Origin of the sequence: Arthrobacter sp. UKPF54-2 (assembly GCF_007858535.1) — a bacterium.
Classification (GTDB): Bacteria; Actinomycetota; Actinomycetes; order Actinomycetales; family Micrococcaceae; genus Arthrobacter.
Window position 1 is genome coordinate 2,207,585 of record NZ_CP040174.1, and the last position, 113,859, is coordinate 2,321,443.

The 113,859-nt window shown below is 70.1% G+C and carries 100 protein-coding genes, 2 tRNA genes, 1 pseudogene and 1 riboswitch (1 of these 104 running past the window's edge); of the genes and pseudogenes, 64 read left to right on the plus strand and 39 right to left on the minus strand.

What is annotated here, in order from left to right; translation table 11 throughout:
* Positions 1-104 precede the first annotated feature (104 nt).
* From sigE to E7Y32_RS10205, 3 genes are all read left to right on the plus strand, one after another.
* Positions 105-740: an RNA polymerase sigma factor SigE gene (gene sigE, locus E7Y32_RS10195; protein WP_146337014.1), complete on the plus strand. Its 636-nt coding sequence runs from the start codon at positions 105-107 to the stop codon at positions 738-740.
* A gap of 8 nt (positions 741-748) precedes the next feature.
* Entirely contained in the window at positions 749-1,903 is a 1,155-nt protein-coding gene (locus tag E7Y32_RS16420) for a hypothetical protein (protein ID WP_261382403.1), read from the plus strand.
* A 78-nt stretch (positions 1,904-1,981) separates the two neighbouring features.
* Positions 1,982-2,359: a twin-arginine translocase TatA/TatE family subunit gene (locus E7Y32_RS10205; protein WP_146337015.1), complete on the plus strand. Its 378-nt coding sequence runs from the start codon at positions 1,982-1,984 to the stop codon at positions 2,357-2,359.
* 49 nt (positions 2,360-2,408) lie between these two features.
* Here E7Y32_RS10205 and E7Y32_RS10210 read toward each other — a convergent pair whose 3' ends face one another.
* The 3 genes from E7Y32_RS10210 to E7Y32_RS10220 are packed head-to-tail and all read right to left on the minus strand — an operon-like array spanning position 2,409 to position 5,560.
* Positions 2,409-3,560, minus strand: a complete 1,152-nt coding sequence (locus E7Y32_RS10210; protein WP_146337016.1) for an Mrp/NBP35 family ATP-binding protein — start codon at positions 3,558-3,560, stop codon at positions 2,409-2,411.
* A gap of 10 nt (positions 3,561-3,570) precedes the next feature.
* Entirely contained in the window at positions 3,571-4,296 is a 726-nt protein-coding gene (locus E7Y32_RS10215; protein ID WP_146337017.1) for a DUF1003 domain-containing protein, read from the minus strand.
* A complete protein-coding gene (locus E7Y32_RS10220) occupies positions 4,277-5,560 on the minus strand; it encodes a magnesium transporter MgtE N-terminal domain-containing protein (RefSeq protein WP_146337018.1) in 1,284 nt (427 codons plus the stop codon). The genes E7Y32_RS10215 and E7Y32_RS10220 overlap by 20 nt, the downstream gene beginning before the upstream one ends.
* A 77-nt stretch (positions 5,561-5,637) precedes the next feature.
* On the opposite strand from E7Y32_RS10220, the gene E7Y32_RS10225 reads away from it, so the two are divergent.
* Positions 5,638-6,510 (plus strand): general stress protein, encoded by an 873-nt coding sequence (locus E7Y32_RS10225; RefSeq protein WP_146337019.1) that lies wholly within the window; start codon positions 5,638-5,640, stop codon positions 6,508-6,510.
* 76 nt (positions 6,511-6,586) lie between these two features.
* Here the strand turns inward: E7Y32_RS10225 and E7Y32_RS10230 are convergent, their stop codons facing one another.
* Positions 6,587-8,170 (minus strand): aminopeptidase P family protein, encoded by a 1,584-nt coding sequence (locus E7Y32_RS10230; RefSeq protein WP_146337020.1) that lies wholly within the window; start codon positions 8,168-8,170, stop codon positions 6,587-6,589.
* Positions 8,171-8,241: 71 nt separating this feature from the next.
* Between E7Y32_RS10230 and E7Y32_RS10235 the strand changes: the two genes are divergently transcribed.
* On the plus strand, positions 8,242-9,087 hold the full coding sequence (locus E7Y32_RS10235; protein WP_146337021.1) for a PHP domain-containing protein: 846 nt from the start codon (positions 8,242-8,244) through the stop codon (positions 9,085-9,087).
* An 8-nt stretch (positions 9,088-9,095) separates the two neighbouring features.
* Positions 9,096-9,704, plus strand: coding sequence for a MarC family protein (locus tag E7Y32_RS10240; RefSeq protein WP_146338482.1), 609 nt, complete (start codon positions 9,096-9,098; stop codon positions 9,702-9,704).
* On the opposite strand, the gene E7Y32_RS10245 is transcribed toward E7Y32_RS10240, so the two are convergent.
* The 3 genes from E7Y32_RS10245 to E7Y32_RS10255 all read right to left on the minus strand — a co-directional run bounded on the left by E7Y32_RS10245 (position 9,688) and on the right by E7Y32_RS10255 (position 14,106).
* Positions 9,688-10,557, minus strand: a complete 870-nt coding sequence (locus tag E7Y32_RS10245) for a site-specific DNA-methyltransferase (protein WP_146337022.1) — start codon at positions 10,555-10,557, stop codon at positions 9,688-9,690. The genes E7Y32_RS10240 and E7Y32_RS10245 overlap by 17 nt on opposite strands.
* Positions 10,558-10,565: 8 nt before the next feature.
* Positions 10,566-12,278: a DEAD/DEAH box helicase gene (locus E7Y32_RS10250; RefSeq protein ID WP_146337023.1), complete on the minus strand. Its 1,713-nt coding sequence runs from the start codon at positions 12,276-12,278 to the stop codon at positions 10,566-10,568.
* Between the two features lie 340 nt (positions 12,279-12,618).
* On the minus strand, positions 12,619-14,106 hold the full coding sequence (locus E7Y32_RS10255) for an RNB domain-containing ribonuclease (protein WP_146337024.1): 1,488 nt from the start codon (positions 14,104-14,106) through the stop codon (positions 12,619-12,621).
* Positions 14,107-14,147: 41 nt separating this feature from the next.
* Here E7Y32_RS10255 and E7Y32_RS10260 point away from each other — a divergent pair, with 41 nt between their 5' ends.
* On the plus strand, positions 14,148-14,819 hold the full coding sequence (locus tag E7Y32_RS10260) for a ferritin-like fold-containing protein (protein ID WP_146337025.1): 672 nt from the start codon (positions 14,148-14,150) through the stop codon (positions 14,817-14,819).
* On the opposite strand, the gene thiE is transcribed toward E7Y32_RS10260, so the two are convergent.
* A complete protein-coding gene (gene thiE, locus E7Y32_RS10265) occupies positions 14,816-15,526 on the minus strand; it encodes a thiamine phosphate synthase (RefSeq protein WP_146337026.1) in 711 nt (236 codons plus the stop codon). The two genes, E7Y32_RS10260 and thiE, sit on opposite strands and share 4 nt — an antisense overlap.
* A gap of 26 nt (positions 15,527-15,552) precedes the next feature.
* Positions 15,553-15,673: riboswitch (TPP riboswitch) on the plus strand.
* On the opposite strand from thiE, the gene thiO reads away from it, so the two are divergent.
* The 5 genes from thiO to E7Y32_RS10290 all read left to right on the plus strand — a co-directional run bounded on the left by thiO (position 15,665) and on the right by E7Y32_RS10290 (position 18,836).
* Positions 15,665-16,936, plus strand: a complete 1,272-nt coding sequence (gene thiO, locus E7Y32_RS10270; RefSeq protein WP_146337027.1) for a glycine oxidase ThiO — start codon at positions 15,665-15,667, stop codon at positions 16,934-16,936. It overlaps the preceding riboswitch by 9 nt.
* Positions 16,933-17,169 (plus strand): sulfur carrier protein ThiS, encoded by a 237-nt coding sequence (gene thiS, locus E7Y32_RS10275; RefSeq protein WP_146337028.1) that lies wholly within the window; start codon positions 16,933-16,935, stop codon positions 17,167-17,169. The genes thiO and thiS overlap by 4 nt, the downstream gene beginning before the upstream one ends.
* Before the next feature lie 5 nt (positions 17,170-17,174).
* A complete protein-coding gene (locus tag E7Y32_RS10280; protein ID WP_186466972.1) occupies positions 17,175-17,981 on the plus strand; it encodes a thiazole synthase in 807 nt (268 codons plus the stop codon).
* Between the two features lie 130 nt (positions 17,982-18,111).
* The gene (locus E7Y32_RS10285) at positions 18,112-18,438 is read left to right on the plus strand and encodes a YciI family protein (RefSeq protein WP_315897997.1); all 327 of its coding nucleotides are present in this window, start codon (positions 18,112-18,114) and stop codon (positions 18,436-18,438) included.
* Between the two features lie 26 nt (positions 18,439-18,464).
* Entirely contained in the window at positions 18,465-18,836 is a 372-nt protein-coding gene (locus E7Y32_RS10290; protein ID WP_146337031.1) for a VOC family protein, read from the plus strand.
* A 55-nt stretch (positions 18,837-18,891) separates the two neighbouring features.
* Here the strand turns inward: E7Y32_RS10290 and E7Y32_RS10295 are convergent, their stop codons facing one another.
* The 3 genes from E7Y32_RS10295 to E7Y32_RS10305 all read right to left on the minus strand — a co-directional run bounded on the left by E7Y32_RS10295 (position 18,892) and on the right by E7Y32_RS10305 (position 20,247).
* Positions 18,892-19,194 (minus strand): cytochrome c-type biogenesis protein CcmH, encoded by a 303-nt coding sequence (locus E7Y32_RS10295; RefSeq protein ID WP_146337032.1) that lies wholly within the window; start codon positions 19,192-19,194, stop codon positions 18,892-18,894.
* Between the two features lie 69 nt (positions 19,195-19,263).
* Positions 19,264-19,488 carry a DUF3107 domain-containing protein gene (locus tag E7Y32_RS10300; RefSeq protein ID WP_138768754.1) on the minus strand — a complete coding sequence of 75 codons (225 nt, stop codon included), beginning with the start codon at positions 19,486-19,488 and terminating at the stop codon, positions 19,264-19,266.
* Between the two features lie 90 nt (positions 19,489-19,578).
* A complete protein-coding gene (locus E7Y32_RS10305; protein ID WP_395940416.1) occupies positions 19,579-20,247 on the minus strand; it encodes a TetR/AcrR family transcriptional regulator in 669 nt (222 codons plus the stop codon).
* Positions 20,248-20,331: 84 nt separating this feature from the next.
* Between E7Y32_RS10305 and moeB the strand changes: the two genes are divergently transcribed.
* Complete coding sequence (gene moeB / locus E7Y32_RS10310; RefSeq protein WP_146337033.1) at positions 20,332-21,543, plus strand: molybdopterin-synthase adenylyltransferase MoeB; 1,212 nt, start codon at positions 20,332-20,334, stop codon at positions 21,541-21,543.
* Between the two features lie 11 nt (positions 21,544-21,554).
* A complete protein-coding gene (locus tag E7Y32_RS10315; RefSeq protein WP_146337034.1) occupies positions 21,555-22,562 on the plus strand; it encodes an SDR family NAD(P)-dependent oxidoreductase in 1,008 nt (335 codons plus the stop codon).
* Between the two features lie 38 nt (positions 22,563-22,600).
* Here the strand turns inward: E7Y32_RS10315 and E7Y32_RS10320 are convergent, their stop codons facing one another.
* Positions 22,601-23,950: a glutamyl-tRNA reductase gene (locus E7Y32_RS10320; protein ID WP_146337035.1), complete on the minus strand. Its 1,350-nt coding sequence runs from the start codon at positions 23,948-23,950 to the stop codon at positions 22,601-22,603.
* Between the two features lie 158 nt (positions 23,951-24,108).
* On the opposite strand from E7Y32_RS10320, the gene hemE reads away from it, so the two are divergent.
* The 10 genes from hemE to hemL all read left to right on the plus strand — a co-directional run bounded on the left by hemE (position 24,109) and on the right by hemL (position 35,051).
* Entirely contained in the window at positions 24,109-25,242 is a 1,134-nt protein-coding gene (hemE, locus tag E7Y32_RS10325) for a uroporphyrinogen decarboxylase (protein ID WP_146337036.1), read from the plus strand.
* A 6-nt stretch (positions 25,243-25,248) separates the two neighbouring features.
* Entirely contained in the window at positions 25,249-26,739 is a 1,491-nt protein-coding gene (gene hemG, locus E7Y32_RS10330) for a protoporphyrinogen oxidase (protein ID WP_146337037.1), read from the plus strand.
* 109 nt (positions 26,740-26,848) lie between these two features.
* Positions 26,849-27,583 carry a hypothetical protein gene (locus E7Y32_RS10335; RefSeq protein WP_146337038.1) on the plus strand — a complete coding sequence of 245 codons (735 nt, stop codon included), beginning with the start codon at positions 26,849-26,851 and terminating at the stop codon, positions 27,581-27,583.
* A gap of 131 nt (positions 27,584-27,714) precedes the next feature.
* Positions 27,715-28,428, plus strand: a complete 714-nt coding sequence (hemQ, locus tag E7Y32_RS10340; protein ID WP_146337039.1) for a hydrogen peroxide-dependent heme synthase — start codon at positions 27,715-27,717, stop codon at positions 28,426-28,428.
* Positions 28,425-29,657 (plus strand): ferrochelatase, encoded by a 1,233-nt coding sequence (locus E7Y32_RS10345; protein ID WP_146337040.1) that lies wholly within the window; start codon positions 28,425-28,427, stop codon positions 29,655-29,657. The genes hemQ and E7Y32_RS10345 overlap by 4 nt, the downstream gene beginning before the upstream one ends.
* A complete protein-coding gene (gene hemC / locus E7Y32_RS10350; protein ID WP_146337041.1) occupies positions 29,654-30,652 on the plus strand; it encodes a hydroxymethylbilane synthase in 999 nt (332 codons plus the stop codon). The genes E7Y32_RS10345 and hemC overlap by 4 nt, the downstream gene beginning before the upstream one ends.
* A gap of 20 nt (positions 30,653-30,672) precedes the next feature.
* Complete coding sequence (locus E7Y32_RS10355) at positions 30,673-31,611, plus strand: uroporphyrinogen-III synthase (protein ID WP_146337042.1); 939 nt, start codon at positions 30,673-30,675, stop codon at positions 31,609-31,611.
* Positions 31,608-32,591: a porphobilinogen synthase gene (gene hemB, locus E7Y32_RS10360; RefSeq protein ID WP_146337043.1), complete on the plus strand. Its 984-nt coding sequence runs from the start codon at positions 31,608-31,610 to the stop codon at positions 32,589-32,591. The genes E7Y32_RS10355 and hemB overlap by 4 nt, the downstream gene beginning before the upstream one ends.
* A complete protein-coding gene (locus E7Y32_RS10365) occupies positions 32,588-33,706 on the plus strand; it encodes an LLM class flavin-dependent oxidoreductase (RefSeq protein WP_261382404.1) in 1,119 nt (372 codons plus the stop codon). The genes hemB and E7Y32_RS10365 overlap by 4 nt, the downstream gene beginning before the upstream one ends.
* 13 nt (positions 33,707-33,719) lie before the next feature.
* A complete protein-coding gene (gene hemL / locus E7Y32_RS10370; RefSeq protein WP_146337044.1) occupies positions 33,720-35,051 on the plus strand; it encodes a glutamate-1-semialdehyde 2,1-aminomutase in 1,332 nt (443 codons plus the stop codon).
* A 113-nt stretch (positions 35,052-35,164) separates the two neighbouring features.
* Here the strand turns inward: hemL and E7Y32_RS10375 are convergent, their stop codons facing one another.
* The 4 genes from E7Y32_RS10375 to E7Y32_RS10390 form a co-directional block, all read right to left on the minus strand.
* Positions 35,165-36,007: a MetQ/NlpA family ABC transporter substrate-binding protein gene (locus E7Y32_RS10375; protein WP_146337045.1), complete on the minus strand. Its 843-nt coding sequence runs from the start codon at positions 36,005-36,007 to the stop codon at positions 35,165-35,167.
* A 104-nt stretch (positions 36,008-36,111) separates the two neighbouring features.
* Positions 36,112-36,783, minus strand: coding sequence for a methionine ABC transporter permease (locus E7Y32_RS10380; RefSeq protein WP_146337046.1), 672 nt, complete (start codon positions 36,781-36,783; stop codon positions 36,112-36,114).
* Positions 36,783-37,808, minus strand: a complete 1,026-nt coding sequence (locus E7Y32_RS10385; RefSeq protein ID WP_146337047.1) for a methionine ABC transporter ATP-binding protein — start codon at positions 37,806-37,808, stop codon at positions 36,783-36,785. The genes E7Y32_RS10380 and E7Y32_RS10385 overlap by 1 nt, the downstream gene beginning before the upstream one ends.
* A gap of 273 nt (positions 37,809-38,081) precedes the next feature.
* Positions 38,082-38,792, minus strand: coding sequence for a 3'-5' exonuclease (locus tag E7Y32_RS10390; RefSeq protein ID WP_146337048.1), 711 nt, complete (start codon positions 38,790-38,792; stop codon positions 38,082-38,084).
* A gap of 130 nt (positions 38,793-38,922) precedes the next feature.
* Between E7Y32_RS10390 and E7Y32_RS10395 the strand changes: the two genes are divergently transcribed.
* From E7Y32_RS10395 to E7Y32_RS10405, 3 genes are all read left to right on the plus strand, one after another.
* A complete protein-coding gene (locus tag E7Y32_RS10395) occupies positions 38,923-39,339 on the plus strand; it encodes an MGMT family protein (RefSeq protein WP_146337049.1) in 417 nt (138 codons plus the stop codon).
* A 95-nt stretch (positions 39,340-39,434) separates the two neighbouring features.
* Positions 39,435-42,674, plus strand: coding sequence for an ATP-dependent DNA helicase (locus tag E7Y32_RS10400; protein WP_146338491.1), 3,240 nt, complete (start codon positions 39,435-39,437; stop codon positions 42,672-42,674).
* Positions 42,675-42,775: 101 nt separating this feature from the next.
* Positions 42,776-46,198: an ATP-dependent DNA helicase gene (locus E7Y32_RS10405; RefSeq protein WP_261382620.1), complete on the plus strand. Its 3,423-nt coding sequence runs from the start codon at positions 42,776-42,778 to the stop codon at positions 46,196-46,198.
* 9 nt (positions 46,199-46,207) lie between these two features.
* Here E7Y32_RS10405 and E7Y32_RS10410 read toward each other — a convergent pair whose 3' ends face one another.
* Both E7Y32_RS10410 and E7Y32_RS10415 read right to left on the minus strand, forming a co-directional pair.
* On the minus strand, positions 46,208-47,404 hold the full coding sequence (locus E7Y32_RS10410) for a macrolide 2'-phosphotransferase (protein WP_146337051.1): 1,197 nt from the start codon (positions 47,402-47,404) through the stop codon (positions 46,208-46,210).
* Positions 47,405-47,527: 123 nt separating this feature from the next.
* Entirely contained in the window at positions 47,528-48,064 is a 537-nt protein-coding gene (locus tag E7Y32_RS10415; RefSeq protein WP_146337052.1) for a transcriptional regulator, read from the minus strand.
* A gap of 75 nt (positions 48,065-48,139) precedes the next feature.
* Here E7Y32_RS10415 and E7Y32_RS10420 point away from each other — a divergent pair, with 75 nt between their 5' ends.
* From E7Y32_RS10420 to E7Y32_RS10435, 4 genes are all read left to right on the plus strand, one after another.
* On the plus strand, positions 48,140-49,390 hold the full coding sequence (locus E7Y32_RS10420; protein ID WP_146337053.1) for an MFS transporter: 1,251 nt from the start codon (positions 48,140-48,142) through the stop codon (positions 49,388-49,390).
* A gap of 177 nt (positions 49,391-49,567) precedes the next feature.
* Positions 49,568-50,587 carry an NAD(+) diphosphatase gene (nudC, locus tag E7Y32_RS10425; protein WP_261382405.1) on the plus strand — a complete coding sequence of 340 codons (1,020 nt, stop codon included), beginning with the start codon at positions 49,568-49,570 and terminating at the stop codon, positions 50,585-50,587.
* Positions 50,588-50,789: 202 nt separating this feature from the next.
* A complete protein-coding gene (locus E7Y32_RS10430) occupies positions 50,790-52,880 on the plus strand; it encodes an ATP-dependent DNA helicase UvrD2 (RefSeq protein WP_146338494.1) in 2,091 nt (696 codons plus the stop codon).
* Positions 52,880-53,527, plus strand: a complete 648-nt coding sequence (locus tag E7Y32_RS10435; RefSeq protein ID WP_146337055.1) for a M48 family metallopeptidase — start codon at positions 52,880-52,882, stop codon at positions 53,525-53,527. The genes E7Y32_RS10430 and E7Y32_RS10435 overlap by 1 nt, the downstream gene beginning before the upstream one ends.
* 5 nt (positions 53,528-53,532) lie before the next feature.
* Here the strand turns inward: E7Y32_RS10435 and E7Y32_RS10440 are convergent, their stop codons facing one another.
* Complete coding sequence (locus tag E7Y32_RS10440) at positions 53,533-54,972, minus strand: zinc-dependent metalloprotease (RefSeq protein ID WP_146337056.1); 1,440 nt, start codon at positions 54,970-54,972, stop codon at positions 53,533-53,535.
* A 235-nt stretch (positions 54,973-55,207) separates the two neighbouring features.
* Here E7Y32_RS10440 and E7Y32_RS10445 point away from each other — a divergent pair, with 235 nt between their 5' ends.
* The 4 genes from E7Y32_RS10445 (at position 55,208) to E7Y32_RS10460 (ending at position 59,932) form a co-directional block, all read left to right on the plus strand.
* Entirely contained in the window at positions 55,208-56,368 is a 1,161-nt protein-coding gene (locus E7Y32_RS10445; RefSeq protein ID WP_261382406.1) for a PDZ domain-containing protein, read from the plus strand.
* 84 nt (positions 56,369-56,452) lie between these two features.
* Positions 56,453-59,473 carry a UPF0182 family protein gene (locus E7Y32_RS10450; protein ID WP_186466973.1) on the plus strand — a complete coding sequence of 1,007 codons (3,021 nt, stop codon included), beginning with the start codon at positions 56,453-56,455 and terminating at the stop codon, positions 59,471-59,473.
* A gap of 179 nt (positions 59,474-59,652) precedes the next feature.
* Positions 59,653-59,726, plus strand: a tRNA-Met gene (locus tag E7Y32_RS10455).
* 129 nt (positions 59,727-59,855) lie between these two features.
* Positions 59,856-59,932: transfer RNA gene (locus E7Y32_RS10460), tRNA-Met, on the plus strand.
* A gap of 71 nt (positions 59,933-60,003) precedes the next feature.
* Here the strand turns inward: E7Y32_RS10460 and E7Y32_RS10465 are convergent.
* On the minus strand, positions 60,004-60,582 hold the full coding sequence (locus tag E7Y32_RS10465) for an alpha/beta fold hydrolase (protein WP_261382407.1): 579 nt from the start codon (positions 60,580-60,582) through the stop codon (positions 60,004-60,006).
* On the opposite strand from E7Y32_RS10465, the pseudogene E7Y32_RS16425 reads away from it, so the two are divergent.
* Positions 60,555-60,746 (plus strand): annotated as a pseudogene (locus tag E7Y32_RS16425) (hypothetical protein); the annotation flags it as partial. The gene E7Y32_RS10465 and the pseudogene E7Y32_RS16425 overlap by 28 nt on opposite strands.
* Here E7Y32_RS16425 and E7Y32_RS10475 read toward each other — a convergent pair.
* The 3 genes from E7Y32_RS10475 to E7Y32_RS10485 all read right to left on the minus strand — a co-directional run bounded on the left by E7Y32_RS10475 (position 60,743) and on the right by E7Y32_RS10485 (position 65,201).
* Complete coding sequence (locus E7Y32_RS10475) at positions 60,743-62,167, minus strand: deoxyribodipyrimidine photo-lyase (protein WP_146337059.1); 1,425 nt, start codon at positions 62,165-62,167, stop codon at positions 60,743-60,745. The pseudogene E7Y32_RS16425 and the gene E7Y32_RS10475 sit on opposite strands and share 4 nt — an antisense overlap.
* A 90-nt stretch (positions 62,168-62,257) precedes the next feature.
* The gene (locus E7Y32_RS10480) at positions 62,258-63,046 is read right to left on the minus strand and encodes a PspA/IM30 family protein (protein WP_146337060.1); all 789 of its coding nucleotides are present in this window, start codon (positions 63,044-63,046) and stop codon (positions 62,258-62,260) included.
* Between the two features lie 115 nt (positions 63,047-63,161).
* Complete coding sequence (locus E7Y32_RS10485; protein ID WP_146337061.1) at positions 63,162-65,201, minus strand: TPM domain-containing protein; 2,040 nt, start codon at positions 65,199-65,201, stop codon at positions 63,162-63,164.
* Between the two features lie 306 nt (positions 65,202-65,507).
* On the opposite strand from E7Y32_RS10485, the gene E7Y32_RS10490 reads away from it, so the two are divergent.
* The 6 genes from E7Y32_RS10490 (at position 65,508) to E7Y32_RS10515 (ending at position 71,948) form a co-directional block, all read left to right on the plus strand.
* Positions 65,508-67,046, plus strand: coding sequence for a S1C family serine protease (locus tag E7Y32_RS10490; RefSeq protein WP_146337062.1), 1,539 nt, complete (start codon positions 65,508-65,510; stop codon positions 67,044-67,046).
* 290 nt (positions 67,047-67,336) lie between these two features.
* Entirely contained in the window at positions 67,337-68,137 is an 801-nt protein-coding gene (locus tag E7Y32_RS10495; protein ID WP_146338497.1) for an electron transfer flavoprotein subunit beta/FixA family protein, read from the plus strand.
* A gap of 14 nt (positions 68,138-68,151) precedes the next feature.
* Positions 68,152-69,111: an electron transfer flavoprotein subunit alpha/FixB family protein gene (locus tag E7Y32_RS10500; protein ID WP_146337063.1), complete on the plus strand. Its 960-nt coding sequence runs from the start codon at positions 68,152-68,154 to the stop codon at positions 69,109-69,111.
* Entirely contained in the window at positions 69,108-69,887 is a 780-nt protein-coding gene (locus tag E7Y32_RS10505; protein WP_146337064.1) for a PIG-L deacetylase family protein, read from the plus strand. Before E7Y32_RS10500 ends, E7Y32_RS10505 begins: the two co-directional genes overlap by 4 nt.
* A gap of 74 nt (positions 69,888-69,961) precedes the next feature.
* Positions 69,962-70,495, plus strand: a complete 534-nt coding sequence (locus tag E7Y32_RS10510) for a gluconokinase (protein ID WP_146337065.1) — start codon at positions 69,962-69,964, stop codon at positions 70,493-70,495.
* A gap of 40 nt (positions 70,496-70,535) precedes the next feature.
* The gene (locus E7Y32_RS10515) at positions 70,536-71,948 is read left to right on the plus strand and encodes a GntP family permease (protein ID WP_261382408.1); all 1,413 of its coding nucleotides are present in this window, start codon (positions 70,536-70,538) and stop codon (positions 71,946-71,948) included.
* Positions 71,949-72,032: 84 nt separating this feature from the next.
* On the opposite strand, the gene E7Y32_RS10520 is transcribed toward E7Y32_RS10515, so the two are convergent.
* The 4 genes from E7Y32_RS10520 to E7Y32_RS10535 form a co-directional block, all read right to left on the minus strand.
* Entirely contained in the window at positions 72,033-72,911 is an 879-nt protein-coding gene (locus E7Y32_RS10520; RefSeq protein ID WP_395940417.1) for an anti-sigma factor domain-containing protein, read from the minus strand.
* 1 nt (position 72,912) lies between these two features.
* Positions 72,913-73,518: an ECF RNA polymerase sigma factor SigK gene (gene sigK, locus E7Y32_RS10525; protein WP_146337067.1), complete on the minus strand. Its 606-nt coding sequence runs from the start codon at positions 73,516-73,518 to the stop codon at positions 72,913-72,915.
* A 232-nt stretch (positions 73,519-73,750) separates the two neighbouring features.
* Positions 73,751-74,218 carry a tRNA (cytidine(34)-2'-O)-methyltransferase gene (locus tag E7Y32_RS10530; RefSeq protein WP_146337068.1) on the minus strand — a complete coding sequence of 156 codons (468 nt, stop codon included), beginning with the start codon at positions 74,216-74,218 and terminating at the stop codon, positions 73,751-73,753.
* Between the two features lie 38 nt (positions 74,219-74,256).
* The gene (locus E7Y32_RS10535; RefSeq protein ID WP_146337069.1) at positions 74,257-75,228 is read right to left on the minus strand and encodes a J domain-containing protein; all 972 of its coding nucleotides are present in this window, start codon (positions 75,226-75,228) and stop codon (positions 74,257-74,259) included.
* A 125-nt stretch (positions 75,229-75,353) separates the two neighbouring features.
* Here E7Y32_RS10535 and E7Y32_RS10540 point away from each other — a divergent pair, with 125 nt between their 5' ends.
* Positions 75,354-76,256, plus strand: a complete 903-nt coding sequence (locus tag E7Y32_RS10540; RefSeq protein ID WP_146337070.1) for a diacylglycerol kinase family protein — start codon at positions 75,354-75,356, stop codon at positions 76,254-76,256.
* Positions 76,257-76,258: 2 nt separating this feature from the next.
* A complete protein-coding gene (locus tag E7Y32_RS10545; protein WP_261382410.1) occupies positions 76,259-76,963 on the plus strand; it encodes a hypothetical protein in 705 nt (234 codons plus the stop codon).
* Positions 76,964-77,012: 49 nt separating this feature from the next.
* Here E7Y32_RS10545 and E7Y32_RS10550 read toward each other — a convergent pair whose 3' ends face one another.
* Positions 77,013-77,426 (minus strand): DoxX family membrane protein, encoded by a 414-nt coding sequence (locus tag E7Y32_RS10550; RefSeq protein WP_146337071.1) that lies wholly within the window; start codon positions 77,424-77,426, stop codon positions 77,013-77,015.
* A 90-nt stretch (positions 77,427-77,516) separates the two neighbouring features.
* Here E7Y32_RS10550 and E7Y32_RS10555 point away from each other — a divergent pair, with 90 nt between their 5' ends.
* On the plus strand, positions 77,517-78,212 hold the full coding sequence (locus E7Y32_RS10555; protein ID WP_146337072.1) for a metalloregulator ArsR/SmtB family transcription factor: 696 nt from the start codon (positions 77,517-77,519) through the stop codon (positions 78,210-78,212).
* Here E7Y32_RS10555 and E7Y32_RS10560 read toward each other — a convergent pair.
* The gene (locus E7Y32_RS10560) at positions 78,154-79,074 is read right to left on the minus strand and encodes a DMT family transporter (protein ID WP_146337073.1); all 921 of its coding nucleotides are present in this window, start codon (positions 79,072-79,074) and stop codon (positions 78,154-78,156) included. The two genes, E7Y32_RS10555 and E7Y32_RS10560, sit on opposite strands and share 59 nt — an antisense overlap.
* Positions 79,075-79,114: 40 nt before the next feature.
* Here E7Y32_RS10560 and E7Y32_RS10565 point away from each other — a divergent pair, with 40 nt between their 5' ends.
* A complete protein-coding gene (locus tag E7Y32_RS10565) occupies positions 79,115-80,338 on the plus strand; it encodes a cysteine desulfurase family protein (protein ID WP_146337074.1) in 1,224 nt (407 codons plus the stop codon).
* Here E7Y32_RS10565 and E7Y32_RS10570 read toward each other — a convergent pair.
* A complete protein-coding gene (locus E7Y32_RS10570) occupies positions 80,335-81,579 on the minus strand; it encodes an NAD(P)/FAD-dependent oxidoreductase (protein WP_146337075.1) in 1,245 nt (414 codons plus the stop codon). The genes E7Y32_RS10565 and E7Y32_RS10570 overlap by 4 nt on opposite strands.
* 229 nt (positions 81,580-81,808) lie before the next feature.
* Between E7Y32_RS10570 and mnmA the strand changes: the two genes are divergently transcribed.
* The 7 genes from mnmA (at position 81,809) to E7Y32_RS10605 (ending at position 90,836) form a co-directional block, all read left to right on the plus strand.
* Positions 81,809-82,915 carry a tRNA 2-thiouridine(34) synthase MnmA gene (gene mnmA / locus E7Y32_RS10575; protein WP_261382621.1) on the plus strand — a complete coding sequence of 369 codons (1,107 nt, stop codon included), beginning with the start codon at positions 81,809-81,811 and terminating at the stop codon, positions 82,913-82,915.
* A gap of 717 nt (positions 82,916-83,632) precedes the next feature.
* Entirely contained in the window at positions 83,633-85,267 is a 1,635-nt protein-coding gene (locus tag E7Y32_RS10580) for an ABC transporter substrate-binding protein (protein ID WP_146337077.1), read from the plus strand.
* Positions 85,268-85,398: 131 nt separating this feature from the next.
* Positions 85,399-86,490, plus strand: a complete 1,092-nt coding sequence (locus E7Y32_RS10585) for an ABC transporter permease (protein WP_146337078.1) — start codon at positions 85,399-85,401, stop codon at positions 86,488-86,490.
* 1 nt (position 86,491) lies between these two features.
* Positions 86,492-87,520 carry an ABC transporter permease gene (locus E7Y32_RS10590; protein WP_146337079.1) on the plus strand — a complete coding sequence of 343 codons (1,029 nt, stop codon included), beginning with the start codon at positions 86,492-86,494 and terminating at the stop codon, positions 87,518-87,520.
* Positions 87,517-89,223 carry an ABC transporter ATP-binding protein gene (locus E7Y32_RS10595; protein ID WP_146337080.1) on the plus strand — a complete coding sequence of 569 codons (1,707 nt, stop codon included), beginning with the start codon at positions 87,517-87,519 and terminating at the stop codon, positions 89,221-89,223. The genes E7Y32_RS10590 and E7Y32_RS10595 overlap by 4 nt, the downstream gene beginning before the upstream one ends.
* A 132-nt stretch (positions 89,224-89,355) precedes the next feature.
* Complete coding sequence (locus E7Y32_RS10600; RefSeq protein WP_146337081.1) at positions 89,356-89,784, plus strand: chorismate mutase; 429 nt, start codon at positions 89,356-89,358, stop codon at positions 89,782-89,784.
* 23 nt (positions 89,785-89,807) lie between these two features.
* A complete protein-coding gene (locus E7Y32_RS10605; protein WP_146337082.1) occupies positions 89,808-90,836 on the plus strand; it encodes a hypothetical protein in 1,029 nt (342 codons plus the stop codon).
* Positions 90,837-90,839: 3 nt separating this feature from the next.
* On the opposite strand, the gene E7Y32_RS10610 is transcribed toward E7Y32_RS10605, so the two are convergent.
* From E7Y32_RS10610 to E7Y32_RS10635, 6 genes are read right to left on the minus strand one after another with little or no spacing between them, the layout of a single operon-like run.
* Positions 90,840-91,550: a DUF4166 domain-containing protein gene (locus tag E7Y32_RS10610; protein WP_146337083.1), complete on the minus strand. Its 711-nt coding sequence runs from the start codon at positions 91,548-91,550 to the stop codon at positions 90,840-90,842.
* Positions 91,551-91,566: 16 nt separating this feature from the next.
* On the minus strand, positions 91,567-92,859 hold the full coding sequence (locus E7Y32_RS10615) for a DUF58 domain-containing protein (RefSeq protein ID WP_146337084.1): 1,293 nt from the start codon (positions 92,857-92,859) through the stop codon (positions 91,567-91,569).
* A 3-nt stretch (positions 92,860-92,862) separates the two neighbouring features.
* A complete protein-coding gene (locus E7Y32_RS10620; protein ID WP_261382411.1) occupies positions 92,863-93,903 on the minus strand; it encodes a MoxR family ATPase in 1,041 nt (346 codons plus the stop codon).
* Positions 93,900-95,048: a DUF4350 domain-containing protein gene (locus tag E7Y32_RS10625; protein WP_146337085.1), complete on the minus strand. Its 1,149-nt coding sequence runs from the start codon at positions 95,046-95,048 to the stop codon at positions 93,900-93,902. The genes E7Y32_RS10620 and E7Y32_RS10625 overlap by 4 nt, the downstream gene beginning before the upstream one ends.
* Positions 95,045-95,755, minus strand: coding sequence for a DUF4129 domain-containing protein (locus E7Y32_RS10630; protein WP_261382412.1), 711 nt, complete (start codon positions 95,753-95,755; stop codon positions 95,045-95,047). The genes E7Y32_RS10625 and E7Y32_RS10630 overlap by 4 nt, the downstream gene beginning before the upstream one ends.
* Positions 95,755-97,089 (minus strand): hypothetical protein, encoded by a 1,335-nt coding sequence (locus E7Y32_RS10635; RefSeq protein WP_146337086.1) that lies wholly within the window; start codon positions 97,087-97,089, stop codon positions 95,755-95,757. The genes E7Y32_RS10630 and E7Y32_RS10635 overlap by 1 nt, the downstream gene beginning before the upstream one ends.
* Before the next feature lie 191 nt (positions 97,090-97,280).
* Between E7Y32_RS10635 and mtrA the strand changes: the two genes are divergently transcribed.
* The 7 genes from mtrA (at position 97,281) to secA (ending at position 107,546) form a co-directional block, all read left to right on the plus strand.
* On the plus strand, positions 97,281-97,955 hold the full coding sequence (gene mtrA, locus E7Y32_RS10640; RefSeq protein WP_138768811.1) for an MtrAB system response regulator MtrA: 675 nt from the start codon (positions 97,281-97,283) through the stop codon (positions 97,953-97,955).
* Positions 97,956-98,004: 49 nt separating this feature from the next.
* The gene (gene mtrB, locus E7Y32_RS10645) at positions 98,005-99,798 is read left to right on the plus strand and encodes an MtrAB system histidine kinase MtrB (RefSeq protein WP_261382622.1); all 1,794 of its coding nucleotides are present in this window, start codon (positions 98,005-98,007) and stop codon (positions 99,796-99,798) included.
* Entirely contained in the window at positions 99,795-101,513 is a 1,719-nt protein-coding gene (locus tag E7Y32_RS10650) for an LpqB family beta-propeller domain-containing protein (protein WP_146337087.1), read from the plus strand. Before mtrB ends, E7Y32_RS10650 begins: the two co-directional genes overlap by 4 nt.
* Before the next feature lie 103 nt (positions 101,514-101,616).
* Entirely contained in the window at positions 101,617-102,603 is a 987-nt protein-coding gene (locus E7Y32_RS10655) for a ComF family protein (RefSeq protein ID WP_146337088.1), read from the plus strand.
* Positions 102,604-102,746: 143 nt separating this feature from the next.
* Positions 102,747-103,466, plus strand: coding sequence for a ribosome hibernation-promoting factor, HPF/YfiA family (gene hpf / locus E7Y32_RS10660; protein WP_146337089.1), 720 nt, complete (start codon positions 102,747-102,749; stop codon positions 103,464-103,466).
* Between the two features lie 30 nt (positions 103,467-103,496).
* Entirely contained in the window at positions 103,497-104,726 is a 1,230-nt protein-coding gene (locus tag E7Y32_RS10665) for a winged helix-turn-helix domain-containing protein (protein WP_146337090.1), read from the plus strand.
* Positions 104,727-104,810: 84 nt separating this feature from the next.
* Positions 104,811-107,546: a preprotein translocase subunit SecA gene (gene secA, locus E7Y32_RS10670; RefSeq protein WP_146337091.1), complete on the plus strand. Its 2,736-nt coding sequence runs from the start codon at positions 104,811-104,813 to the stop codon at positions 107,544-107,546.
* A 114-nt stretch (positions 107,547-107,660) separates the two neighbouring features.
* Here the strand turns inward: secA and E7Y32_RS10675 are convergent, their stop codons facing one another.
* A complete protein-coding gene (locus tag E7Y32_RS10675) occupies positions 107,661-108,131 on the minus strand; it encodes an Rv3235 family protein (RefSeq protein ID WP_146337092.1) in 471 nt (156 codons plus the stop codon).
* Between the two features lie 46 nt (positions 108,132-108,177).
* Complete coding sequence (locus E7Y32_RS10680) at positions 108,178-108,990, minus strand: LysM peptidoglycan-binding domain-containing protein (RefSeq protein WP_146337093.1); 813 nt, start codon at positions 108,988-108,990, stop codon at positions 108,178-108,180.
* Positions 108,991-109,172: 182 nt separating this feature from the next.
* Here E7Y32_RS10680 and E7Y32_RS10685 point away from each other — a divergent pair, with 182 nt between their 5' ends.
* Positions 109,173-109,751, plus strand: coding sequence for a hypothetical protein (locus E7Y32_RS10685; protein WP_146337094.1), 579 nt, complete (start codon positions 109,173-109,175; stop codon positions 109,749-109,751).
* A 21-nt stretch (positions 109,752-109,772) separates the two neighbouring features.
* Here E7Y32_RS10685 and E7Y32_RS10690 read toward each other — a convergent pair whose 3' ends face one another.
* Positions 109,773-109,988 carry a helix-turn-helix domain-containing protein gene (locus tag E7Y32_RS10690; RefSeq protein ID WP_146337095.1) on the minus strand — a complete coding sequence of 72 codons (216 nt, stop codon included), beginning with the start codon at positions 109,986-109,988 and terminating at the stop codon, positions 109,773-109,775.
* Between the two features lie 155 nt (positions 109,989-110,143).
* Between E7Y32_RS10690 and E7Y32_RS10695 the strand changes: the two genes are divergently transcribed.
* The 3 genes in view from E7Y32_RS10695 to E7Y32_RS10705 are tightly spaced (at most 58 nt apart) and all read left to right on the plus strand, a layout consistent with a single transcriptional unit that may run on beyond the window.
* Complete coding sequence (locus tag E7Y32_RS10695; RefSeq protein ID WP_146337096.1) at positions 110,144-110,785, plus strand: hypothetical protein; 642 nt, start codon at positions 110,144-110,146, stop codon at positions 110,783-110,785.
* Positions 110,785-112,140, plus strand: coding sequence for a P-loop NTPase (locus E7Y32_RS10700; RefSeq protein ID WP_146338512.1), 1,356 nt, complete (start codon positions 110,785-110,787; stop codon positions 112,138-112,140). Before E7Y32_RS10695 ends, E7Y32_RS10700 begins: the two co-directional genes overlap by 1 nt.
* A gap of 58 nt (positions 112,141-112,198) precedes the next feature.
* On the plus strand, positions 112,199-113,859 hold the 5' portion of the coding sequence (locus tag E7Y32_RS10705) for an NAD-glutamate dehydrogenase (RefSeq protein WP_146337097.1). It continues 3,205 nt past the right edge of the window; 1,661 of the gene's 4,866 nt are visible here — the first part of the coding sequence; it begins with the start codon at positions 112,199-112,201; its stop codon lies beyond the right edge, outside the window.

The following is a 113,859-nucleotide window of genomic DNA, read 5'->3' on the forward strand; positions in this document are numbered from 1 at the left end:
GTGTCCGCTCATCCGCGTGGTGACCGGCGCCGAATCAACGATGTAGGGCCTTGCAACCGCAAGTTCCATCGAGGCGTAAGCACCATCCGCGAGGGGAGTGGACAATGTCGGTTCTGGCAGGTGTCCCTGTAACTGATGAGTCCCAGCCCACGGCCGAGGCCGAATGGGTCATGCCGACGTGGGAAGAGGTGGTGACCAACCACTCCGCGAAGGTCTACCGGCTGGCCTACCGGCTCACCGGCAACAAGTACGACGCCGAGGACCTCACCCAGGAGGTCTTTGTCCGCGTCTTCCGCTCGCTGGAGAACTTCAAGCCCGGCACTCTTGACGGCTGGCTGCACCGGATCACCACCAACCTGTTCCTGGACCAGGCGCGGCGCAAGAGCCGGATCCGGTTCGATGCGCTGGCCGAGGACGCCGAGACGCGCATTCCCGGCCGCGAGCCCGGCCCGGAACAGAGCTTTGAGTTCAACAACCTCGACCTGGACGTGCAGGCCGCCCTTGAGGAACTGCCGCCGGACTTCCGCGCCGCCGTGGTGCTGTGCGACCTCGAAGGCCTGTCCTATGACGAAGTCGCCGTGGCGCTGGACGTCAAACTCGGCACCGTCCGGTCCCGGATCCACCGCGGACGTACTATGCTCCGCGAGAAGCTTGCCCACCGCGACCCGAGGCCGCAGCCGGTCGCCAAGCAGGCCCTGAAGCCGCGGCTGAAGATGCCCCGCATCGCCGGCCTCCTCTGAACCGGGCAATGGGTCTGCTGAAACACTTCCTCGGTGGCCTTGTGTGCAGGTACCTAGGCCGCACGCCGCGACGTCCCCGCCTCGGCGCGACGCCGTTCACCCGCGCCGCCCAGGAGCGGCGCCGAAAGCACCTTGCCCGCTGCGCCGCGTGCCGGGGCCGGCAGCAACGCGAACGCCAGTACCTCGAACGGCTGCGCGGCGCTGCCGTGCCCGCCGCCAGCGGGGACCTCACCGCCCGGCTGCTCGCCCGCACCGGGGAGTTGGCCGCCGGCCCCGAGGACCCTGGTCCGGCCGGGCCAGCGCCCGCTGAATCCGCCCAAGGGGACCCCAGTGCTGCCCCGGCGGCCGGGCCGCGGGTGGTCCCGCAGGGGCCCCAGGCTCGCCACCCGCGGCCCTGGCGGCTCGCGGTGCAGATCGCCGGCGGCGTTGCTGCCACCACGGCCCTGATGGGCGGGGCCTCCTACGTTGTGGGCAGCGACACCCCGCCGGCTACAGAGGGCGCCTTCGCCGCGGCTTTGCCCGCGCGCCTGCCCGGCCCGGCACTGGCCTCCGAGACGGTCTCCGGGGCCGCGTGGAAGCTCAGCGGAGGCCCCGACGTCGCGCCTGCCGGTGCGCTGAGCTCCGAACAGCTTTCCGCGCTGCGCGCCCGGGGCTGGGCCTGCCCCGAGCTCCGCGAGCTGGGCTACCACCTGCTCTGGGCCCGCGGCGGCGTCGCCGACGGCTCGGAGGTGCTGGAGCTGCGTCTCACCGACGGCCGGCACTTCGCGACCGTCCTGGAACAGCACGTCGGCCAGCCGGGCCCAGAGGCGTCCGCCACAGAGCAGGCGGCCGCTGCGGTGCCGGTCAACGTGCTTACCGGCCATCCGGCCACCGAGGACGGTTTTGTGCCGGCCCGCACGGACGGATCGGTTGTTCCCCAAGGCCCGGCAGCGGCCGCCGGCACGCTGTGGGTCAACCGCCAGGCGCCGTTCCGGGCCATCTACCGGACGCCGGCGGCGACCTTCACCTACGTCTCCGAACTGCCCGAGGAGCAGGCAGACGACGGCGTCGGCGCCCTCGTGCGGTCCCGCCCGGGCCACACCGCCCCGGCGCCGGGCGGGGACGGGGTCGCGGCCCGGCTGGAGCGCGGCCTGGAGCGGATTATGGAGCTGCTCGCGCGCTAAGTTCCCGCTGCCCGGCCGGGGGACGGCGGGCATGAGCGGAATCGTCGCGGGCACGGGTGAGAGGGTAATCTTCCTAGAGTGCTTGGAATCAACGGACCGGAGTTCATTCTTCTGCTGATCATCGGCCTTTTGGTGATCGGTCCCAGCAGATTGCCCGAATACACCCAGAAGCTCGCCAACATAGTGAAGGAAGTCCGCCGGATGGCCTCCGGTGCCCGCGAGCAGATCAAGGAAGAAGTCGGCATCGACATCGACGATGTGGACTGGAAGAAGTACGATCCACGGCAGTATGACCCGCGGCGGATCATCAAGGAAGCCCTCCTCGAGGACGACACCAAGCCGGTCAGCGCCGGCGCGCCGGCCGCCGTCGCGACCGCCGAAGAGCGGCCCCCCGCCCGCGTCATCGAGCGGCTGCCCGAGGGCGAAGCCGCTCCCTTCGACTCCGAGGCCACCTAAGCGGACGCCCCGGCGGCGCCCGCCCCCCGGTGCGCCAGGCGGGTGCGGCTCAGCGGGGCGTCAGGCCCAGCGACAGGCCGTTCAGGCCGCGCGGGCTGGACGCCAGCAGGCCGGCGATGCCGGTCAGAGCCGCCGCCGCCGGAGTCTCCGGCCGGCCCAGCACCAGCGGAACCCCTGAGTCCCCGCCCTCGCGCAACAGGATGTCGAGCGGGATCTGGCCCAGCAGCGGCACGTCCGCGCCCACCGTGGCGGAAAGCCGCTCGGCGAGCACGGCACCGCCGCCGCTGCCGAAGAGTTCCATCCTGGCGCCGTCGGGCAGTTCCAGGTAGGACATGTTCTCCACCACACCGGCCACGGACTGGCCGGTCTGCACCGCGATCGCCCCGGCCCGTTCGGCGACGTCGGCGGCCGCGGCCTGCGGGGTGGTGACCACCAGGATCTGTGCTCCCGGCAGCAGTTGCGCCACCGAAATGGCGATGTCCCCGGTCCCAGGCGGCAGGTCCAGGAACAGCGCATCGAGGTCGCCGAAGTAGACATCCGTGAGGAACTGCTCAAGCGCGCGGTGCAGCATCGGCCCGCGCCAGGCCACCGGCTGGTTGCCAGTGACGAACATACCGATCGAGATGACCTTGACCCCGTAGGCCACCGGCGGCAGGATCATGTCGTCCACCCGGGTGGGCGCCTGGCTGATGCCCATCAGCGCGGGCACGGAGAAGCCGTACACATCCGCGTCGATGATGCCCACCCGCAGCCCCTGCGCGGCCAGCGCGCAGGCAAGGTTCACGGTGACGGAGGATTTGCCCACGCCGCCCTTGCCGCTCGCGACGGCGTACACCTTGGTCAGCGAGCCCGGGGCGTTGAACGGGATGCCGCGTGTGCCGCCCGGGCCGCGCAGCTGCTCCTTGAGGGCGTCGCGCTGCTCCTGGGTCATAACCTTCAGCTCAACCTCGACGGCGCTGACCCCCGGCACGGCGGAGAGCGCCGCCTCGCAGTCTGCGGTGATGGTGCCGCGCAGCGGGCAGCCGGCGATGGTCAGCAGCACGGTGATCCGCACCCGGCCGGCGTCGGACACCTCCACCGAATCCACCATGCCAAGCTCGGTGATGGGCCGGCGCAGTTCGGGATCGATCACGGTGGCCAGCGCTGTGTGCACGGCCTGCGCCAGGCCGGATGCGTCGGCTTGTCCCTGCGGGGTGGTCATGCGGGGTGGCTCAGCTTTCGGGGGTGGAACGGGGGGCGGAGGAGCGCGGGCTGTCCGGCCTGCCCTCGGTCCGGACACGCGGGATCTGCTGGGTGCGCGGGCTGCGCTGCTTGTCGCGGCGTTCCTTGATTTTCTCCTTGACCTTGTCCCGCGGGGACTCATGCGCGCCCGCCGAGGGATCGTGGGTCCGCAGTTCCTCCTGCGCTTCGAGCATGTCCTCCAGCAGGCTGCGCAGTTCGGCCCGGACGTAGTCGCGGGTGGCGACCTCGCGCAGGGCGATGCGGAGCGAGGCGAGTTCCCGGGTCAGGTACTCGGTGTCCGAGAGGTTCCGTTCGGCACGCTGGCGGTCCTGTTCCAGCGAGACGCGGTCCCGGTCGTCCTGGCGGTTCTGGGCGAGCAGCAGCAGGGGTGCGGCGTAGGAGGCCTGCAGGGAGAGCATCAGGGTCAGCAGCGTGTAGCCGAGCGCCTGCGAGTCGAACTGCCATTCCTTCGGCGCGAAGGTGTTCCAGCCGAGCCAGAAAACACAGAACACCGTCATGTAGACCAGGAATGTCGGGGTGCCCATGAACCGGGCGAAGCCCTCCGTGGCGTGGCCGAAGGCGTCCGGGTTGGGGGAGAACTTGGGCAGGATCCGCGCCCGGCCGCTCAGTGGCGTGTCGAGGCTGCCGGTGGTCCGTGGTGCCGGGCGGACGTTGGAGTTCCGTGGTGCGCTGCTGTCAGCCAATGCGGCCTCCAAGTTTCCTTATCGGGGCGTCGTCCTCGTGGGCGCGCCAGTCGTCGGGCAACAGGTGATCAAGCACGTCATCAACAGTCACCGCCCCGACAAGGCGGCCGTCGTCGTTGACCACGGGGAGCGAGTTGAGGTTGTAGGTGGCCAGGGTGCGGGCCACCTCACTGATGTGGGCCTGGTCCGAGACCGGTTCGAGGTTCTTGTCCACCAGGTTGCCCAGCGGTTCCGGCGGCGGGTAGCGCAGCAGCTGCTGGATGTGCACGACGCCGAGGAATCGCCCGGTGGGCGTCTCCAGCGGCGGCCGGGCGATGAAGATCGAGGACGCCAAGGCGGGGGAGAGTTCCTCGCGGCGGACGTGGGCGAGGGCCTCGGCAACGGTCGCTTCCGGGGGCAGGATCACCGGGACGGGGGTCATCAGGCCGCCGGCGGTGTCCTCGTCGTATTCGAGCAGGCGACGGACATCCTCGGCGCCTTCGGGTTCCATCAGCTGCAGCAGTTCCTCGGCCTGGGCGCTGGGGAGCTCGGCGAGGAGGTCGGCGGCGTCGTCGGGGTCCATTTCCTCCAGCACGTCGGCGGCGCGCTCGACGTCGAGGGCGGAGAGGATCTCCACCTGGTCGCCCTCGGGCATTTCCTGGAGCACGTCGGCAAGGCGTTCGTCCTGGAGTTCGCTGGCCACCTCAAAGCGGCGCTTGTCGCTCATCTCCTGCAGGGCCTCGGCGAAGTCTGCGGGCTTCAGGTCCTCGTGCGTGGCGACGAACTGGGTGGCGGCTTGCGGTTCGGTGCGGGCGCCCTGCTGGGCGTCGGCCCAGTCGATGATCATGGTTTCGTTGCGGCGCAGCCGGCTCAGCGGCGAGAGGGAGTGGCCGCGGCGGACGAAGAGTTTGCTGACGAACCAGTCGCCGGAGCGGTGCCGGTCCATCGCGATGTCCTCGATGGTGGCATCGCCGCTGCCGTCCGCCAGGGTCACCCGGCGGTCGAACATTTCGGCGACCACCAGGGTTTCCGCGCCGCGCTGTTCGAAGCGGCGCAGGTTCACCAGCCCGGTGCAGATGATCTGGGTCTGGTCGATCGAGGTGATGCGGGTCATCGGGACAAAGACACGCTTTTTGCCCGGAACCTCGACGACGATGCCCACCACGTGCGGGGCGCCCCGGTTGCCGCGGGCGAGCACCACAACGTCGCGCAACCGGCCCAGACGGTCGCCCAGAGGGTCGAAGACGTCCAGTCCAAGGAGGCGCGCGACAAATACCCGCGAAAGAGTTGTGCTCACACCTACAGGCTACCGAGTCCGCTCTCTTTTAGCTGAATTTGCAGGCGCCGCCCAGCCGGATGGGTGAGAATGGGCGTATGTCAAACATTTTTGGTGGTCCAAAGGCCGGCGCCCCCGGCGGGGCGGACGAGTCACGCGCCGTCCCCAAGGGCGACACCGTCGGGTCCTACAACTCCTACCTGGACGCCCAGAAGGCGGTGGACTACCTGGCCGACCAGCAGTTTCCCGTGCAGCTGGTCTCCATCGTCGGCAATGACCTGAAGATGGTGGAGCGCGTCACCGGCCGGCTCACCTACCCCCGCGTGGCGCTCTCCGGTGCGCTGAGCGGCATGTGGTTCGGCCTCTTCGTCGGCGTGATGCTCTCCTTCTTCTCGACGTCCGACGGCTACTTCTCGATCGTTACCTCTGTGCTGATGGGTGCGGCGTTCTTTATGCTTTTTGGCATCGTCACGTATGCGATGCAGCGCGGCAAGCGCGACTTTACGTCGACCAACCAGGTGGTGGCGACCAACTATGACGTCGTGGTGGCCTTCGAAGCCGCCCACGAGGCCCGCCGGCTGCTGCACCAGCTGCCGATGACCCAGCACGACGCCTCCGCCCCGGGGTACCAGCAGTTCGACCACCAGCACCAGCCCTACCAGCAGGGCCCGCAGCAGCCCGGACAGCCGGGGCAGGGCCCGGCGCCGCAGCGTCCCGCGGGCTGGAGTGACCCGTACGGCCAGCGGGCATCCGACGCGGCCCCGCAGCAGAGGGCCGCCGGCGAGCCCGTGGCGCAGGAACCGGCCCGCCCCTCCGGCGTCAGCTACCCTGACCTGCCCGACGGCCGGCCGCAGTACGGCGTCCGCGTCACGGACGCCCAGCGGGGACCTGCCCCGCAGGGAATAACACAGCAGGGACCAGCGCAGCCGGAAAACCGGGGCGAACCCCGCGGGGACAGCGAACAGCGCTAAGGCGCACCGGCCCGACGGGCCGGACAGCAAAAAGGGAGGGTCAGCGGCCCTCCCTTTCGCGTTCCCGCCCTGGCGGCTACGGCTGCTGGGCGTCGATTTCCTGGTAGATACCGGCCATCCAGGACTCGACGTCGTCGGCCTTGCGCGGCAGCGCGGCGCTGAGGTTGACGGGGCCGTCGGCCGTCATCAGGATGTCGTCCTCGATCCGGACGCCGATGCCCCGGTATTCCGCCGGAATGCCAAGGTCCTCCTCCTTGAAGTAGAGCCCCGGTTCGATCGTGAAGACCATGCCCGGGGTCAGGACGCCGTCCAGGTACAGCTCGCGTCTGGCCTGGGCGCAGTCGTGCACGTCCAGTCCCAGGTGGTGGCTGGTGCCGTGCGGCATCCAGCGGCGGTGCTGCTGTCCCTCGGGGCTGATGGCCTCCTCCACGGACACCGGCAGCAGCCCCCAGTCGGCGAGCCGCTCGGCCAGCACAGTGGTGGCAGCGGTGTGGATGTCGCGGAACTTGGTCCCGGGCTGGGCGGCGGCGAAGCCGGCATCGGCGGCGTCGAGCACCGCCTCGTAGACCTTGCGCTGGATCTCTGAGAAGGTGCCGTTGGCCGGCAGCGTGCGGGTGATGTCCGCGGTGTAGAGCGAGTCCGCCTCCACGCCGGCGTCCAGCAGCAGCAGCTCGCCGGCATTGACCTTGCCAGTGTTCCGGGTCCAGTGCAGCACGGTGGCGTTGTTGCCGGCGGCGGCGATGGTGTCGTAACCGAGTTCGTTGCCCTCTTCGCGGGCCCGGGCGAAGAACGCGCCCTCGACCACACGTTCACCACGGTGGTGGGTGAGGGCCCGCGGCAGCGCCTTGACCACCTCGGTGAAGCCCTGCACCGTGGCGGCCACGGCGGTCTTCATCTGCTCGACTTCCCACTCGTCCTTGATCAGGCGCAGCTCGGAGAGCGCCTCGCTGAGCTTCTCGTCGAGCGCGTCCAGGACGCCCAGGTCCAGGTTCTCCGGGTCCTTGGCGGTGTTGTAGCGCGCGGTGTCCACGAGCGCGTCGATGTTCTCATCCACCTTGCGCACCAGCCGGATGGAGATGCCGCCGATTTCCGGGGCACCGACGTTCTTGGTGATCGCGAGTTCGAGTTCGGCCAGGTCGGCGGTCTCAAGGCCCAGCCGGGCCTTGAACTCGGCGAGGGTGGGCCGGGCGCCGATCCAGAACTCGCCCGAGCGGGAGTCGGCGTAGAACTGCTCGGTGTCGCGGCCGGCCAGCGGGCGGAAGTACAGCGTCGCATGGTGGTGGCCGCCGTCGTCGCCCGTGCCTTCATCGGCGGGTTCCAGGACGAGCACGGCGTCGGGCTCATGGTCCAGGCCCAGGCCGGTCAGGTGCGCGAACCCCGAGTGCGGGCGGAAGCGGTAGTCGCAGTCGTTGGAGCGGACTTTCAGCGGCCCGGCGGGAATGACCAGGCGTTCACCTTTGAACAGCTCGGAGATGGCCCGGCGGCGGGCGGCGGCGTGGCCTGCGACGGCGTCCAGTTCGGGCAACTCCGCCCGGGACGGTGCCCAGTTGCTGGCCATAAACGCCTTGAAGGCGTCGGAGCTGGGCCGCTGCGAGCGGTTGTTGACGCGCTCGTCGAGGGGCTGGGAAACGGAGACTTGGGTGTTATCGGCATCGTTCACCGTCCCATAGTCTCACCAGCGGCGCGGCTTAGGCCAACAAGCCGTCCCGGTGAATCTACTAGGCTGGGGAGGTGAGGATTGACCTGCATGCCCACTCGAATGTTTCCGACGGCACCCAAGCGCCCGCGGAGGTGATCGCGTCCGCTGCGGGAGCCGGTCTCGACGTCGTCGCCCTGACCGACCACGACTCCACCGACGGCTGGGCCGAAGCCGCCGCCGCCGCCCGGGAGCTCGCCGTGGCCCTGGTCCCCGGCATGGAGATCTCCTGCCGGACCCGCGAAGGCATCAGCGTCCACCTGCTCAGCTACCTGCACGACCCGGCCCACCCCGGACTGGTCGAGGAAATCACCAAATCCAAGGACGCCCGCTTCACCCGGGCCGAACGGATGGTCAGCCTGCTCGCCGAGGACTACCCGCTGAGCTGGGACGACGTGATCCACCACGTCGCCCCCGGCGCCACCCTGGGCCGGCCGCACATCGCCGACGCCCTGGTGGCCGCGGGCGTGGTCGAGGACCGCAGCGAGGCCTTCGAATCGATCCTGACCTCGCGCTCCCGCTACTGGGTGCAGCACTACGCGCCGGACCCGGCGTACGCCGTCGAACTGGTCCGCGACGCCGGCGGCGTGCCCGTGTTCGCGCACCCCGTCGCGTCTTCCCGCGGACGGATCGTGGGGGACCGCACCTACCGGGAAATGATCGACGCCGGCCTGGCCGGGCTGGAAATCGACCACCGGGACAACCCGGAGGAGGGCCGGATCTTCCTGCGCCGCCTCGCCGAACGGCACGGGCTGCTGGTCACCGGGTCCTCCGACTACCACGGGGCCGGGAAGCCGAACCTGCTGGGCGAGAACCTCACCGCGCCCGAGGTGCTGGCCCGGATCGAGGAGCTGGGCACCGGAACGTCCGTGGTGCGTTGATGGAGTGGATTGACCTTCAGCTCCTGGCCTCCGTGATCGTGACGCTGTTCGTAATCATGGACCCGCCCGGGACGGTGCCGATCTTTATGTCCCTGACGGCGCAGATGGATGCCCGGGACCGGAACATGTCGGCGCTGCAGGCCCTGCTTGTGGCCACCGGCGTGATCGTGACGTTCGCGATCTTCGGGCAGTCCATCCTGAACTACATGCACATTTCGCTCGCCGCGCTCCAGGGTGCCGGCGGCCTGCTGCTGGTGCTGATCGCGCTGCAGCTGCTGACCGGCTCCACCAGCGGCGAGGAGAACGCGGCCAAGTATAAGAACGTGGCGTTTGTGCCGCTCGGGACGCCGCTGATGGCCGGTCCCGGCGCGATCGTAGCGGTGATGGTCTTCGTCCAGCGCTCCAGCGGCATGGCGCAGTACCTTGCCGTCGGGCTCGGGATCGCCGTGACGCTCGCGTCCCTCTACCTGGCCATGCGCTTCGCCGGCGTGGTGCAGCGCGCCCTGGGGGAGAACGGCGTCGAACTGGTCACCCGGATCGCCGGCCTGCTGCTTTCGGCGATCGCGGTGCAGATGATCGCCGACGCGGTGCACGCGTTCGTCAAGAGCTGGACCTGACGAACGTGGCGTGCGGGCCGAGCCGGGCCGCCATCACGTCGACGGCGGCATGGTTCTGGTCCACGCAGACAAACTTCCGCCCGAGCTTCGCCGCGACGGCGCCGAGCGTGCCGGAACCGGCGAAGAAGTCCAGGCACCAGTCCCCGGGACGGCTGGACGCGGCGACCACCCGGCGGATCAGGCCCTCGGGCTTCTGCGTCGGGTAGCCGGTCTTCTCCTTGCCGGTGGGCGAGACGATGGTGTGCCACCACACGTCGGTGGGCAGCTTGCCGAGCTCCCGCTTGGCCGGGGTGACCAGCCCGGGCGCCATGTAGGGCTCACGGTCCACCTCGGCGCTGTCGAAGTGGTACTTCGTCGGGTTCTTCACATACACGAGGATGTTGTCGTGTTTGGTGGGCCAGCGGAACTTGGCGCGGGCGCCGTAGTCGTAGGCCCAGATAATCTCGTTGAGGAAACACTCGCGGCCGAAGATCGCATCCAGCATGACCTTGGCGTAGTGCACCTCGCGGTAGTCCAGGTGCAGGTACAGGGTGCCGTCGTCCGCGAGCAGCCGCCAGGCTTCCACGAGCCGGGGCTCCAAAAAGGACCAATAGTCGCTGAACGCGTCGTCGTACTTGTGCAGCGCGCCCTTGATGGTGTCGTAGGAGCGGCCCTTGAAGCCGACGCGGTCGCCCTCGCCCCCGGTGTTGAGCACCATTTTTGTTTCCTGGCGCTTCTGGACCCGGCCGGTGTTGAAGGGCGGATCCACGTAAATGAGTGTGAAGGCGCCGTCCGGCAGCGTCGGGAGGTATTCCGCGTTGTCCGCGTGTACCACCAGGTTGCTGCCGTCCGGCGCCCAGACGGTGTCAGCCATAAAGGGGATTAGGCCTCGGCGCTGCGTGCCGGGGCGCCGCCCTGGGCCTCACCGCTGACCACTTCACCGTTGCGGCGGCGGGTGCGGGTCCGCCGGCGTGCCCGGGTGGCCCGGTCGACCTCGGTCGGGGCGCTGGCCGTTGCGGCGGCCGGAGCCGTTGCCTCGGCGGGGCCGGTGGAGGTTTCCGCCTCGGGGGAACGACGACGGCGTCCGCCGTCGCGGCCGCCCTCGCGGGAGCCTTCACGGGAGCCCGAGCGGCCGCCTTCGCGGGAGCCCGAGCGGCCGCCGTCCCGGGAGCCGGAGCGTCCGGCGTCGCGCCCGCTGGAGCGGGTGTTCTTCTTGCCGGTCTCGCCGAGGTCCTCGAGGACTTCGGCGTCGACGCCGGCGAGGACCCGCTTGTCGCGGGGCAGACGGCCCTTGGTGCCCTCGGGGATGTCCAGTTCCTCGTACAGGTGCGGCGAGGAGGAGTAGGTTTCCACCGGCTCGGGCACGCTCAGGCCGAGGGCCTTGTTGATCAGGCCCCAGCGCGGCATGTCGTCCCAGTCGACGAAGGTCACGGCGGTGCCCTTGTTGCCGGCGCGGCCGGTGCGGCCCACGCGGTGCAGGTAGATCTTTTCGTCTTCGACGCACTGGTAGTTGATCACGTGCGTGACGTCGTCGACGTCGATGCCGCGGGCGGCGACGTCGGTGGCGACAAGGACATCGACCTTGTTGTTGCGGAAGGCCCGCAGCGCCTGCTCGCGGGCGCCCTGGCCGAGGTCGCCGTGGATGGCGGCGGCGGCGAAGCCGCGGTCCACGAGTTCCTCGGCGACCTTGGCGGCGGTGCGCTTGGTCTTGGTGAAGATGATGGTGCGGCCGCGGCCGCGGGCCTGAAGGATGCGCGAGACGACCTCGATCTTGTCCATGCTGTGGGCACGGTAGATGAGCTGGCGGATGTCGCGCTTGGTCAGGCCCTCGTCGTCGGGGTCCGCGGCCCGGATGTGGGTGGGCTGGCTCATGTAGCGGCGCGCCATCGCGATGACCGGGCCGGGCATGGTCGCGGAGAACAGCAGCGTCTGGCGGACCGCGGGGGTGCCGGCGATCAGGGTCTCGACGTCGGGCAGGAAGCCGAGGTCCAGCATCTCGTCGGCCTCGTCCAGGATGACCATCTTGACGTTTTTCAGCACCAGGTGCTTCTGCTTGTACAGGTCGATCAGGCGCCCGGGGGTGCCGACGACGACCTCGACGCCCTGCTGCAGCGCCTCGACCTGCGGCTCGTAGGCGCGGCCGCCGTAGATGGTGGTGATCCGGGCGTTGCGCTTGCGGGCTGCGGTCTGCAGGTCGCTGGCGACCTGCACGGCCAGCTCGCGTGTGGGCACGATGACGAGGGCCTGCGGCGCGCCGGGGGCGGGCAGCTTGTCGAAGCCGGCGTCGTCGCGGCCGATGACCCGCTGCAGGGCCGGAATGCCGAAGCCGAGGGTTTTGCCGGTACCGGTCTTGGCCTGGCCGATGATGTCGTGGCCGGACAGGGCGACGGGCAGCGTCATGGCCTGGATCGGGAACGGGTGGGTGATGCCGGCGTCGGCGAGGGACTCCACAATGTCGGCGCGGACGTTGTAGTCGGCAAACGACTTTTCCGCGATTTCGTGCGGCTTTTCGTCCGAGATGATGGTCTCTTCCGGCTCGATCGATTCCGTGCCGGATTCGTCGGTCAGAAGCTGGTGCGTGTGCAATTCACTCACAGGGGAGTTTCCTTATTCATTTGGGCTGCGCTGCTTGCTCAACGGGGCCGGCGCGGGGCCGTTCCGGAGCACGCTCAGACGCGCAGGCAAGTCCAGTGGAAGCCGATCGCGGGCTATCTGATGCTGGCACTGGGACCAGCGGGTGTGTCTCAAGATCGCGTAGGGGCGGGCTTGTTGAATTCGAAAAACATGGAAATCAACGACCGGGCATCCATTACTACCCCTCCAGTCTAGCCGTTCGCCGTTGCGAACCCCGACCGGGGACCGCGGTGCGGCGCGCCCGTGTGCCCCGCAGCGGCGCTTAGCCGGGACCGAACCGTGCCGGAACCGGGACCGGAAATCAGCCGACGAGCTCCAGCCGGACTTCCCGGGTGGCGATGTCCGAGGACACCACGCGCACCCGGACCTGGGTGCCGGACTCTAGCTCGCCGGGGCAGCGGGCGGTCACCGCGGGCTCGGCGATCTGCACGATCCCGGACGGGCCGTTCCCGTTCCCGTTTCCCTTGCCATTCCCGTTGCCGCCGGCGCCGTTCTTGGCCGGCTTCGAGCCGGAGATGACGACGGCGTCGAACTCCTGCCCGATGTGGTTGATCAGCAGGGCGGCCTCCACGGTGTCCAGCGAGAGCCGCTCCAGCTTGGCGGCCAGCTGGTCCGAGGACGCCATGATGGCCGGCAGCGAGGGGAGCGCCTCGCGGGCCCAGCCCGGGACCTCGGCGCCGTTGGACAGGGCCTCGCAGATGACCAGGACGAAGCGGTCGATCAGGCGGCGCAGCGGGGCGGTGGAGTGGGCGTACGCCGCGCCGATGGCAGACTGGATCGCGTCCTCGGGGACCTCGCCGTCGAATGGGGTGTAGCCGGCGCCGCGGAAGAGCATGCCGGCCGAGTGGACAATCGCCAGCTGCCGGGGATCCGTGGGGTCCAGGGTGCGCAGGTATTCCCCGTAGCTGATCTCCCCGTCCCACGGCTTGCCCAGCGCGCCGGTCTGGCGCCGGAAATGCCGCAGCGAACGTTCGTCCGGCGCGGGCATGGTGCGCAGGATCCCCACCTTGCCCCGCAGCATCAGCTCGGCCGCGGCCATGCCGGTCATCAGCGAGATCTGGGCGTTCCAGTCCTCCACCGGCAGCGGCGGGGCCGCGACAATCCGGTAGCCGCCGTCCGGCAGCTGCTCGATTTCCTGCTCCGGCATGTTCAGGCTGGCTCCGCCGCGCAAACGTTCAAGTTCCACCCGTTTGCTGCCGACTTCCTTCAGCAGTTGCAGCAGAGGTCCCGCAGTGCCGCCGTCGAGCTCGGCCTGCACCCCGTGGTAGCTGAGCCTGGCGCGGCTGCGGACCTGCGCCCGGCGCACCAGGACCGAGGACACCTCGGCGGCGGAATCGAGCTCGAACTCCCAGACGAAGGCCGCGCAAAGCTGGCCGGCCAGCAGGCTGCCGGCCGCCTCGCTGATGACCTCCGGATGCAGCGGGATCCGGCCCTCCGGCGTGTAGAAGGTCTGGCCGCGGCGGCGGGTTTCGGCGTCGAGCGCGCTGCCGGGGGCAACGAAGGAGGGGACGTCCGCGATAGCGTAGAAGACCTTGTACCCGTCGCCGGCGCGGTCAATGAAGAGGGCCTGGTCCAGGTCCGTCGAGGAGGCCGGATCAATGGTCACAAACTCCACGTGCGTCAGGTCCAGGGCCGGCAACTCGTGGCCCGCCACCGCGGCCTCGGCCTCGCGGAGCACCTCGTCCGGGAACGGGCCCGGCAGCTCCAGCGTGGTGCGCAGTGCGTTGAGCGCCTGGGCCAGTTGGTTCTGCTGCTGGCGCACGCTTGGGGTCAGGCGATGATGAGACACGAAAATCAGGTTAGCCCGATTTTGGCCATTAGTCTTGGAGCATGAGCACTTCCCCGGCCAGCCCCGTCCGCGACCAGCGTTTTCTCCGGGAGCTGCTGGGCGTGATGGCCTACGGGGAGCTCTCGGCCTTCGAGCGGCTGTCCTCCGACGCCCGGTACTCGCCCACGCTGCGTGACCGCGCCGTGCTGGGGAGCCTTGCCGTCACCGAGTTCCAGCACTACGAACTGGTCTGCGCGAAACTGGCGGAGCTCGGCGTCGACGCGGAGGAGGCCATGCTGCCGTTCCAGCCGTCCGTGGACCACTTCCATGAGCGCACCCGTCCCTCCGACTGGTACGAGTCGCTGATGAAGGCCTACGTGATCGACACCGTGTCCGCGGATTTCTACCGCCTGATTTCCGGCTACGTCGACGCCGGCACGGCCGCCCTGATCGAGCAGGTCCAGTCAGCCGAGGGCGCGACGGCGGTGCTGGGCGAACGGCTCAAGGCGGCGCTCGCGGATGATCCCCGGCTGGCTTCCCGGCTGGCCCTGTGGGCACGGCGCCTGCTGGGCGAGGCGCTCAGCCAGGCCCAGCGCGTCAGCGTGGACCACGCCCTCCTGGGCGGCCTGGCCGGCGTGGACGAGGCCGGGGCAGGGGAGCTGGTCCGCTCCCTGACTGCCGAGCTCGCCGCCGCCCACTCCCGCCGGATGTCCCAGCTGGGGCTCGCGGGCTAACTGGACGCGGCGTCGGCATCGGCGCCGGCGTCGAGCGCGGCGAGCAGCGCGCGTGCCGCCCCGGCGGGATCGTCGGCCTCGGTGATCGCCCGGACCACCACGACCCGGCGCGCGCCCGCCTCCACCACCTGCTCCACGTTGCCCAGGTCGATGCCGCCGATCGCAAACCACGGCACCACCCCGGCGACCCGGCCGCTGTCGCCGGCCTCGGCCCGTTCAATCGCCGCCGCGGCGTAGCGCACCAGGTCCAGCCCGACGGCGGCGCGGCCCGGCTTTGTGGGTGTGGCCCAGACCGGACCCACGCAGAAGTAGTCCAGTCCGCTCCGGCCCGGGGCCGCGGCGATGGCCGCGTCAACCTGCTCCGGGGTGTGCGTGGACATGCCGATCACGGTGCCCTTTCCCAGGAAATCCCGGGCCGCGGCGAAGGGAATGTCCTTCTGGCCAATGTGGAAGACCGGCGCCCCGGCCAGCGAGGCGAGGTCGGCGCGGTCGTTCACGGCCCAGAGCCGGCCGTGCCGCTGCGCTACGGAGTGCAGGACCTCCAGGAGTTCGAGCTCCTCGGCCGCCTCCAGCGACTTGTCCCGCAACTGGATGATGTCCACCCCGCCGGTGAAGGCGGCGTCGACGAAGTCTTCGAAGTCGCCGCGGCCCTTCCGGGCATCGGTGCACAGGTACAGGCGGGCGGTGGTGTGGACATCCTGGCTCATGCCCCAAGCCTAGTTCCTCTAAACTGGGCGGATACCGCGGGAGCCCGCGCGGGCCGTCACACGGCCGCCGGGCTGAGAGGGCGTCAGAGCCGACCGCTTGACCTGATCCGGCTAGTACCGGCGTAGGGAAGGAAACCCATGGACGCACCAGTCCCGCCATCGGCCGCCCCGGCGGACCCCTCAGCACATCGGTACGACGTCGCCGTAATCGGCGGCGGGGTGGTCGGCCACGGGATCGCCTGGGAAATTCGGCGCTCGGGCCGTTCCGTGGCCCTGATCGACGACGCCCCCGGCAGCGGGGCCAGCTGGGCGGCCGCCGGCATGCTGGCCCCCGTCAGCGAACTCCACTACCAGGAGGAAGCGCTCCTGGCGCTCATGCTGGAGGCCGCCCGGTTGTGGCCCGGCTTCGCAGCCGGCCTGGACGGCGGCACGGGGGCGGGCCAGGAAGGGGCGGGCGGCACCGGGTATCTCACGACGCCGACCCTCGCCGTCGGCGCGGACGCGGCGGACCGCCGGGCGCTCGCGGACCTGCGGGCGGTGCAGCAGGCCTGCGGCCTCGCCGTGGAGCCGCTGACCGTGCGCGAGGCGCGGGCCCGCGAGCCGCTGCTCAGCCCCGGGATCTCCTGCGCCCTCGACATACCCGCCGACCACCAGGTGGACCCGCGCCGGCTGCTCGCCAGGATCGGAGCGCTGCTGCGCGCGGACGGCCGGTTCGAGGCCGTGCCCCGCCGCGCCGCCGGGCTGCTCTGGGACGGCGGCCGCGTCGCCGGCGCCGGCCTCGAAGGCGGCGGGGAGATCCGCGCGGACGAGACCGTCGTGGCCAACGGGCTCGGGGCGGCCGAGCTGCAAGGCCTGCCCGGGGGACTGGCCCTGCCGCTGCGTCCGGTCTACGGGGACATCCTCCGGCTCCGCGTGCCGCCACGGCTCCGACCGCTGCTTCGCTCCACCGTGCGGGGACTGGTCCGGGGGGTGCCGGTGTACATCGTCCCCAGGGAGGACGGCACGGTCGTGATCGGCGCGACCCAGCGCGAGGACGCGCCCACGCAGTCCGGCGCGGTGTCCGCCGGCGGCGTCTACCAGCTGCTGCGCGACGCCCAGCAGCTGCTCCCCGCCGTCGCCGAACTCGAACTGCTTGAGGCCACGGCGCGGGCACGGCCGGGAACGCCTGACAACGCCCCGCTGCTGGGGCGCGTTGGCCGCGGCGGAACCGGGCAGGACATCGAGGGGCTGATCATCGCCACCGGGTTCTTCCGGCACGGCGTCCTGCTGACCCCTGTGGCCGCCGCGGTCTGCCGGGAGCTGCTGGACGGGCCGCCGGACCCGCGCTGGGCGGCTTTCCGCCCGGACCGCTTCTCCGCCCGACGGGATTCAGCACAGGACTTTTCACCGAAAGACAGGACAACAGCATGAACATCAGGCTCAACGGGGCACCGCACACCCTCGCCGACGGTGCCACGGTCAGCGCCCTCGTCAGCGGCGTCACCGGCCGGCCGCTGGCCGCTGACGGCCAGGCCACGGACGGCCGAAAGCTCGGCGTCGCCGTCGCCCGCAACGCCGAGGTGGTGCCGCGCAGCCGTTGGCACGCAACCGCGCTCGCCGAGGGCGACGACGTCGAACTCGTCACGGCAGTCCAGGGAGGATGAATGCCATGGGAGAAACAACACTGACCGAACCACGCGCACTGCGTGACCTGCTGACGATCGACGGGGTGGAACTGGGCTCTCGGCTGATCATGGGCACCGGCGGCGCGCCGAGCCTGGAGGGCCTCGGCGCCGCCCTGGTGGCCTCCGGAACCGAACTCACCACGGTGGCGATGCGCCGCTACTCGCCGGCCGAAACCGGTTCGCTGTTCCAGTTGCTCGCGGAGCGAAACATCCGGGTGCTGCCCAACACCGCCGGCTGCTTCACCGCCCGGGACGCCGTCCTGACGGCGGAACTGGCCCGTGAGGCACTTGAGACGGACTGGGTGAAACTCGAGGTGATCGCCGACGAGCACACGCTGCTGCCCGACGCCGTGGAACTCGTGGAGGCCACCGAACAGCTGGTGGCCCGCGGGTTCAAGGTCTTCGCCTACACCAACGATGACCCGGTGCTCGCCCTTCGGCTCGAACACCTTGGCGCGACCGCCGTGATGCCCCTCGGCGCCCCGATCGGCACCGGCCTGGGCATCCTGAACCCGCACAACATCGAACTGATCGTCTCCCGGGCATCGGTGCCGGTGGTGCTCGACGCCGGCATCGGCACCGCCTCCGACGCGGCGCTCGCGATGGAACTGGGCTGCGATGCCGTGCTCCTCGCCACCGCCGTGACCCGCGCCCAGGACCCGGTGATGATGGGGGAGGCCTTCAAACATGCAGTCATCGCCGGCCGGCTGGCCCGGAACGCCGGCCGGATCCCGCGCCGCGAGCACGCCCTCGCCTCGTCCGCCATGGAAGGCCGCGCCGAGTTCCTGTAGCGGCTCGGGTGCCGGGAAACCGGCCGGAGTACGATTCCTGAAAAGAAATGTGGCGGCAGGTGTCCTTTTGGCGGCATCGTCCTCGTCGTACTGATGTATCGACCGACTAGAAGGAGTATTTGTGGACTACATGCTTTTCATTTGCACCGATCCCACCGCGCCGGAATACGTGGCCGCCGAGGACAACATCGAGGAATGGGCCGCCGAGGTGGAAGCCAGGGGCATCGCCCGCCACGGTGACCGGCTGCGTCCCGTCGAGGACGCCACCACGGTCAAGGTGCGCGCCGGCGAGCTGGTTGTCACGGACGGTCCCTTTGCCGAAACGAAGGAATGGGTGGCGGGCTACGACATCATCGCCTGCGCCGATCTCGATGAAGCGATCGAGGTCGCATCCAAGCACCCGATGGCACGATTCGGCAAGATCGAGATTCGGCCCGTGTGGCCGTTCGGCTCCTAGCCGCCGGCGGGAGTACTGTGATGCGCATGGAGATGCGTCTGGAAGTCGTACAAGTACCGGTCGCCGACGTCGATGCGGCCAAGTCGTTCTACACGGAGAAGCTCGGCTTCGAGCTGGACCACGACGTGGAATACATCCCCGGCATGCGGGTGGTGCAGCTGACGCCGCCCGGCTCCGCCGCTTCGATCGTCGTCGGCACGGGCATGACCAGCATGGCCCCCGGGAGCCTGGAAGGGCTGCAGCTGGTGGTCCCGAACATGGCAGCCACCCGCGCGGAACTGCTGCGGCGCGGGGCGGAGATCAGCGAGGTCCAGGACATGGGCGGCATCGCCTTCGCCTATTTCAGTGACCCGGACGGCAACCGCTGGGTCCTCCAGGAATCCACCGCCCCGCGGTAAAGGAAGCCCTCCAGCACTAGGGAGCCCGCCGGGTAAGGGAAGGGGGGGGGGCCGGCTAGAGCCGCAGGATTGCGGACATCCGCGCCGTATCCTGCCGGGTGCGGGACCGGCCGAGGTAGACGACGGCGGCAATGGCCGCGGCGGTGCCCAGCAGCAGGGGCAGGATCCACGGGATCCAGGTCAGGCCCGGCAGGTAGCCGAAACCGGCCGCCATAAAGATGATCCAGCTCAGCATCCCCACGCCGAGGGCAATCCCCGCGGGCACACTGATGCCGTACTTGGCGTGCCGTTTGTCGTTGGCCCACACCACGAACCCCGCGGCCACGGCCACCATGGCGACCACAATCAGGGACAGCATTCAGGCTCCTTCATAACGTGCTTTGTGAACTGCGGGGCGGGCGGGCCGGCGGATCCCGGTGCGCGGTGCCTATAGGGCGCCGAAACCGACGCGGCGGACTTCTTCGGCGCCGATTTCGACATAGCCCAGGACGTTCGCCGGGATGATGACCTGGCGGCCCTTCTCATCGGTCAGCCGAAGTTCGGTGCCCTTGGAAATGGCCTCGCCCACGAGCTTCGCCACCGCGTCCGCGTCCTGGTTCGATTCCAGGGCAATTTCGCGGCCGATGTTCTGAATGCCGATCTTTACTTCCACAGCAAGGCCTCCCAGCCAATCAAAGTGTTCAAGTCTTCTCTACAAGTTTCCTCTACGAGTTTTCTCTACGAGGTGAACTCTATTTGTACTCTAGGACTCTTTGGGGAAGCGGGAGATTCCGCGCCAAGCTAAACGGTAGATCAAATCGCTCGCCACATCGAGGTCCAGGTTCCCGTCGGTTTCCAGCCAGTACCGGGCGCTGACCTGCGCCATTCCGGCCAGGCCCCGGCCCAGGAGCTGGGCTTCCAGGAGCGGCAGCTTGGTGTCCTCGGCGATGACCTTCGCGATTGCGTCCGCGAACGTCTTATTGAAGGTTTCCAGCCGCGCACTCACATCGACGTCGTTGACCAGGTCCGATTCGAAGACCAGCCGGTGCGCCTGGTCGTCGTTCGCGATGAAGCGGTAGTAGGCGCGCATCACGGCCTGGACGCGTTCGTCGTTGTCCGTGGTGGAATTCAGGGCCCCCAGCATAAGCTCGGTGAGGGCGGACAGATGCCTGTCCAGCAGCGCCAGATAAAGGTCGCGCTTGGACGGAAAGTGCTGGTACAGCACCGGTTTGCTCACGTGCGCCGTTTCGGCGATCTCGTCCATGGCAGCGCCGTGGTAGCCGTTGGCCACAAAGACCTCCTGCGCGGCGGCGAGCAGCTGGGCACGCCGTTCATCGCGCGGGAGCCGCGCCGAACGCTGCGTCCCGCCGCGCGTCGGGCCGGCCGGCGACTTTCCGGTATGTCCCCGCTCAACCGGTGCCTGATGAACCACTATCGGCCTACTTTCCCTCGCTGTTAGCTCCACTTTACGCGGGGGTAATATGACCTGGCGGCAACTTCGGGCATAGATTGAAGTATGGCTTCCAAGTTGACCGCAAACGGCACCCCCGCAACACCGGCATTGGCGCCCGGCCCGCTGGTCGAACCGGCGGAAAGCCTCACCGCCGAGGAGGTGGAGCGCTACTCCCGCCACCTGATCATTCCCGAGATCGGCTCAGTCGGGCAGCGCCGCCTCAAGAACGCCAAGGTCCTCGTGATCGGCGCCGGCGGGCTCGGCTCGCCCGCCCTGCTCTACCTGGCCGCCGCCGGGGTGGGAACCCTGGGCATCATCGACGACGACGACGTGGACCTGAGCAACCTCCAGCGCCAGGTGATCCACGGCGTCGCCGACGTCGGCCGGGCCAAGACCGAGTCCGCCCGCGACGCCATCGCCGCGCTGAACCCGCTGGTGGAGGTCCGGCTGCACCACATCCGGCTCGACGCCATCAACGCCCTGGAGCTCTTCGCCGGCTACGACCTGATCATCGACGGGGCCGACAACTTCGCCACCCGCTACCTCGTCAACGACGCGGCGGCCATCCTCGGCAAGCCTTACGTGTGGGGCTCGATCTTCCGCTTCGACGGTCAGGTCAGTGTGTTCTGGGAGCGGCACGGGCCGACGTACCGGGACCTGTATCCGGAGGCGCCGCCCGCGGGGTCCGTCCCCTCCTGCGGGGAAGGCGGGGTGTTCGGCATGCTGTGCGCCGCCGTCGGATCCCTGATGGTGACCGAGGCGGTCAAGCTCATCACCGGCGTCGGGCGATCCCTGCTGGGACGGGTGGCGCTGTTCGACGCCCTCGGCGGCACCTGGCGCGAGATCAAGGTCTCCCGGGACCCCGAGGCTCCGCGCGTCACCGAACTCACCGACTACGAGGCGTTCTGCGGCATCACGCCCGCCGCCGACGCCGGGACCGAGCACACCGTCACCGCCACCCAGCTCGCCACCATGCTCGCCTCGCGGAAGGCCGGGCTGAAGGACTTCCGGCTCGTGGACGTCCGCGAAAGCGGTGAATTCGAGATTGTCAGCATCGAAGGCGCCACGCTGATCCCGCAGGGCAGGATCCTGGCCGGTGACGCGTGGGCCGAGCTGCCGCAGGACACCGACATTGTGTTCCACTGCAAGGGCGGCACCCGCTCCGCCGCCGTGCTGGCCGCTGCCCGAGCGGCCGGCTACGAACGGGTCAGCCACCTCGAGGGCGGCATCCTCGCCTGGGTGCGCGATGTCGAACCCGGCAAACCGGTCTACTGAGAGGCACTGCGATGAGCGAGAACACCGGCCTGACCCCGCAGCACAAGATCGGCTCGGGTTTTGGCCCGCGCTCGACGGCGGCGGAGGTGGTCGCCGGGCTGGACCTGACCGGGAAGACCGCCGTTGTCACCGGCGGCTACTCGGGGCTCGGCCTGGAGACCGTGCGGGCGCTGGCCTCGGCCGGGGCCCGCGTGATGGTGCCGGCGCGGCGGCCCGGGCACGCGCGGAAGGTCCTCGACGATGCCGGGCTGGACGGCGTCGGCGTCGCCGGGCTGGACCTCGCCGAGCTGCCCGGCGTGCGGGAGTTCGCGGAAGGCTTCCTCGCCTCCGGCTTCCTCGGCGAGGCCGGCAGCCTGGACATCCTGGTCAACAACGCCGCGATCATGGCCAGCCCGGAGCAGCGCGTCGGCCCGGGCTGGGAATCCCAGTTCGCCACCAACCATCTGGGGCACTTCGCGCTCACCAACCTGCTGTGGCCCGCGCTGGCCGCGGGGGAGGGAGCCCGGGTGGTGGCCCTGTCCTCCACCGGCCACAAGCTCTCACCGATCCGCTTCGAGGACATCAACTTCGACTCCGGCTATGACAAATGGAAGGCGTACGGGCAGGCGAAGACGGCGAATGCACTGTTTGCCGTCCAGCTGGATGCCCTCGGGAAGGGCGCCGGTGTCCGGGCTTTCGCCGTGCACCCGGGCGGCATCATGACCGAGCTGCAGCGCCACCTGCCCCGGGAGGAAATGATCGCCTCCGGCTGGATGGATGCCGACGGCAACCTCAACGAACGGTTCAAGACACCGGCCCAGGGCGCCGCCACGTCCGTCTGGGCCGCTACCTCGCCGCAGCTGGCGGGCATGGGCGGGGTCTATTGCGAGGACTGCGACATCGCCGAACCCACCGAGCCGGGAACACCGGAGGCGCGGATCAGGGGAGTGGACGCCCACGCCGTGGACCGGGCGGACGCCGAGCGGCTCTGGCAGCTTTCCGCCGACCTGACGGAGATCAACGCCTTCGCCGGGCGGTAGGCCGGCTTCCGGGTCGGCCGCGCCGTGGGCCCGGGGGCCTAGGCCGTTTCCCGGCCGCTTTCGACGGCGGGAAGCGCGCTGTGGTCGACCGGGCACTGCGCCTCGGTCCCTGCCGCCGCGCTGCGGGCTGCCGGCTGTTCGACCGTGATGCCGTAGACGGCTTCCAGGCCGGCCACGTAGTCGTCTTGCTGGCCGTTTGCGGCGAGTTCGCGGGCGCGGACGGTGGGAATGTGCAGCAGCTGCTTGACCATCCGGCGCAGCGCGAACTCGACTTCCTCGGCCGCCGCGGTGCAGCCGTGCCGGGCGCGCACCTTTTCCATCTCGGCGTCGAGCACGTCCATGGTGTGGCGGCGCAGGGCCACGATCGCCGAATCCACCGAGCGCGCCTCGCGTTCCTGCTCAAAGGCGGTGGCGGCGCCGTCGACGATGCCGCTTGCCTGGTTCAGGGACTCCGCCTGCTCCTGCGGGGCGGCCAGCCGGACGGATTCGAGCGTCAGCAGCTCGACGCCGTCGAGCTCGGCCACGGCCGGGTCGAAATCGTGGGTCAGGGCCAGGTCGATCGCGATCAGCGGCTGCGGCGACGCGGAACGGATCCGGGCCAGTTCGGCGGCCTCGACCCGGTTGTCGGAGCCGCTGCAGCCGATCATCACGTCGGCGGCCGCGACGGCGTCCGGCAGCGAGTCGCTGTCCAGGGCGGTGCCGCCGCGGGTGGCGACGAAGCCGGCGGCGCGGCCGGAGGAGGAGAAAACGGAGATGTCGGTGCAGCCGCGTTCGCGCAGCAGCGACATGGTGGCGCCGGCGTAGGCACCGGTGCCGAAGACGACGGCCTTCTTGCTGGACCAGTCGGGGTTCTCGGACAGGTCGGTCGCGAGGTCCAGGGCGACGGAGACGATGGACAGCCCGCGCGAGCCGAGCGCTGTCTGCGCGCCGACGTCCTTGGCGGTCTTCGAGGCGGCCTGGAAGAGCCGGACCAGGCCGGAGCTGGCGGTGCCCTCGTGCTGGGCGGTGATCAGGGCGCGCCGGACCTGGCCGGCGATTTCGCGTTCCCCGACGACGGCGGAGTCCAGGCCGGAGCTGACGGCGAACAGGTGCCGGGTGACGTCCGGGCCGGTGCGCGTATTAAAGGAGCGGGAGACGAGCTGCTCGTTCAGGCCGCTGGCGCCGCTGATCTGGGAGACCAGGGCGGCGCGGGCCGCCTCGACGTCGTCCGGGTGCGGGGCTTCGCCGTAGATCTCGAAGCGGTTGCAGGTGGCAAGGACAACGGCACCCGCCACGGCCGGCGATCCGGCGAGGGCGGATGTGGCAAGCCCCGAAGCGCCGGTGCTCAGTTGAGCAACGGTCTCGAGGTCGATGTCGGCGTGTGTAGCCACCAATGAGAAAAGAACCACAGCAGGACAATCATAGCTTTTTCGCGTCCGTGTAGAACAACTACCGGGCGTGGGACTGCCCACCCCGGGCTGTGATTCCCGCCACGACGGGGCCCGCAGGGCCGCAGCTGACAGGTTGTCGTTATCTTTTGGGGCTAATTTTCGGCACAATCAAAGGCATGACTCCTAGCGCTGCGGCAATGAACGGCACGGCCACTGACGGCACGGCAACCGACGGCACGGCACCGATCAGCCTCGACGCCGGCCACCCCCTGATGGACGGCCGCACCGCCGACTCGCCGCTGATCACGGCCTACCGTGGCGGCAAGCCCTCCCGGCGCCCCGTCTGGTTCATGCGACAGGCCGGCCGCTCACTCCCGGAATACCTCAAGGTCCGTGAAGGCGTGGCCATGCTGGACTCCTGCCTGCGCCCCGAACTCGCCTCGGAGATCACCCTCCAGCCCGTGCGCCGGCACGACGTGGACGCCGCCATCTTCTTCTCCGACATCGTTATCCCGCTCAAGCTGGCCGGCGTCGGCGTGGACATCGTCCCCGGCGTCGGTCCGGTGCTGGAGAAGCCGGTGCGCACCGCCGCTGACGCCGCCGCCCTGCCGCAGCTGACCTGGGAGGCCCTGGAACCGATCCGCGAAGCCGTGCGGCTGACCGTGGCCGAACTCGGCAGCACCCCGCTGATCGGTTTCGCCGGCGCGCCGTTCACCCTCGCCGCGTACATGGTCGAGGGCAAGCCCTCCCGCGACCACCTCGGCCCGCGCACCATGATGCACGCCGACCCCGAGACCTGGACCGCGCTGGCCAACTGGGCCGCCGACGCCTCCGGCCTGTTCCTGCGTGCGCAGCTCGAGGCCGGCGCCTCCGCCGGGCAGCTCTTCGACTCCTGGGCCGGCTCCCTCGGCCTGGCCGACTACACCCGCTTTGTGGCCCCCGCGTCCGCCCGCGCCCTGGACCACGTCCGGCACCTCGGCGCCCCGCTGATCCACTTCGGCACCGGCACCTCCGAACTGCTCGTCGCCATGCGCGACGTCGGCGTCGACGTCGTCGGTGTGGACTACCGGCTGCCGCTGGACGAGGCCAACCGCCGGCTCGGCGGCACCGTGCCGCTGCAGGGCAACATCGACCCGGCGCTGCTGTCCGCGCCGTGGGAGATCCTCGAAGCCCATGTCCGTGAGGTCATTGCCGCCGGCGCCTCGGCCCCCGGGCACGTCCTGAACCTCGGCCACGGTGTGCCCCCGGAAACTGACGCGGCGGTCCTGACCCGCGTGGTGGAACTGATCCACTCCATCTCCCCGGAGTAGACCCCCATGGCCACCGACCCTGACGCCGCTGGACGTTCCGCGGCCGCCGTTGCGCCGACCGCGGTGGTGGTGGGCGGGGGCATCTCCGGCCTGCTCGCCGCAAGGGAGCTGGCCCGGGCGGGCGTCCGGACCACGGTGCTGGAAGCCTCCGGGGCCTGGGGCGGCTGCGTGGGCAGCCACGTCGTAGCCGGCCTGACCCTGGACAGCGGCGCCGAATCCTTCGCCACCCGCTCCGCGGCGGTGGCCGGCCTCGCGGGGGAACTGGGCCTCGGCGCGCGGATCGTCCAGCCGAACCCCGGCGGCGCCTGGGTCCAGCTGCCCGAAGGTCCCCGCGAGCTGCCGAAGACCGGTGTGCTGGGGATCCCGGCCAACCCCTGGGACCCTGAGGTCCGGCGCTCCCTCGGCCTGATCGGATCCCTGCGCGCCTCGCTCGACGCCCTGCTGCCGGCTTCCGTGGGGACGGCAGCGGACGCCACCAGCGTCGCCGACCTGGTCCGGGCCCGGATGGGCAGGCGGGTGCTGGAGCGGCTCGTCGCGCCCGTGGTCGGCGGCGTGCACTCGGCCGACCCCGCCCTGCTGGACGTGGACATGGTGGCGCCCGGCCTGCGCACCGGCCTCCGCACCCACGGCTCCCTCGCCGCCGCCGTCGCCGCACAGCGCCGCGGCGCCACTGTCGGCCCGGCCCGCCAGGGCGCCCCGCAGCCGGGACTGCAGAAAGCCGGCTCCGCCGTCGCCGGCCTCCGCGGCGGCATGCACACCCTTGTCAGCGCTCTCCTGGCCGAACTGCGCGGCCTTGACGTGACCCTGCTCAGCGGCACGCGCGCCGACGCGGTGCAGCGCATCCCGGGCGGCTGGCGCGTCACCGCCGGGGGAGGACGGTTCGACGCCGGGCGGCTGGTGGTCGCGGTGGAGGGCCCGGCCGCCGTCGGCCTGCTCGCCGGCACCATCCCCGCCCTGGCCGCCCTCCGCCCCGACGCCGGTCCCGACGTGCGGCTGGTGACCCTGGTCCTGGACCAACCCGCCCTCGACGCGGCGCCCCGCGGCACGGGCGTGCTGGTGGCCCCGCAGAGCCCCGGCGTGCGCGCCAAAGCCCTCACCCACGCGACCGCGAAGTGGGCTTGGCTGGCCGAGCGCACGGCACCGGGACGGCATGTGCTCCGCCTGTCCTACGGCCGCGGTGAGCACCTCCCGGCAAACGGCGCCGCTGCCGCGCCCGAGCCGCGGAGTGACGAGGAACTGTTCGACGCCGCCCTTCAGGACGCCTCCGCGCTGCTGGGCGTCCCGCTCTCCCGTACAGACGTCGCCGGCTGGGACGTGGTGCGGTGGTCCGGCGCCCTGCCGTTCGCCGCACTCGGCCACAAGCGCCGCGTCGACGAGGTCCGGACGCTCTGCGCAGCGGAGGGAAACCTCGCCGTCGTCGGCGGCTGGCTGTCCGGAAACGGGCTCGCCGCGATCGTCGCCGACACACCGAAGCAAGTGGCGTCCCTGCTCCCCTAGAGCGTGTGCCCGGGCGCGGGCTGCGGGTCCCTTTCCGTGCCTGCTACCCGGAAAGTGGCCGTTTCGGCAAATTTTCCCCGCCGGCGTTCAGCAGCTAGGGTCGATGACCATGGTTATGCACAGGTCCGAAGTTCCAGAAACGCCGGCCGGTCACCATGGGGGACTTCGACGCGGCACAGCGGTGGCGGCGCTCGGAGCGGTACTGGCTCTCACTGCAGGGGTTCCTGCCACCCAGGCGGCCTCGCCGACGCCCAGCCCGGACGCGCCGACGGGCTCGATCTCCGTCGGCATCGGCGACGTGATCGGCGGCCTGCTGGGATCCCAGTCCCCGTCTCCCACGCCTTCGCCGTCCTCCGGAAGCACCGCCCCCACCCGCAGCACGCCGCCGCCGACGTCCACGTCCACCGCGCCGGCTCCGTCGCAGACGCCCGAGCAGCGGGCATCGTCAACTCCCGCCGCGCCCGGGACGCTGGCCCCGCAGCCGGTCCCGGCGTCGCCGCTGCCGGTAGGCGGCCAGGCCCCCGGCAGCCAGCAGGCGCCGGTCCAGGGACCTGCCCCGGATGCCCCTGCCGCAGAAGCCCCCGCCGCAGCCGCCCCGGACAGCGCGGCCGGCACCGCGGCCGGCACGCCGTCGGCCACCTCAAGCGGCACCCCCCAGTCCGCCACCACCATGTCCGCCGCCAAAGCCGCAGCGCCCTCGGCGACCGCATCCTCCGGTGACAAGATGCAGGCCGCCTCCGCCGTCGAACCGTCCGGGCCCTCCGCCCTGGTGGGATGGGGGATTTGCCTGGTGGCGGTGTCCCTGGGCGCCGGCGCCGTGGCCCTGCGGATGCGCCGGATCTAGGCCGGCCGCCGCCGAGGCGTCCCGCGGCTCCGGGCACGCCCGGAGCCGCCCGCTGTGAAATTGAGCACTTCTACGCCCTGTAGAAGTGCTCTGTTTCGACTTAGCTCCGGGGAGGGGGCAGACTGGTATCCATGAGCCACACTTCTGCCGAATCTGTCACTAAAACCGGAACAGCAGCCGAGGAATCCACCGAGCAGTTTTTCACGCTCTGGACGGTCTTCAAGCGCTCCGCCGACGTCCTGCGCAGCGGCGACGCCGCCGAGGACTTCGAAGCCCTCCTGGGGCGGCTGGCCGGGGACGGCGTCGTCCACCGCGGCAGCTACGACGTCTCCGCGATGCGGGCAGACGCGGACATCATGATGTGGCTGCACGGCCCGCAGCCCGAGGCGCTGCAGCGGGCCGTGCGCGACATCCGCCGCAGCAAGCTCTTCACCGGCACCGAGATCGCCTGGTCCGCCATGGGTGTGCACCGTGAGGCGGAATTCGCCAAGAACCACACCCCAGCGTTCTCCCGCGGTGTGGAACCGGCAGAGTGGCTCTGCGTCTACCCGTTTGTGCGCTCCTACGAGTGGTATCTGCTGCCGGAAGCCGAACGCGGCGCGATGCTCCGCGACCACGGCCTGCTCGGCCGCGACTTCCCGCAGGTCATCTCCAACACCGTGTCCTCCTTCGCCCTCGGCGACTGGGAATGGATCCTGGGCCTCGAAGCTCCGGAACTCGTGGATCTCGTGGACCTGATGCGCCACCTGCGCGCCACCGAGGCCCGCCACCATGTCCGGGAGGAAATCCCCTTCTACACCGGCCGCCGCGTCAGCGCCGTCGAAATCGCCGAGGTGCTCGCATGAGCCCGCTCGATCCGCAGGAAGGTGCCCTCACCGCCGTGAATCCCGTCACCGAAGCCGGCCGCATGGCCCCCAAGGAGTACGACGCCGTACTCCTCGCCTCCTTCGGCGGCCCCGAGGGCCAGGACGACGTCATCCCGTTCCTGCGCAACGTCACCCGCGGCCGGGGCATCCCGGACGAACGGCTCGAAGAGGTCTCGCACCACTACCGCGCCAACGGCGGCATCAGCCCGATCAACGCCCAGAACCGCGCGCTCAAGGCGGCCATGGAGGCCGAGCTCGCCGCCCGCGGGATCGACCTGCCGGTCTTCTGGGGCAACCGCAACTGGGACCCCTACATCCCGCAGACCCTGCAGGAGATTTACGACGCCGGGCACCGCAAGGTCCTGATGATCACCACCAGCGCCTACTCCTGCTACTCCAGCTGCCGGCAGTACCGCGAGGACATCGGCATGGCGCTGACCGAGACCGGGCTGGACGGCAAACTCGAAGTGGACAAGGTCCGCCAGTACTTCGACCACCCGGGTTTCGTGGAGCCGTTCGTTGAGGGCACCGCCGCCGGCCTCGCCGACGTCCGCGCCCAGCTGGCCGCGGCCGGAACTCCGGACGCCCCGGTCCACATCCTGTTCGCCACCCACTCCATCCCCACCCGCGACGCCAAGGCAGCCGGCCGCTCCGAGTCCGAACCGCGCCAGTTCGAGGAAGACTCCGCCTACGTGGCCCAGCACCTCGCGACCGGCACCGAGGTCATCCGCCGGGTCGAAGCCGAGTCCGGCGACACCGCCCCGTGGTCCCTCGTCTACCAGTCCCGTTCCGGCGCCCCGCATGTGCCGTGGCTGGAACCCGACATCAACGATGCCATCGAGGAACTCGCCGGCCAAGGCGTCAAGGGCGTCGTGATCGTGCCGCTGGGCTTCGTCAGCGACCACATGGAAGTGGTCTGGGACCTCGACACCGAGGCCCTCGAAACCTGCGGCAAGCTTGGGGTGGCGGCCACCCGCGTGCCCACGCCCGGGACGCACCGGAAGTTCGTCGCCGGCATCGTGGACCTGATCAGCGAGCGGACCGCCGCCAACAACATCGCCGACCGGCCGCACCTGACCAAACTCGGCCCCTGGTACGACGTCTGCCGGCCCGGCTGCTGCGCCAACTTCCGCGGCGAAAAGCCCACCATCGCCGGCGCCGACACAAGCGTCGGCACGGGCCACGACCCCTACCCGGCCGCGCTGTGACCGTCCGGATCGGCACCCGGGCCAGTAAGCTCGCCCTGACCCAGACCCAGCAGACCGCGGACCAGCTGGCCGCCGTCGGCGGATTCCCGGTGGACCTCGTGCACATCCGGACCGACGGCGACGTCCTGACAGGTTCGCTCTCACAGATGGGCGGCACCGGCGTCTTTGTGGCCGCGCTGCGTGACGCGCTGCTGCAGGACGCGTGCGACGTCGCGGTCCACTCGCTCAAGGACCTGCCCACCGGCCCGGCCCTGGGCCTGACGCTCGCGGCGACGCCTAAGCGCGTCGACGTCCGCGACGTGCTCTGCGCCCGCGACGGGCTCACCCTCGACGGACTGCCCGCCGGCGCCACCGTGGGAACGGGATCCCCGCGGCGGGCCGCGCAGCTGCGGGCCGCCCGCCCCGACCTGGACATCCGGGACATCCGCGGCAACGTGGACACCCGGCTGGGCCGGGTGCCCGGCCTGCCGGGCAACAGCACCGATGCCGTGGTGGAGGGCAAGTCCTGCGACCTCGACGCCGTGGTCCTCGCCGCCGCCGGACTGCACCGGATCGGCCGGCTCGACGCCGTTAGCGAGTACCTCGAGACGGCCGTGATGCTCCCCGCCGCCGGGCAGGGATCCCTCGCAATCGAATGCCGCACCGCCGACGCCCCCCGCAAGGCAGGGTCCACCGAGGGCTCCCAGGGTGTGCTCGCCCAGGCCCTCGCGGCCCTGGACGATCCGGACACCCGGCTGGCCGTCACGGCCGAACGGGCGCTCCTGGCCCGGCTGGAGGCGGGCTGTGCCGCCCCGGTGGGCGCCTACGCCCACCGCAAGGGCAGCCTGCTGCATCTCGAGGCCGTGGTCTGCGCCGTGGACGGCACCGCGACGGTCCGGGACACCAAAGCTACCGACGGGCTGACCGACGTCGGCGCCACCCTGCTGGGCATCGAGCTGGCCGAGGCCCTGCTGGCCGCCGGCGCCGCCGACATCGCCGACCTGGCCGCCTCCTGAGCCGGACGGATTCCGCTCTGATGGGACGCCGCAGCGCCAATGCCCGGCCGGACGGGAACGGGCCAAGGGTGCTTGAAGGTGCCCGGGTCCTGGTCACCCGGAGCCCGGACCGGGCCGGCGCGCTGGTGTCCGCGCTGCGCGGCACCGGCGCCGAGCCGCTGCTGCTGCCGCTCATCGACTTTGAAACCGCCTCTGACCAGCACTCCCTGGACGTGGCCTTCGACGCGCTCGGCGCCGGCGCCTACTCCTGGCTGGTGGTCAGCAGCGTCACCACGGTCCAGGTGCTCGAGGCGAAGGCGGCCGAACGCGGTGCCGCCCTCAGCGCCTGGCTGCCGGGGAACCTGCAGGTCGCCGCCGTCGGGCCGGCCACGCGCCGCGTCCTCGAAGCCCTCGACATCCCCGTGGATCTCGCCCCCGCCGGACAGCAGTCCGGAGCCGGGCTGCTGGACATCTGGCCGCGCAGCCAGGGCAGTGTGCTGCTGCCGCAGGCCGACATCGCCGACCCGCGGCTCCGCCGCGGACTGGAGGCGCGCGGCGCCTCGGTCCAGGTTGTCACCGCCTACCACACCGTCGACTACCCGGCGGACCCGCGCCGCGGCCTGCCCGGGACCGCCGCGCCCGCGGAGCCGGAGCACGCAGCCGCGGTCCTCACCCCGGCCGAAGCGAAAGCCGCCGTCGACGCCGGCACCCTGCACGCCGTCGTCGCCGCCTCACCGAGCGCCGCCCGCCGGGTCCATGCCGGGCTCGCGCCGCTGGGGGAGTGCCGCCTCGTGGCGATCGGGCGGTCGACCGCCGCCGAGGCCCGGACCCTGGGCCTGCCGGTTGCCGCCGTCGCCGAACAACCCACCGTCTCCGGCCTCGTCGCCGCCGTCATCGCAGCCCTGGACCCGGGCCACCCGGCCCCGGACCGCCAAGCCCACCCTCCCGTCCACCCGCAGACCGTGAAGGACCAGCCATGAGCTTCCCGACCCACCGCCCCCGCCGGCTCCGCACCACGCCCGCCATGCGCCGGCTGACGGCCGAACACCGCCTCGCCGCCGCCGAACTCATCCTCCCGGCGTTCATCCGTGAAGGCCTCACCGAGCCGAACCCGATCGCCTCGATGCCGGGCGTGCAGCAGCACACCACCGACTCACTCAAACGCGCCGCCGCCGAGGCCGTGCAGCTGGGCGTCGGCGGCATCATGCTCTTCGGTGTCCCCGCCGAACGGGACGCCCGCGGCACCGCATCGCTGGACCCCGACGGTGTGCTGAACAAGGCCATCCGGGACGTCAGGGCCGAGGTCGGCGACGAGCTGGTCATCATGAGCGACGTCTGCCTCGACGAGTTCACCGACCACGGCCACTGCGGCGTCCTGGATAAGCACGGCTACGTGGACAACGACGCGACCCTGGAGATCTACGGGCAGATGGCCGTGGCGCAGGCCGAGGCCGGCGCGCACGTGCTGGGGCCCTCCGGCATGATGGACGGCCAGGTCGCCGTGATCCGGCAGGCGCTGGAGCAGGCAGGCCACGCCAACACCGCCGTCGTGGCCTACGCCGCCAAGTACGCGTCCGCGTTCTACGGCCCGTTCCGCGAGGCTGTCGACTCGCAGCTGACCGGGGACCGGCGCACCTACCAGATGGACGCCGCCAACCGCCGCGAAGCCATCCTTGAGGTGGAACTGGACCTCGAGGAAGGCGCCGACATGGTGATGGTGAAACCCGCCATGAGCTACCTCGACATCCTCGCCGACGTCGCCGCCATGAGCCCGGTGCCGGTGGCCGCCTACCAGATTTCCGGCGAGTACTCGATGATCGAGGCGGCCGCCGCGAACGGCTGGATCGACCGCAGGGCCGCCATCACCGAATCCGTGCTCGGCATCAAACGGGCCGGCGCCAACATGGTCCTGACCTACTGGGCGAGCGAACTCGCCAGCTGGCTGAAGGAGACCCGGTGAGCGCCCCGGCCCTGCCGGACCCGGCGTCCGGCGCCAACCCCACCGCCCCCGTGGGCCCTGAGGCGATCCTGCTCGGGCTGAACACCTTCGGCGACGTCGGCCTGTTCCCCGACGGGCACCCCGTCCCGCACGCGCAGGTGCTGCGGCAGCTCCTGGAGCAGGCCGAGCTCGCCGACGAGGTGGGGCTCCACGCCTTCGGGGTGGGGGAGCACCACCGCCGCGACTTCGCGGTCTCCGCACCCGAGGTGTTCCTTGCCGCGGCGGCCGCCCGCACCAAGCGCATCCGGCTCGGCTCCGCCGTGACCGTGCTCAGCTCCGATGACCCGATCCGCGTCTTCCAGCGTTTCGCGACGGTCGATGCCATCTCCAACGGCCGGGCCGAGGTCATGCTGGGCCGCGGCTCGTTCGTGGAGTCCTTCCCGCTGTTCGGACTGGACCTGGCCGATTACGAGGTCCTGTTCGAGGAAAAGCTCGAGCTCTTCGACAAGGCCCGCGCGCAGAAACCCATCAAATGGGAGGGCCGCACGCGCCGCCCCATCAACGGGCTCAGCGTCTACCCGCCGCTGGAACACCACCTGCTCCCGGCCTGGATAGGCGTCGGCGGCACCCCCGAGTCGGTGCTGCGCTGCGCCGAATACGGCTACCCGATCATCTTCGCCATCATCGGCGGCACACCCCGCTCCTTCGGCCCGCTGGCGGACCTCTACCGCGAGGCCATGGCCAAATACGGCCACCCGATGCAGCAGGTCGCCACGCACTCGCCCGGGCACGTCGGCGCCACTGACGAGGACGCGCGGGAGGAGTTCTTCCCGCACTGGCTGGCCCAGCGCAACCAGATCGGCGCCGAGCGCGGCTGGGGCCCGGGCAACCGCGCCGAATTCGACTACCTGTGCACCCCCGAAGGAGCACTCTACGTCGGCTCACCCGAAACGGTCGCCGCCAAGATCGCCCTGCTCAAGCGGAACCTGGGCGTGGACCGCTTTGACCTCAAGTACAGCAACGGCACGCTCCCGCACGCCGCCATGATGCGCTCCATCGAGCTGTTCGGCACCGAGGTGGCACCGCGGGTGGCCGCCCTGCTGGCCGGTGCGGCGCCGGCACCGGATAAGCACTGAAAGAATAGGAACCATGACTTCCAGCCACCCTCGCAACGAGGAACTTTTCGACCGCGCCCGCCGGCTGATGCCCGGCGGCGTCAACTCGCCGGTCCGGGCCTTCGGCTCGGTGGGCGGCACCCCGCGCTTTATGGTCTCCGCCAAGGGCCCGTACCTGACCGACGCCGACGGCGCCGAGTACGTCGACCTGGTGTGCTCGTGGGGCCCGGCCCTGCTGGGGCACGCCCACCCGGCCGTCCTCGCGGCGGTCCACGCCGCCGTCGACCGCGGGCTCTCCTTCGGCGCCTCGACCCCGGATGAGGCCAACCTCGCCGCGATCGTCCAGGAACGCGTCCCGGCCGCCGAACGCGTCCGGATGGTCTCCACCGGCACCGAGGCCACCATGACCGCCATCCGGCTGGCCCGCGGCTACACCGGGCGCAACCTGGTGATCAAGTTCGCCGGCTGCTACCACGGCCACCTCGACGGCCTCCTCGCCGCCGCCGGCTCCGGCCTTGCGACCCTCGCGCTGCCCGGCTCGGCCGGCGTCACCGCCGCCACGGCCGCCGAGACCCTCGTGCTGCCGTACAACGACCTGGCCGCCGTCGAAGCCGCCTTCGCGGCGCATGGTCCCAACATTGCCGCGGTCATCACGGAGGCCGCGCCGGCCAACATGGGTGTGGTCACCCCGGGCGAGGGCTTCAACGCCGGCCTGGCCCGGATCACCCGCGAGCACGGCGCCCTGCTGATCCTCGACGAGGTCCTCACTGGCTTCCGCACCGGCTACTCGGGCTACTGGGGCCTCACCGGCGGGGCGGCCGGCGCCGCCGAACCCTGGTCCCCGGATCTGCTCACCTTCGGCAAGGTGATCGGCGGCGGCATGCCGACGGCGGCCCTTGGCGGCCGCGCCGACGTGATGGACTACCTCGCCCCGGTGGGCCCGGTCTACCAGGCCGGCACCCTCTCCGGGAACCCGGTGGCGATGGCCGCCGGCGTCGCGACCCTGACCCACGCCACGCCCGAGGTCTACTCGTTCGTCGACGCCCGGTCGCTGGAACTCTCCGGCGCCCTGTCCTCGGCCCTGGACACCGCCGGCGTGGACCACTCCATCCAGCGCGCCGGGAACCTGTTCTCCGTGGCCTTCGGCACCTCGGCCCGCGGCGTCCACAACTACGACGACGCCCAGGGCCAGGACGTCTTCCGCTACGCGCCGTTCTTCCACTCGATGCTGGACTCCGGGGTCTACCTGCCGCCGTCGGTGTTTGAGGCCTGGTTCCTCTCCGCCGCGCACGACGACGCGGCGATGAACCGGATCTTCGACGCCCTGCCGGCCGCGGCGAAGGCCGCGGCGGCCGCGACGGCCTAGGCACACCGGCGGCCACTTGCGGCCGCTTGGTCGTGGGCGCCGCCGCCGTCGTCGTCGTTAAACACTTTCGGCACCCGCCGCAGCGGGTGCCGAAAGTTGTTTAAGGCCGGGGCCTAGAAGGCCGGGGTCACGTCGCCGTTGGGCCATTCCTTCGCAATGAAGGCCTTGACCTCGGGGGAGTGCAGCAGCTCGTCGAGCTTCTTGATCCGGACGTCGTCCTTGGAATCTTCACGCCAGGCCAGGAAGTTGGCGTACGGGTTGTTGTCCACCGACTCCACGGCCAGGGCGTTCTTGGTGCTCAGGCCGGCCTTGAGGATGAAGTTGCCGTTGATCAGGGCCAGGTCCACGGACGGGTCCTTGAGGTCGTTGATCAGCAGTTCCGGCTGGTTCTCGGAGAACTTCAGCTTCTTGGGGTTCTGCGCGTCGCTGAGCGTCAGCACCGAGGTGTCGTCCTTGATGTCCTTGACCAGGCCGGCGACCTGGAGGACCTTGAGCGCGCGGACCTGGTTGGACGGGTCGTTCGTGATGGCGACCTTGGCTCCGTCCTTGATGTCCTTGATGTTCTTGACCTTCTCCGAGAACGCGGCGTACGGCTCGATGTGGACACCTCCGCCGTGGCCGAACTTGTAGCCCTTGGTCTTGACCTGGTCCTCGAACCACGGCAGGTGCTGGTAGAAGTTGGCGTCCAGGGAGCCGTCGCTCAGCGCGGTGTTCGGCGTCTGGTAATCCTCGATTTCCTTGATCTCCAGCTTCAGGCCGGCCTTGGGGGCGAGCTCCTGGTTGATGAATTCGAGGATCTTGGCGTGCGGGACCGGGCTGGCGCCGACCTTGAGTGTGGCGGGCTTGGCCGGATCCAGGGTCGTGACCTGGGCGCTGGGGGTGGACGAACCACCGCAAGCCGTCAGCGCCAGGGCAGTGACAATGCCGGTGGCCAGGAGGGTGAGTGACTTACGCATTCGATGCGTTCCTTTCGAAAGAGGCGGAGAACCCGACGGCGGGGCCGTGGTCCGCGCAGATGCAGAGGGCGGCTACCCGCTGCAAGGCTGGGAATGGTTTTAGGTCAGCGGTGGTCGAGGCTGCGGGAAATCCGCTCGCCCACGAGTTGGATGACCTGGACGAGGACGACGATCAGGACGATGGTGACGATCATGACCGTGACGTCGAAGCGCTGGAAGCCGTAGTTGTAGGCCAGCTTGCCGAGGCCGCCGCCGCCGACGAGGCCGGCCATCGCGGAGTAGCCGACGAGGGTCACCACCGTGGTGGTGGCGGCCGCAACGAGGGCGGGCAGGGATTCGCGCAGCATCACCTTGCTGATGACCTGCATGGTGGTCGACCCCATCACCTGGGCGGCGTCGATTTTGCCGTGGTGGACATCGCGCAGGCAGGATTCCACCAGCCGGGCGAAGAAGGGGATCGTGCCGATGGAGAGTGAAACCGAGGCCGCGATCGGACCGAGGCTCGTCCCGGTGAGGGCGCGCGCCAGCGGGATGAGGGCCACCATCAGGATGGCGAACGGGATGGAGCGGGTGATGTTGACGATCACGTCGCTGAGGATCCGGTTGGTGACAGGCATCGGGCGCAGGCCGCCGGGGGCCGTGACGTGCAGGAAGACGCCCAGCGGCAGGCCGATGAGGACGGTGAAGAACGCGGAGATGCCGACCATCTGGAGGGTCTCCACGATCGCGTCCGGCAGGGCCTTGGCCAGGACGGGGTTGCCGAAGATGTCGTTCATTAGTTCGCTCCTTCTTCCGCCGGAGCCGCAGCGGCGGCCACGCGCTTGGCGCTGATGCCGCGGTCGTGCAGGTAGCGCAGGACGGCGTCGACGTCGGAACCTTCGGCGAGCTGCACACGGAGGTGGCCGAACTGCTGGCCGCCGAGCGTCTCGACGCTGCCGGCGAGGACGTTGAAGTCCATGTTGAAGTGCCGTGCGACGCCGGTCAGCACGGGTTCCTTGGCGCTGTCGCCGGAGAAGAGGATCTCCAGCACCGGCCCGCGCTGCAGCGCCCCGTGCAGGGGTTCCGAGGGCGGCAGCGGCAGCAGGGCGCGGGCGAGCTTGCTGTCCAGCTCGCCGGCCACGTCCTGCAGGGCGCCGTGTTCGATGATGCGGCCGCGGGAGAGCAGCGAGACGGAGTCGCAGACGCGCTTCACGACGTTCATCTCGTGGGTGATGATCAGCACCGTGAGCTGCAGCCGCCGGGTGAGGTCCCGGATCAGGTCCAGGATCTCCTCGGTGGTGGCAGGGTCCAGGGCCGAGGTGGGCTCGTCGCAGAGCAGCACCTCGGGGTCCGAGGCGAGGGCGCGGGCAATGCCGACGCGCTGGCGCTGGCCGCCGGAAAGCTGGGACGGGTACGCGTTCTCGAAGCCCTCGAGCCCCACCAGCTTGAGCAGCTCGGACACCCGGGCCCGGATCCGGTCCTTCGGGGTCTTGACGAGTTCGAGCGGGTGCGCCACGTTCCCGGCCGCGGTCCGGGAATCCATCAGGTTCGCATGCTGGAACACCATGCCGATGCGCCGCCGGGCAGCACGGATCTCCGAGTCCCGCACGGAACTGAGCTCGGTGCCGTCGATGCTGACGGACCCGGAGGTGGGTCGGTCCAGCAGGGTCAGGCAGCGCACCAGCGTCGACTTGCCGGCGCCGGAATGGCCGATGATCCCGTGGATCGAAGCCTTCGGCACGGCGAGGGTGACGCCGTCGAGTGCCACCACTTCCTTCTTGCCCTGCCGGTAGACCTTGCGAAGGTCGGTAACTGTGATCATTTATCCCTTGGCGGTCGGGTCTGGGCGCGACATAACACACGCCCTCTTCTGAACTAAATTATGTCAGCGGCGCCAAAAGGCATCCACTCACGCATCACGTTCGTCACAAAGGGAAAACGGGTGAAGATAATTCTGTTGTGCGGTCCGGCCGTCGGGAATAGCGCCCGGTACGGTTCCGGCGGCGGAATCCCGCACGGCAGGACCGGGCCGCAGTCCCGGGCGAACCCGCTGTGATCTCCGTCCCAGTGGGTTGCCGGGGAAGCGGGCGCCGGGCTAGAAGTCGCCCCGGCTGGCATCCTCGGGCGGCAGGACCGGCCAGTCGCCCTCGATCACAGCGGCGGGCTTGGTCTTGCGCAGGTAGCTTTGGAAATCGGCGGCCTGGGCGGAGGCCCACTCGACCTGGAGCTGGTGGAGGTGGCTGGCCGGCATCCGCAGCTTGGGGAATTTTCCGGCCATCGCGTCGAGCACCCGCAGGGTCGCCAGCGCGTCCGCCGCGGAGGTGTGGGCATTGTCGAGGCCTACGCCGTACTCCTCGCAGAGCGCGGTCAGCGTCCGCTTGCCCTTGCGGTAGCGGTCCACCTGCTTGTTCATGATGTACGGGTCCAGGACCGGAAAGCGGCTCAGCTGGGGAACGCCGTAGCGGGCCGACTCGGCGGCCAGGACGGTGAAGTCGTAGCTGGCGTTGAAGGCAATGACCGGCACCCCGGCATCGAACAGCTCCTGCAGGACCGCCGCCAGTTCCCGGGTCACTTCGGCGGCAGGCCGGCCCTCGCGGCGCGCCTGCTCGGTGGTGACGCCGTGGATGTCGCTGGCCTCGGTGGGGATCTCCACCCCGGGGTCGGCCAGCCACTCGTGTTCCTTGATGACCGAGCCGTCGGCGTCCACCACGGTCACCGAGGCGGTCACGATCCTCGCGGAGCGCGAGTTCCGGCCGGTTGTTTCGAGGTCGAATGCTGCGCGGGGAAGGGTGTGCCAGGTGCTCATGCTTCAACGCTACCTGCTGCCGCCGACAGTTTTGCGCTGCCCCGCAGAGCCCCTACAGAGGGAGTTCCGCCGGTCGGCCGGCGGCGGCCGGCGGCGCCCGGACACCAGTCGGCAACGGTAACCTTGGTCCATGCGGACGGAGTATGTGGAGGCGGTGCTGGAACTCGCGGCGATGGTGCCGGCGGGTACCGCCGTCGCCTACGGGGACGTGGCCGAACTCCTCGGTGCCGGCGGCCCCCGCCAGGTCGGCTCGGTGATGAGCCACCACGGCAGCGCCGTGCCCTGGTGGCGGATCCTCAAGGCCAACGGGGACGCCCCGCCCGGCCACGAACGCGAGGCCTTGGGCCTCTACCTGGCCGAAGGCACCCCGCTGCACGGCAGCTACCTGGCGTACCAGCGCACCGGGGAAGGCCGCTGGCGGGTTGACCTGGCGGCGGCCCGCTGGGCGCCGACCGAGGAGGAGTTCGAGCAGATCGACGCCCTCGCCGTGCGACTCGAGCGGGAGCTGCGCACATTGTCTGTCCCCACTGATGAAATGTCCGTGTGAGTAGCCCCAGCCCAACCGTTCCCAGCCAGACTGTTCCCAGCCAGACCGTTCCCAGCCAGACCCGTCCCGGCAAGAGCGCACCGCACCGCGCCGGCCTGCGCCTGCTCCCGCCCCGCACGCAGCACGGTGCCGTCCCGGTCCTGTCCGCGGACCAGCGGGCCGCCGTCGACGTCGCGCACGGTTCCGGCCCGGTGCTGGTCCCGGGCGCACCGGGCACCGGAAAGTCCACCGTCCTGGTCGAGGCGGCGGTCCGCCGCGCCCAGCGCGACGGGCTGGACCCGGAGCGGATGCTGATCCTGGCCCCCGGCCGGCTCGCCGCGGACGCACTGCGCGACCGCTTCACCGCGCGCCTGGACCGCAGCCTGAGCACGACGCCGGCGCGCACCTGGGCGTCGTACGCGTTCGATCTGATCCGGCGGGCCAAGGCCGAGGGCATCCTGCCCCTGCCGCGCGCGCCGAAACTCCTCTCCGGCCCCGAACAGGACCTGATCATCAAGGAACTCCTCGAGGGCCACGCCCAGCCCGGACTGGAGCTGCCCTGGCCGGAGGACCTGGGCGCCGCGCTGCAGACCCGGGGCTTCCGGCAGGAGGTCCGCCAGCTCTTTGACCGGATCATCGAATCCGGGCGGACCGCCGAGGACCTCGCGGCCCTCGCCCGGCGCTGCGGCCGGCCCGACTGGACCGCCGCGGCGGCCCTCTACGCCGAGTACCGCGATGTCCTGGACCTGCGGATGCCCGAATCCTTCGACCCGGCCGGGATCATCACGGCCGCCCGCCAGATCTTCCAGGACGCCCCGGACTTCCTGGCCGCCGAACGGGACCGGCTCCAGCTGATCCTCGTGGATGACATCCAGGAGGCGAACCCGGCCGTGTTTGAACTCCTGGCGGACATCGCCGCGGGAAAGGACGCCATCGTTACGTCCTCCCCGGACACCGTGGTGCAGGGCTTCCGCGGCGCGCGGCCTGACCTGGTGGCCGAATTACCCCGGCTGCTCGCCCCCGCCGGCGGAGGCGCCGTGCTGGATCGGCCGCTGTGGACCGCGCACCGCCATACCCCCGCCGTCGCGCAGGCCTGGCAGTCCGTCGCGGAGCGGATCTCGCTGCGCTCCGGCGGCACCTCGGCGCGCCGGCTCGAGCAGCCGGCCCCCGGTCACGACGGCGCCGTCGACGGTGTTGTTGAGGCGCACCTGCTGCCGTCCCCGGTGCACGAACTGCGCTATGTGGCGCAGCGGATCCTCGAAGCCCAGCTCAACGACGGCCGGGACCTTGGTGAGATCGCCGTGATCGTGCGCAACGGCGGACAGCTCAGCCAGCTGCAGCGCCACCTGGCCGGCCAAGGCATCCCGGTCCGGATCCCGGTCGCCGAATCCGCGGTCCGCGACGAGGTGGCCGTCCGCCCGCTGCTGGACGCCTACGCAGTTGCGTTGGACCCGGAGACACTTTCCCCCGAAGCCGCCGTCTCGCTGCTGACCTCCCGGATCGGCGGCGCCACCTCGATCGAACTGCGCCGGCTCCGCCAGTCCCTGCGGCGGGAGGAACTGCTGGGCGGCGGCGGCCGCACCAGCGACGCGCTGCTGGTGGAGGCGCTGCTGGAGCCTGGTGCCCTGGCCACCCTGGGCATCGAGGGGCAGTCCGCCCGCCGCGTCGCCCGGATGATCCGGGCCGGCCGGGAGGCCGCCGAGGCGCCCGGCGGCAACGCCGAAACCGTGCTGTGGGCCCTGTGGCACTCCACCGGGCTGGCCGGCCGCTGGACCGAGGCCGCCCTGGCCGGCGGTGCGGCCGGGGCCCGCGCGGACCGGGACCTGGACGCCATGATGGCGCTGTTCCACACGGCCGAACGGTACGTGGACCAGCTTCCGGGTTCCGGGCCGGAGCAGTTCCTCGAGTACCTCCTCAGCCAGGAACTGCCGATGGACACCCTGGCGGCGCGGGCGCAGCTCGAGGACGCGGTGGAGCTGATGACGCCGGCCAGCGCCGCCGGACGCGAATGGCCGGTGGTGATTGTGCCCGGGCTCCAGGAGGGCGTGTGGCCCAACACCCGGCTCCGCGGCGAACTGCTGGGCAGCACGCTCTTCGCTGACGCCGTCGAACACGGCGTCGAGTACGCCCTTCAGCTCGATCCGCTGAGCCGGCTCCGCGAGATCCGCTATGACGAGCTGCGCAGCTTCTCGACCGCCGTCTCCCGGGCCCGGGAGGTGCTGATCTGCACCGCCGTGTCCTCGGAGGACGAACAGCCCTCCTCCTTCCTGGACTACGTCTCGCCCCTGCACCCGGACCAGGACCGGCGCGGCTTCACCGCGGTGGAGCGGCCGCTGACCCTGCGCGCGCTGGTCGCCGAACTACGCCAGTACGCCCAGCTCGACGGCGGCTCCGCCGAGGCGGCCGAGGCCGCCGCCGTCCTCGGGGCCCTGGCCGCGGCTGAACCCGCGGTGCCCGGGGCCCACCCCGAGAGCTGGTGGGGCCTCGCGCCGCTGTCCTCGACCGAGCCCGTGGTGCCGCCCGGCAGCACCGTCTTCGTCTCGCCCTCCAAGGTCGAAACCGTGCACAAGTCGCCGCTGGACTGGTTCGTCCAGGCCGCCGGCGGCGAGGCCGCGACGGATTTCGCCCGGAGCCTGGGCACCCTGGTCCACGCCATCGCCCAGGACCTCCCGGACGCCTCCGGCGGGGAATACGTGGCAGAACTGGTCAAACGCTGGCCCTCGCTCGGGATGAAGGACAACTGGGAGGGCAAACTGGACTTCCAGCGGGCCGAGACGATGGTCCGCAAGCTCGCCCAGTACGTGCTCGTAATGCGCAGCGAAGGGCGGAGCCTGGTGGGCGTCGAGCAGGACTTCGAGGTGAAGCTGCCCGATGTGGCCGCGCCAGATGCCCCCGCCGGGGACGAAGCCTGGCCGGCCCGTCCTGCCGTGCTCCGCGGCCAGGTTGACCGGCTGGAGATCGACGCCGACGGCCGCCTGGTGATCGTGGACCTCAAGACCGGCAAGCGCCAGCCCGGCAAGGCCGAGCTGGAACGCCATCCGCAGCTCGGCGCGTACCAGGCCGCCGTCCTCGCCGGCGGGTTTACCGGCCCCGACGACGGCCCGCCGCCATTGCCCGGCGGCGCCGTGCTGGCCCAGCTGGGCACCAGCACCAAGAGCCCCGGCGTGCAGAGCCAACCGCCGCTGGACCCGGAGGCGAACTGGGCGCTGGAGCTGGTGGGCGAGGCCGCGCGCGTCATGTCCGGCAGCACCTTCGAAGCCCGCCACGACCCCGCCAAGGGCGGTCACGGCGGCCACGGCTGCAGGCTTCCGGAGGTCTGCCCGCTGTGCGCACGCGGAAAGCAGGTCACCGAATGAGCGTCGAGTCCAAGACCCCGGCCAAGACCCCGGCAGAGGCGCCGGACGCGCTGCCGGCACCGCTGCCTCAACCCCGGTTCAGCCCCGAGGAGCTCTCGGCGATGCTGGGGGAGAAGAACACTCCCACCGCCGAGCAGTCGCTGATCATCTCCTCGCCGCTGGCACCGCGGCTGGTCATCGCCGGGGCCGGTTCCGGCAAGACCGCCACCATGGCGGACCGGGTGGTGTGGCTGGTCGCCAACGGCTGGGTCCGGCCGGAGGAGGTGCTGGGTGTGACCTTCACCCGCAAGGCGGCCGGTGAACTCGCCACCCGGATCCGGGCCAAGCTGGCCGCCTTGGCCCGGATTGCCGCGGCCGACCCGGAGCACAAGGTCTTCCCGGAAGGGCTGCTGAGCACCGACGCGCTCGAACCCAAGGTCTCGACCTACCATTCCTACGCCAGCGGCATCGTCTCGGACTACGGGCTGCGGCTCGGCGTCGAACGCGATGTGGTGCTGCTCGGCGGGGCCCAGTCCTTCCAGCTCGCGAGCGAGGTGGTGGAGGCGTTCGATGGCGACTACCAGCACTTCCGCTCCGCGAAGTCCACCCTGGTCAAAGCCGTTATCCAGCTTGCGGGGGAGTGTGCGGAACACCTGCAGGACCCCGCCCAGGTCCGCGGCTGGCTGCTGGAGAGGGTGGCCGAGTTCGAGGCGCTCCCGTACGTCGCCACGGCCAAGAAGAACCCCAGCCAGGCCGCGGGGGAGCTCAGCGCGCTGCTGCGCACCCGCGCCAGCGTCGCGGACATGGTGGGCCGCTACGCGGAGGCCAAAAGGGCCCGCGGCGCCCTGGACTTCGGCGACCTCGTGGCGCTCGCTGCCCGCGTGGCCAGCGAGATCCCGGTGGCGGCGCAGACCGAACGCCGGCGCTACAAAGTGGTACTGCTGGACGAATTCCAGGACACCTCGCACGCCCAGCTCGTGCTGTTCTCCCGGCTCTTCGGCGGCGGCCACGCCGTCACCGCGGTGGGCGACCCGAACCAGTCCATCTACGGCTTCCGCGGCGCATCCGCGGGCCAGCTCTTCCACTTTGTCCGTGAGTTCCCGGTCCGGGTGGACCAGGCCGACGGCGGCGACGCCGGCGGCCCGCCGAAGTTCGCGGTCGCGCCGACGTCGTACCTGACCACCGCCTGGCGCAACGGCCGGAACATCCTCGACGCCGCCAACGTGATCTCCGCGCCGCTCAGCAAGGCGGCAGCCCACGCCGGCGCCGCCGGCGCCCGGGACAGCGCCGGATCCGTGGCGGTCCCGCCGCTGCAGCCCAGCCCGGCCGCGGTCCAGGGCCGCGTGGTGATGGGCCGCTTCGGCACGGACGAGGACGAGGCGGCGGCGATCGCCGCGGACGTGCTGAAGTTCCGCCGGACCGACTTCGACGCCGGGAAGGCGGAGAACCCCGAACCTCCGGCGATGGCGGTGCTGTGCCGGCGCCGCGCCCAGATGGAGTGCGTCCGCCGCGAATTCGAGCTCCGCGGGATTCCCTACGAAATCGTGGGCCTCGGCGGCCTGCTGGACACCCCCGAAATCGTCGACCTCGTGGCCACCCTCCGGGTGCTGGCGGACCCGGGCCGCTCAGACTCCCTGATGCGGCTGCTCGCCGGCGCCCGCTGGCGGATCGGCCCCGCGGACCTGATGGCCTTCCGTGACTGGTCGAGCTTCCTGGCGAGGCGCCGCGGCCGCCCCGGGGGCGCGCATGACAGTGACGCCGACACCGACGTGGAGAGTGACACCGCCGGAACCGTCGTCGAAGGGGACCTCACCGACGCCGCGAGCCTCGTCGAGGCGCTGGACTGGCTGCCCCGGCCCGACTGGACGTCCGCGCACGGCCGCCGCCTGAGCCCCGAAGCCCACCACCGGCTGCAACGGCTCTCGGCCGAGCTCCGGCAGCTGCGCAGCTTTATGGGCGATGACCTCAGCACCCTCCTCGGCGAGGTGGAGCGCGCCATGCTGCTGGACATCGAGGTCGCCGCCCGGCCCGGCATCAGTATCCACCAGGCCCGGCGCAACCTGGACGCCTTCCAGGACGCCGCGGCCGGGTTCCTGCACACCTCGCAGCGGGTGGATGTGCTGGCGTTCCTGGCCTGGCTGGAGGCGGCCGCCGCTGAGGAGAACGGGCTTGACGCCGCCGCCCCCGAGGTCAACCACGAAGCCGTCCAGCTGCTGACCGTGCATGCCTCCAAGGGGCTGGAATGGGACGTGGTGTTCGTCCCGGGACTGAACGCCGGGGCTTTCCCAAGCAGCCGGGATTCCCGCTGGAGCAGCGGCTCGGCCGCGCTGCCGTGGCCGCTGCGCGGGGACCGCGCCGACCTTCCGCAGTGGGACCTGGAGCACCCGGACCAGAAAGGCTGGCTCGACGCGGAGAAGGACTTCAAGGCCGCGGTCCAGGTCCACGGCGAGGCCGAGGAACGGCGGCTGGCCTATGTGGCGTACACCCGCGCTAAGCATGTGCTCTGGGTCTCCAGCGCGGCCTGGGTCGGTTCCCGGGCGGGCCTGGCGGAGATGTCGCCGTTCCTGGCCGAACTCGAGGCAGTGACCGGGGCCGGTGCGGCGGAGATCCACCCGCTCTCCGTCACCGAGGATGCGCTCCCGGAGGAGAGCCCGCTGACGTCCGAGCTCGAGCTGGCCCTGTGGCCCTACGATCCGCTGGAGGGACCCGTCCACCCGCAGACCGGGGCGCGGCTGCGGCTGGTGCCGGGCCGCCGGGCCGCCATGGAAGCCGCCGCCGCACGGGTGCTGGAGCGGCTGGAGCGGCCCGACGCCGGCGAACTGCCTGCACCGGCAGCGGCCGGGGCGCGGCAGCTCCGCGGTCCGGCCGGCGGCTGGGCGCAGGAGGCGGCCACGCTGCTGGACCGGCGCTCCCGGCGGACCGCCGGCCAGGACGTGCACCTGCCGGGCCACATTTCCGCCTCCACCCTGGTGGACCTCGACGACGACGCGGCCTCCGTGGTGGCCAGGCTGCGGCGGCCCGTGCCGCGCGAACCAGGGATGTCGGCCCGCAAGGGCACCGCCTTCCACGCCTGGGTCGAGGAGTACTTCGGCACCTCCGGCATGCTGGACCTCGGGGAGGCGGCCGGTTCGGATGACCACATTGACGAGGCCTACGGCCTGGACGCCATGGTGGAGACCTTCCGCCGGTCCGAGTGGGCCCACCGGGCGCCCGCGCACGTCGAAGTTCCGGTGGAGACCCGGATTGGTGAGGTGGTGGTCCGCGGGCGGATCGACGCGGTTTTCCGCGACGCCGACGGCGGCTGGGACCTGGTGGACTGGAAGACCGGACGCCGGCCCTCGGCCGGCCAACTGAAGACCAAGGCCGTGCAGTTGGCCGTCTACCGGCTGGCCTGGTCCCGCCTCAAAGGCGTCCCGCTCGAGGACGTCCGGGCAGCGTTCTACTACGTGGCCGACAACCAGGTGGTGCGTCCGCACGATCTGGGGTCGGCGGAACGGCTCGAAGAAATCGTCGCCGCGGCCCTGGGACGGACCGCCACACCCTGACGGTGTGCCTTAGTCCTGCTTTGCCGGAACCACCGTGAGGGCCGTCGTCGAGGTGTCATCCACCACGGCCGGGCCCCCGGCTGGCCTCTCGCCGGCTGGGCTCGCGCCGGCTGCGCTGTCTTCGGCTGTGCCGGGGTCCTCGTCAGGGGGGATCGGTGTGACGTGGACGGCCGCCACGGCATTCCCGGCGTTCAGCGGGTCCGGCCCGGGCGCCGCGCCGTCGGCCTCCGGAACGATGGGCTGTACCGTCACGGCGGGCTGGGGCAGCGGCTCCACGCTGATCGGCTGGCCACCGTGCTCGGCGACGTCCTCGGCCAGCACCGCCAGCATGGACTCCGCCTCGTCCGTCATCTCCTGGTTTCCGGCCGCGAGCCCCTTGACCAGGTACTGCGCGAGGGCGAACTCCGCGGACAGCGCGGCGCGGCGCAGCAGGTGGGCGTCGGGCGCCTCCCGGCGGCTGGCGGAGTAGTGCGAGATGACAGTGTCCACAAAGTCCTGGTCGTTGGACGCGACCAGCCAGGCCATGTCGTCGGCCGGGTCCCCGATGCGCAGGTCCGTCCAGCCGGTCACCGCGGTGACCCGGTCGCCGTCGACCAGGAGGTTGTCCTCATGGAGGTCGCCGTGCACCACGCTCGGGTTGAAGCGCCACAGCGAGACGTCCTCCAGCGCGTGCTCCCAGCGGCGCAGCAGCAGGGGCGGGATCTTGCCCGTCGTGGCGGCCTGGTCCAGTTCATTAAGCCGGCGCTGGCGGAACTCGTTCGGCGTGTAGCTGGGCAGATCGGCGTTGCTGACCAGCGAGTGCGGCAGGTCATGGATCGCCGCGAGGGCGGCACCGACTTCCTTGGCCAGCGCCGCGGAGCCGTCGCTGAGGTCTTCGACGGAACGGGTGGCCCCGGAAAGGTGGGAGTAGACGAACGTGCTGAGCTCGCCCTGCCGGACGGTGCCGGCCACCGTGGGCATCAGGAAAGGGAGTTCGGCTCGGATGCCGGGGGTGAAGGCACGCAGCACCAGGAACTCGGTTTCCAGGCGTGCACTCGCCTCGGCGTGCCGGGGTGAACGCACCCGCCAGCGTTTGCCCTCGGTGTCCAGGAGAAGGGCGGAGTCGAAGTCTGCCGGATCGTCGGGCGCGGAGCTCACGGCAGTCGGGGTCAGGCCGGGGACTGCCGCAGTTGCTACCGCTGCCAGTTCGATTGGTTTTCTTCTCACGCTTCCACGGTAGATTGAGCCGCGCCCAAGACGGCGATGTATCACGGCGAGTCTGAAAGATCGGCCCGAATTCGCGGCGGGGGGGGGGGGGGGGGGGGGTCAGTGCCGCCGAGGGCCAAAGGCCTAGTCCGACGAGCGGTGGAGGACAAAGATGCCGCCGTAGGCGGGCTGCTCCGACCGCTGCCGGTCGCTGGCGGTGTATTCGCTCAGCACGGCGTGGATGCGCGTGAGGAGGTCTTCGGCATCGCCCTCGGAGAGGTGCAGGACGAAGCGGGAGAGGCTGGCGAGTGCGTCCGGCCCCGCTTCCGTCAGCTCTTCCCGAAACGCGTCCACCGGTGCCAGCGGACCGTCCGGACCAGCCTCACCCAGTGCGGTGTCCAGATGCCAGGACCGCCCGGTGGAACGGTACGGCTTCTCCAGCGCGCCACTTTCTCCAGTGCGGACCGCGGCGGGTTCAAGGAAACCGGTGGCGAGCAGTTGCCGCACGTGATAGAGCATGGTCCCCGGATCCTGGCCCAGCCGGTCGGCGAGCTGCTTGTTGGTCAGCTCGTGCAACCCGCACAGGCGCAGGATCCGCAAGCGCAGCGGATGGGCCAGGGCCTTGATTTCCCGGGCGCTTGCAGCCGGCCTCTCTTCCTCCGCGCTTTTGTGCTCTTTCATGGACCCATCCTACAAACCGATGTACTGGACTCCAATCCCCTTGAATTTTCTCAATCGATGCGGAATGGTTCAGCTATGACCGATCAAAGCGCGCTGTTGCTGGAACGGAAGCGTGCGCCCCTGGGCGCGTCCTACTGGAAGCTCTGGACCTCGTCCGGGTTGTCGAACCTCGCGGACGGGGTCTTCAAGATCGCCCTGCCGCTGCTGGCCATTCAGCTCACGCAGTCACCCACGCTGATTGCCGGGCTGAGCGTGGCGGCGACCCTTCCCTGGCTTGTCTTCGCTCTGACTGCCGGAGCGCTGGCCGACCGGCTGGACCGGCGCAGGCTTATGCTGTGGGCCAACCTCGGCCGGGGACTGCTGCCCGCCGCCCTGGTCGCCGCCCTCCTGCTGGATTTCGGCTCCATCTGGGCCCTGTATGTCGTCGCCTTGATGGTCGGGGTGGCCGAAACGCTCTACGACACCTCCGCGCAGTCGATCATGCCCCAGGTGGTACACCGGGATCAGCTTTCGCGTGCCAACGGCCGCCTCTACGCCGTCGAGCTCACCGCCAATCAGTTTGTTGGCCCTCCGCTCGGCGGGCTGCTGGTGGCCGTGGGGGTTGTTGCGGGTCTTGCGGTGCCGGCGGCGCTGTGGCTTGCCGCCGTCGGTTGCCTGTTCCTGGTCCCCGGGACTTTCCGCATGGAGCGGGAACAAAAGACAACGTTGCGTTTCGATATCGGTGAGGGGCTGCGGTTCCTCTGGCACCAGAAGATCCTCCGCACGCTCGCGGTCATGACGGGAGTGTTCAACTTCGCATCCAGCGCCGCGTTTGCGGTCCTGGTGCTCTTTGCCGTGGGGCCGACGTCGGAAATGAAACTGTCCGAGGCGGGGTTCGGCCTGCTGCTCACGGCGTCCGCCCTCGGCGCCTTCATTGGTTCCTTCAGCTCCGAATGGGCGGAGGCCAGGCTGGGCCGGTCGAAGTCCCTGATGCTCACGATCTTCGGGAGTGCGCTGGTCGTGGGTGCGCCCGCCCTGACCAGCAACCCTTACGTCCTTTGCCCCATTCTCTTTGTGGGCGGCATGCTGGTCATGCTGTGGAACATCATCACCGTCTCCCTGCGCCAGCGCATTGTTCCCAACCACCTGCTGGGCAGGGTCAACAGCGCGTACCGCCTGCTCGCCTGGGGCACCATGCCGCTCGGTGCGGCAGCGGGTGGCCTGCTGGCCCAGTGGCTGGGGCTTCAGGTCATGTTCGGCATTATGGGGCTGCTTACCCTCGGGCTGCTCGCGATGATGCCCGTCCTCACCGACAAGGCTATTGCCGCCGCCGACGTCGAATCCTGAGTTGGTTCAGAGATCGGGACGCCGGCCCGGCCCGGGGAAATGTCAATTGTCGGCGGGGGTCGGTACGGTGGGTACATGAGTCTTGCGGAGTCACCGGAGTCCGGTCCGGGCCAAAGAACCGGCCAAAGTACCGGCCAAACTGCCGGGCCAAATACGGAAAACATTGAGCGGGCCGCGGTGGCCCACGCCGCAATCGAGAGTCCGCCCGCCAACCGGCTGCGGGACACCGTTCTTCCGGTGCGCCCCGCGCTGATCGACCGCGGCTCCGCAGCCAGGATGAAGCCGCACATGCTGGCGGAGCTGCTGGGCTCTAGCGGGGTGCAGGCCATGCTCCTCTCGCGGCGCCAGGCGCTGGTCAGCGGCGAAGGCCTCGTCTTCCTGGACGCTGCCGGCCTCGCCGCGCGGCTGCAGGGGACCGCCTACGCGCCGGAACAGGTGGTCTACCTTGGCTCGGCCCTTCCCGGGGCCTCCGCGGCCGCCGGAACCCAGTACGTGCTGTTCATCCTGCCGGAGCAGTTCGAGGTCCGCGCCGAGCCTTTCGAGCAGCACGTCGAGGGCATCCCGGCCGGGGCGCAGTGGGCCGGCTTCCGCGAGGTCGCGGCGCAGTTGGACCCCACCGACACCGCCTTGTTCATCGAGGCCAGCGCCATCGCCAACTGGCACGCCACCCACACCCACTGCCCGCGCTGCGGCGCCGCGACCGTGCCGGAGGCCGGGGGCTGGGTCCGGCGCTGCCCCGCGGACAATTCCGAGCACTACCCCCGCACGGACCCGGCCATCATCGTCACCGTCGTCGGACCGGACGACCGGGTGCTGCTCGGCGGCGGAGGCCCGCTGGATTCGCGGACCTACTCCACCCTGGCCGGCTTCGTCGAGCCCGGCGAGTCGCTCGAACAAGCCGTCATCCGCGAAATCGGCGAAGAAGTGGGGGTACGGGTCACCGCGTCGCAGTACCTCGGCTCCCAGTCCTGGCCGTTCCCGGCGTCGCTGATGCTCGGTTTCACCGCGACGACGGCGGACACCGAGGCAACGCCCGACGGCGTCGAGGTCACCCGGGCCCGCTGGTTCAGCCGTGCCGAACTGCAGGAAGCGGTGCTCAGCGGCGAAATCGTGATCTCCAGCAGGCTCTCGATCGCCCGCGCCCTGATCGAGCACTGGTACGGGGGCGTCATCCAGGACCGCGCGGACACCGCATGAGGTCCCCGTGAAACCCCGCCTCGGCACTGCCACGCCCGCCCGCTCCACCCTGCGGCGCCTCCGCCGCGCACCCTTCAACGACTAAGCAGCAGACGTGAACACAGATATCTTCCAGTCCAGCGCCTTCCCGGCCGGACAGCCCGACGCCGGGGTACCAGCCCCTGAACCGGCGGCGCCGGACAACCGCTCCCTCGAGGAACGGATCCTGGGCGGCCTCGACGCCGAACAGCGCGAGGTCGCCAGCACCCTGAACGGGCCCATGTGCGTGCTCGCGGGCGCCGGCACCGGAAAGACCCGCGCCATCACGCACCGCATCGCCTACGGGGTGCACTCCGGCGTGTACAGCCCGCAGCGGCTGCTGGCCGTCACCTTCACCGCACGGGCCGCCGCGGAGATGCGCAGCCGGCTCCGCGACCTGGGCGTCGGCAGCGTGCAGGCGCGCACCTTCCACGCCGCGGCGCTGCGCCAGTTGCAGTTCTTCTGGCCCCAGGCCGTCGGCGGCGCGCTGCCGAACCTGCTCGACCACAAAGCCCAGATGATCGCCGAGGCCGCCCGCCGGCTGCGGCTCAGCACCGACCGCGCCTCCATCCGGGACCTCGCCTCGGAAATCGAGTGGGCCAAGGTGTCCATGCTCACCCCGGCCAACTACCTGGAAAAGGCCCAGGGCCGCGGCACCCCCGGCGGGTTCGACCTGACCGCCGTCGCCCGGGTGTTCCAGTCCTACGAGGACGTCAAAACGGACCGGAACGTCATCGACTTCGAGGACGTACTGCTGATCACCGTCGGCATCCTGCAGGAGGACCCCAAGGTCGCCGCCACCGTCCGGGAGCAGTACCGGCACTTCGTGGTGGACGAATACCAGGACGTGTCGCCGCTGCAGCAGCGGCTCCTGGAGCTGTGGCTGGGCGGCCGGGACGATCTTTGTGTGGTCGGCGACGCCAGCCAGACCATTTACTCCTTCACTGGCGCCTCGCCCAAGCACCTGCTCGGCTTCAAGGGCCAGTACCCGGACGCCACGGTGGTCAAGCTGATCCGCGATTACCGGTCCACCCCGCAGGTGGTGAAGCTGGCCAACGAGCTGCTGGCCGGACGGCGCAGCGGCGGACCCGTGGCGGACGCCGCCTGGGCCGCGCCGCTGCAGCTTGTGGCGCAGCGGCCCGCCGGCCCGGTGCCGCAGTTCACCGAATGTTCCGACGACGAGGCCGAGGCCGCCACGGTGGCCGTGAAGATCCGGGCGCTGCTCGACGCGGGGACGCCTGCGAGCCAGATCGCGGTGCTGTTCCGCACCAATGGCCAGTCGGAGGCCTATGAGCAGGCGCTCGCCTCGGCCGGTATCGGCTACCAGCTCCGCGGCGGCGAGCGGTTCTTCGCCCGGAAGGAAGTCCGGGACGCGATCCTGCAGCTGAGGGCCGCCACCCGCGCCGTTGCCGAAACCGCGGCGCCGGAGCCGCTCGGTCAGCTGGTCCGCGACATCGTGTCCTCTCTCGGCTACACGGATTCGGCCCCGCACAGCGGCGGCGCCCTCCGGGAACGCTGGGAATCCCTTGCCGCCCTAGTGGCGCTCGCCGACGAACTGGTGATCAGCAGGGGAGCGGAGTTCAGCCTCGCGGACTTCGTGAACGAACTGCAGGAACGCTCGCTGGCGCAACACGCCCCGACCGTGCAGGGCGTGACCCTGGCGTCGCTGCACGCAGCCAAAGGCCTGGAATGGGAGGCCGTGTTCCTCGTCGGCCTCAGCGAGGGCCTGATGCCGATCTCCTTCGCGGACACCCCCGAGGCGGTGGATGAGGAACGGCGACTGCTCTACGTCGGCATCACCCGCGCCAAAGAGCACCTCTACCTGTCCTGGTCCACCGCCAGGACGCCCGGCGGCCGGGCGAACCGCAAACCCTCGCGCTTCCTGGACGGGCTGCGGCCCGACTCGGTGGCCAGCTCCTCGGTCCGCGGCAAGGGGGCCGTGCCGCGGCGCAAGGCGGCCGCGCCGGCGTCGTGCCGCGTCTGCGGCAGCATGCTTTCCTCCGGCGCCGAACGGAAAGTGGGCCGGTGCAGCCAGTGCCCGCCGAGCTACGAGGAGCAGACCTTCGATGCGCTGCGTCAGTGGCGGAAGACGGTGGCCCTGGAGGCCGACGTCCCCGCGTTTGTGGTCTTCACCGACGCGACCCTGACCGCGATTGCCGAGGCGCGGCCCGAATCCCTGGAACAGCTCGCCACGCTGCCCGGGGTTGGTGCCTCGAAGCTGGAAAAATACGGCGAAACCGTGCTGGCGGTCCTGGCTGAAAGCTCTGCGCACTGATGGCCGGCGCCGGGAACCGCAGCAGCACCTCGCTGACCACCGCCGAGGGCGCACCCGTGGAGGTGCGCCGCTCGGCGCGCCGGCGCCGCACCGTGGCCGCGTTCTGGGAAAACGGCACGGCCGTCGTCGCCATCCCCGCCCACTTCAGCGGCGCCCAGGAGCGCGAATGGGTGCAGCGGATGCTGGAGAAGCTCCGGGCGCAGGGGACCCGGGGCCGCAAGGCCGCCGGCACGCGCCGCGCCGGCAGCGACGCGGAGCTGGCGGCGCACGCGTCCGTGCTCTCGGCCAAGTATCTCGGCGGCCGGGCCGTCCCGACCTCGGTCCGCTGGGTGACAAACCAGAACTCGCGCTGGGGCTCGGCGACGCCGTCGGAGGGCACCATCAGGCTCTCCCACAAGCTGCAGCCAATGCCGCAGTGGGTCATTGACTACGTGCTGCTGCACGAACTCGCGCACCTGCTGGTGGCGGCCCACAATGCGGCGTTCTGGCGGCTGCTCGCGGCCTATCCCGAAACCGAACGCGCCAAGGCCTTCCTTGAGGGTGTTTCCTTTGCCACCGCACGCGGCCTTCCGGCCGGGGTAGACGACGTCGGGAACCCAGCTAACGACGTCGACGCCGCCGGCGAGCTTGAGGACGCCGCCCGCTAAGGCGGTCAGGCCTTCGGACTGCCGCCCTCGTCGTCGGCGTCGGGCTTGCCGTCGGCGGCACCGGGTTCGCTGCCGTCTTCGTCCGCAGCCGGCGGGGCCGTGTCGAACCCGCCGCTCAGCAGCTTCTGCAGGGCGTCGTCAACTTCGGTGTCGCTCGCCTCGGCCAGCTTGCGGCGTTCGCTGAAGCCCTTCGGGTCATCCAGGTCCTCTGCGGTGGGCAGCAGGTCGGGGTGCTGCCAGATGGCGTCCCGGCCTTCCACACCGCGTTCTTCCTTGAGCTGGGCCCACAGGGTGGCGGCCTCGCGCAGCCGGCGGGGCCGCAGCTCAAGGCCGACGAGGGACGAAAACGCGTGCTCGGCCGGGCCGCCGGTGGCGCGCCGGCGCCGGACGGTTTCGCGTAGCGCCGCGGCGGAGGGCAGCAGCTTCTCGGTGGCGGCGGCCGTGAGCTCGTCGACCCACCCCTCCACGAGGGCAAGGGCCGTTTCCAGCTTCTCCAGCGCCTGGTCCTGCGCGGGGGTACGCTGCGGCATAAAGACGCCCTGCGACAAGGCCTCCTGGATGCCCTCGGGGTTGCTCGGATCCAGCTCGCGGGCCAGCTCCTCGATCTTCGAAGTGTCGATGTGGATGCCGCGGGCGTAGGCCTCGATCGCGCCGAGCAGGTGCCCGCGCAGCCACGGCACCTGGACGAAGAGCCGGGCGTGGGCGGCTTCGCGGACCGCCAGGAAGAGGCGGATGTCATTCTCCGGCAGGCTCAGGCCCTCGCCGAACTTCGCCACGTTGGCCGGCAGCAGCGCCATTTCCAGGTCGGCCAGCGGCACACCGATGTCGGTGGAGCTGACCACCTCGGCCGAGAGGGCGCCGATCGCCTGGCCCAGCTGCATACCGAAGATCGCCCCGCCCATGTTCTGCAGCATCGAGGACGCGCCGCCCATCATGGACTTCATTTCCTCGGGCATCTGCTCGGTCATCGCCGACGACAGGGCGTTGGCGATGCTGTTGGCGACCGGCTCGGTCAGCCGTTTCCAGGTGCCGAGGGTTTCCTCCACCCATTCGGCGCGGGACCAGGCCCGGCCGATCAGCCCGGTGGCGGGAAGCTCGGTGACCTGGTCCAGCCAGAGCTCGGCGAGCCGGAGGGCCTCGTCGACCTCACGGGACTGGGCGGCGGTGACGGACGGGTCGGAGCCGCTGGCGGCCACCCGGCGGGCGTTCTCGTGGGCCAGCTGCCAGTTCACGGGCCCGTCCGAGGAGGCGCTCATCATGGCCTGGACCTGGGAGAACATCTGGGCAAGCAGGTTCGGGTCGTCGGGCAGCCCTGCGGCCTTGGCGAGCTCCGCCGGATCGATGTCCCCCATGCCCTTGCCGCCCATCAGGTTCTGCAGCATTTCTGCCAGCGGATCCTTGGGTTCGTCGTCCCCGTTGGACGGATTGAGTGGGTTAGAGGTCATGATCCCGCCGATCGTCGGTGTGACTGGTGCTCAAGTTCACGCTACCCCTCCGCGTGAGCGGCTGTCTCCCGAAACCCGGCCCCGTTCGCTGTCGGCAAAGAGCCCCGGGCGCCCCCGAGCGCGTAGTGTTAGAGGCTGGAATATTTGCAGGCTGCCGAGCCGGTTTCGGCCGCAGCCGCAGCGCCAGATTCCGGCCCCGGAAGGGGCCCAGGCGCCGGCACGGAGAGGTCCTTCATTGACGTTTACCCAGGGCGGGCGGCCACCCGGCGAACCCGCGCCCCTCGACGGCGAACCCGCGCCCCGCGGCCGCGGCATTAAGGCCGGGCAAGCCGGCAAGGCCGGGGGAGGGGACCACCGCTCCTCCACCATGCTCGTCTCCGGCCTGCTGGCGCTGGGACTCGGCCTGGCAGCGATGACGCTTCCCGTGCCCTACGCGATCGAATCTCCCGGCCCGACGTTTAACACCCTCGGCACGGACAACGGCAAACCCGTCATCGCCGTCTCCGGGCACGAGACGTTCCCGGCCAAGGGCAGCCTGGACCTCACCACCGTGTACGTCGACGGCGGCCCCAACGGGCCGGTGACCGTGTTCGAGGCCCTCAATGCCTGGCTCAGTCCCTCCAAGGCGGTGTACCCGGAAGAGCTGATCTTCCCCAGCGGCGTCACCAAGGAACAGTCGCAGCAGGAAAGCGCCGTCGCCATGACGACATCGCAGGAGAACGCCGTCGCCGCGGCCCTAAAGGACCTCGGCATCGCGTTCGAGCAGAAGCTGCAGGTGGCCGGTGTTCCGGACGGCTCGGCGTCCAAGGGCAAAATCCTGGAAGGCGACGTCCTGGTCTCGATCAACGGCAAACCGATCACGGCCCTGAGCGTTGTCCAGGGCGAACTCGCCGCCGGAAACGGCAAGCCGGTCACGGTCGTCGTCGACCGCAACGGCAGCCAGCAGCCGCTGACGGTCACGCCGAGCAAGTCCCAGTCCGGGCGCTACCTGCTCGGCATCGCGCTGCAGTACAAGTTCAAGTTCCCGTTCGACGTCAAGATTTCCCTCGACAAGGTCGGCGGCCCCAGCGCCGGCATGATGTTCGCGCTCGGCATCGTGGACACCGTGACGCCCGGTGACCTGACCGGCGGCAAGCACATCGCCGGCACCGGCACCATCACCCCCGACGGCGCCGTGGGGGCCATCGGCGGGATCGGGCAGAAGATGGTCGGGGCCAGGGCCGGCGGGGCCACTATGTTCCTCGCCCCGGCGGCCAACTGCGACGACGTCGTGGGCCACATTCCGGCGGGCCTGCAGGTCGTCAAGGTGGAGAACTTGGCCGAGGCGCGGCGCGCCGTGGAACTGTCCGCGTCCGACGCCGACACATCCGGACTCCCCACCTGCACCAGCAACTAGACTGACCCCGGAACTAAGCTCCACCGCCACTCGTGGCACTAATAACTCAATCCAGCACTGACGACCAGCTATGAGGTACCGAGTTTGTCCCGTCCCAGCACCGTCCCGCCCGGCAGACCGCAGCAACGGCGAGGCGCCCTGACGCCCACCCTGATCGTTGTCGCCCTCATCGTGGTCGGCTTCATCTTCTTCGCCAATGTCTGGACGGACGTCCTCTGGTACCAGCAGCTGGGCTTCTTCGAAGTCTTTATGACCGAGAACCTCGCGCGGATCGCCATCTTCCTGGCCGGCTTCGCCGTCATGTTTGCTGCGATGTTCCTGGCGATCCGGATCGCCTACACGGCCCGCCCGGTCTACGCGCCGGACTCGGACGTCCGGGACAACCTGAACCGCTACCAGGCCCAGCTTGAGCCGATCCGCCGCGTGGTCATGATCGGCCTGCCGGTGCTGTTCGGCCTCTTCGCCGGCAGCGCGGCAGCCAGCCAGTGGCAGAAGGTGCTGCTCTTCCTGAACCAGGAGCCATTCGGCCAGAACGACCCGCAGTTCAACCTGGACATCAGCTTCTACCTCATGACGCTGCCGTTCCTGGGCTTCATCACCGGTTTCCTGATCAGCGTCGCCGTCGTCGCCGGAATCGCCGGCATCCTCACGCACTATCTCTACGGCAGCATCCGGCTGATGGAGCGCGGCGTGTTCACCAGCCGCGCCGCCCAGATCCACCTGGCGGTCACCGGCGCCTCGTTCCTGGTGCTGCTCGGCGCCAACTTCTGGCTGGACCGCTACTCGGCGGTGCTTAACAACGGCGGCCGCTGGGCCGGTGCGCTCTACACGGACGTAAACGCCGTCATCCCCACCAAGGCGATCCTCGCCGTCGCCGCCGGGCTCGTGGCGGTGCTCTTCATCGTCGCCGCCGTGATCGGCAAGTGGCGGCTGCCGGTGATCGGCACCGCCATGCTGGTCATCACCTCGATCCTGGCCGGCGGCGTCTACCCGTGGGTGATCCAGCAGTTCCAGGTCCGCCCCTCGGAGCAGACCCTGGAGAAGAAGTACATCGAGCGCAACATCGCCATGACCCGCGCCGCGTACGGCCTGGATAAAATCCAGGAGAAGCGCTACGAGGCCACCACCAACGCCACCACCGGCGCCCTGGCCCCGGATGCGCAGACCACAGCCAACATCCGCCTGCTGGACCCGAACCTGATCTCCGACGCGTTCTCCCAGCTGGAGCAGTACCGGCCGTACTACCAGTTCCCGAGCACGCTGAACGTGGACCGCTACGAGGTCAACGGCAAAATCCAGGACACCGTGATCGCGGTGCGTGAGCTGAACCCGGGCGGCCTCGCCACGAACCAGCAGTCATGGCTGAACCGGCACGTGGTCTACACACACGGCTACGGGGTGGTCGCGGCCAAGGGCAACAAGTTCACGGCGGACGGCAAGCCCGAGTTTCTGCAGTCCGGCATCCCGTCCAATGGCGTGCTGGGGACCGACACGAGCTACCAGCCGCGGATCTACTTCGGCGAAAACTCGCCGGACTACTCGATCGTCGGCGCCCCCGACGGCGCGGCGCACCGCGAGCAGGACCGCCCGGCGGCCAAGGAAGGCGACGCCGGAACGCAGTACACCTTCACCGGCAACGGCGGCCCGAACGTGGGCAGCTTCTTCAACAAGATCCTCTACGCGATCAAATTCCAGTCCTCGGACCTGCTGCTCTCCGACGGCGTCAACGCCGAATCGCAGATCCTCTACGACCGGAACCCGAAGGAGCGCGTCGAGAAGGTCGCGCCCTACCTGACCGTGGACGGCAACGCTTACCCCGCCGTCGTCGACGGCCGGGTGAAGTGGATCGTGGACGGCTACACCACGAGTCCGTACTTCCCGTATTCGCAGCAGGAACAGCTCTCCGACGCGACGCGGGATTCGCAGACCTCGGCGGGCCGCACCACCGCCCTGCCGAGCAACTCGGTCAACTACATCCGCAACTCGGTCAAGGCGACCGTGGACGCCTACGACGGGTCTGTCACGCTCTACGCCTGGGATGACCAGGATCCGGTCCTGAAGGCGTGGCAGAACGTTTTCCCGACCTCGCTGAAGCCCTACACCGAGATGTCCGGGGCCCTGATGAGCCACGTTCGTTACCCCGAGGACTTGTTCAAGGTCCAGCGTGAACTCCTCGGCCGTTACCACGTGACCAACCCGGATAACTTCTTCACCAACAACGACGCCTGGAGCGTTCCGAACGATCCGACCGTCAAGGAAGAAGGGGTCAAGCAGCCGCCGTTCTACATGTCGCTGCAGATGCCGGACCAGGAGAAGCCCGCGTTCCAGCTCACCTCCTCCTTCATCCCGCAGGTGGTCAACGGCAACGCCCGCAACGTGCTCTACGGCTTCCTGGCCGCGGACTCCGATGCCGGCAACCAGAAGGGCGTGAAGGCGGAAAGCTACGGGCAGCTGCGGCTGCTGCAAATCCCGCCGGAGGCCAACGTTCCCGGGCCCGGCCAGGCGCAGAACAAGTTCAACTCCGATCCCACCGTGTCCCAGGCCCTCAACCTGCTGCGGCAGGGTGCCTCGGCGGTGCTCAACGGCAACCTGCTGACGCTGCCGGTCGGCGGCGGCCTGCTCTACGTCCAGCCGGTCTACCTGAAGTCCACCGGTGAAACGTCCTACCCGACGCTGCAGCGTGTCCTGGTCGCCTTTGGTGACAAGATCGGCTTCGCGCCGACCCTGGATGAGGCGTTGAACCAGCTGTTCGGCGGCAGTTCCGGCGCCACGGCCGGCGACGCGGCCAACAACGGCCAGACGCCTCCCACCCCGGCGCCGGGGACCACCCCGCCTGCCACCGGCGGCACCGACGCCAAGGCGGAGCTGAAGGCGGCCCTGGACGAGGCCAACGGCGCGATCAAGGCCGGCCAGGAAGCGCTGGCCAAGGGCGACTTCGCGGCCTACGGCGAGCAGCAGAAGAAGCTCTCCGCAGCGCTGCAGCGGGCCATCGACGCGGAAGCCAAGATCGCCACGACGACGCCGGCGCCCACCCCGTCGGCCACGCCGTCACCGAGCGGCAGCGCGTCGCCGTCGGCCACGCCGTCGCCGTCACCGAGCAAGTAGGGGCGCACGGCACACAGCAGGCACCCAAGGCCGGAGTCCCCGTTCCGCTGGAGCGGGGACTCCGGGCTTCGCCTTGCCCGGCGTCGCCCGGGCCGGCGGGCTTCGAAGCGGGATGGGATGCACATCACGCCGCCCCGATTTGGCCTCCCGTTCACCGGCAGGTAAAGTTGTTCTTGCGACGCGGGGTGGAGCAGTTCGGTAGCTCGCTGGGCTCATAACCCAGAGGTCACAGGTTCAAATCCTGTCCCCGCAACTGAGAAGAAGTCCGGAACACTGCAAAGTGTTCCGGACTTCTTGTTTTAACCGCCGGCCCTGTCCTCCTCGGCTGAACCAGGGGAGTGGTCAAGGCGGCCGACAAAGTAGGGTAGTGTTGATCAAGCGACGCGGGGTGGAGCAGTTCGGTAGCTCGCTGGGCTCATAACCCAGAGGTCACAGGTTCAAATCCTGTCCCCGCAACCAAAGCGTCAACAAATGAAGGCCCGGATCTGATGATCCGGGCCTTCATTGTTGCCGGACGGCCCGCGTGCCGTTCAGGAGCGGGAAGCCGCCGACTGGATGGACTGGGCGAGGTCGCGGGGTCGGCTCCACATGGGCCAATGGCCCGTCGGAAGGTCCACGACGTCGAGGCGCTCAATCTTCGCTACCTCGGCAAACATGGGATGGCCTGCGCGCGCCAGCTCCAGCACCTGCGCACTCGGGATGGAACAGCACACCAGGGTGGTCCGGACCCTGCGGCGGGCGTCGTTCGTGAGCCTGACCGGCTGGCGAAGCACGGGCCCCGGTTCAGGGACGGCCCTGTCCCGAAAGCGCTCCAGGACCTCTGCGCTCAGGCCTTCCAGGCTCGCCTGCTGCGAGAGGGCATCAAAGGACGGTAGCGGAAGCTCCGCCAACTCCTTCGGCAGCTCTGGTGCGAAGGCGCCTCCCGCCGCCGCCGGGCCTGAGTCGACCCAGACCACTCGATGGACCAGCTCAGGGTGTTGGTCAAGGACGAGGCTGACGGGGGCGTTCGCCCCACTGTGGGCGACGAGAGTTGCGGGTTGATCCTCGGAGACCCCGAGTTCAGTGATGAGCTTCAGGATCGGTTGGATGGTGCCGACTGCGCAGCGCAATGCGATGGTTAACGGTGGCGCGCATCGAGCGGGCCACCGTCCCCAGGACGGCTTGCAGCGGCCATAGGATCGACGAGGTCGGAGAACCCCCAGCGAACGCCCGGCCGGTTCACGGCCGGCGTCTGGGAGCCCCTCGGTCAGCCTCTCCGGTCGCTGCCCCTTAGCCGTCCTTGAGCCGCTGGTAGGTCTCCAGCGCCCGGGCCCGGGACTCCGGGAGCCCCACGATCGGCTCCGGGTAGCCGCCGGCCGCGCCGTCGGCTTTCCACGGCTCATGCACCGCCTTGTCGTCCAGCTCCGCCAGTTCCGGGAGGAACGCGCGCAGGTACCGTCCGGCGGCGTCGTACTTCTTGCTCTGGGTGACCGGGTTGAAGATCCGGAAATAGGGCGACGCGTCCGCTCCAGAGCCGGCCACCCACTGCCAGTTGGCCGGGTTGCTCGCGGCGTCCGCATCCACGAGGGTGTCCCAGAACCACGCCTCGCCCAGCCGCCAGTCGGCCAGCAGGTTCTTGACCAGGAACGACGCCGCCGCCATCCGCACGCGGTTGTGCATCCAGCCGGTCTGCCACAGCTGGCGCATCCCGGCATCGACCAGCGGATAACCGGTGCGGCCCTGCTGCCAGGCCTCCAGCTCGGCGTCCGACGGCGTCTGCCAGGCGAAGTCGTCAAATTCGGGGCGGTAGTTGCGGGTGGCCAGCTGCGGGTTCTCGTAGAGCAGCTGCCAGCAGAATTCCCGCCAGCCGAGTTCGGAACGAAAGACCCCGACGTCGGCCGGGGCGCCGTGCGGGAAGTGTTCCCGGAGCGCGTGCCAGACCCGGAACGGGCTGATTTCGCCGAAGCGCAGGTGCGGGGAGAGCCGGCTCGTACCCTCGACGCCAGGCACGTCCCTGCCGGTGCCGTATTCGGATGCCGGCCCGTCCAGGAAGTCTTCCAGCCGGCGGCGGGCGCCTGCCTCGCCGGGCGTCCATTCCGCGGCCAGCCCGGCGCTCCAGTCCGGGTGCTGGGGGAGCAGGGCCCAGTCTCCCAGTGCCTCGCGGGCCGGCAGGTCACCGGAGCCGGTCCGCGCGGGTGCCGGGAGCCGGTCCGGGGCGTCAACCGGCTGCCGGGGTTCCGGGGCCTCTAGGCAGGCCCTCCAGAACGGGGTGAAGACCTTGTACGGCCCGCCGGCGCCGGTGCGGACCGTCCAGGGCTCGAACATGAGGCTGGCCTGGAAGCTCGAGGCGGCGATGTCCTGCCCGGAGGCCCACTCCTTGAGGCCGGCGTCGACGGCGCGTTCCGGGCCGCCGTAGCGGCGGTTCCAGAACACGCGGCCGGCACCGGTTTCCGCGGCCAGTGCCCGGACCACCCGGTCCGCCGGGCCGCGGCGCAGGAGCAGACGCGAACCGGCCGCTTCGAGATCGGTGGCAAGCGCCTCGAGTGAATGGTGCAGCCACCACTTCACCGCCCCGCCGAGCGGTCGAATCCCCGGGGATTCTTCGTCCAGGATATAGACCACGGTGAGGGGGTCGCCTAGCGCGGCGGCCTCGGCCAGCGCGGGATTGTCGTCAAGGCGGAGGTCGTCGCGAAGCCAAACGAGAGTCGAGGACATGGCTCCACGCTACTGGATCGGCGGCACGGGAACGGGCCCGGGCACAGCAAGGGCCGGGCACCCCGCGGTGCCCGGCCCTGCCTGACGTGGTTAGAGCTTGTCGAAGTCGGCTTCGTCCACCGTGCTGCCCGCGGTCGAGCCGTTGCCGGCGCCGAGGGCCTGGCTGCGGCTGCCGGACTTGAGCGCGGCGAGGCGCGCTTCGATTTCGGTCTGTTCGCCGAGATCCTCCAGGGAGTTGAACTGGGCGTCCAGGCTGGAGGCGGCGAGTTCCTGCTGGCCGCGGACCTTGGCCTCTTCGCGCCGGATCTTCTCTTCGAAGCGGCCCACCTCGGAGGTCGGGTCCATGATGTCGATGCTCTTGAGTGCGTCGTGCACCTGGGTCTGCGCGGCGGCGGTCTTGGACCGGGCGACGAGTTCGTTGCGCTTGCTGGTGAGCTCGTTGAGCTTGCCCTTCATCTGGTCCAGGCCGTGCTTGAGCTTGTCCACCACCTCGGTCTGCGACGCAATGCTCGGCTCGGCCGACTTCGCCTCGTTCTCCGACGAGATCTGGCGCTGCAGGGCCACCTTGGCGAGGTTGTCGAACTTCTCGGCATCCACCGTGTCTCCCTTGGCACGGTACTCGTCGGCCTTGCGCGAGGCGGCCAGGGCCTTGTTGCCCCAGTCCTGGGCGTTCTTGACGTCCTCGTTGTAGTCATCCTGGAGCATGCGCAGGTTGCCGATGGTCTGCGCGACAGCCGATTCGGCCTCGGCAATGTTGTTCGTGTAGTCGCGGACCATCTGGTCCAGCATCTTCTGCGGGTCCTCTGCCTGATCCAGCAAGGAATTGATGTTCGCCTTCGCCAGCTGTGCCATACGGCCGAAAATGGACTGCTTAACCATGGTGATGCCTTTCGTCCTATCCAGTGATGGCCACTGGATTCGGTGAACAGTGAATGTACCGCTTCTACCCGCCGGCCGGAACGAGTCCGCCGGCGCCTAGTCTGTAACCCGTCGGCTAGAAGTCGCCCCCGCCGCCGAAATCGCCGCCCCAGCCTCCGCCGGAGTCGCCCCCGCCGCCGAAACCGCCGCCGGAGTCGCCGCCGCCCCAGCCGCCTCCGCCGCCCCAGCCGCCGCCACCGCCGCCATGGAGGATGGAGTTGATCAGGATGCCGCCGAGGATGGCGCCGCCGAGGCCGCCGCCTCCGCCGCCGCCGAACATTCCGCCGCGGCCGTAGCCCTGGTTGGCGAAGCCGCCGAACTGGTCCACGTCGGCCTGCGCCTGCTGCGCCGCCTGGGCGGCGAGGGCGTGGGCCTGCTGGGCGTACTGCAGGGCCGTCACCGGGTCGGTGCGCGAGATGGACAGGGCGTAGTCGAGGTTGCGCTGCGCCTCCGCGAGCCGGGTGCGCGCCTCGGTGCCCACGCCGCCGCGGCGGGCGGTGATGTAATCCGAGGTGGCGCTGATCTGCGCCTGGGCGGACATGATGCTCTGCTGCAGCGAGGCCTGCGCCCGGCGGGCTTGTTCCTGCTGGTCGCGGATGCCGGTGAGGGCGGCATCCAGGGACTGGTGGGCCTTCTCCACCCGCTCCAGCGTGGCGATCGGGTCGATCTTGCCGCCCTGGATCTCTGCCTTGACCTCGGCCAGTGCGGCCTCAACGCCGGCCACCGGTCCGGCCAGTTCCGGGTGGGCGCCGGACTGGATCATGGCCCGCGCCTGGGCCAGGTCCTGGGAGGTGTCAACGACGGCGGTCTCCAGGCCGCCGCGGGCCTCGTCCAGATTCGCCGCCACCTTGGTGATGGCGCCGAGCAGCACGTTGGTCTGGTGCAGGCTCTCCTCCGCGGCCCGGACGGCGACGGCGGCGAGGCTGCCCTCACCGGCGCTGAGTTTCTCCTGGGCCGTGGCCGAGGCGTTCTGCACAAAGGCCAGCCGCTCCTTGGCCTGGCTGATGTTGTCCGCGACCTGCGTCAGCGCGCTGTCCGCGTATTTCGCCCGGAGCCCGGTCAGGGACTCCTCGGCTGCGGCGATTTTGGCCTCGGCTTCGGCGGCGCCGGCCCCGACGGCGGCGAGTGCCTGCGGGGCGTTCTTCTCCAGCTCGCGGAGCGAGTCGAAGTCCGCCTTCTGCTCCTGGAGGGAGGCCAGCGCCGCCTCGGAGCGGCGGATGATCTCGCCCAGCCAGGTCCGCTGCTGCTCCTCGGTGTCCGGGATGTGGTCGTCGAGCTGCTGCTGCAGCTTGAACGACTCGGACATGTGGGCCTTGGCGTCCTGCAGTGCCTTGGTGAAGTTCCCGACGGCGGCGTCGCCGTACTGCGCCTGGGCGAAGCCGAGCTCCTGCTCGCTGGACTTGATGGCGTCGTCCGCTTCGATCAGCAGGGTGCCGCTCTTGCGCCGCAGTTCTTCTACGCTCAGCCCGGCCAGCGGGTCCAGGTCGGCGCCTTGGGGTCCGTAGGCTGTGCCGCCGGCGGCTGCCTTCTTCCGGCGGTTGCGGAGGTAAAGGTAGGTTCCCACGCCGCCGGCGGCCACAACCCCGACCCCAACGAGGACGCCGTTTCCGGCGCCCGACGGGACCGTGCCGCTGCCGCCGCCTGCGGCGTCGCCGATGGCTGCGGCCGTGTCGATGGCAGCCTTGGCGTAGTCGCCGTTCCGCAGTTGCGGGTCCACCGCGTTCTTGATGATGTTGTCGCGCTGGGCGTTGGTGATCTTGCTGTTGACCGGTTTGCTCAGCTGGTATTTGCGGGCGTCCGTCGCCACGGCGAGAACCAGGGAGTTTGAGCCCAGATTGGCTTTCTGCGCCACGGCCTGCGCCCACTGACCGCTGTCCGTCGGGTTCTGGAAGGTCTTGACGTAAACCACGTAGAGATTCATCTGGTGGTCGGTGCCGAGTTTCTTGATGGCGGCATCAACATCCGACTTTTTCCCGCCAAGGACTCCGGCCGTGTCGACAATCTTGTTGGCCGGATCCAGAGTCACCGGGTCTTCGGCGAGCGCGGGAGCGGCGGGGAGGGCCAGCAGTCCGGCGACGCCGAGAACGGCGAGGAATCGTTTCATCATTGACCGCATCGGTAACCCTTCAGCACTTCTGTGACCGGATCAAGCCGAACCGGTCGTCTCAGAACGCAGCAGCGCCCCCACGCAGGTGTAAAGCCGCAGGTCGCTGTGGCAATTCCATTTGATTCTATGGTGCACCCCGGAGGCCGTCCACCGCCGGGAATATGCCACCAGCGAAACGCGCTGAACCCAGCGGGACGGCCGTCAACTGTGCCTGTCACAGAGGCGCTGGCGTTCAGGAACCTCCCAGCAAATGTTCGCTTTTGCACCAGCCTGGGCGAGCATACTTATCTGCAGACGAGGATGAAAGGAAGTCCCATGACTGAGAACCCAATGCAGGGCGCGTCACCGGATCCATCAATGAAGAACCGGGACCCGCTTGGGCCGGGTGAGAGTGGTGCCGCGGCTCCGCACGCCGCGCCCGCTGAGGACTCAGCTCAGGAGAACCCGACCATGAGGCTGGACCGGCCGGCGGGCGAGGCGCCGCGGCCGGTGTACCCCCAGCGCCCCCCGGCCTACGGCCAGTCTTCGGACACCGACACCCAGCAGTTCGGTGCGCCGTACTCCCAGACCCCCGGCGCCTACGGCAACCAGCCGCCAGCGGGACCGCCGCCTTACAACTCGTTCAACCACCCCGGCAACGCGCCGAAGCGCAAGGCCGCCTTCGGCGTTCCCACCCTTGTCGCCAGCATCCTCGCCGCTGGCCTCGTGGGCGGCGGCGTTGTGGCCGGCAGCAGCGCCCTGATGGGCAACCGCCCGGTGGCCGCCACCGGCAGCACCAGCCAGTCCGGCACCGTGATCGTCAACAACAAGGACGACGTCAACGCCATCACCGCCGCCGCCCAGAAGGCCTCACCCAGCGTTGTGACCATCAAGGCCACGAGCGGCAGCGACGGCGGAACCGGCTCCGGCATCATCCTCGACGGCGACGGGCATGTCCTCACCAACACCCACGTCGTCACCCTGGACGGCAAGACGGCCAAGGCCGCCGTCGAAGTCCGCACCAGCGACGGCAAGGTCTTCAGCGCGAAGATCGTCGGCACCGACCCGCTCTCCGACCTCGCCGTGATCAAGATCGACAACCCGAGCGGGCTTGTCCCGGCCACCCTCGGCGACTCCAGCAAGCTCAACGTCGGCGACACCGCCGTCGCGATCGGCTCCCCGCTGGGCCTGACCGGCACCGTGACCGACGGCATCGTCTCGACGCTCAACCGCACCATCAGCGTGGCGTCTTCGGCGGCACCCAAGGACGGCGCGGACAACTCCCAGGGCGGCGACCAGGGCTTCCAGTTCGCGCCTCCCGGCGGCGGGCAGGCGCCGAGCACCGCCAACCAGGGCAGTATCTCGATCAACGTCATCCAGACCGACGCGGCGATCAACCCGGGCAACTCCGGTGGTGCGCTGGTCAACAGCAAGGGTGAAATCATTGGCGTCAACGTCGCGATCGCCTCCGCCGGCGGGGACGCCAGCGGCAGCAGCAGCGGCAACATCGGCGTCGGCTTCAGCATCCCGATCAACCACGCCAAGCGGGTGGCCCAGGAAATCATTACTAACGGCAAGGCCAGCCACGGCCAGCTCGGGGTCAGCGTCAAGTCCAAGGCGGCAGGCAGCTCGTCCTCCGGCTTCTCGGTCGGCGCCGATGTGGCCACGGTCGAGCCGGGCTCGGCGGCGGACAAGGCCGGGATCAAGGTCGGCGACGTCGTCACGAAGTTCCAGGACCGCTCCATCAGCGATCCGAACCAGCTCACGGCGGCCGTGCGGGAGCAGGCCGCGGGCGCCACGGTCAAGGTGACCGTCCTGCGGGGCGGCCAGGAGAAGGAACTCGACGTGACCCTCGGGGCCGCAGCCGAACAGTAACCACCGGTGCAGCAGTGCACCATCGAAGGAAAGGCCGGCCGGCACCTTGGGGGTGCCGGCCGGCACTGTTTTTCGCGGACCCTTTTCCGCCGGGCAGCAGGGACGGGCAGCCACCCCGCCGCACGCCGTCCGTCCGGTCCTGACACAGGCGTTAACCCGGCCCGCGCCGGGGGCGCGCTATATGGTTAGCTAGGAGAAACCGCGGCGCCCCCGGGCGCCCCCTGGCCACGACCCACCCGGCTGGCCGCCCACCCGCATGGAAGGCTGCTGTAGACACAGTGGAAGAGACCCTGAAGATCATCGTGCTGGTCAAGCACGTACCGGACGCGCAGTTCGACCGCCACCTCACCGGCGGGGACAACACCACGGACCGCTCCGAAAGCATCCTGTCGGAGCTGGACGAATACGCCCTCGAAGCCGCGCTGCAGCTGATCGAGGCCCGCGGCGGCGAGGCCGCCGGCAACAAGGTCATCGCCCTGAGCATGGGCCCGGCCGGCGCCGTCAACGCGGTCAAGAAGTCGCTCCAGATCGGCGCGACCGAAGGCGTGCACCTCAGCGACGATGCGCTCGCCGGTTCGGACGCGGCAGCCACCTCGCTCGCCCTGGCGGCCGCGATCCGGCACCTTGGGGCCGACGCCCCCGCCGACCTGGTGTTGACCGGCATGGCCTCCACCGACGGCGAGACCTCCCTGGTTCCGGCCCAGCTGGCAGAGCGCCTGGGCCTGCCGCAGGTGACCTTTGCCGCCTCGCTCGACGTCGACGGCGGCAAGCTCACCGCCCGCCGCGACGGGGACTCGCACGCGGACACGATCGAGGCCACCCTGCCTGCGCTGGTCTCCGTGACGGACCAGATCAACGACCCCCGCTACCCGAATTTCAAGGGCATCATGGCGGCCAAGAAGAAGACCATCACCACTCTGACGCTGGCCGACATCGGCGTCGACCCCGCCTCGGTGGGGCTGGCAGGGTCCTGGACCGCCGTCGAGACCGCCGAGGTCCGCCCGCCACGGACGGCCGGCACCATCATCACCGACGAGGGCGACGCCGGCATCAAGCTGGTCGAGTTCCTGGCCGCGCAGAAGCTGCTCTAAGGGGAGAACCGGACATGGCAAAAGTACTTGTATTCATTGACACCCCCGGGGCCGCGCTGAAGAAGTCCAGCCTGGAGCTCCTCACCATCGCCCGCTCTTTGGGCGAGCCGGCCGTGGCCTTCAACGGCGAACTGCAGGACGACGTCGCCGCTGACCTCGCCGCGTACGGCGCGGAGGAGCTCTACGTCCCCGCCGCGGCGGACCTCAACGACTACCTCGTCGGGCCGAAGGCCGCGTTCCTCGCCGCCGCCGCGCAGGCCTCCGGGGCTACCGTGGTGCTGGCCGAGAACTCGGCCGAGGGCAAGGAGATCGCGGCGCGGCTGGGCATCAAGCTCGGCGCCGGCGTGATCACCGACGTCGTCGCGGTGGACCCGGACGGCACGGCGCACAAGTCGGTGCTTGCCGGCTCGTACACCACCACGGCGAAGGCCACCACCCCCGTGGCCGTCTTGACCGTCAAGTCCAACAGCGTTGAGCCGGAGCCGGCCGCCGCGGCGACCGCCCCGCAGCCCGTCACCGTGGAACTGCCGGCCGATGCCACGGCCGGGGCCGCGCGCGTGACCGCCCGGAGCGACAAGGCCGCCAGCGGCCGCCCCGACCTGTCCGAGGCCCGGATCGTGGTGGCCGGCGGCCGCGGCGTGGACGGCAACTTCGGGCCCCTCGAGGAGCTGGCAGACGCCCTGGGCGCGGCCATCGGCGCCTCGCGCGCGGCCACGGACGCCGGCTGGATCGGCCACGACGCCCAGATCGGCCAGACCGGCAAGACCGTCTCGCCGCAGCTCTACATCTCCGCCGGCATTTCCGGAGCCATCCAGCAGAAGGCCGGCATGCAGACCGCCAAGGTGATTGTGGCCGTCAACAAGGACGCCGAGTCGCCGGTGTTCGAGATCGCCGACTTCGGCATCGTCGGCGACCTCTTCCAGGTGCTGCCCCAGGCCACCGAGGAAATCAAGAAGCGCAAGGCCGGCCAGTGAGCAGCCACGCCCCCGCGGCACAGAGCCCGTTCGATCCGGAGCACCACCGGATCGAGCGGGTGCTTTGTTTCACCGCCCACCCGGACGACGTCGATTTCGGCGCCGCGGGCACCATCGCCGCCTGGACCGCCGCCGGGGTCCAGGTCAGCTACTGCATCATGACCGACGGCGACGCCGGCGGCTTCGACCCGGCGCAGCGCGACGAAATCGTGCGGCTGCGGACCGAGGAGCAGCAGCGCGCCGCCGCCCTTGTGGGCGTCACCGACATCCACTACCTCCACCAGCGCGACGGCTACCTCGAGGCCTCCCACGAGGTCATGCGCGAGGTGGTGCGCCTGATCCGCCAACTCCGCCCCGACGTCGTGCTGGCCATGCATCCCGAGCGCAACTGGAACCGCATCCAGAAGAGCCACCCGGACCACCTGGCCGTGGGCGAGGCGGTGACGCGGGCGGTGTACCCGGCGCTGGAGAACCCATTCGCCTACCCGGAGCTGGCCGAGGCCGGGCTGGACGCCTACAAACTGCCCTGGCTCTGGCTGTTCGCCGGACCGGAGGAACGCGAAAACCACTTCGTCGATGTCAGCGCGCACGTCGAGTCCAAACTCGCCGCCATCCACATCCACGTCAGCCAGCACCCGGATGTCGAGGCCATGGAACGCACCGTCCGGGCCCTGATGCTGGGCACCGCGGAACGCGGCGGGCTGGCCGAGGGCCGCAGCGCCGAGGCGTTCCACGTGGTGGCCGTCAACGGTCCCGGCACCATCGCCGGTTTCTAGTGTTGCCCGCGGGGGAGCGCTGCCATATGCTTGCCATTGTTTAAATCATATTTATTGATGGAAGGCAGACTTTAATGGCGAAGACTGCGCAGCACCCCGTTCTGGTCATCATGGGCGTCTCCGGCTCGGGCAAATCCACCGTGGCCGGCCTGCTGGCCGGCCGGCTCGGCTGGGAACTCGCCGAAGGCGACGACCTGCACCCCGCCTCCAACGTGGCCAAAATGCACGCCGGCCAGCCGCTGACGGACGAAGACCGCTGGCCGTGGCTGGACAGCATCGCCGCCTGGATCCGGGCGCACACGGCGTCCGGGACCCCCGGCGTCGTGACCTGCTCAGCCCTGAAGAAGCGGTACCGGGACGTGCTGCGCGGAGAGGGTGTTGTCTTCGTGTTCCTCGAAGGCAGCAAGGACCGGATCTCGGACCGGCTCGCCTCCCGGCACGGCCACTTTATGCCGCCGGCCCTGCTGGAGTCCCAGTTCGAGGCCCTTGAGGCCCCCACCGGGGACGAAAACTCCATCACCCTCTCCGTCGGTGCAACCCCGGCCGAAGAGGCGCAGGAAATCATTGACCGGCTCCACCTCGAGGCCGCCGGCGCCGGCACGCACTGACCGCTCGCCGGCCCCCCTTCATTCCCAGCTAGGAACACCTTTGAATCCTCTTGCAGCACTGCAGCTTCCGGCTGCCGTCGAGGCCTGGACCGGCCACGACACCCGACTCCTGGTAGTCGCCGCCGTCGGCATCGCACTGATCGTGGTGCTGATCGCCAAGTTTAAGCTCCACCCCTTCCTCGCCCTGGTGCTCGGCTCGGCCTTCGTCGGCCTGGCCTCGGGGGTGGAGCTGGCGAAGATCATCACCAACTTCGAGGACGGGGTCGGCGGCGTCCTGAAGGAGGTCGGCCTGCTGATCGCCCTCGGCGCCATGCTGGGCAAGCTCCTGGCGGACTCCGGCGGCGCCAACCGGGTGGTGGACACCCTCCTGGCCAAGGCCAGCGGCAACCGCATGGTCTGGTCCATCACCCTCGTCGCCGTGATCATCGGCCTGCCGATGTTCTTCGAAATCGGCCTGGTGCTGCTGCTGCCGGTGATCGTCCTGGTCACCCAGCGCTCCAGGATGCCGCTGATGCGCATCGCCATCCCCGCCCTGGCCGGGCTGTCGGTGCTGCACGGCCTGGTGCCGCCGCACCCGGGGCCGCTGATCGCGATTAGCGCCGTCAAGGCCGAACTCGGCACCACGCTCGCGCTCGGGCTCTTGGTCGCCATCCCCACGGTCATCATCTGCGGACCGTTGTTTTCCCGGCTCGCCGCCCGCTGGGTTCCCGTGGGGGCGCCCGCCGTCGCGGGCGGCATCGACACCGAGCACGGGGCGGACCTGGAGGGCGTCAAACGCCAGCCGAGCTTCCTGGTGACACTCCTGACCATCATCTTCCCGGTGGTGCTGATGCTGCTCAAAGCCGTCGTGGACATCATCTGGCCGGACGCCAAGACGGCGCCGTGGATCCGGGTCTTCTTCGACTTCGTGGGCCAGCCGCTGGTGGCCATGACCCTGGCCGTGCTCCTGGCGATCGGCACCTTCGGCTACGCCGTGGGCTTCACCGGCAACAAGATCACCACCAAGATCGGCGCGAGCCTCGGCCCGATTGCCGCGATCCTGCTGATCGTCGGTGCGGGCGGCGGCTTCAAGCAGACCCTGATCGGCGCCGGCGTCGGCGACGCGGTCAAGAAGTGGGCCGAGGGCGCCAACATGTCCGTGCTGGTGCTCGGTTTCCTCGTGGCGGTCGCGCTGCGCCTGGCCACTGGTTCCGCCACCGTGGCCACGGTGACGGCGGCCGGCATCGTCGCCCCGCTGGCCAGCTCGCTCTCGCCGACCCACGCCGCCCTGCTGGCCCTCGCGATCGGCGCCGGCTCGCTGTTCCTCTCGCACGTCAACGACGCCGGCTTCTGGCTGGTGAAGGAACTGTTCGGCCTCAGCGTCGGCCAGACCTTCAAGACCTGGTCCGTGATGGAAACGCTGATCTCGGTGGTGGGCTTCGGCTTCGTGATGCTGCTCTCGCTGGTCATTTAGCGCCGCAGGACAACACCAACCGGAACAACAAAGCCGCGCAGTCCCCGGTGACCGGGTGCTGCGCGGCTTTGGTGTATTCGGGGACTAGGCGCCCAGCGGGGCCGAGGCCACGGTCGGCAAGGTGGGTGACTTCGAGCCGCCCGCAGGCTCCACCGTGATGCCCAGGGCGGCGGCGGAACCGATGCCCGTGACGACGGCAGGCTTGGACAGTGCTTCCGCGTCCATCAGGCCCTTGGAGACCGGGGCCGAGCCGTCCTTGGGAATCAGCCACATCTGGTAGACCTTGCCCGACGGCGGGGCCGGAACGCCGTTCATCTTGACCACGGCGGCATCCTTCGAGGAGGACAGGGTCAGCGAGGCCGTACCGCCGCCGATCACCTCGACCGTGGCTTGGCGCACGTCGCCGGCCTGGAGCACCTGGTTGAGCGGGTCGTTCTGGTTCGCGACATACGCGCCCACCCCGACGCCGCCCACGGCGATCGCTGCGGCCGCGGCGACGCCGACCAGCCAGGCGCGGGTGCCCTGCGGCCGCCGACGCTCCTCGCGGCGCTGGCGGGCGGCTCCGAGCTCGTCCGTGACCGGACGCTCGGGATTCTCCCGGACCGGCCGGGCGATGACCGGGGCAGCGCCGGCGGACTGCGCGCCGGAGGCCGGTGCGGCATTTTGTGCCGGAAGGGCGGCGACGATGCGGTCGAAGAGTCCGGCCGGTGGTTCCTCCTCGGCGCTGAAGCTCCGGGCCAGGGTCTCGCGGGCCTGCCGGAGGCGCTGTTCGAATTCGGCGCGCTCGGCCGGCGGTGCGTCGGCGAGGTAGCGGTCGACGGCGTCGCGTTCGGCGTCGTCGAGGGCGTGCAGCGCGTAGACCTCGGCGAGGTCAACAGCGTGGCCGGAGCTGAGGTCGCCGGCGATATCGGGGGAGAAGCTGCCGGGCGTGCGGGCGCTGTCCTGTGGATTCATGTCGTTCATCTCAACTCACCCCCAAACAGGTCTTCAGGCGGATTAGTCCATCGCGGATGCGGGACTTGATGGTGGGAACGGCCGCGTTGAGTTTCTCGGCGACTTCCCGGTAGGTCAGCCCGCCGTAGTAGGCGAGCCGGACGGATTCCTGCTGTGTGTCGGTCAGCGTGTCCAGGCAGCGGACCACGGCCTCGGCTTCAAGCCGGCTGCCGACCTCGTCGGAGACGGAGTCGTGGTCGATCTCCTGGCTGCTGGCGCCGTAGCGTGATTCCCGGTCGGTGGAGGACTGGGAGGAACGGACCTTGTCCACGGCCCGGCGGTGCGAAATCGTCATCAGCCAAGCGAGCGGGCTGCCGGCGTCGGCGTTGAACTTCGCCGCGTTCTGCCAGACCTGCAGGAAAACCTCCTGGGTGGTGTCCTCGCTCAGCTCCGGGTCGATCAGGACCCGCCGCGCCATGCCGAAAACGCGGCGCGAGGTGAGCTGGTAGAACTCGGCGAAAGCAGCCTGGTCCCCGCCGGCGATCTGCCCCAGCAGTCCTGCCAGCCGGCGGTTCAGGTCGGCTGGGGCGCTGGGGGGAGCGGCGGCCTCGGGGTTCGGGGCATTCGGAGTGTCCATCGCCTTCAAGCATAAGGCGCCGGCCGCGGATCGCGGGCCAGGACGGGCGTCGACCGCACCGTGGTTGCCCGCAGCCTGGGGGGCCGGGCGTCTATCCACCTGCATTGTGCTCACCTGCCGCTCCTCGCTCCCTTCGACGTTTACCGCGGACGGTCTCTCAAAAAGCATTCGGAGCGGCGGGCGGCCCGGATGGGGCTGTCTTCAGGGAGGCGGGACGGGTGGCGGGGCGCTGCTAGAGCTTCGCTCCGGCGAAGCCGTGCTGGCGCCAGGCCTCGTAGACGGCGATCGAGGCCGCGTTGGCCAGGTTCAGCGAGCGCAGGGCCGGCAGCATCGGCAGCCGCACGCGGGACGTCACATGCGGGTCGTTTTTCAGTTCCTCGGACAGCCCCACGGATTCGGGGCCGAACATCAGGACGTCGCCGGGGAGGTAGCCGATGTCCGTGTAGGAAGTTTCGCCGTCGGACGTGAACGCAAACACCCGCGCCGGCGCGAGTGCCTCCCACGCGGCGTCGATGTCCCGGTGCACGGTGACGACGGCGAGGTCATGGTAGTCCAGGCCGGCGCGGCGGAGTTTGGCATCGGAAAAATCAAAGCCCAGCGGCTCAACGAGGTGAAGCTCGGCCCCTGTGATGGCGGCGAGCCGGATGGCGTTGCCGGTATTGCCGGGAATTTCGGGGCTGTGGAAGAGGATGCGGAACACGCTTCCATCCTAGCGACCGGCCCGGGGCATCCGGGACGCTAGTGCATTCCGCGCAGCAGCCGGGCGAGCACCGGAACGTTGACCGTGTTCGGGGCCGGCCCGGAGCTGAGGAACTGCTTGAGGCCGCGGGCCAGGCCGGCGGCGTTGACCACCTGCACGGTTTCGTGGCTGTCGCCCCGGCCCCGGGAGCGTCCGTGCCGGTCGATCACGGGTTCGTGCAGGTTGCCGTCGGTGCTGTGCACCACCGTCCAACCGGTGACGTTCAGTTCCGGGAAGATGTCCTGCATCCGGCGCACCACGTGGGCCAGCTGCGGCGGGGCGATGGAGCGGCCGCCGTGGTTCAGGGTGCTGCCGTTCCAGGCATAGGCGCCCGGCGGCAGGAGCATGGAACCGATGATGGCCAGCCGGTAGCCGGAGAGCAGCGCATGGTCGATGTGGCTGTTGTCCGCGGGGGACTGCAGGCCGTTGACCAGGCGGGCAGCTGGAATCGCGGGCAGGATCTGCCGGGTGATCAGCTGCACCGTGCGCATCTCGCGCTGGATGCGGGCCTCCGCGCCGAAGAGCCCGCGCTTGCGGGGCATACCGTGGACCTGCTGGCGGGCCACCGGCTCCGGGATCAGCGGCACCTCGCCGCCCGCGGCCACCTCCTCGAAGGAGGGCACGTACACCGGGGCGTCCGCGGCCGTGTTCCGCGGTGTGTTGGGCCTGCGGACATGCGCGGAAGCCCGGCTGCCGGCGGCGGGCGCGTCGAAGTGCGCCCCTTCCTCGGCCGGGGCCGTCCGGCTCGAGAATGCGGTGCCGCTGCCGTACGAGCGGTCGTAGTCGGCGCGGCGCTTGGCATCGATGAGCGTCTCGTAGGCGAGGGTGACCCGGCGGAACGTGGCGGCATCGCCACCGTGGTCGGGGTGCGCCGTGCGGGCAGCCTTCCGGTAGGCCACCTTGATGTCCTTGTCCGTTGCCGTGACAGGAATCCGGAGGACCTGGTAGTGCGAGCTGCTGCCCTGCGTCAAGCAAAAATCCTTTGCGTCGGTGGAGCGGGTCCGGCCGGGACCTCCGGCGTGGCCAGTTTAACCGGCTGGGGGAATAACGAGCGCGCGGCCGCGGATGGTTCCCGGCGGCTGGCATAATTCAGCCCATGAAGATCGCCCTCGCCGTCAACCCGCGCGCCTCCTTCGGCCGCGGACGGCATGCCGGCCAGGAAGCGGCGGACTGCTTCCGCGCGGCCGGGGTGCAGGTGCAGTTGCTGTGCGAGGACAGCTACGAGCTGCTGTCCCGGGCGGTGGACAAGGCGCTGGCCGACGGGGTGGATGCGCTGGTGGTGGCCGGCGGTGACGGGATGGTGCACCTCGGCGTCAACGCGCTCGCCGGGTCGGGCGCGGCCTACGGCTCGACGCCGCTGGGCATCATTCCGAGCGGCACGGGCAATGACATGGCCCGTGCGCTCGGACTGCCGCGGCACAATATTCCCGCCGCCGCCGCCCGCGTCCTCGCGGCCCTGCCCGCGGGCGGGCGGGTAATCGACGCCGGCCGGGTGCGCTCCGGGGACCGGACGTCCTGGTTTGCCGGCGTCCTCTCGGCCGGCTTCGACGCGGCGGTCAACGAACGCGCCAATGCCTGGCGCTGGCCCCGGGGCCGGTCCCGGTACAACCTGGCCATGCTGCGCGAACTGGCCACCTTCGGCGCCATCGAGTACACCGTGACGGCCGACGGCGAGCGCTGGCAGCAGGGGGCCATGCTGATCTCGGTGGCCAACGGGCAGTCAATCGGCGGCGGCATGAACGTGGTGCCTGACGCCGTGCTCGACGACGGGTACCTTGACCTGTTCATCGTCCGGCCGCTGTCCCGCGCGGGTTTCCTCGCGGTCTTCCCCAAGGTGTTTTCGGGCCGGCACGTAGGCCACCCGGCGGTCGAAATCCGCCGCGTCCGGGAGGTCGAACTGGAAGCCGCCGGCGTCGTCGCCTACGCGGACGGCGAACGGATCGGGCCGCTGCCGCTGGCCATCGACGTCGTGCCCCGCGCCCTTCGGGTGCTGGCCTAGTGGTGGCCGGGCTTAACGCCGCCGCCCGGCCGGCCCGGCTGCGGCGCGCCCGGCTGCGGCGCGCCAGCGCGTTGCTGGCGCTGGCATCCCTGCTGGCCGGCTGCAGCGTGGGCGTCCCGGACCCTGCGGCGCCGAAACCGGCCAACAGCGCGGCCGGCCCCGCCGCCCCGACCGTGACGCCCGGCCACGACGCCGAGGCCGTGGCCGCACGGGATCTGCCGTTCGCGGCCGGGGACAGCCTCGCCGCCGGGGTGCCCGTCCGGCTTTCCGACGGGCTGCGCGGCGCTCCCGGCTGGACGCCCGGAAGCCAGGACGTGGCCGGCGCCAGCGAGTACCGCAAGGCGGACGGCTGCCAGGCCACTGCCAGGGTCCGGGTCAACCAGTGGCCGCTCGTGGTCCCGGGCGATGACAAGGTGTCCACGGAGGCGCTGTTCCGCTACCTCGACCCCAGCATCCTGCCGTCCTACCTCACGCCCGAGACCCTGCGCTGGGGCGGCGAGCCGGACAAGCCTGGACCGAGGGTGGAGGTGCTGGTGCTCGACGGCGCCGACAAGGCCGGAACCCGGGCGAGCGCCAGCTACGCCCGGCTGTTCGCCAACGCCGGCTCCTCCGTGTACATCTCCGTGTCCTGCCCCGACCGGGCAGCGCTCGCCGCGGCCCGCGCTGACGTTGCCGCCCGGCTGGCCGTGCTGCCGCCGTCGTCCTGACGCCCCAAGACCCAGCCCGGAGCCTACCGCCCGGCGGCGGCAGCGGACGCTAGCTTGCCCGGGCCGGCGAGAGCCGGTTCAGGGCGAGCGCGCCGACCAGCAGGCCGAAATCGCGCAGCGCCACGTCGAAGAAGCTGCCCAGGACCAGCAGGTTGATGATGATGCCAAGCAGCCAGACGGCGACCAGCGCTGAGCCGAAGCGGGGCCGCAGCGCAACCGCGAGGCCGGCCACGACTTCCACGACCCCGACGATGTACATCAAGGTCTGCGCCGGCAGGTGGACAACCGACGTGGCCACAGGGGCCAGGTACATCGTCCAGTCGGTGAGCAGGTTGGTGAACTTATCCAGGCCGAACACGATCGGCGCCACGGTGAAGACCGTGCGCAGGAGCAGGAAGGCCTGCCGCTGGGCGCCGGCCGCGACCGCCGGGGTGGGTGCTGCCAGGGCTGTTGAAGATTTCATTGTGCACTCCTTCTAAAAATAGATATTTCGATTTTAGAATGGGAGTGCAGGTTAAGCAATGGATCTTGTCTTTAGAGCTAGGCTGGTGTGATGAACCCGTTTCCGCGGAACCGCAGGCTCGCCGCCGTCGCCTCGCTGGGCGATGAGAACCGACGGCGGCTCTTCCGCTTTGTCGCCGGCGCGCACGGCGCGGTCAGCCGCGACGATGCGGCCGGGGCGCTGGGGCTGGCGCGCAGCACGGCGTCGTTCCAGCTGGACCGCCTGGTCCATGACGGCCTGCTGGCGGTGGAATTCCGCAAGGTCGGCGGCAAGGAGGGCCCGGGCTCGGGCCGCCCGGCCAAGCTCTACCGGGCCGCCGTGCAGGAAATTTCCGCATCGGTCCCCGAGCGCAGCTACGACCTGGCCGCCGAACTGCTGGTGACGGCCATTGAAGAGTCTGCGGCCAGCGGGGGATCCGCCCGGGCGGCGCTGCTGCGGGCGGCCCGGGCGCGCGGCGGGCAAGCGGCGGAGTCCTCCGGCGGCGACTTTGCCGCCGTGCTCGCCGGCGAGGGGTACCTTCCCGCGGACGACGGCGCCGGCGGCTTGGTGTTGCTCAACTGCCCCTTCCACCGGGTGGCCCAGGGCCATTCCGGCGTGGTCTGCGCCATGAACGGCGCGTTCCTGGCCGGCGCCGCCGAGGGCTGCGGCCTGGCCCCGGACCGGGTGGAAGCGCTCGACATCGAGGAGGTCAGGGCACAGGATGCCGCCGCGGCAACCCAGTGCTGCGCCCGGATAAGGCCGGGCTGAGCCTGGCCTGCCCCTTCAGGCCGGTCAGCAGGACACCGGCGACCACCATGAGCCCGCCGACTACCTGGACGAGGGACAACGGCGTGCCCAGGGCCACCGTGATGATGGCCGTGAACACCACCATCAGGTTCAGGTAGTTTCCCGCGGTGCCCGGCGGGGTGGTCTTCAGCGCCAGGTTCCACAAGAGGTAAGCGCCCAGCGACGGGAAGACGGCGATGTAGGCCAGCGACCAGCCTTCGGCCGGGGTCTCCGGGAAGCGCACGTTCAGGGCGAGGGCGCACGGGGCCAAGGTCACGGTAGCGATCGCCACCTGCGCGGCGGTGGCGGCAATGGCGGGAATGTCCAGCCGGCGGGCGATGATCGTATAGCTGGCCCAGACCACGACGGCGCCGGTCATCATCAGTTCGCCGGTATTGATCGAGAGGCTGAACACCCGCTGCAGTTCCCCGCGGGTCAGGACCAGCAGCACCCCCAGCAGCCCCAGGCCAATACCGAGCCAGCCGAGCCGCGTGGTCTTCTCGCCGAGCAGGAAGATCGCCATCACCACAATCAGGGCCGGGTTGGCGGCCGTGATCAGGGAGGCGTTCATGGCGGAGGTGTAGCCCAGCGCGCCGTAGAGCAGCAGGGTGTAGCCGCTCATCCCGAGCACGCTCAGCAGCAGCAGCACCGGCCAGCGGCGCAGCACCGCGCGCCAGTCCGGCTTTTCGACGAAGTGGGCCAGGGCCAGCAGCGGCAGCGCAGCCAGGGTCCAGCGCCAGAAGGTCAGGTCCAGCGGGGTCATCGAGGCGACCGCGGCCTGGCCGACGACGAAGTTTCCGGACCAGAACAGGGTGGCCAGGACGAGGTACAGGGACGCCTTCACCGCTCGAATCTACACCAGCACGCGACGGTAGAATTGGCCTGTGCCCGTTTACCTAGACCACGCCGCCACCACGCCGCTCGCCGCCGAGGCGCTCGCCGCGCTGACGCGTGAGCTGTCCCGCACCGGCAACCCCTCCTCGCTCCACGGTTCCGGCCGCCGCGCGCGCCGTGCCGTCGAGGATGCCCGCGAGGCGCTGGCCGCCGCGGCCGGGGCGCACCCTTCGGAGGTCATCTTCACCTCCGGCGGCACGGAAGCCGACAACCTCGCCGTCAAGGGCCTCTACTGGGCCCGCCGCGCCGAGGACCCCCGCCGGACCCGTATCCTGTGCTCCACCATCGAACACCACGCGGTGCTGGATACGGTTGAATGGCTGGAACGGCATGAGGGCGCCGACGTGTGCTGGCTGCCGGTCGACGCCGAGGGCGTGCTGGATCTGGCCGCGCTCGAGGCCGAACTGGCAGACGACCCGGCCTCGATCGCCCTGGTCACCGTGATGTGGGCCAACAACGAGGTGGGCAGCATCCAGCCCGTCGCCGACGTTGTGCGCCTGGCGCACGCCGCCGGCGTGCCGGTGCACTCCGACGCCGTTCAGGCCTTCGGCTCGGTGCCGGTGGATTTCCGCGGGACCGCCCTGGACGCCATGTCCGTCTCCGGGCACAAGATCGGCGGCCCGGTGGGCGTCGGCGCCCTGCTCCTGGGCCGCGCCGTCAAGCTGACGCCGGTCCAGCACGGCGGGGGACAGGAGCGAGACGTGCGCTCCGGAACGCTGGACACCGCCTCAATCGCGGCCTTCGCGGCGGCGGCGAAGGCCGTCACCGGCAACCTGGAGGGGGAGTCCGCGCGGATCGCCGGGCTGCGGGACCGCCTGATCGGGGGCGTCCGCTCCGCCGTGCCGGAAGCCGTGCTGCGCGGCGCACCCGGGCCCGGCCGGCTGCCGGGCAACGCGCACTTCACCTTCCCCGGCTGCGAGGGCGACTCACTGCTGTTCCTGCTCGACCTTGCCGGCGTGGAGTCCTCCACCGGTTCCGCCTGCACCGCCGGCGTGCCCCGGCCCTCGCATGTGCTCCTCGCGATGGGACTGGACGAGGACACCGCCCGCGGCGCCCAGCGCTTCACCCTGGGCCACACGTCCACGGACGCCGACGTCGACGCCCTGCTGGCCGCCCTGCCGGGGGCGTATGCCCGCGCCCGCCAGGCCGGCATGGCCGGGCACGAATCCAGCATCCAGACCGCCGGAACGCTCGCCCGCCACGCCGCCGGCTAGGGCTCCGGCAGCAGCTGCTCCAGCGTAACGTCCGGATCCGCCAGGGCCGCCGGGTTCACCGGGGACTGAGCGGCGATCAGCGCCTTGATGGCCTTCTGCGGCTTGGCGGAGCGGGGCCAGTTGACGTTCATCCCGGCCACCACGCGGCCGCCGCGCTGCCAGAACGCCAGGAACTCCCCGGCCTCCAGCGAGCCCCGGATCACGGGCGGCCCCTCGATGAGCGTCGGGAAACCGGAATACTCCATGCTGACGTCGTACTGGTCCGTGTAGAAGTACGGGATGGTGTCCAGCACGGCGTCCCGGCCGAGCATCGCCCGTCCGGCGACCTTGCCGCCGTTAAGCGCGTTGGACCAGTGCTCGCTGCGGTGGTGCCGGCCGGTGAAGGGGTGCAGGGCGTTGGCGACGTCGCCGGCGGCAAAGACCCCTGGGGCGGAGGTCCGCAGCGACGCGTCGGTGAGGATCCCGTTGTCCAGCTCGATGCCGGCCGCCGCGGCGAGCGAGGTTTCGGGCACGACGCCGACGGCCACGACGACGAGGTCGGCGGCCAGGACGTCGCCGTCGTCGGTGCGGACGCCGGTGACCCGCCCGGCGTCGCCCGCGATCCCTGCGGCCGACGACGGCAGCCGGAACCGCACGCCGCGGGACTCATGGAGCGAGCGGAAAAAGCTTCCCAGTTCGGGGCCGATCGCCGCCGCGAGCGGCACCTGCTCCAGCCCCAGCAGTGTGACGGTGTTGCCGTAGGACGTGGCGGCCGCGGCCAGTTCCATCCCGATCCAGCCCGAGCCGACCAGGACCACGTTCCGGCCGCCGCCGGCCAGGGCATCCCGGAGCCGGCGGCTGTCCTCGACCGTCCGGAACGTCATCACCCCGTCGAGGTCGCTGCCGGGCAGCGGAATGGGGCGGGGACGTGCGCCCGTGGCCAGCAGGAGCGCGGAATAGCGCAGCCGGGTGCCGTCGGCGAGATCCACCATGCGGGCACCCGGATCCAGCGCGGCGGCAGGCACGCCGAGGCGCAGCTCGACGTCGTTCTCCGTGTACCAGCCGGCCGGCACCACCGGGAGGGCGTCCTCGCCCTCCTTGCCGAGGAGGTATTCCTTGGACAGCGGGGGCCGCAGGTAGGGGGCCTGCGGCTCCTCGGCGAGCAGGGTCAGCGGACCCTTGTAGCCTTCCGCCCGCAGCGTCTTGGCGGCGGTGGCCCCGGCCAGCCCGCCGCCCACGATCACGATGTTGTCCTCAGTCATCTCAGTGGGTCCCGTCTGCGCTGGTATTGGGATCTGCAAGAGCAGGCCGCTCTAAAACCGCATATCTTGACGCTAGAAGCAGGACGCGGGGACGTCAAGGCTTTTTGGGGCAGGAATCGGCGTGGCGATAGAATGGGCAGGCGGACCATGTGTTAGCTCCAGCGCCTTGGGGCCACCGCCCGCAAACCCCCGATCCCCACAGAAAGCCAGCATGCGAGTTCTTGCAGCCATGAGCGGCGGCGTCGATTCCGCCGTCGCCGCAGCCCGTGCCGTCGAGGCCGGCCACGACGTCGTCGGGGTCCACCTCGCCCTCTCCCGCATGCCCGGGACGCTGCGCACCGGCAGCCGTGGCTGCTGCACCATCGAGGACTCCCGCGACGCCTGGCGGGCCTGCGACGTGCTCGGCATCCCGTACTACGTCTGGGACTTCTCCGAGCGGTTCAAGGAGGATGTCGTCCAGGACTTCATCGACGAGTACGCCGCCGGCCGCACCCCCAACCCGTGCATGCGCTGCAACGAGCGGATCAAGTTCGCTGCCCTGCTGGAGAAGGCGATCGCGCTGGGGTTTGACGCGGTCTGCACGGGCCACTACGCCAAGGTGATCACCGACGCCGACGGCAACCCGGAACTGCACCGCGCCGCGGACTGGGCGAAGGACCAAAGCTACGTGCTGGGCGTGCTGACCCACGAGCAGCTCCGGCACTCGATGTTCCCGCTCGCCGACACCCCGTCCAAGGCGGAGGTCCGTGCCGAGGCGGAGCGGCGCGGCCTGTCGGTCGCGAACAAGCCCGACAGCCACGACATCTGCTTCATCCCCGACGGCGACACCGCCGGCTGGCTGGCCGAGAAGATCGAGATGACCACCGGCGACATCGTGGACGAATCCGGCGCCAAGATCGGTGAGCACCCCGGCGCCAACGCCTTCACCGTCGGCCAGCGCCGCGGCCTGAAGCTGGGCACCCCGGCCGCCGACGGCAAGCCGCGCTTTGTGCTGGAGATCCGGCCCAAGGAAAACAAGGTGGTGGTGGGTCCCGAGGCCCTGCTGGCCATCGACGAAATCCGGGGCATCAAGGTCTCCTGGGCCGGGCTGCCGATCGCCGAGATCGCCACCGGCGCGGAGTTCGACTGCCACGCCCAGGTCCGCGCCCACGGCGACCCCGTCCCGGCAACCGCCCGGATGGAGCACGCCGCGGGTTCGGGCGACCTGGTGGTCACGCTGGCGGAGCCGCTGCGCGGCGTCGCCCCGGGCCAGACCGTGGTGCTGTACCAGGGCAGCCGGGTCCTGGGCCAGGCGACCATCGACGCCGCCCGGTCGAGGCAGCGCGCGGCCCTGTAGCGCCCTTCCCGGTTTTCGACGCCCCGCGCCGGAGGGACATGCCCGTTTTTCGGCCCGGGCGAAGGGCATGTCCGCCGGCGGGTGCCTGGCGGAGGGACATGCCCATTCTTCGCGGCCACGAGTGGGCATATGGGGATTATGTCCATTCCTAGGTCCGCGCGAAGAGTATGTCCGCTTGCCGGAATCTCCTCGGAGGGACATGTCCATTCTTCGGCCGGGGTAAAGGGCATGTCCGCTGCGGGTGCGTGGGGCGGAAGGGCATGTCCATTCTTCGCGGCAACGAGTGGGCATATGGGGATTATGTCCATTCTTCGGCCCGGGCAAAGGGCATGTCCGCCTGCCGGAATCTCCTCGGAGGGACATGCCCATTTTTCGGCCCGGGCGAAGGGCATGTCCGCCCGCGGTGCCAGGGCCCAAGGGCATGTCCATTCTTCGCGGCCAGGAGTGGGCATATGGGGATTATGTCCATTCTTCGGCCCGGGCAAAGGGCATGTCCGTCGAAGATCCCCGCCGCAGAGAGTGCCGAAGATCCGGCCCATATCCTGCAGAAAACGCTGAGTTCCTTCGGATCGTGTAAATTTTGTGTCTCAACTCACAAGATTTGACGATGCACCCCACGGTCTTCTGGTTGAATCTAGGAATCAGGACAGTGAGCTGCCCCACGAGTCAAGCTACCTCGGGCAGCGGACTAGTACTCATCGAACAGAAAGTTCACAGATGGCAATGAACAAAAAAGCCCTGCAGAGCGCCATCGCGCTCGCCGGGGTTTCCGCCTTTGCATTGACGGCCTGCACCGGCCCTTCCGGGGGCGGAACGTCCTCCGGCAGCGCCGCAGGCGGAGGCACCATTACGTACGGCACCACTGACAAGGTGGTCACCCTTGATCCAGCCGGCTCCTACGACGCCGGCTCCTTTATGGTGATGAACCAGATCTACCCGTTCCTGATGAACTCGAAGCCCGGAACGGCCGATTCCAGCCCGGACATCGCCGAGTCCGCTTCCTTCACGAGCCCGACCGAGTACACCGTCAAGCTCAAGTCCGGCCTGAAGTTCGCCAATGGCCACGCCCTGACGTCCTCCGACGTGAAGTTCTCGATCGACCGCGTCGTGAAGATCAACGACGACAACGGCCCCGCCTCCCTGCTGGGCAACCTCGCCTCGGTGGAAGTCAAAGACGACTCCACCGTGGTGTTCAAGCTCAAGGAAGGCAACGACCAGGTCTTCCCGGGCGTCCTCGCCGCCAACGCCGGCCCGATCGTCGACGAAGAGGTCTTCCCGGCCGACAAGCTGATGAGCGACGACGAGATCGTCAAGGGCAAGCCCTTCGCCGGCCAGTACACGATCGAGAGCTACAAGAAGAACGAGCTCATCAGCCTCAAGGCCAACCCGGACTACAAGGGCATGCTCGGCAAGCCCGCGAACGACAGCGCCACGATCAAGTACTACGCGGACTCCAACAACCTCAAGCTCGATGTCCAGCAGGGCAACATCGACGTCGCCGGCCGCAGCCTGACCGCGACCGACGCCGCCGACCTCGAGAAGGACTCCAAGGTCAAGGTCCACAAGGGCCCCGGTGGCGAACTGCGCTACATCGTCTTCAACTTCGACACCATGCCGTTCGGTGCCAAGACCCCCGAGGCCGACCCGGCCAAGGCCCTGGCCGTCCGCCAGGCGATGGCCAGCGTCGTCGACCGCGATGCGATCGCCAGCCAGGTCTACAAGGGCACCTACCTGCCGGCGTACTCCGTGGTCCCCGACGGCTTCGTCGGCGCCATCAAGCCGCTCAAGGACATGTACGGCGACGGCAACGGCAAGCCCAGCCTCGACAAGGCCAAGAAGGCCTTCAGCGACGCCGGCGTCACCGCCCCGGTCACCCTGAAGCTGCAGTACAACCCGGACCACTACGGCAAGTCCTCCGGCGACGAGTACGCCATGATCAAGGAGCAGCTGGAGAAGTCGGGCCTGTTCAAGGTCGACCTGCAGTCCACCGAGTGGGTCACCTACAACAAGGACCGCACCAAGGACGTCTACCCGGTCTACCAGCTCGGCTGGTTCCCGGACTACTCCGACGCCGACAACTACCTGACCCCGTTCTTCATCCCGGGCAACTTCCTCAAGAACCACTACGAGAACGCCTCCGTGACGGACCTGATTAAGAAGCAGCTCACCACCGTTGACAAGAGCGCACGCGAAAAGGTGCTCGGTGACGCCCAGACGGCCGTCGCCAAGGACCTCTCCACGCTGCCGCTGCTGCAGGGCGCCCAGCTGATGGTCGCCGGCAAGGATGTCCAGGGGGTCGACAAGACCCTCGACGCTTCCTTCAAGACCCGTCTTGGAGTAATTTCCAAGTAGGTCCATTCCCCATCCGGTCCTGACCAGTCAAGAGGCGGGGCGCCTGCGCGGCGTCCCGCCTCTTGTGCTGAGGGCAGGACAACCGATTCCGGAAGCCCACGAGGCCGACGGAAACACAAATTTAGGTACCAATGACAACACTTATTGAGGCGCCGCCTTCCGACGCCGACGGCCTATTGCCGACAAAGAAAAAGTCGTCCGGTGGGGGACTGGGCCAGTACATCCTGATCAGGTTCCTACTGATCTTCCCGACCATTTTTATCCTGGTCACACTCGTGTTCTTCCTGATGCGGATCACGGGCGACCCGATCACGGCCGCCCTCGGCGGCCGGCTCCCGCCCGAGCAGCTGGCTGACCGTATCCACGCTGCCGGCTACGACAGGCCCATCTTCGTGCAGTACTTCGAATACCTCGGCCAGCTCATCACCGGAAACTTCGGGACCACGCTCTCGGACAACCGGCAGGTGTCCGAGATGCTGACCACCTACGGGTCGGCGACCCTCGAGCTGTCCATCAACGCCCTGCTTGTGGCCCTTCTCGTGGGCATCCCGCTGGGCATGATTGCCGCGCACCGCCGCGACAAGGCGCCCGACGCCGTGCTGCGCATCTTCGCCATCCTCTGCTACGCCACGCCGGTGTTCTTCGCCGGCATGCTGCTCAAGCTGACCTTCTCGGTCTGGCTCGGCTGGCTTCCGGTGGCCGGGCGGGCCAAGACCTCGACGGAACTGGCCCTCACCGCGCTGCAGGCACCCACCGGCGTCTACTGGCTCGACGCGCTCCGCAGCGGCAACATGGCCGCGCTGGGCGATGTCACGGCGCACGCCGTGTTGCCCGCCCTCGCCCTGGGCCTGCTGACCGCCGGCATCTTCCTGCGCCTGGTCCGCACCAACGTGATCGGCACCCTCGGCAAGGACTACGTGGAGGCCGGACGCTCACGCGGCGTCAGCGAATTCCGCCTGGTCACCAAGCACGCCTACAAGCCGGCCCTGATCCCCATCATCACCGTGATGGGCCTGCAGATTGCGGTGATGCTCGGCGGTGCCGTCCTGACCGAGACCACCTTTGAATGGAAAGGCCTGGGCTTCCAGCTCGCCACCTACCTGACGGCCCGCGACTTCGTGGCCGTGCAGGGCATCGTGGTGCTGCTCGCCGTGATCGTGGCCGTGACCAACTTCATCGTGGACATCGTCGCCGCGCTGATCGACCCCCGCGTGAGGTACTGACATGAGCATCGAACCCACCATTGCCGCAGAAAACCGCCGGGACCCCTGGTTCCGGCGGCTGCCGGTCGTTTCCCACTTCAACAAGAGCGTCGGCCTGCAACGGGGGATGCTCGTCGCCGGGCTCATCCTGACCGCGCTGTTCCTGCTGACCGCGATCTTCGCTCCGCTGATCGCGCCATACGGCTTCTCGCAGATCTCCGACGCCGAGGGCAGCTTCCCCGCGCAGCAGGCCCCCGGCGGCCGGCACCTGCTCGGCACCACCGTCGGCGGCTACGACGTGTTCTCCAGGGTCGTCTGGGGCGCCCAAACCGCCGTGATGGTGATCGTGGTCGCCGTGATCATGTCCATCTTCATCGGCGTGATCCTCGGCCTGGTCAGCGGCTACATCGGCGGCTGGCTGGACCGGATCCTCGTCGTGATCGCCGACGCCGTCTACGCCTTCCCGTCCCTGCTGGTGGCCATCGTCATGGCGATCGTGATCAGCGGCGGGCGTTCCAACCTCTGGGGCGGCATCCTGGCTGCGGCGATCTCCATCACCGTGGTCTTCATCCCGCAGTACTTCCGCGTCATCCGCGCCGAAACCATCCGGCTCAAGGCCGAGCCCTTCGTCGAATCCGCCAAGGTGGTGGGCGCCTCCAACATCCGGATCATGACCCGCCACATCTACAAGAACGCCACCCGCACGCTGCCGTTGATCTTCACGCTGAACGCCTCCGAAGCCATCCTCACCCTCGCGGGCCTGGGCTTCCTCGGGTTCGGCATCGAACCGACGTCGGCCGCCGAATGGGGCTTCGACCTCAACAAGGCACTGGCGGACACCACCTCCGGCATCTGGTGGACCGGTGTCTTCCCGGGCCTGGCCATTGTCCTCACCGTGGTGGGGCTGACCCTGGTCGGCGAAAGCATCAACGACCTCAACGACCCGCGCCTGCGCGGACGCAAGAAGGCTGCCTCTGGCAAAGCCGGACCCGACGCCGCTGGCTCCGCCGGCGCGCAGGCAGCGCTCTCAGACGAAGTGAGAAGTTCATGAGCACCAATATCGGCTCCGTTTCAGACCAGCACGCCCGCGGTACCGGGCCCGTGCTGGACATCAACAACCTCAAGGTCACCTTCGCCACGGACGCCGGGGACGTCTATGCCGTGAAGGATGTCAGCCTCGAGGTCAACCCCGGCGAGGTTGTCGCCATCGTGGGCGAATCCGGCTCCGGCAAGACCGTCACCGCCAAGACCATCCTGGGGCTGCTGCCGGAGACCGCCATCAGCTCCGGCGCCGTGCTGATCAACGGCAACAACGTGATCAGTGTCAGCGCGTCCAAGCTGCGGGAAATCCGCGGCCGCGACGTGGCCATGGTGTTCCAGGAGCCCTCCACCGCGCTAAACCCCGTCTTCACCGTGGGTTGGCAGATCGCCGAGGGCATCCGTGCCCACGCCGGCCACGGCCGGGTCAGCGCCAAGGACGCCAAGGCGCGGGCCATCGATGCCCTGCGCAAGGTCGGCATCCCGGACCCGGAAACCCGGGTCAACTACTACCCGCACCAGTTCTCCGGCGGGCAGAAGCAGCGCGTTGTCATTGCCGCGGCACTGGCGCTCAACCCGGGGCTGATCGTCGCCGACGAACCGACCACCGCGCTGGATGTCACGGTGCAGGCGGAGATCCTGGAACTCCTGCGCGAGCTCAGGGACCAGTACGGCACCTCGATTGTGCTCATCACTCACAACATGGGCGTCGTGGCCGACCTCGCCGACCGCGTCGTCGTGATGTACCAGGGCGACGTCGTCGAAGAGGCCAGCTCGCGGGTGCTCTTCGCGGAACCGAAGCAGGACTACACGAAGAAGCTCCTGGCGGCCGTCCCGCACCTGGGCCGGAACTCCGCCTCGGCGGGCATGACCGAACGCGCGCACCAGGGCGGCAAGGTCCTGGTCGAGGCAAAGAATCTGACCATCGAGTACCCCGGCCGGTTAGGCAGCCCCGCGTTCAAGGCCGTGGACGGCGTGAACTTCACGCTCTCCGAGGGCGAGGTCTTTGGCCTCGTCGGCGAGTCCGGCTCCGGTAAGACGACGATCGGCCGCGCCATCGCTGGCCTGAACAAGACCACGGGCGGCAGCCTGAAGGTGCTCGACTACGAGATGCTCAATCTCAAGGAGCGCACCTTCAAGCCGCTGCGCAAGCAGATCGGGTTCGTGTTCCAGGACCCGGCGGCCTCGTTCAACCCGCAGCTCACCATCGGTGACTGCATCGCCGAGCCGCTGATCATCCACAGCAAGCCGACGCCGGCCCAGGCCCGCCAGCGGACCCGCGAGCTGCTCGAATCGGTGCAGCTGCCGGCGTCGTACGCCGAGCGCTACCCGCACGAGCTCTCCGGCGGCCAGCGCCAGCGCGCGTCATTGGCGCGGGCGTTGATCCTGAACCCGAAGCTGCTGATCGCCGACGAGCCGACGTCGGCGTTGGATGTTTCGGTGCAGGCGAAGGTGCTGGAGCTGTTCAAGGAGATCCAGGCCGAATTCGGTTTCGCCTGCCTGTTCATCAGCCACGACCTAGCCGTGGTGGACATCCTCTCGCACTGGGTCGGTGTCTTGTACAAGGGCAAGATGGTGGAACAGGGCCTCGGAAACCAGGTCATGGGCCACCCGCAGCACGAGTACACGAAGAAGCTCATCGCGTCCCTGCCGGTTCCGGATCCGGATGAGCAGGCCCGGCGCCGCGAGGAGTTCCGCGCGGTGCTCGGCGCCTGAGCCGGGCCGCTCCGGCAGCACCCAAGGGGCATGCCCGCCGTTCACTGCGAACGGCGGGCATGCCCGTTTTTTTGGCCCGGCTGGCCGGCTTAACACCGGAGGGGATTTCAGCCGGCCCCCTAGACTGGGTCAATGACCGAGCAGAACCAGAACCTCCACCACGACGCCGACGCCGATCCCTACGACCCCGCCGCCAGTTCCCTGGCCGGGCACGTGGATCCCGCGGTGATGGCGGAGCTGCTCTCGATCCGCTCCAGCATCGACAACATCGACGCCACCCTGGTGTTCCTGCTGGCCGAGCGGTTCAAGGCCACGCAGAAAGTCGGCTTCCTTAAGGCCGCGCACCAGCTTCCCGCCGGCGACCCTGGCCGCGAGACGGCACAGATCGCCCGGCTGCGCCGGCTCGCCGCCGAAGCCCACCTGGACCCGGCGTTCGCGGAGAAGTTCCTGAACTTCATCATCGGCGAGGTGATCCGCCACCACGAGGCCATCGCCGAGGACCACCAGGCCGCCGCGCACCAGGCCGCCGCCGCGGACCCCGCCGTCTCCGCGGAGGCCTAGCCGTGCCCGGACCTGTTCCGCCTGTGTCTGCCCCCGCTCAGGTCACGGCCACCGCCCTGGGCCCGTGGCCGGGGGAGGACCCGGTCGAGGCCGCCCGGATCATCCGCGGCGAGCTGGGCAGCCCGCACCTTCCCTTCCTCGCCGAGCTCCCGGACCGCGGCGTCGGCTCGGACGCGCTGGGCCGCACCGCGTCGCTGCTGGAGGGCCTCGCCGTCGACGTCCAGCCGTTCGGCTGGCGGTTCGTCGACCGGCCCGGCAAGGACCTGATGCGGGCCCGCTCGGCGCTGTCCACCGACATTAACGTCCTCGCCGACGTCGTCGGGGCCGAAGAGGTACCCGCGGCCGAGCTGAAGATCCAGTTGCGCGGCCCGCTGAGCCTGGCCGCCGGCCTGCACCTGCACAACGGCGAACGGGCCCTCATCGACCACGGCGCCCGGCGCGACCTGGCGGCCTCACTCGCGGCCGGCGTGGACGCCTACCTGCGGCGGGTCGCCGCCGCCGTCCCCGGCGCCGGGCTGGTGGTGCAGCTCGACGAACCGGATATCGCCGCCGTGATGGCCGGAACCATCCCCACCTCCAGCGGCTACCGCACCCTGCGCGCCGTGCCGGGGTCCGAGGTGACCGAATCCTGGCGGGTAGTCGTCGACGCCCTGCGCGCGGCCGGGGCGGCCGAAATCGTGGTCTCCGTGCCCGAAGTCGAGGCACCCTTCGACCGGATCCTCGCCGCCGGCGCGGACGGGATCGCGGTGCCGCTGCGGGCGCTGACCTCCCGCCAGTGGGAGCAGCTCGCCGGCGCGGTCGAGGCCGGCAAACGCCTGTGGGCCGGCGCGCTGCCGGTCGAGGACCCCGCGGCGGCGCTGCCCCGCGTGCCGCAGGCGGTCGAAACGCTGTGGCGGCCGTGGCGCCAGCTCGGACTCCCGGCCGGCGCGCTGGGCTCGGTGCGGGTCACTCCGTCCGGCGGCCTCGCCGGACACACCCCCGCGTCCGCGACGGCGGTGCTGGCCCGGCTGACGCAACTCGCCGACGGGCTGAACCAGCTCGCCCTCGGCTAGGAGCTAGATGCGGTGTTCCCAGCGGTCGGGCCGGACCCGCGCGGGGAGCTGGCCGGGGCCCGACGCGCCGGCGGGGTAGGGCTCAAGCCGGTAGTCGAAGTGGCCGGCATAGACCAGCACCAGCCCGATCTGCGGCTGGATCACCTTGACCTGAATCCGGTGCCGTCCCTCGTCCGCGTCCCACCACTGCTCGGCATAGGCCTTGGCGTCCAGGGCCGCCGGCAGCGGGATCCGCAGCGGGCCCAGGAACAGCCGGGAAGCCTCGGAGACGCCGCGCAGCCGTCCCTCCGGGGTGACGCTGAGGTTGAGGTCCGTGACGAGCCGGCGGTAGCGGCCCACGTAGTCCACCAGCCGCGGGGTGCCGGCGGAGGTGTCCAGGCTGGTGGTGTCGTGGAAGATCCTCGTGGTCCGCGGGAAGAAGATGTCCCGCCGGGCGGTCAGGCTGGGGCGGCCGAAAGGGTCCAGATGGGCGTGGTTCTCAATCCGGAACCTGATGCCCTCGCCGTACTCCGGGAAAAACGCCTGCTCACCGGTGGCGAGCCGCAGCAGCGGCCGCAGCCACGCCTGCCGGCAGCCGACGACGTCGAAGACGCCCTCGCCGACCCCGTAGCGGCCGGAGCCGGGCACCAGGGAGAAGTACTCCTGCAGTTCGGGCTGCAGCTTGGCAAAGTCCGGTCCTAGACCGAGCCGGTAGATCGGTTCATAGCCGTTCACGGCATCCTCCTCAGGGTCACAGCCGTCCCGCGGCCTTTAAACGAATGTACGCGTCCGCGAGGGCCGGCGGCAGCTGCGCGGGTTCGGCGTCGACGACTTCGACGCCGGCCTGGCGCAGCTGGGAGCTGACCGCGTCGCGTTCGAGCAGGGCGCGTTCGGCCGCCGCGGCGCGGAACACGCCGGTGGCACTCGAGCGCTCCCGCTGCATCTCACCGAGCATGGGGTCCCGTACCGAGGCGACCACCACCACATGCTGCTGCGCCAGCTGGGCGGCCACGGGCAGGAGCCCCTCTTCGGGCGCGCCGCCGTCGAGTGCAGTCAGCAGCACCACCAGGGAGCGGTGTGCGGACACGGAGCGGACCTGGGCGGTGATCTGGGTCCAGTCGAGTTCGATGAGTTCGGCCGCCAGCGGGGCCATCGCCTGGACCAGCTGGCCGAGCAGGTTGCCCCGGGCCGCGGACCCGGCCCGGGCCCGGAGCATACGGTCGAAGGCGAGGAAGTCCACCCGGTCCCCGCCGCGTTCGGCGAGGACGGCCAGCAGCAGCGCCGCCTCGATGCCGGTGTCCAGCCGGGGCTCGTCGGCGATCCGGGCGGCGGCAGTGCGGGAGGTGTCGAGCAGGATGACCACGCGGCGGTCCCGTTCCGGCCGCCACGTCCGGACCACCACGGCGGAACGGCGGGCCGTGGCGCGCCAGTCGATGGAGCGCACGTCGTCGCCGCGCACATAGTCGCGGAGGGAGTCGAATTCGGTGCCGGCGCCGCGGATCTGGACCGCAGCCTTCCCGTCGAGCTCGCGCAGCTGGCGCAGTTTGGAGGGCAGGTGCCGCCGCGCGTTGAACGGCGGCAGCACCTTCAGCGCTCCGGGGCAGGGCAGGGTGCGCTGCCGGGCGGCGAGCCCCAGCGGGCCAAAGGCGCGGACGGTGACGTGCCCGGCCGCCAGCTGCCCGCGCCGGGTGGGCCTTAGCGTCACGGTCATCCGGCGGCGCTCGCCGGCCGGGACCAGCAGACGCTGGCGCGGGTTCTGCGCCCCGGCCGAGGGCTGCCACGCGTCGCGGAACAGGCCGCGCAGGGCGCGGCGGCCGGCGTTCGCGACCGTGAGGACGGACTCCGCCGACCCGCCCAGGGCGACGCTGCCGGGCTCGCTGCGCTGCACCGAGACGTGCCGCAGCGGCACGGCCAGGCCCAGGTCCAGCAGCGCCGCGGCCGCCAGCAGCAGAAGCACCACCGTCGCCGACTGCCAGCCGGGCGCGAGCGCGGCCGGGACCAGGCCCAGCAGCGCCAGTAGCACAAAGCGTCCGGAAATCGCCATGGCTTAGCGCGGGACGGGGACGGAGGCGAGGATGCTGCCGAGCACACCGTCGACCTGCACACCGTCCATCTGCGCCTCGGGCCGCAGTGCCACCCGGTGCCGCAGGCAGGGCAGTGCGAGGGCCTTGACGTCGTCGGGGGTGACGAAGCTCCGGCCGGAGAGCCAGGCCCAGGCGCGGGAGCCGTTGAGCAGGGCGGCGGCGCCGCGCGGGGAGACCCCGAGCTGGAATGACGGCGCCGCCCGGGTGGCACGGACGATGTCGACGATGTAGCCGAGGACCTCGGGGCCGATTTCGACGGCGGCCACCGCCTGCCGTGCCCGCTCCAGTTCGGCCGGGCCGGCGACGGGGCGGATGCCGGCCGCGGCCAGCTGGCGGGGGTCGAAGCCGGCGGCGTGCCGGCGGATTACCTCGATCTCGTCCTGCCGTCCGGGCAGCGGCATGGTGAGCTTGAGCAGGAAGCGGTCCAGCTGGGCCTCCGGCAGGGGATAGGTGCCCTCGTACTCCACCGGGTTCTGCGTGGCCGCCACGATGAAGGGCGCGGGCAGCTCGCGGGAGACGCCGTCCACCGAGACCTGCCGCTCCTCCATGGCCTCCAGGAGCGAGGCCTGGGTCTTGGGCGGGGTCCGGTTGATCTCGTCCGCGAGCAGGATGTTGGTGAAGACCGGGCCTTCCCGGAAGCTGAACTCGGAGGTGTGGGAATCGTAGATCAGCGAACCTGTGACGTCGCCGGGCATCAGGTCCGGGGTGAACTGGATCCGCTTGGTGTCCAGGCTGAGGGCTGCGGACAGGCTGCGCACCAGCAGGGTTTTGGCCACTCCGGGGACGCCTTCGATCAGCACATGGCCGCGGGACAGCAGGGCGATCAGCATCCCGGTGACGGTGGCGTCCTGCCCGACGACGGCCTTGGCGACCTCGCGGCGGACGTCCAGCAGGGCCTGGCGCACCGGATCGGCGCCGGCGGCCTCCCCGGGGACGTCGACGTCGTCCGCCGGCCCCGGAGCGGGGCGGGGCGCTGGCCAGGCTGCGGTGGTCTTCTCGTTCATCGGGTGTGTACCTCTTTCTCTAGTCTGTCCAGTTGCTGGGCCCAGCGCACCAGCTCCGCTTCGGCGCGGGGTGTGGCGTTGAGGACGCTGCCGACTTCCTCGGGCGCCCGGCCCAGGCGCCGGCCGGCGGCGTCGATGATGGCGGCCGCCCCGGCGTCGGGCCCCAGGCGGAGGGTCCGGGCCAGCCGGACGAGGGTGCCGGCGCGGAGCACCTCGGTGGCCCGGTCGACGGCGCGCGCGTCGTGGTAGAGGCGGGCCCGTCCCTCGGCCGTCTCCACCGCCTTGACCACCACCGGAAGCGGCTCGAACACCAGCGGGCCGAGCCTGCGGCCGCGCCAGAACATGGCCAACAGCGCCACGAACGCCAGCCAGGGGCCGAGGACGCGGGTCCACGGGGCGGCGAGTTCATCGAGGGTCGCGGGCTGCTTCACGGCGGGGACGTCGGAGAGACCGGGCAGGTACCAGATCAGGTGTCGTTCCGCGCCGAGGCTCCGCAGCACCAGGGCCGCGTTCCCTTCCTTGGCCAGGGCGCCGTTGCTGAGGATCTCGGTGGTGCCCAGCACCACTGTCCGGCCGTCCTCGCTGCCGGCGTAGAGGCCGCCCTGGCCGCCGGGTGGTGCGTAGCACACCACCTCCCCGTCATACAGGTAGCCGTTCCTGGCCGTGACGGTGCCGGCAGCGGCGGGATCCGGGAGGACACAGTCCGGGGCGAGGACCTCCGTGCGCTCCTGCACCACCCCGGCCTGCACGATTTCGCCGGTGAGGCCCTGCAGCGTGTTCAGCCGCGGGGTGAGAACCACCAGCCGGTCCGTGGCGCCGCCCAAGTACTGCAGCTGGTCCCGGCCGAGGTAGCCGTTGCGGTCATAGAGCAGGACGGTGGTGCCTTCGCCGGCGCGCCGGGCGGCGTCGAGCGCCCGGACGGTGGCGTCCAGGGACTCCTGCTGTTCAACGGCGACGCCGTGGCGGCCGAGGATTTCCGCGGCGGCGCGTGCCCCGTCCGGGGCGGGATTCCGGGTGGACAGCGGGGTGCGGTCGCCGCCGGGCTGCAGCTGGATCACGGCCGTCAGGACCAGGGCGGCGATGAACACGGCGCCGAGGATGGCCCAGGTGCGGTGCCGGCGGAGCAGCGCCGTCGTCCGGCTCACAGCGGCCTGACCAGGGTGTCCGTGCCGGCGTCGCAGTAGTCCGGGGCGGTGCCGGCCAGGGCCGCGTCGAGCCGGGCCAGCGCCTCGTGCTCGCGGGGCCCGCCGTCCGCCCCGCCGTAGCGGACGGCGTCGAAGGTCAGCGCCGCCTCGTCCAGTTCCCGGGCGTGGGCGGGGAAGGCGCGGCCCAGCCGCGCCGCGACCTCGCCGGCGGTCCGGCCCGGTTGCGGGTCCAGCACGGCGCGGTCTTCCGCCGCCCGGGCGAGGGCACGGAACTGCTCAACAATGGCCGTGGCCCAATCCCCGCGGGCAGCCGCTGCTGCGGCCCTTCCGCGGTGCGCGTCCGGGCTCAGGGGAGTGCCGGCGTCGAAAACCTTCCCGTCGGCGGACCGCCTGGCATTGAGGCGGGGCCGGACCACCAGGACAGCAACCACAACGACGACGGCGGCGATGACCAGCAGCAGCGGGACGGCATACCCGCCGTCGCCGGCGGGGGCGCCGTCGCCGGAGAATGAGCGCAGCCAGCGGCTGAACTCCGCCAGCGCGTCGTCCAGCCAGCTTGGCGCGGCGTCGCGGTACGGGGCCTTCGCGAGTTCCTCCGCCGCCCAGCGGGCGGCCTCCCCGCGGTCCGGGAGCACGGGAGGTTCCGCCTGCAGGCCCGCGGACAGGACGGACACGGCCGGGCCTGCGGCGACGGCGGAGGCCGCCATCACCGGACCGGGGGAGGGCCGTAGGGCGGGCGCTGCCACACCGAGGGGTCCCCGAGGATGGCGGCCGGAGCCCGTCCCGGGATACCGTCCGGGTCGCTTCCGGTCTCGAGTTGCCGCATCAGCGACAGGTCCAGTCCGTCCTTGCGCATCCGCAGGTCCAGGTAGACGAGTGCCATGGTCGAGGTCTGGAAGGCGAAGCCCACGGCAGCGACCAGTGCCGTGACGACGGTGCTGGCCACGGCGACGGCGATGCCGACCGTGTGGTCAGCGCCGTCGCCGCCCTGGCTGAAGACGGTGAATCCGACGGCGTTGCCGAGCAGCTTCACCGGGAGCAGGACGATCTGGCTGAGAACCCCGACCATCAGCCCGACCACCAGCGAGATGCCCAGCAGGCGCCACCAGTTGCCGCGGGTCAGCCGCCAGGAGCGGCGCAGCCCGGCGAACGGGCCCAACTCCTCGACCACGACCGCCGCCGGTGCGACGAGGAACCGGACGGCGAGCCAGACCAGCACCACCATCAGGCCGAGAAACAGGAACACCAGGGCCCCCGGCGCGGACCGGCCCAGGGCGGCCACCAGGGCCATTGTTCCGAGCACCGAGAGGGCCACGACGGCGGCGACGCCGAGGATCAGCAGGCCGGCGAGCCCCAGCAGAGCCCCTATCCGGGAGCGGGACAACGACCACATCTGGCGGAAGCTCGTCCTCCGGTTCAGCAGCGAGCGGGCCACGGGCACCGCCATGGCGCCCTGCACGAGCACCGAAATGAAGACCGAGAAGAGCATCAGCAGGAGGCCGACGCCGGCGAGGCCGAGGCCGAGGGCCACCGCCTGGGCCGGGCCGATGCCCTCCAGCCACCCCGAGGGCGACCACCCGGAGACGGCCCCGGTCTGCGCCAGGGCGGGGATGACGGAGCCCAGTGCCTGCGCGATCACGCCGGCGCCGAGCATGGCCGCCGGGTTGCGCCGGACGGTCTGGAAGGCGCCGTCCAAAATCTCGCCCAGCATCAGGGGCCGCAGCGGGACGATGCCTGGCTTCGGCGGGGCGACGTAGCGCGGCTGGCCGGAGGGGGCCTGCGGGTATCCGGGCTGGCCGGGGTTACCGGGACCCCACTGCGGCTGCTGGTCCCACCGTGGCTGCTCCCACCGTGGTGCTTCCGGCTGCGGGGGCACCCCCCACTGGGGCGGCGGGGCCGGCCGCTGCTGGTTTCCCCACTGCGGCTGTTCGCCCCAGCGCGGCGGCGCGGCCGGCTGCTCCGGGTTTCCCCAGGGTTGCTGCTGGCCCCACGGGGGGTGTCCGCCCCAGGGCTGCGGCCCGGTAGGTTCCTGCTCAGACAAGCTTTTCCTCCCCAAGAAAATTGCCCACCGGATGCCCGCGGCCCGGGCCCGTCGCCCTGCAGCCCGCGGTCCCGGCGTCAGTCCGGGCCAGGCTTGCCCCCAGCCTATAGTTTCGTGCGCCGGCCCGTCCGCGCCATGCCGGGGACGGCCGGAATACGACAAAGCCATGTCAATAGGGGAATATGTAAGGTATGAAGGCACGGATTTTGGTAGTGGACGATGACGAGGCGCTCGCCGAGATGATCGGCATTGTGCTGCGCAACGACGGTTTCGACCCCGTTTTCTGCGCGGACGGCGGGCAGGCCCTGGAGGTCTTCCGTTCCTCCAAGCCGGACCTCGTGCTGCTGGACCTGATGCTGCCGGGCATGGACGGCATCGAGGTGTGCCGCCAGATCCGTTCCGAATCCGACGTCCCGATCGTCATGCTGACCGCCAAGTCGGACACCTCCGACGTCGTGCGCGGCCTCGAATCCGGCGCCGACGATTACGTTCCCAAGCCGTTCAAGCCCGCCGAGCTCGTGGCCCGGGTCCGGGCGCGCCTGCGTCCGGGCGACCAGAAGGCCCCCGAGACGCTGCGCATCGCGGACGTCACGATCGACGTCGCCGGCCATGTTGTGAGCCGCAACAGCGAGCGGATTTCACTGACCCCGCTGGAATTCGACCTGCTCGTCGCCCTGGCCCGCAAACCGTGGCAGGTCTTCACCCGTGAGCTGCTGCTGGAACAGGTCTGGGGCTACCGGCACGCGGCGGACACCCGCCTGGTCAACGTCCACGTCCAGCGGCTGCGCTCGAAGATCGAACGCGATCCCGAAGCCCCCGAAGTTGTATTGACGGTCCGTGGTGTCGGCTACAAAGCAGGTTCCTGAGCCGGAAGAAAGCCCGGACCAGCCGGCGCCGCCCCATGGCCAGTCGGCGCTGTTCCGTGCCGGCATCTGGGCCCGCCGCGCCCGGATCGTCACCGCCAGGGTGGCGCGGCTGGTGCGCACCGGGGCGGCCAAGGTGCTCCCCGGGACCCGGTACCTGCTGCGCGCCCTGCACCGGCGCTGGCGGCGGTCCCTGCAGTTCCGGACCGTGCTGACCACCCTCCTGCTGGCGGTCGGCTCGTTCGCCGTCGTGGGCGCCTACCTCTCGAACCAGATCGCCAACAACCTCTTCCAGGAACGGCTGGCGCAGGCGGAGTCCGAGACCCGCTACAACGTCAAACAGGTCCAGGACACGTTCGACGGCGCGCAGGTCACCGATCAGTCGAGCGTCATCACCCTGGTCTACGACACGCTGAACGCCGTGGAGGGCCGCGGCTCCGTGATCCAGCGCCGCTACGTCTTCGAAGCGATGCCCGAACAGACCAAGCCGCGCAACCGCTGGGTGGAATCGCGGGCCTCCGACCAGCTCACCATCAGCGTGATTCCCCCCGAGCTGCGCAAAGCGGTGCAGGACTCGGGCAAGGACCAATTCTGGGCCTCCACGGAATTCCCGGTGGGCACCGAGGACCGCCCGGGGATCGCCGTCGGGAACAAGGTCACGTTCAACGGCACGGTCTACGAGCTCTACCTCATCTATGACCTCAACACCGCGCAGAAGACCCTCGACGAGATCCAGAATGTGCTCCTCGCCGGCGCGGCCGCGCTGGCGTTGATGGTCGGCGCCGTCGCCTGGTATGTCACCCGCAACGTGGTCAGCCCCGTCAGCCACGCCGCCCTCGTCTCCGAGAAGCTCGCCGCGGGCCAGCTGCAGGAACGCATGGTGGTCAAAGGCGAGGACGAGGTGGCCCGCCTGGGCGCCTCCTTCAACCACATGGCCGCCAGCCTGCAGGAGCAGATCACGCAGCTGGCCACCCTGTCCCAGATGCAGCAGCGCTTTGTCTCGGACGTATCGCACGAGCTCCGGACCCCGCTCACCACGGTGCGGATGGCCGCCGAGGTGCTCTACGACGCCCGCGACGAGTTCGACCCGGTCAACAAGCGCTCCGCCGAGCTGCTCTACCACCAGGTGGAGCGCTTCCAGTCCCTGCTGGCCGACCTGCTGGAAATTTCCCGGTTCGACGCCGGCGTCGCGATGCTCGACGCCGAACCGAGCGACATCGTCCAGCTCATCTCGCATGTGATGGAGGGGGTGGCGCCGGTGGCCGCCGAATACGGTTCCGAGGTGACCTTGAATGCCCCCGAGGGCAGCATTGTGGTGGAAATGGATGACCGGCGGATCGACCGCATCCTGCGCAACCTGGTCCTGAACGCGCTCGAGCACGGCGAGGGCAAGCCGGTGAACATCTCGGTGGCTGCCAACGACACCGCGGTGGCCGTGGCGGTCCGGGACCACGGGATCGGGATGACCTCCGCGGAAGCCGCCCGCGTGTTCGACCGCTTCTGGCGCGCCGACCCTGCCCGCGCCCGCACCACCGGCGGCAGCGGCCTGGGCCTGTCGATCGCGGCCGAGGACACCAAGCTGCACAACGGCTGGCTGCAGGCCTGGGGAAAAAAGGGGAGCGGATCCAACTTCCGGCTCACCCTGCCGCTGCGCCAGGGCGAATCGATCGCCAAGTCCCCGCTCCAGCTGGAACCCGCCGACGTCGGGTTCACCGGCGGTCCCGGCAAACAGATGATGCTGCTGCTGGAGACGGCGGCCACCGTTCCCCGCCCGGCCGCCGGGGCCCCCCACGGACCAGCTGGCTTCAACGGGACAGGCTTCAGCGGAACAGGGGACCAGCCATGAGAGGCGCCAGCAAGCTCACCAGCCTCGCCGCGGCCCTCCTGGCCCTGGTCCTCGTGGTGCTCACCTCCTGCGCGCAGATCCCCCGCTCCGGGCCGGTGGGCAAGAGCACCGATGAGAGCGCCGGCAAACCGAACAACGCCCCGGTCTTCTTCCCGGTGGCCCCGCGGTCCGGTGCCGGGCCGGAATCGGTGATCGAGGACTTCTACCTCGCGGGCAGCGGCTACGAGGACGACTACGCGGTGGCGCGGCAGTACCTGACCCAGGCCTCCTCGGTGAAGTGGAAGCCGGACCAGCGGGTGCTGGTCTTCCGCTCCGCCCGGGTGGTGGGCACCGCCGTCGAAAACGTCTTCAACTACGAACTGGACCTGGCCTACTCGGTCGACGCCGACGGCATCGCCACGCAGCTGCCGGAAGGCACCAAAGAGAACATTCCCGCGACCCTGACCAAGGTCGACGGCGAGTGGAGGATCGCCGAAATCCCGGACGGCACGGCCATCCCCGAGGAGACGTTCAAGGTGATCTACGGCGCCTACCCGATCTACTTCTACGACCCCACCTACACCTACGCCGTGCCGGATGTGCGCTGGTTCATCAAGAAGAAGACCGTCAAGGCCATGACCAGCGCCCTGCTCGGAGGCCCCGCCCCCTACCTGAAGGGCGCCGTCGTGAGTGCCTTCCCCTCGGGCATGAAGCTGGCGCGCGAATCCGTGCCCGTGGTCTCCGGAGCGGCGCAGGTGGACCTGTCCGCCAAAGACCTTGTGGAGGCCTCCAACGAGGACCGGCTGCGGATGCAGACCCAGCTGGCCCTGACCTTCCGGAGCCAGCCGGACGTGATCAACGTCGAACTGCGGGCGAACCAGGACCTCGTGCGGGTCGAGGACAACGGGTCCGTGCTGCCGCCGGTGCGGGACAAGGACGTGCCCGCACGCCAGATCGCCGTCAGCAACAACGACCTGGTCCGGCTTGAGAACAACAAGCTCGGCCCGCTCCCGGACATCAAGTCCGTGAGCGCCCTGTCCCCGCGGCTGCCGGCCGAGTCCCCGGTCTCGCAGACCGCGGCCTTCCTCAACGCCGGCCGGACCACGCTGTACTCGATCGTTCCCGGCCAGCCCGCCCGCGCCCTCACCACCCGGTCCGGGCTGTCCCGGCCGTCGTTCGGACGCTACGACTGGGTCTGGACCGCCGGGCCGGGCGCCAACGGGGCTACCGAGGTCCTGGCCTACCGGCCGGCCGGGATCGCCGAGGGCGCCAACGTGCCCGGTGTGACCCTCACCCCGTCCTGGCTGGCCGGACGGAAGGTCAAGGAGTTCCGGATTTCCCGCGAAGGGACCCGGGCCCTGGTCATCTCGGAGCTGAACGGCAAGACCAGCGTGCAGGTCACCGGGATCATCCGCACCGGCGACGGCACCCCGCGGGACCTCACCGTGCCGATCACCCTCCAGACGGCCCACGAGCCGGACCAGGGCGTCTGGGTCAACGACACCACTGTGGCCGTGATGAAGGGCTCCGCGAGCGAGAGCGTCACGCCGGAGCTGGTCTCGCTGACTTCCGCGGCGCCCCAGCCGCTGGCGCCCTGGCCGGGCCTCACTGCGCTCAGCGCCGGAAACGGACCGGCGGAGATTTTTGGCCAGTCCGCCGAAGGTATCTTCCAGCGGCTGGGCAACGGCTGGTCGCCCCAGCTTAAGGGCGCCGTCGATCCCTCCTTCGCGGGCTGACCCGGGCCGACGGCCGCCCACACCGCGGCTGTCCACACAGCCGCTGTCCACATAGCCGCGCGGAGGGCTTCCGAACCGGCGACGCGGCAGCCAGCCTTGAGCGGTGACCACACCACCGCGCCGGGCCCGCGCCCGTGACCCCGATTCCGAGCTTGACCCCGGCACCGCTGCGCCGACGACGGCGGCGGCCCACCGCGGCGGCTACCGCCGCTGGCCGGCGCGGATCGCGGATCGGGCAGCCGCGGCCGGGGCGGAACTGCTGGCCCTCGCGGCGCCGGTGGAGTGCGTCTGCTGCGGCGCGGAGGACCGGGCCCTGTGCCCCGGCTGCGTCCGCCGGCTTCGGCTGCTCACCCGCCGGCCGTTCCGGGCCGAGGGGAGGGCTCCGGCGCTGGTGGACATGGACGGCTCGGTCCTGCTCCCGGTCGTCGCTGCCGGCGTGTACCGGAGCGAGCTGGCCCAGACCGTGCTGTCCTTCAAGCGGCACGGACAGGGACAGCTCGCCGAGGAACTAGGCAGGGCACTGACCCGTGCCGTCGGCGCGGCCCTCACCCCGGCGGACCCGGTCCTGCTGGTCCCGGTCCCCACCAGCGGCGCCGCCTTTCGACGCCGGGGGTTCAGTCCCGTCCACCTGCTGCTCGCCCGGGCACGGCGGAGCCCGGCCCTGGCAGGCGCCGGCGTCGCCGACGTGCTCCGTAAGACCCGGCCGGCACCGTCCGGCGTCCGCTCTTCCGTCCGGACGGCGACGGCGCCGCCGGGGCTTGCAGGCCTGCCGGGCCTGCCGGGCGGGCAGAAGGGCCTGGGCCGTGCGGACCGGGCGGGGCGGGTGCGCGGATCCATGCGGGTCAGGGCCGGATTCGGTCCGCCGGAGTTCGCCGGGCGGCCCGTTGTGGTGGTGGACGACGTGCTCACCACGGGGGCCACGCTGGCCGAAGCTGCCCGCGCCCTGCGCGCCGCGGGGGCCGTGGTCCGGGGCGCCGTGGTGCTCGCGGCGACACGCCCGCCGAGGCAGGAGGACTTTGCCGCGGCAATTCCCGCACTGGCGCGGGACAGTGGCGCAATGGAAAAAAATAAACCAAAAAAGGATGAATAACAGGGGCCCATGAACTAACGTCGAAGATGGGTACCAAGAACAGATGTACCTGTCGATAGCGGCTCGGAAAGGGGCTCGACTGTCAGTCAGATCAGCCCCCGGAAGTGCCGCCGTCGTGTCACCGAAGTCATTTGGAGGGCACCATGGAGTTCATGATCAGCGGTCGTAATTTGACGGTCTCGGACCGGTTCCGCGAATACGCCGACGAAAAGATCTCAAAGATCGCGTCACTGGGGGACAAGGTCCAGAGGGTGGACGCAAAGGTTTCCAAGGAGACCAAGGCCCGGCAGACCGCAGAACTGCTCACTGTTGAGCTCACCGTCCTGGGCCGCGGCCCGGTGATCCGTGCCGAAGCCAGCGCCGCAGACAAATTCGCCGCCTTCGATCTGGCCTACAACAAGCTTCTCGAACGGCTGCGCCGGGCCAAGGACCGCAAGAAGGTCCACCACGGCCGGCACACCCCGAAGTCCGTCACCGAGGCGACGGCAACCCTTGAACCCGCGAGCACCCGGGAGCCCATCTACGAGGAAGCGAGCCATCCGCCGCAGCCCAGTCCCGAGGAGAAATCGCCCTACGAGGTCGAGAACGACATCCCGGCCGGGGACTCGCCGGTGTTGATCCGGCGCAAGGTCTTTCCCGCCTCCTCGCTCTCGCTCGACGACGCCGTCGACAACATGGAACTCGTGGGCCACGACTTCTACCTTTTCGTTGACAAGGACACGAAGGCGCCTTCGGTCGTCTACCGCCGTGAAGGCTGGACCTACGGGGTGATCAGCCTGGACCAGACCTGCGAGCCGGGCGAGGCTCCGCTGGAGGAGAAGATCATCGCTTATCGTTCAGAGGATGAGCCCGCCAGCGTCTAAAGCTGGCGACCATCCGACGAAGGGAATGATGTGCACCCATCGCTGAGCCTCAAGCAGGCGCGGCGGATCGCACTGGCAGCCCAGGGATTGGACAAGGTCCGGCCCGCCGCACCCGTGAGCGCACGGGCGGTGGGCCGGACCTTTGCCCGCCTCCACTTGGTCCAGATCGATTCCGTCAACGTGCTCTCGCGGAGCCACTACCTGCCGTTCTTCTCCAGGCTCGGGAACTACGACCGGTCCATCCTGCAGCGAATGGCCGGGACGCACCCGCGCCGGATGATGGAGTACTGGGCCCACGAGGCCAGTTTCATCCGGCCCGAGCACTTCCCCGACCTCCTCCAGTGGCAAAGCCGCAAATGGGTCGGCGCGCACGACATGGATCCGGAACTCCGCGGCGAAGTGGCGCAGCGGGTGCTGGCGGCCCTCGGCACGGGCCGGCCGCTGACCGCCGCCGAACTCACGGCCAGGCTAGGCCACATCGAGGACCGGTCCACGGACAACTGGGGGTGGAACTGGAACGCGGTCAAACGGGTCCTGGAGCACCTGTTCGAGGAGGGCCTCGTCTCCGCCGCCTCCCGGACGGACTCCTTTGAACGCCGCTACACGCTGACCGCCAGGGTCCTCGCCGCAGCGCCGTCGCACTCTGACGCGCAGCAGGAGCCGGACGCCGCGGCCGCCATGGTCCGGCTGATCGACGCGGCGGCCCAAGCCCACGGGATCGGCACCCTGCGGTGCTTCGCGGATTACTTCCGGTCCCCGCAGCGGGCGGCCGCCCTCGCCGTGGAGCAGCTCGTCGAGGCCGGACGGCTGGAACCGGTCACCGTGGCCGGCTGGAACAGGCCGCTCTACCGCCACGCCGACGCCGTGCTGCCGCGCGCCGCCACCGGCCGCGCCCTGCTGAGCCCCTTCGATTCCCTGGTCTTCGAACGCCGCCGGCTCGAGGAACTGTTCGGCTTCCACTACCGGCTCGAGATCTACACCCCCGAAGCCAAACGCCGCTACGGCTACTACGTGCTGCCCTTCCTGCTGCGCGACGGGATTGTGGCGCGCGTGGACATGAAGGCGGACCGCGCCACCGGAAGGCTGCTCGCCCGGGCCAGCCACGCCGAGCCCGGCGCGCCGGCCGACACCGCCGTCGAACTCGCCGAAGAACTCCAGCTCATGGCAGAGTGGTTGGAGCTGGACCGGATCGTTGTCGCCCCCGTGGGGGACCTGGCGCCCGCCCTCGGGCAGGCCGTGGCCGGCCTGCATCCGCTCTGAGGGAACAGGCGCGTTCCGCCCTGCGTCTCTCCCGTAGACTAAACACGCCGGAATTCGGCAGCTTGAGACTGGGAGCAATTTCACGTGGCATCACTTATCGAAAAACTTCTCCGTACGGGTGACAAAAAGACCCTGCGGCAACTGCGGAACTATGCCGATTCCATCAATGCCCTGGAAAGCTCCTTCCAGACCTTCACCGACGCCGAGCTGCGTGAGGAAACGGACCGGCTGCGGGCCCGCCACGTCGACGGCGAAAAGCTGGACGACCTGCTGCCCGAGGCCTTCGCCGCGGTCCGCGAAGCCTCCTCGCGCACCCTCGGGATGCGCCACTTCGACGTCCAGCTGATGGGCGGCGCCGCCCTGCACCTGGGCAACATCGCCGAAATGAAGACCGGTGAAGGCAAGACCCTCGTGGCCACCGCTCCGGCCTACCTCAATGCGCTCGCCGGCAAGGGCGTCCACGTCATCACCGTCAACGACTACCTCGCCGAATACCAGTCGGACCTGATGGGCCGCGTCTACCGGTTCCTGGGCCTGAGCAGCGGCTGCATCCTGTCCAACCAGGACCCGGCCGTGCGCCGCGAACAGTACGCCTCGGACATCACCTACGGCACCAACAACGAATTCGGCTTCGACTACCTGCGCGACAACATGGCGTGGGACAAGTCGGAGCTGGTCCAGCGCGGCCACCACTTCGCCATCGTCGACGAAGTCGACTCCATCCTCATCGATGAGGCCCGCACCCCGCTGATCATCTCCGGCCCGGCCCAGGGCGACACCAACCGCTGGTACAGCGAATTCGCCAAGGTGGTGCTGCGCCTGCAGCCCGAAACCGACTACGAAGTCGACGAGAAGAAGCGCACCGTCGGCGTCCTCGAGGCCGGCATCGAAAAGGTCGAGGACTACCTCGGCATCCACAACCTCTACGAGTCCGCGAACACCCCGCTGATCGGCTTCCTGAACAACGCCATCAAGGCCAAGGAACTCTTCAAGCGCGACAAGGACTACGTCATCCTCGACGGCGAAGTGCTGATCGTGGACGAGCACACCGGCCGCATCCTCGCCGGCCGGCGCTACAACGAAGGCATGCACCAGGCGATCGAAGCCAAAGAAGGCGTCGAGATCAAGGCCGAAAACCAGACCCTCGCCACCGTCACCCTGCAGAACTACTTCCGCATGTACGACAAGCTCGCGGGCATGACCGGCACCGCCGAAACCGAAGCCGCCGAGTTCATGAGCACCTACAAGCTCGGCGTCGTCGCGATCCCCACCAACCGCGACATGCAGCGCATCGACCAGCCGGACCTCGTCTACAAGAACGAGACCGTGAAGTTCGACGCCGTGGTCAAGGACATCGCCGAGCGGCACGAAAAGGGCCAGCCGGTCCTGGTCGGCACCACCAGTGTGGAGAAGAGCGAATACCTCTCCCGGCTGCTGGCCAAGGAAGGCATCCGCCACGAGGTCCTGAACGCCAAGAACCACGCCCGTGAAGCCTCCATCGTGGCGCAGGCCGGCCGCAAGGGTGCCGTGACGGTCGCGACCAACATGGCCGGCCGCGGCACGGACATCATGCTCGGCGGCAACGCCGAGTTCACCGCCGTCGCCGAACTGGCCAAGCGGGGCCTGGACCCGGAGGAAAACTCCGAGGAATACGAGGCCGCCTGGCCCGCCGCGTTCGAGGCAGCCAAGCAGTCCGTCAAGGACGAGCACGAGGAAGTCCTGAACCTCGGCGGCCTGTACGTGCTCGGCACCGAACGGCACGAGTCCCGCCGCATCGACAACCAGCTCCGCGGCCGCTCCGGCCGCCAGGGCGACCCGGGCGAGTCCCGCTTCTACCTCTCGCTGACCGATGACCTGATGCGCCTCTTCAACTCCGGCGCGGCCGAGCGGCTCATGAACAGCTCCGTGCCGGACGACGTCGCACTCGAATCGAAGCTCGTCTCGCGGGCCATCGCCTCAGCCCAGGGCCAGGTGGAAGGACGCAACGCCGAACAGCGCAAGAACGTCCTGAAGTACGACGACGTCCTGAACCGCCAGCGCGAGGCCATCTACGGCGACCGGCGCCGCATCCTCGAAGGCGACGACCTGCACGAAAAGGTGCAGTACTTCCTCGAGGACACCATCACCGCGTTCATCGACGAGGCCACCGCCGAAGGCACCGGCGACGACTGGGACTTCAACCTGCTGTGGTCCAACCTGAAGACCCTTTACCCGGTCAGCTTCACCCCCCGCGACGTGATCGACGAAGCCGGCGGCAAATCACGGATCACCGTCGAGTTCCTCAAGGAAGAAATCCTCTCCGACGCCCGCCTGGTGTACCAGGCCCGCGAGGAACTGATCGGCTCCGAGAGCATGCGCGAACTCGAACGGCGCGTGGTCCTCTCCGTGATCGGCCGCAAGTGGCAGGAACACCTCTACGAGATGGACTACCTCAAGGAGGGCATCGGCCTGCGGGCGATGGCCCAGCGCGATCCCCTGGTGGAGTACCAGCGCGAAGGCTTCATCATGTTCCAGGCCATGATGGAGGCGATCCGCGAGGAAAGCGTCGGCTTCCTGTTCAACCTCGACGTCGAGGTGACCCCGGCGCAGGACGTTGTGGTGGCCGACGCCGAGGGCCAGCACACCGAACACCGCGAACTGGAGATCCACGCGGCCGGACTGGAAGCGCCGGAGAAGCCGGCCCAGCTGCAGTACACGGCCCCCGGCGAGGACGGCGCGGCCCAGACCCGGGTCGAGGCGAAGTCCTCCGGACGCTCCGGAAACCCGGCGAAGGCTGCCCAGGAATCCCCGCGCCGCGCGAACAAGAAGAAGCGCCGCTAGGACCTGGCGGGACGGACCGCACCAGACAGGCAGGGCCGGAACGGACGTTCCGGCCCTGCCTGTCTCTGCGCCCTCCTCCTTTCCCGGTTTTCTCCCGATTCACCGCCGGGATGCTCAGCCGATCTCGAGTACGGTGACCCGCCACACCAGCCTGCTGCGCTCCAGCCGCAGTGCGACGGCACGGACGCGCAGCTCATCCGAGACCACGGCGCTGGCCTCGTAGACGTCCTCGGACACCCGGCAGGCACGGACCGAGCGAACGGCCGGATTCCGGTGCAGCCGGCCCGCCGTCGGGGACGTGCCCGAGGCCACCCTGCGGGTCAGTGCCGCCCGGTGCTGCAGCGCGGCCAGGCAGCGCTCGTCAAGCCGGCGGGCCAGCTGGTGGGCCGGCCGGGTGCCGGCGAGGACTTCGATGGCCGCCTGCACGGTGGAGCGGGAAATGGCACACACCTCGCGGTGTTGGTCCACCGGCCGCAGCACCGGCGCCGGGCCGTGCGGCGCGGGACGGAGGGGAACGGTGCGGTGGTCGGGCGCCGGAGGGCGGGCGACGGCGGTGCTTGCGCGGAGGCCGGTCATGGGACTCATGTCTGTTCCTTTGCTGTCGTGGGGTTGGCGTGCTGATGGTGCTGGTTCATAGATCGAGGGGCATCCTGAGGACCTTCCCCGGAAGCAACAGGGCGGGGTCGCCGCCGATCACGCCGCGGTTGGCCTGGTAGAGCCGCGGCCATGCCAGGGCGATGTCGACGTCGGAGGCCAGCGGTCCCAGCTCCGCAGCGCAGATGCTCCACAGTGAGTCCCCGGCCAGGACCGTCACCTCCGCCGCGCCCGCCGCGGGCGCCGGTGCCTGCTCCTGCACCGGTCCCGGGGCAGGTTCCGCGGCCCGCAGGTGCCGGGCCGCGAGCGTGCGCGGATCCACCGGCGCGGGGGACGGCGTCCAGTGCGGATCTGGCCCCGGCGTCCGGTGGCCGGGGGAGGGTGCGCCGGGATCCGGTGCCGTTGCACCGGTGGGGACCCAGGCGGCGGCCGCGGCGGGAGGGAAATCCGCGCCCGGGTTGGTTTCAGCGGCGTGGACGAGCGGTGCTGCTACGAGCTGCAGCCCAAGAACGGCCAGCGCCAGCCGGCGCATAAAGGCGGGGCTGAACTTCCCCGCCGCTGCGGCTGCCCGGCGGCTGCCGCAGCGGTCCAGCAGCGCCGCCGCGACGGCGATGAGGAAGGACAGCAGCCACCACATCACTACGATCAATCCGATGGTGTTGGCGGCGGCGCCGATGTGGTCCTCGAAGGAGAGGGACTGGCGCCTGGCCGCCGAGACGCTCAGGCGCTGCGCGAGCCCGGCACCCGTGCCGGCCAGAAAAACTCCCAGCAGCAGGATTACGGCTGCCATCGCCGCGTCGGCGCCCAGCCCGCGCCGGCCGCGGAGGCCGGAAAACTCCCTGTTTGCCACAATCGCCTCCTTTGCGGGCCGTGCCCGCCGGATCGGAAAATAACGCCTCAATAGCATTTTGATGCCGTTTGATATTCTTTGTACCGCTTAGACACATTTTGATCTCTTGGAATGCGGTTTGTCTAGGGGTGCCGGTGAAGCTGTGGATTGACCGGTACAGAGGGTCCGCCTACGCTGACGCCATGCGTTGGGACGCCCTGTTTTCAGACCTGGAGGCGCAGCTTGCCGCGGGCGAGCGTGTGGACCTGGACGTGGAGATTGACGAGCGGGCGCGGGTGGACGCGGCCGCCGTCGAGCTGGCGGACCGGTTGCGCGGTTCGGTGGGGCTCCGGATCGGCGTCCACCTGGGTTCCGGAACGGTGTACGAAGGGATCCTGAGCCACGCCGGCGGCCAATGGCTGGTCCTCGACGAGGAACGGCACCAGGTCCTGATTCCGCACTCCGCCGCCGTGCGGTATGCGGGGCTCGCCAGGCTGGCCGTCGGCGCGGGGCCGGCGGTCCGGCAGCGGCTGGGGCTGGCCAGTGCCCTCCGCGGACTGGCCCGCGACCGCGCCAGCCTCACGGTGCTGGTGTCGCGGGGGACGGCAGGGGAGTCCGCGCTGCACGGAGTGATCGACAGGGTGGGACGCGATTTTCTAGACCTGGCCATCACCGGCCCCGGCGAGGAACGCCGACCGGCCAACGTCAGCGGCGTGGCCACCATCCCCTTTGCCGCCCTGGCCGGGCTGCGATCCGCCCGCGTCGCGGGCCAGCCGGGCTAGCGCACACGGCCGGGAGGCGCCTCAGCTGCCCTTGGTCTTGGCTTCCTCGATCATCCGGCTCGCCTCGGCGTAGCGCTCCTGGATGTACTGCTCGAGCATGGTCTCCTCCACGCGCCACTGGCCGCGGCCGCCCACCTGAATGGCCTTCAGCTGGCCGCTGCGGACCAGGGCATAGGCCGCCGGTGAGTTGATCTGGAGCTGCTCGGCAACATCCGCGAGGGTCAAAAATCGGGGCATGGCACCATTTTGCCACCCGTGGGGCTGTTTGGGCCCGTTATCCACAGTTTGTTGCCGTTTACCTCGGAATCTTCCCGACGGGGCCCCAATTCGTGAGAATAAGGGTGTCCGGCGCCCGCAGCCCGGGCTGCGACTACGGGGGAAGCAGGACGCGCATGAGTGGGACCACGGTGGCCGGCGGTGCCCGGCTGAAAAAGCCTTCCTGGAAGGATCCCCGCCTTCTGGTCGGCATCCTGCTGGTGCTGGCTTCCGTCGCTGGCGTCGTCTCGCTGGTCGCCGCGGCGGACCAGACTACGGAGGCCTATGCGGCCAGCGCCCCGATTGCGGTCGGAGAGAAACTCACCGCCGACAAGCTGCACCTGGTCAAGGTCCGCCTAGGCGACGTCGAGCAGCATTACCTCACCCCGGAGTCCGGCGTGGGCGACGGTCTGGTCGCCGTCCAGCGCATCGGCAAGGACCAACTCCTCCCGCGCGAAAGCCTGGGCCGGCTGGACGGCCTGGACCGCAAGCCGGTCGCCGTCACGATCGAGGATGCCCTGCCCCCGCAGGCGGTGGCAGGCTCGCGGGTGGATGTCTGGGTGGCGCTGCCGGACGCGCGCAACGGATTCACTGAGCCCACCCTCCTGCTCCCGGGCGCCGAGATTGCCCAGCTCACCCCCGGCAGCACGGCGCTGGGGGCACAGCGCTCCACCGTGGTGATGGTCCTCGTCCCGGACGCCCTGATGCCGAAACTGCTGGGGGCCCAGGCCAACAAGGCGAAGATCTCCGTGGTTTGGAACCCGGGCGGGGCACCCTGATGGGCATTCCGGTGGTCACCGTCGGCCGGACCCGCGAGGACCTGGTCGGCGGGCTGGAGAGATTGCACGGGCCGGTGTCGGTCGTCCGGCGCTGCGCTGAACTCGCCGAGCTGCTGGCAGCGTGCCAGACGGGGCTGGCGCGGGCCGCCGTCGTCGCGGACGGCAGCGCGGAGCTGACCGCCTCCCTGGTGGACCGCCTCTCCGCCGTGGGGGTCGCCGTGGTGGCCCTGACCGACAGCCCGGACGAGGCGGCGAGGCTGCGGGGGATCGGGGTCACGGTGGCGGCCCCCGCGGTGGAGGCGGACGCACTCGCCGCCCTGATCGCCGGGGCCGTCGAGGGGCTGTCGACGCCGGGGCCCGGCGCGGCCGGGAGTGCCTACGCGGACCACACTGCGGCGCTCCGCCGGTCCGACGGCGGCCGGAGCGGCAGGCAGGACCGCCCGCACGACGGCGAGCAGGATCGCCCGCGGGATCCGGCCCGCGACGGAACGCCGGGCGCAGGCCGGATCATCGCCGTCTGGGGCCCTGCCGGCGCGCCCGGCCGGACCCTGGTGGCCGCCAATATCGCCGGGGAACTGGCCGCGGAGGGCAAGTCGGTGCTGCTGGTCGACGCCGACAGCTACGGCGCCAGCGTGGCCGCGGTGCTGGGGTTGCTGGACGAGGCGGCCGGACTCGCGCAGGCCTGCCGGCTGGCGGACCAGGGGTTGCTGGACGAAGCAGCGCTGCTGCGGATCGCCGCCCCGGTGGCCACCCGCGCCGGTTCGTTCTGGGTCCTCACCGGCATCACCCGCGCCGACCGCTGGACCGAGCTCCGCCCCGCGGCCCTCTCGCTGGTCTACCAGCGCGCCCGGGAGGTGGCCGAGGTGACGGTCATCGACACCGGCTTTTGCCTCGAGGCGGACGAGGAGCTCAGCTTCGACTCGATGGCACCGCGCCGGAACGCCGCCACCCTGCGGAGCCTGGAACTGGCCGACACCGTTTATGCGATCGGCGCCGCAGACCCGGTCGGGGTGCCGCGGCTGGTCAGGGCCCTGGCCGAGCTCGAGTCCGCGGTCCCGCAGGCATTGCCCCGCGTCGTGCTGAACAAGGTGCGGGCCTCCGCCGTCGGACGCCTGCCGGAGCGCCAGCTCCGCGATGCCTGGTCACGCTACGGCCCGTCCACGCCGCTGGAAGCGTTCCTGCCAGCGGATCCGGCGGCCTGCGACGCCGCCCTCCTGGCCGGTTCGCTGCTGCTCGAGTGTGCCCCCGACTCGGCCCTCCGCAGGGCCATCGCCTCGCTCGTTTGTGCACCCGTCCAGCGAAATCGCAAATCCTCTGTTCTTTCTTCCACAGCAAAGCGGCGGGCAACAGACTAGGCTCGCCATGAGGGCCGCAAGGGTGCGGCCAAGAACTTTTTGATGGAGGCGTTTGTCGATGTCGTCTGGGTCCAGCGTGGAGGATCAGCCCGTTTCGATCGGTGCAGGTGTTGGGTACTTCGCGGACTACTACGAACATCTCGCCGAGGAGGACGCCCGCGCCTACGGGGAGGACGTCCTGACCGCGCGGTCGCAGGCGCACCTGGCGACGGCCGCCACCCGGCAGCCCGGCGTGGCGAACATTGCGATCGCCGACGAGGCAGAGTCCAGCGTCGTCTACATCGTCACCGACGACATGCCGTTCCTGGTGGACTCCGTCAACGCCGAACTCGTCCGGCAGAAGTCCCCGATCCACCTCGTGATCCACCCCTTGTTTGTCGTCACCCGCAACCGCGCCAGCGGCGCCCTGGTCAAGGTCGCACGAGTCCCCTCGCACCTGGGCATCTCCAGCGGCGACACGGCCGCGATGCCGAACCTCTCGCACCTGATCGCCGAGGGCGACAACGCCTCGCACATGGAATCGTGGATCGCGGTCGAAATCGACCGGGTGGACGACGCCAAGCGCCAGCAGCTCATCGAGGGCCTCACCCGGGTGCTCGGCGACGTCCGCGCCGCCGTCGAGGACTGGCCGAAGATGCGCCACAAGGCCCACGAGATTTCCGATGATCTCGACCACGTGGCCAACGCCGCCCCGATCGCGGAAATCCGCCAGGCGCAGGAACTGCTCCGCTGGCTGGACGACGGAAACTTCACGTTCCTCGGCTACCGCGAATACGACCTGAAGAACGAATCCGGCGAGGACGTGCTGGAACTCCGGGAAGACAGCGGCCTCGGCCTGCTGCGCGACAGCGGCGACGCCCGCCACCAGATCCAGCACCTGACCGAGACGGGCCGCAAGAAGGCGCGCGAGAAGAGCGCCCTGGTGATCACCAAGGCCAACTCCCGCTCCACCGTGCACCGCTCGGCCTACCTGGATTACATCGGCGTCAAGAGCTTCGATGCCGCCGGCAACGTCAACGGCGAACGGCGGTTCATCGGACTGTTCGCCACGACGGCCTACGCGGCCTCGGTCCGGGAGATCCCGGTGGTGCGCGAGAAGGTCGACGCCGTGCTGCGCGACGCCGGTTTCCCGCCGGACTCGCACTCGGGCAAGGACCTGCTGGGTATCCTCGAAACCTACCCGCGCGACGAGCTGTTCCAGATCGAGATCCCCGATCTGGCCGCCATTGCCACCGGCATCCAGCGGCTGCAGGAACGCCGCCGGACCCGGCTGTTCCTTCGCCCGGACATTTACGGCCGCTTTATGTCCGCCCTCGTCTACCTGCCCCGTGACCGCTACACCACCAACGTACGGCTGCGGATCGAGCAGGAACTGCGGGAGACCTTTGACGCCGTCTCGATCGACTACGAGGCGCGGATGACGGAATCCGCCCTCGCCCGGCTCTTCTTCCGGATCAGGCTGCCCAAGGACGCCGACGTCAGCAACGTCAACAGCGAGGAACTGGAGAAGCGCCTGGTCCGGGCCGCCCGCTCCTGGAGCGAAGGCATCGCCGAGGTGCTCCGCGCGCGTGCCGGCGCTGACGGCGAGAACGGCGCCAAGGAACTCGCGGCCGAGTGGGCCGAGGCCTTCCCGGCCAGCTACCGGGTGGACTACGAAGTCGAGGACGCCCTTGAGGACATCGCCCGCTTTGAGAAGTACGGTGCCGCCGCCGAGCGCGC

Bases quoted from the DNA above. Each gene is read 5' to 3' on its own strand.
- E7Y32_RS10500 (WP_146337063.1), top strand. From the start codon at position 68,152: ATGGCAAAAGTACTTGTATTCATTGACACCCCCGGGGCCGCGCTGAAG.
- E7Y32_RS16420 (WP_261382403.1), top strand. From the start codon at position 749: ATGGGTCTGCTGAAACACTTCCTCGGTGGCCTTGTGTGCAGGTACCTA.
- thiS (WP_146337028.1), top strand. From the start codon at position 16,933: ATGAACATCAGGCTCAACGGGGCACCGCACACCCTCGCCGACGGTGCC.
- E7Y32_RS10520 (WP_395940417.1), bottom strand. From the start codon at position 72,911: ATGAACGACATGAATCCACAGGACAGCGCCCGCACGCCCGGCAGCTTC.
- E7Y32_RS10375 (WP_146337045.1), bottom strand. From the start codon at position 36,007: ATGCGTAAGTCACTCACCCTCCTGGCCACCGGCATTGTCACTGCCCTG.
- E7Y32_RS10700 (WP_146338512.1), top strand. From the start codon at position 110,785: ATGGGCATTCCGGTGGTCACCGTCGGCCGGACCCGCGAGGACCTGGTC.
- E7Y32_RS10225 (WP_146337019.1), top strand. From the start codon at position 5,638: ATGTCAAACATTTTTGGTGGTCCAAAGGCCGGCGCCCCCGGCGGGGCG.
- E7Y32_RS10630 (WP_261382412.1), bottom strand. From the start codon at position 95,755: ATGGCGGCCTCCGCCGTCGCCGCAGGCCCGGCCGTGTCCGTCCTGTCC.
- E7Y32_RS10595 (WP_146337080.1), top strand. From the start codon at position 87,517: ATGAGCACCAATATCGGCTCCGTTTCAGACCAGCACGCCCGCGGTACC.
- hemB (WP_146337043.1), top strand. From the start codon at position 31,608: ATGAGCTTCCCGACCCACCGCCCCCGCCGGCTCCGCACCACGCCCGCC.
- E7Y32_RS10395 (WP_146337049.1), top strand. From the start codon at position 38,923: ATGCGGACGGAGTATGTGGAGGCGGTGCTGGAACTCGCGGCGATGGTG.
- E7Y32_RS10620 (WP_261382411.1), bottom strand. From the start codon at position 93,903: ATGAACGAGAAGACCACCGCAGCCTGGCCAGCGCCCCGCCCCGCTCCG.
- E7Y32_RS10405 (WP_261382620.1), top strand. From the start codon at position 42,776: ATGCTGGGGGAGAAGAACACTCCCACCGCCGAGCAGTCGCTGATCATC.
- E7Y32_RS10355 (WP_146337042.1), top strand. From the start codon at position 30,673: ATGGGACGCCGCAGCGCCAATGCCCGGCCGGACGGGAACGGGCCAAGG.
- E7Y32_RS10600 (WP_146337081.1), top strand. From the start codon at position 89,356: ATGACCGAGCAGAACCAGAACCTCCACCACGACGCCGACGCCGATCCC.
- E7Y32_RS10485 (WP_146337061.1), bottom strand. From the start codon at position 65,201: ATGCGGTCAATGATGAAACGATTCCTCGCCGTTCTCGGCGTCGCCGGA.
- E7Y32_RS10345 (WP_146337040.1), top strand. From the start codon at position 28,425: ATGAGCCCGCTCGATCCGCAGGAAGGTGCCCTCACCGCCGTGAATCCC.
- hemQ (WP_146337039.1), top strand. From the start codon at position 27,715: ATGAGCCACACTTCTGCCGAATCTGTCACTAAAACCGGAACAGCAGCC.
- E7Y32_RS10295 (WP_146337032.1), bottom strand. From the start codon at position 19,194: ATGCTGTCCCTGATTGTGGTCGCCATGGTGGCCGTGGCCGCGGGGTTC.
- E7Y32_RS10685 (WP_146337094.1), top strand. From the start codon at position 109,173: ATGCGTTGGGACGCCCTGTTTTCAGACCTGGAGGCGCAGCTTGCCGCG.
- E7Y32_RS10290 (WP_146337031.1), top strand. From the start codon at position 18,465: ATGGAGATGCGTCTGGAAGTCGTACAAGTACCGGTCGCCGACGTCGAT.
- E7Y32_RS10550 (WP_146337071.1), bottom strand. From the start codon at position 77,426: ATGAAATCTTCAACAGCCCTGGCAGCACCCACCCCGGCGGTCGCGGCC.
- E7Y32_RS10590 (WP_146337079.1), top strand. From the start codon at position 86,492: ATGAGCATCGAACCCACCATTGCCGCAGAAAACCGCCGGGACCCCTGG.
- E7Y32_RS10585 (WP_146337078.1), top strand. From the start codon at position 85,399: ATGACAACACTTATTGAGGCGCCGCCTTCCGACGCCGACGGCCTATTG.
- E7Y32_RS10260 (WP_146337025.1), top strand. From the start codon at position 14,148: ATGAGCACTTCCCCGGCCAGCCCCGTCCGCGACCAGCGTTTTCTCCGG.
- E7Y32_RS10285 (WP_315897997.1), top strand. From the start codon at position 18,112: ATGCTTTTCATTTGCACCGATCCCACCGCGCCGGAATACGTGGCCGCC.
- E7Y32_RS10210 (WP_146337016.1), bottom strand. From the start codon at position 3,560: ATGACCACCCCGCAGGGACAAGCCGACGCATCCGGCCTGGCGCAGGCC.
- E7Y32_RS10245 (WP_146337022.1), bottom strand. From the start codon at position 10,557: ATGGCTGACACCGTCTGGGCGCCGGACGGCAGCAACCTGGTGGTACAC.
- hemE (WP_146337036.1), top strand. From the start codon at position 24,109: ATGACTCCTAGCGCTGCGGCAATGAACGGCACGGCCACTGACGGCACG.
- thiO (WP_146337027.1), top strand. From the start codon at position 15,665: ATGGACGCACCAGTCCCGCCATCGGCCGCCCCGGCGGACCCCTCAGCA.
- E7Y32_RS10570 (WP_146337075.1), bottom strand. From the start codon at position 81,579: ATGACTGAGGACAACATCGTGATCGTGGGCGGCGGGCTGGCCGGGGCC.
- E7Y32_RS10580 (WP_146337077.1), top strand. From the start codon at position 83,633: ATGGCAATGAACAAAAAAGCCCTGCAGAGCGCCATCGCGCTCGCCGGG.
- E7Y32_RS10420 (WP_146337053.1), top strand. From the start codon at position 48,140: ATGACCGATCAAAGCGCGCTGTTGCTGGAACGGAAGCGTGCGCCCCTG.
- hemL (WP_146337044.1), top strand. From the start codon at position 33,720: ATGACTTCCAGCCACCCTCGCAACGAGGAACTTTTCGACCGCGCCCGC.
- hemG (WP_146337037.1), top strand. From the start codon at position 25,249: ATGGCCACCGACCCTGACGCCGCTGGACGTTCCGCGGCCGCCGTTGCG.
- sigK (WP_146337067.1), bottom strand. From the start codon at position 73,518: ATGGACACTCCGAATGCCCCGAACCCCGAGGCCGCCGCTCCCCCCAGC.
- E7Y32_RS10380 (WP_146337046.1), bottom strand. From the start codon at position 36,783: ATGAACGACATCTTCGGCAACCCCGTCCTGGCCAAGGCCCTGCCGGAC.
- E7Y32_RS10650 (WP_146337087.1), top strand. From the start codon at position 99,795: ATGAGAGGCGCCAGCAAGCTCACCAGCCTCGCCGCGGCCCTCCTGGCC.
- E7Y32_RS10475 (WP_146337059.1), bottom strand. From the start codon at position 62,167: ATGTCCTCGACTCTCGTTTGGCTTCGCGACGACCTCCGCCTTGACGAC.
- E7Y32_RS10540 (WP_146337070.1), top strand. From the start codon at position 75,354: ATGAAGATCGCCCTCGCCGTCAACCCGCGCGCCTCCTTCGGCCGCGGA.
- E7Y32_RS10690 (WP_146337095.1), bottom strand. From the start codon at position 109,988: ATGCCCCGATTTTTGACCCTCGCGGATGTTGCCGAGCAGCTCCAGATC.
- mtrA (WP_138768811.1), top strand. From the start codon at position 97,281: ATGAAGGCACGGATTTTGGTAGTGGACGATGACGAGGCGCTCGCCGAG.
- E7Y32_RS10510 (WP_146337065.1), top strand. From the start codon at position 69,962: ATGGCGAAGACTGCGCAGCACCCCGTTCTGGTCATCATGGGCGTCTCC.
- E7Y32_RS10415 (WP_146337052.1), bottom strand. From the start codon at position 48,064: ATGAAAGAGCACAAAAGCGCGGAGGAAGAGAGGCCGGCTGCAAGCGCC.
- E7Y32_RS10435 (WP_146337055.1), top strand. From the start codon at position 52,880: ATGGCCGGCGCCGGGAACCGCAGCAGCACCTCGCTGACCACCGCCGAG.
- E7Y32_RS10280 (WP_186466972.1), top strand. From the start codon at position 17,175: ATGGGAGAAACAACACTGACCGAACCACGCGCACTGCGTGACCTGCTG.
- sigE (WP_146337014.1), top strand. From the start codon at position 105: ATGTCGGTTCTGGCAGGTGTCCCTGTAACTGATGAGTCCCAGCCCACG.
- E7Y32_RS10390 (WP_146337048.1), bottom strand. From the start codon at position 38,792: ATGAGCACCTGGCACACCCTTCCCCGCGCAGCATTCGACCTCGAAACA.
- E7Y32_RS10490 (WP_146337062.1), top strand. From the start codon at position 65,508: ATGACTGAGAACCCAATGCAGGGCGCGTCACCGGATCCATCAATGAAG.
- E7Y32_RS10385 (WP_146337047.1), bottom strand. From the start codon at position 37,808: ATGATCACAGTTACCGACCTTCGCAAGGTCTACCGGCAGGGCAAGAAG.
- E7Y32_RS10555 (WP_146337072.1), top strand. From the start codon at position 77,517: ATGAACCCGTTTCCGCGGAACCGCAGGCTCGCCGCCGTCGCCTCGCTG.
- E7Y32_RS10440 (WP_146337056.1), bottom strand. From the start codon at position 54,972: ATGACCTCTAACCCACTCAATCCGTCCAACGGGGACGACGAACCCAAG.
- E7Y32_RS10695 (WP_146337096.1), top strand. From the start codon at position 110,144: ATGAGTGGGACCACGGTGGCCGGCGGTGCCCGGCTGAAAAAGCCTTCC.
- moeB (WP_146337033.1), top strand. From the start codon at position 20,332: ATGGCTTCCAAGTTGACCGCAAACGGCACCCCCGCAACACCGGCATTG.
- E7Y32_RS10480 (WP_146337060.1), bottom strand. From the start codon at position 63,046: ATGGTTAAGCAGTCCATTTTCGGCCGTATGGCACAGCTGGCGAAGGCG.
- thiE (WP_146337026.1), bottom strand. From the start codon at position 15,526: ATGAGCCAGGATGTCCACACCACCGCCCGCCTGTACCTGTGCACCGAT.
- E7Y32_RS10315 (WP_146337034.1), top strand. From the start codon at position 21,555: ATGAGCGAGAACACCGGCCTGACCCCGCAGCACAAGATCGGCTCGGGT.
- mnmA (WP_261382621.1), top strand. From the start codon at position 81,809: ATGAGCGGCGGCGTCGATTCCGCCGTCGCCGCAGCCCGTGCCGTCGAG.
- E7Y32_RS10615 (WP_146337084.1), bottom strand. From the start codon at position 92,859: ATGGCGATTTCCGGACGCTTTGTGCTACTGGCGCTGCTGGGCCTGGTC.
- E7Y32_RS10335 (WP_146337038.1), top strand. From the start codon at position 26,849: ATGGTTATGCACAGGTCCGAAGTTCCAGAAACGCCGGCCGGTCACCAT.
- hpf (WP_146337089.1), top strand. From the start codon at position 102,747: ATGGAGTTCATGATCAGCGGTCGTAATTTGACGGTCTCGGACCGGTTC.
- E7Y32_RS10675 (WP_146337092.1), bottom strand. From the start codon at position 108,131: ATGAGTCCCATGACCGGCCTCCGCGCAAGCACCGCCGTCGCCCGCCCT.